The sequence below is a fragment of the Neisseria benedictiae genome, from assembly GCF_958267435.1.
GTDB classification, from domain to species: domain Bacteria; phylum Pseudomonadota; class Gammaproteobacteria; order Burkholderiales; family Neisseriaceae; genus Neisseria; species Neisseria bergeri.
The window spans coordinates 1-112,813 of record NZ_CATQFV010000058.1; the positions used below are offsets into that span (position 1 = coordinate 1).

At 51.5% G+C, this 112,813-nt stretch carries 113 protein-coding genes, 2 tRNA genes and 2 pseudogenes (1 of these 117 cut by a window edge); 67 read left to right on the forward strand and 50 right to left on the reverse strand.

Annotated elements, in window-relative coordinates; translation table 11 throughout:
* The 6 genes from dnaB to Q3O12_RS06520 all read left to right on the forward strand — a co-directional run.
* A partial coding sequence (gene dnaB, locus Q3O12_RS06495) for a replicative DNA helicase (RefSeq protein ID WP_301669781.1) occupies positions 1-990 on the forward strand: 990 nt, incomplete at its 5' end.
* Between the two features lie 144 nt (positions 991-1,134).
* Positions 1,135-1,800 carry a GspH/FimT family pseudopilin gene (locus Q3O12_RS06500; RefSeq protein ID WP_301669782.1) on the forward strand — a complete coding sequence of 222 codons (666 nt, stop codon included), beginning with the start codon at positions 1,135-1,137 and terminating at the stop codon, positions 1,798-1,800.
* Positions 1,801-1,828: 28 nt separating this feature from the next.
* Positions 1,829-2,440, forward strand: coding sequence for a type IV pilus modification protein PilV (pilV, locus tag Q3O12_RS06505; RefSeq protein ID WP_301669783.1), 612 nt, complete (start codon positions 1,829-1,831; stop codon positions 2,438-2,440).
* Positions 2,437-3,378: a PilW family protein gene (locus tag Q3O12_RS06510; RefSeq protein ID WP_301669784.1), complete on the forward strand. Its 942-nt coding sequence runs from the start codon at positions 2,437-2,439 to the stop codon at positions 3,376-3,378. The genes pilV and Q3O12_RS06510 overlap by 4 nt, the downstream gene beginning before the upstream one ends.
* Positions 3,357-3,953: a pilus assembly PilX family protein gene (locus Q3O12_RS06515; protein ID WP_301669785.1), complete on the forward strand. Its 597-nt coding sequence runs from the start codon at positions 3,357-3,359 to the stop codon at positions 3,951-3,953. Before Q3O12_RS06510 ends, Q3O12_RS06515 begins: the two co-directional genes overlap by 22 nt.
* A gap of 1 nt (position 3,954) precedes the next feature.
* Positions 3,955-4,428: a PilX family type IV pilin gene (locus Q3O12_RS06520; RefSeq protein WP_301669875.1), complete on the forward strand. Its 474-nt coding sequence runs from the start codon at positions 3,955-3,957 to the stop codon at positions 4,426-4,428.
* A 68-nt stretch (positions 4,429-4,496) separates the two neighbouring features.
* Here Q3O12_RS06520 and Q3O12_RS06525 read toward each other — a convergent pair whose 3' ends face one another.
* Both Q3O12_RS06525 and Q3O12_RS06530 read right to left on the reverse strand, forming a co-directional pair.
* Positions 4,497-4,805, reverse strand: a complete 309-nt coding sequence (locus tag Q3O12_RS06525; protein ID WP_301669786.1) for an AzlD family protein — start codon at positions 4,803-4,805, stop codon at positions 4,497-4,499.
* Positions 4,802-5,512, reverse strand: a complete 711-nt coding sequence (locus Q3O12_RS06530) for an AzlC family ABC transporter permease (protein ID WP_301669876.1) — start codon at positions 5,510-5,512, stop codon at positions 4,802-4,804. Before Q3O12_RS06530 ends, Q3O12_RS06525 begins: the two co-directional genes overlap by 4 nt.
* A gap of 141 nt (positions 5,513-5,653) precedes the next feature.
* Between Q3O12_RS06530 and dut the strand changes: the two genes are divergently transcribed.
* The 5 genes from dut to Q3O12_RS06555 all read left to right on the forward strand — a co-directional run bounded on the left by dut (position 5,654) and on the right by Q3O12_RS06555 (position 8,640).
* The gene (dut, locus tag Q3O12_RS06535; RefSeq protein ID WP_301669877.1) at positions 5,654-6,106 is read left to right on the forward strand and encodes a dUTP diphosphatase; all 453 of its coding nucleotides are present in this window, start codon (positions 5,654-5,656) and stop codon (positions 6,104-6,106) included.
* 71 nt (positions 6,107-6,177) lie between these two features.
* Positions 6,178-7,365, forward strand: a complete 1,188-nt coding sequence (gene dapC, locus Q3O12_RS06540; RefSeq protein WP_301669787.1) for a succinyldiaminopimelate transaminase — start codon at positions 6,178-6,180, stop codon at positions 7,363-7,365.
* A 157-nt stretch (positions 7,366-7,522) separates the two neighbouring features.
* Complete coding sequence (yaaA, locus tag Q3O12_RS06545) at positions 7,523-8,302, forward strand: peroxide stress protein YaaA (protein ID WP_301669788.1); 780 nt, start codon at positions 7,523-7,525, stop codon at positions 8,300-8,302.
* 82 nt (positions 8,303-8,384) lie between these two features.
* Positions 8,385-8,475, forward strand: a tRNA-Ser gene (locus Q3O12_RS06550).
* Between the two features lie 75 nt (positions 8,476-8,550).
* Positions 8,551-8,640, forward strand: a tRNA-Ser gene (locus tag Q3O12_RS06555).
* Positions 8,641-9,032: 392 nt separating this feature from the next.
* On the opposite strand, the gene Q3O12_RS06560 is transcribed toward Q3O12_RS06555, so the two are convergent.
* The 3 genes from Q3O12_RS06560 to Q3O12_RS06570 all read right to left on the reverse strand — a co-directional run bounded on the left by Q3O12_RS06560 (position 9,033) and on the right by Q3O12_RS06570 (position 11,910).
* Positions 9,033-9,335, reverse strand: a complete 303-nt coding sequence (locus tag Q3O12_RS06560; RefSeq protein WP_301669789.1) for a hypothetical protein — start codon at positions 9,333-9,335, stop codon at positions 9,033-9,035.
* 142 nt (positions 9,336-9,477) lie between these two features.
* The gene (locus Q3O12_RS06565) at positions 9,478-11,703 is read right to left on the reverse strand and encodes an NADP-dependent isocitrate dehydrogenase (protein WP_301669790.1); all 2,226 of its coding nucleotides are present in this window, start codon (positions 11,701-11,703) and stop codon (positions 9,478-9,480) included.
* Between the two features lie 66 nt (positions 11,704-11,769).
* A complete protein-coding gene (locus Q3O12_RS06570; protein WP_239992882.1) occupies positions 11,770-11,910 on the reverse strand; it encodes a serine/arginine repetitive matrix 2 in 141 nt (46 codons plus the stop codon).
* A 122-nt stretch (positions 11,911-12,032) separates the two neighbouring features.
* On the opposite strand from Q3O12_RS06570, the gene lst reads away from it, so the two are divergent.
* Complete coding sequence (lst, locus tag Q3O12_RS06575) at positions 12,033-13,148, forward strand: N-acetyllactosaminide alpha-2,3-sialyltransferase (protein WP_301669791.1); 1,116 nt, start codon at positions 12,033-12,035, stop codon at positions 13,146-13,148.
* A gap of 163 nt (positions 13,149-13,311) precedes the next feature.
* On the opposite strand, the gene Q3O12_RS06580 is transcribed toward lst, so the two are convergent.
* The gene (locus Q3O12_RS06580; RefSeq protein WP_118792696.1) at positions 13,312-13,770 is read right to left on the reverse strand and encodes a c-type cytochrome; all 459 of its coding nucleotides are present in this window, start codon (positions 13,768-13,770) and stop codon (positions 13,312-13,314) included.
* Positions 13,771-14,023: 253 nt separating this feature from the next.
* On the opposite strand from Q3O12_RS06580, the gene Q3O12_RS06585 reads away from it, so the two are divergent.
* Positions 14,024-14,845, forward strand: coding sequence for an SDR family oxidoreductase (locus Q3O12_RS06585; protein ID WP_118996939.1), 822 nt, complete (start codon positions 14,024-14,026; stop codon positions 14,843-14,845).
* A gap of 50 nt (positions 14,846-14,895) precedes the next feature.
* On the opposite strand, the gene yciA is transcribed toward Q3O12_RS06585, so the two are convergent.
* The 3 genes from yciA to Q3O12_RS06600 form a co-directional block, all read right to left on the reverse strand.
* Entirely contained in the window at positions 14,896-15,342 is a 447-nt protein-coding gene (yciA, locus tag Q3O12_RS06590) for an acyl-CoA thioester hydrolase YciA (protein WP_002230436.1), read from the reverse strand.
* A gap of 609 nt (positions 15,343-15,951) precedes the next feature.
* Positions 15,952-16,089 (reverse strand): hypothetical protein, encoded by a 138-nt coding sequence (locus Q3O12_RS06595; RefSeq protein WP_301669792.1) that lies wholly within the window; start codon positions 16,087-16,089, stop codon positions 15,952-15,954.
* 13 nt (positions 16,090-16,102) lie between these two features.
* The gene (locus Q3O12_RS06600) at positions 16,103-16,867 is read right to left on the reverse strand and encodes an opacity family porin (protein ID WP_301669793.1); all 765 of its coding nucleotides are present in this window, start codon (positions 16,865-16,867) and stop codon (positions 16,103-16,105) included.
* A 937-nt stretch (positions 16,868-17,804) separates the two neighbouring features.
* Between Q3O12_RS06600 and pip the strand changes: the two genes are divergently transcribed.
* Positions 17,805-18,737 carry a prolyl aminopeptidase gene (gene pip / locus Q3O12_RS06605; RefSeq protein ID WP_301669794.1) on the forward strand — a complete coding sequence of 311 codons (933 nt, stop codon included), beginning with the start codon at positions 17,805-17,807 and terminating at the stop codon, positions 18,735-18,737.
* A 57-nt stretch (positions 18,738-18,794) separates the two neighbouring features.
* Here pip and Q3O12_RS06610 read toward each other — a convergent pair whose 3' ends face one another.
* Together Q3O12_RS06610 and dapA are read right to left on the reverse strand one after the other, a co-directional pair.
* Entirely contained in the window at positions 18,795-19,991 is a 1,197-nt protein-coding gene (locus tag Q3O12_RS06610) for an NlpB/DapX family lipoprotein (RefSeq protein WP_301669795.1), read from the reverse strand.
* A gap of 8 nt (positions 19,992-19,999) precedes the next feature.
* A complete protein-coding gene (dapA, locus tag Q3O12_RS06615; protein WP_301669796.1) occupies positions 20,000-20,875 on the reverse strand; it encodes a 4-hydroxy-tetrahydrodipicolinate synthase in 876 nt (291 codons plus the stop codon).
* 377 nt (positions 20,876-21,252) lie between these two features.
* Between dapA and Q3O12_RS06620 the strand changes: the two genes are divergently transcribed.
* Entirely contained in the window at positions 21,253-22,644 is a 1,392-nt protein-coding gene (locus Q3O12_RS06620; protein WP_301669797.1) for a nucleobase:cation symporter-2 family protein, read from the forward strand.
* Between the two features lie 61 nt (positions 22,645-22,705).
* Here Q3O12_RS06620 and rlmB read toward each other — a convergent pair whose 3' ends face one another.
* The 5 genes from rlmB to Q3O12_RS06645 all read right to left on the reverse strand — a co-directional run bounded on the left by rlmB (position 22,706) and on the right by Q3O12_RS06645 (position 26,400).
* On the reverse strand, positions 22,706-23,458 hold the full coding sequence (gene rlmB / locus Q3O12_RS06625; RefSeq protein ID WP_101126171.1) for a 23S rRNA (guanosine(2251)-2'-O)-methyltransferase RlmB: 753 nt from the start codon (positions 23,456-23,458) through the stop codon (positions 22,706-22,708).
* A gap of 65 nt (positions 23,459-23,523) precedes the next feature.
* The gene (locus Q3O12_RS06630; protein WP_301669798.1) at positions 23,524-24,012 is read right to left on the reverse strand and encodes a DUF456 domain-containing protein; all 489 of its coding nucleotides are present in this window, start codon (positions 24,010-24,012) and stop codon (positions 23,524-23,526) included.
* 4 nt (positions 24,013-24,016) lie between these two features.
* The gene (gene tadA / locus Q3O12_RS06635; protein ID WP_219297353.1) at positions 24,017-24,736 is read right to left on the reverse strand and encodes a tRNA adenosine(34) deaminase TadA; all 720 of its coding nucleotides are present in this window, start codon (positions 24,734-24,736) and stop codon (positions 24,017-24,019) included.
* A 3-nt stretch (positions 24,737-24,739) separates the two neighbouring features.
* Positions 24,740-25,681 (reverse strand): tRNA (adenosine(37)-N6)-dimethylallyltransferase MiaA, encoded by a 942-nt coding sequence (miaA, locus tag Q3O12_RS06640; protein WP_301669799.1) that lies wholly within the window; start codon positions 25,679-25,681, stop codon positions 24,740-24,742.
* A 50-nt stretch (positions 25,682-25,731) separates the two neighbouring features.
* On the reverse strand, positions 25,732-26,400 hold the full coding sequence (locus Q3O12_RS06645; RefSeq protein WP_301669800.1) for a carbonic anhydrase: 669 nt from the start codon (positions 26,398-26,400) through the stop codon (positions 25,732-25,734).
* 121 nt (positions 26,401-26,521) lie between these two features.
* Between Q3O12_RS06645 and Q3O12_RS06650 the strand changes: the two genes are divergently transcribed.
* From Q3O12_RS06650 to efp, 3 genes are read left to right on the forward strand one after another with little or no spacing between them, the layout of a single operon-like run.
* Positions 26,522-26,800: a hypothetical protein gene (locus Q3O12_RS06650; protein WP_199904171.1), complete on the forward strand. Its 279-nt coding sequence runs from the start codon at positions 26,522-26,524 to the stop codon at positions 26,798-26,800.
* Between the two features lie 18 nt (positions 26,801-26,818).
* Positions 26,819-27,970: an elongation factor P maturation arginine rhamnosyltransferase EarP gene (gene earP, locus Q3O12_RS06655; RefSeq protein WP_301669801.1), complete on the forward strand. Its 1,152-nt coding sequence runs from the start codon at positions 26,819-26,821 to the stop codon at positions 27,968-27,970.
* 42 nt (positions 27,971-28,012) lie between these two features.
* Positions 28,013-28,573 carry an elongation factor P gene (gene efp, locus Q3O12_RS06660; protein WP_002219406.1) on the forward strand — a complete coding sequence of 187 codons (561 nt, stop codon included), beginning with the start codon at positions 28,013-28,015 and terminating at the stop codon, positions 28,571-28,573.
* Positions 28,574-28,622: 49 nt separating this feature from the next.
* On the opposite strand, the gene Q3O12_RS06665 is transcribed toward efp, so the two are convergent.
* From Q3O12_RS06665 to metX, 3 genes are all read right to left on the reverse strand, one after another.
* Entirely contained in the window at positions 28,623-29,465 is an 843-nt protein-coding gene (locus tag Q3O12_RS06665) for an NMB0938 family lipoprotein (protein WP_301669802.1), read from the reverse strand.
* A 116-nt stretch (positions 29,466-29,581) separates the two neighbouring features.
* A complete protein-coding gene (gene metW / locus Q3O12_RS06670) occupies positions 29,582-30,163 on the reverse strand; it encodes a methionine biosynthesis protein MetW (protein WP_002219404.1) in 582 nt (193 codons plus the stop codon).
* The gene (gene metX / locus Q3O12_RS06675) at positions 30,160-31,299 is read right to left on the reverse strand and encodes a homoserine O-succinyltransferase MetX (protein ID WP_115118816.1); all 1,140 of its coding nucleotides are present in this window, start codon (positions 31,297-31,299) and stop codon (positions 30,160-30,162) included. The genes metW and metX overlap by 4 nt, the downstream gene beginning before the upstream one ends.
* A gap of 147 nt (positions 31,300-31,446) precedes the next feature.
* Here metX and Q3O12_RS06680 point away from each other — a divergent pair, with 147 nt between their 5' ends.
* Positions 31,447-31,647 carry a protein MIGRI gene (locus Q3O12_RS06680; protein WP_042508365.1) on the forward strand — a complete coding sequence of 67 codons (201 nt, stop codon included), beginning with the start codon at positions 31,447-31,449 and terminating at the stop codon, positions 31,645-31,647.
* A gap of 108 nt (positions 31,648-31,755) precedes the next feature.
* Here the strand turns inward: Q3O12_RS06680 and ykgO are convergent, their stop codons facing one another.
* Together ykgO and Q3O12_RS06690 are read right to left on the reverse strand one after the other, a co-directional pair.
* Positions 31,756-31,881, reverse strand: coding sequence for a type B 50S ribosomal protein L36 (gene ykgO, locus Q3O12_RS06685; protein ID WP_002213788.1), 126 nt, complete (start codon positions 31,879-31,881; stop codon positions 31,756-31,758).
* A complete protein-coding gene (locus Q3O12_RS06690) occupies positions 31,881-32,156 on the reverse strand; it encodes a type B 50S ribosomal protein L31 (RefSeq protein ID WP_002217400.1) in 276 nt (91 codons plus the stop codon). Before Q3O12_RS06690 ends, ykgO begins: the two co-directional genes overlap by 1 nt.
* Before the next feature lie 198 nt (positions 32,157-32,354).
* On the opposite strand from Q3O12_RS06690, the gene metF reads away from it, so the two are divergent.
* The 17 genes and pseudogenes from metF to Q3O12_RS06775 all read left to right on the forward strand — a co-directional run.
* Positions 32,355-33,233, forward strand: coding sequence for a methylenetetrahydrofolate reductase (metF, locus tag Q3O12_RS06695; RefSeq protein ID WP_003753395.1), 879 nt, complete (start codon positions 32,355-32,357; stop codon positions 33,231-33,233).
* Between the two features lie 134 nt (positions 33,234-33,367).
* Positions 33,368-35,644, forward strand: coding sequence for a 5-methyltetrahydropteroyltriglutamate--homocysteine S-methyltransferase (gene metE, locus Q3O12_RS06700; RefSeq protein ID WP_301669803.1), 2,277 nt, complete (start codon positions 33,368-33,370; stop codon positions 35,642-35,644).
* 275 nt (positions 35,645-35,919) lie between these two features.
* Entirely contained in the window at positions 35,920-36,657 is a 738-nt protein-coding gene (locus tag Q3O12_RS06705; protein WP_014582415.1) for a redoxin family protein, read from the forward strand.
* 248 nt (positions 36,658-36,905) lie between these two features.
* Entirely contained in the window at positions 36,906-38,309 is a 1,404-nt protein-coding gene (locus Q3O12_RS06710) for a dihydrolipoyl dehydrogenase (RefSeq protein ID WP_014581113.1), read from the forward strand.
* A 282-nt stretch (positions 38,310-38,591) separates the two neighbouring features.
* Positions 38,592-38,969, forward strand: coding sequence for a succinate dehydrogenase, cytochrome b556 subunit (gene sdhC / locus Q3O12_RS06715; protein ID WP_301669804.1), 378 nt, complete (start codon positions 38,592-38,594; stop codon positions 38,967-38,969).
* Entirely contained in the window at positions 38,963-39,304 is a 342-nt protein-coding gene (gene sdhD, locus Q3O12_RS06720; RefSeq protein ID WP_004519264.1) for a succinate dehydrogenase, hydrophobic membrane anchor protein, read from the forward strand. Before sdhC ends, sdhD begins: the two co-directional genes overlap by 7 nt.
* Positions 39,305-39,306: 2 nt before the next feature.
* The gene (sdhA, locus tag Q3O12_RS06725; protein ID WP_101755267.1) at positions 39,307-41,070 is read left to right on the forward strand and encodes a succinate dehydrogenase flavoprotein subunit; all 1,764 of its coding nucleotides are present in this window, start codon (positions 39,307-39,309) and stop codon (positions 41,068-41,070) included.
* A 119-nt stretch (positions 41,071-41,189) separates the two neighbouring features.
* On the forward strand, positions 41,190-41,897 hold the full coding sequence (locus tag Q3O12_RS06730) for a succinate dehydrogenase iron-sulfur subunit (protein WP_003678833.1): 708 nt from the start codon (positions 41,190-41,192) through the stop codon (positions 41,895-41,897).
* A 3-nt stretch (positions 41,898-41,900) separates the two neighbouring features.
* The gene (locus Q3O12_RS06735; protein ID WP_301669805.1) at positions 41,901-42,149 is read left to right on the forward strand and encodes an FAD assembly factor SdhE; all 249 of its coding nucleotides are present in this window, start codon (positions 41,901-41,903) and stop codon (positions 42,147-42,149) included.
* Positions 42,150-42,260: 111 nt separating this feature from the next.
* On the forward strand, positions 42,261-43,544 hold the full coding sequence (gene gltA, locus Q3O12_RS06740) for a citrate synthase (protein WP_301667776.1): 1,284 nt from the start codon (positions 42,261-42,263) through the stop codon (positions 43,542-43,544).
* A 204-nt stretch (positions 43,545-43,748) separates the two neighbouring features.
* Positions 43,749-46,577 (forward strand): 2-oxoglutarate dehydrogenase E1 component, encoded by a 2,829-nt coding sequence (locus Q3O12_RS06745; RefSeq protein ID WP_301669806.1) that lies wholly within the window; start codon positions 43,749-43,751, stop codon positions 46,575-46,577.
* Positions 46,578-46,676: 99 nt separating this feature from the next.
* A complete protein-coding gene (gene odhB, locus Q3O12_RS06750; protein WP_188213790.1) occupies positions 46,677-47,858 on the forward strand; it encodes a 2-oxoglutarate dehydrogenase complex dihydrolipoyllysine-residue succinyltransferase in 1,182 nt (393 codons plus the stop codon).
* A 258-nt stretch (positions 47,859-48,116) separates the two neighbouring features.
* A complete protein-coding gene (gene lpdA / locus Q3O12_RS06755; RefSeq protein WP_301669807.1) occupies positions 48,117-49,550 on the forward strand; it encodes a dihydrolipoyl dehydrogenase in 1,434 nt (477 codons plus the stop codon).
* Positions 49,551-49,674: 124 nt separating this feature from the next.
* Positions 49,675-49,965 carry a hypothetical protein gene (locus Q3O12_RS06760; protein ID WP_301669808.1) on the forward strand — a complete coding sequence of 97 codons (291 nt, stop codon included), beginning with the start codon at positions 49,675-49,677 and terminating at the stop codon, positions 49,963-49,965.
* A gap of 68 nt (positions 49,966-50,033) precedes the next feature.
* Positions 50,034-51,200, forward strand: coding sequence for an ADP-forming succinate--CoA ligase subunit beta (gene sucC / locus Q3O12_RS06765; protein WP_049330956.1), 1,167 nt, complete (start codon positions 50,034-50,036; stop codon positions 51,198-51,200).
* A 10-nt stretch (positions 51,201-51,210) separates the two neighbouring features.
* Positions 51,211-52,101 (forward strand): succinate--CoA ligase subunit alpha, encoded by an 891-nt coding sequence (gene sucD, locus Q3O12_RS06770; protein WP_003678822.1) that lies wholly within the window; start codon positions 51,211-51,213, stop codon positions 52,099-52,101.
* Positions 52,102-52,272: 171 nt separating this feature from the next.
* Positions 52,273-52,410 (forward strand): annotated as a pseudogene (locus Q3O12_RS06775) (IS630 family transposase); the annotation flags it as partial.
* On the opposite strand, the gene Q3O12_RS06780 reads toward Q3O12_RS06775, so the two are convergent.
* The 4 genes from Q3O12_RS06780 to uvrA form a co-directional block, all read right to left on the reverse strand.
* Positions 52,403-52,741, reverse strand: a complete 339-nt coding sequence (locus tag Q3O12_RS06780; protein WP_301669809.1) for an REP-associated tyrosine transposase — start codon at positions 52,739-52,741, stop codon at positions 52,403-52,405. The pseudogene Q3O12_RS06775 and the gene Q3O12_RS06780 overlap by 8 nt on opposite strands.
* Positions 52,713-52,946, reverse strand: a complete 234-nt coding sequence (locus Q3O12_RS06785; RefSeq protein WP_301669810.1) for a hypothetical protein — start codon at positions 52,944-52,946, stop codon at positions 52,713-52,715. Before Q3O12_RS06785 ends, Q3O12_RS06780 begins: the two co-directional genes overlap by 29 nt.
* A 184-nt stretch (positions 52,947-53,130) precedes the next feature.
* Complete coding sequence (locus tag Q3O12_RS06790; protein WP_301669811.1) at positions 53,131-55,542, reverse strand: hypothetical protein; 2,412 nt, start codon at positions 55,540-55,542, stop codon at positions 53,131-53,133.
* Positions 55,543-55,562: 20 nt separating this feature from the next.
* Positions 55,563-58,412 (reverse strand): excinuclease ABC subunit UvrA, encoded by a 2,850-nt coding sequence (gene uvrA / locus Q3O12_RS06795; RefSeq protein ID WP_301669812.1) that lies wholly within the window; start codon positions 58,410-58,412, stop codon positions 55,563-55,565.
* A 154-nt stretch (positions 58,413-58,566) separates the two neighbouring features.
* On the opposite strand from uvrA, the gene Q3O12_RS06800 reads away from it, so the two are divergent.
* On the forward strand, positions 58,567-59,352 hold the full coding sequence (locus Q3O12_RS06800) for a phosphatidylserine decarboxylase (protein WP_301669813.1): 786 nt from the start codon (positions 58,567-58,569) through the stop codon (positions 59,350-59,352).
* Positions 59,353-60,034: 682 nt separating this feature from the next.
* Here Q3O12_RS06800 and znuD read toward each other — a convergent pair.
* Positions 60,035-62,323: a TonB-dependent zinc receptor ZnuD gene (gene znuD, locus Q3O12_RS06805; protein ID WP_301669814.1), complete on the reverse strand. Its 2,289-nt coding sequence runs from the start codon at positions 62,321-62,323 to the stop codon at positions 60,035-60,037.
* Positions 62,324-62,732: 409 nt separating this feature from the next.
* Between znuD and Q3O12_RS06810 the strand changes: the two genes are divergently transcribed.
* The 6 genes and pseudogenes from Q3O12_RS06810 (at position 62,733) to Q3O12_RS06835 (ending at position 67,282) form a co-directional block, all read left to right on the forward strand.
* Positions 62,733-63,323: an aminodeoxychorismate/anthranilate synthase component II gene (locus Q3O12_RS06810; protein ID WP_301669815.1), complete on the forward strand. Its 591-nt coding sequence runs from the start codon at positions 62,733-62,735 to the stop codon at positions 63,321-63,323.
* A gap of 72 nt (positions 63,324-63,395) precedes the next feature.
* A complete protein-coding gene (trpD, locus tag Q3O12_RS06815; protein ID WP_301669816.1) occupies positions 63,396-64,424 on the forward strand; it encodes an anthranilate phosphoribosyltransferase in 1,029 nt (342 codons plus the stop codon).
* Positions 64,425-64,626: 202 nt separating this feature from the next.
* A complete protein-coding gene (locus Q3O12_RS06820; protein WP_301669817.1) occupies positions 64,627-65,118 on the forward strand; it encodes a contact-dependent growth inhibition system immunity protein in 492 nt (163 codons plus the stop codon).
* 71 nt (positions 65,119-65,189) lie between these two features.
* Positions 65,190-65,654 (forward strand): hypothetical protein, encoded by a 465-nt coding sequence (locus tag Q3O12_RS06825; RefSeq protein ID WP_301669818.1) that lies wholly within the window; start codon positions 65,190-65,192, stop codon positions 65,652-65,654.
* Positions 65,655-65,849: 195 nt separating this feature from the next.
* Positions 65,850-66,821 (forward strand): annotated as a pseudogene (locus tag Q3O12_RS06830) (two-partner secretion domain-containing protein); the annotation flags it as partial.
* Entirely contained in the window at positions 66,797-67,282 is a 486-nt protein-coding gene (locus tag Q3O12_RS06835; protein WP_239991679.1) for an immunity 42 family protein, read from the forward strand. The pseudogene Q3O12_RS06830 and the gene Q3O12_RS06835, both read left to right, overlap by 25 nt.
* 300 nt (positions 67,283-67,582) lie before the next feature.
* Here the strand turns inward: Q3O12_RS06835 and glyA are convergent, their stop codons facing one another.
* Positions 67,583-68,833, reverse strand: a complete 1,251-nt coding sequence (gene glyA, locus Q3O12_RS06840; RefSeq protein WP_301669820.1) for a serine hydroxymethyltransferase — start codon at positions 68,831-68,833, stop codon at positions 67,583-67,585.
* A 210-nt stretch (positions 68,834-69,043) separates the two neighbouring features.
* Here glyA and Q3O12_RS06845 point away from each other — a divergent pair, with 210 nt between their 5' ends.
* Positions 69,044-69,262 carry an HP1242/YdcH family protein gene (locus tag Q3O12_RS06845; protein WP_301669821.1) on the forward strand — a complete coding sequence of 73 codons (219 nt, stop codon included), beginning with the start codon at positions 69,044-69,046 and terminating at the stop codon, positions 69,260-69,262.
* Between the two features lie 159 nt (positions 69,263-69,421).
* Here Q3O12_RS06845 and Q3O12_RS06850 read toward each other — a convergent pair whose 3' ends face one another.
* Positions 69,422-70,396 carry a class 1 fructose-bisphosphatase gene (locus Q3O12_RS06850; protein ID WP_301669822.1) on the reverse strand — a complete coding sequence of 325 codons (975 nt, stop codon included), beginning with the start codon at positions 70,394-70,396 and terminating at the stop codon, positions 69,422-69,424.
* Between the two features lie 22 nt (positions 70,397-70,418).
* Between Q3O12_RS06850 and Q3O12_RS06855 the strand changes: the two genes are divergently transcribed.
* Positions 70,419-70,574: a hypothetical protein gene (locus tag Q3O12_RS06855; protein WP_180301391.1), complete on the forward strand. Its 156-nt coding sequence runs from the start codon at positions 70,419-70,421 to the stop codon at positions 70,572-70,574.
* Between the two features lie 81 nt (positions 70,575-70,655).
* On the opposite strand, the gene Q3O12_RS06860 is transcribed toward Q3O12_RS06855, so the two are convergent.
* Together Q3O12_RS06860 and plsY are read right to left on the reverse strand one after the other, a co-directional pair.
* The gene (locus Q3O12_RS06860) at positions 70,656-71,501 is read right to left on the reverse strand and encodes a 23S rRNA (adenine(2030)-N(6))-methyltransferase RlmJ (RefSeq protein ID WP_101116593.1); all 846 of its coding nucleotides are present in this window, start codon (positions 71,499-71,501) and stop codon (positions 70,656-70,658) included.
* Between the two features lie 77 nt (positions 71,502-71,578).
* Positions 71,579-72,181 (reverse strand): glycerol-3-phosphate 1-O-acyltransferase PlsY, encoded by a 603-nt coding sequence (gene plsY, locus Q3O12_RS06865; RefSeq protein ID WP_002245020.1) that lies wholly within the window; start codon positions 72,179-72,181, stop codon positions 71,579-71,581.
* A 55-nt stretch (positions 72,182-72,236) separates the two neighbouring features.
* On the opposite strand from plsY, the gene Q3O12_RS06870 reads away from it, so the two are divergent.
* Both Q3O12_RS06870 and Q3O12_RS06875 read left to right on the forward strand, forming a co-directional pair.
* Entirely contained in the window at positions 72,237-72,593 is a 357-nt protein-coding gene (locus Q3O12_RS06870) for a dihydroneopterin aldolase (protein WP_002251344.1), read from the forward strand.
* Positions 72,594-72,626: 33 nt separating this feature from the next.
* On the forward strand, positions 72,627-73,163 hold the full coding sequence (locus Q3O12_RS06875) for an NUDIX hydrolase (protein WP_014575349.1): 537 nt from the start codon (positions 72,627-72,629) through the stop codon (positions 73,161-73,163).
* A 503-nt stretch (positions 73,164-73,666) separates the two neighbouring features.
* On the opposite strand, the gene Q3O12_RS06880 is transcribed toward Q3O12_RS06875, so the two are convergent.
* Positions 73,667-74,026, reverse strand: coding sequence for a fluoride efflux transporter CrcB (locus Q3O12_RS06880; RefSeq protein WP_003754830.1), 360 nt, complete (start codon positions 74,024-74,026; stop codon positions 73,667-73,669).
* Positions 74,027-74,054: 28 nt separating this feature from the next.
* Positions 74,055-74,735, reverse strand: coding sequence for an energy-coupling factor ABC transporter permease (locus Q3O12_RS06885; protein ID WP_301669823.1), 681 nt, complete (start codon positions 74,733-74,735; stop codon positions 74,055-74,057).
* A 164-nt stretch (positions 74,736-74,899) separates the two neighbouring features.
* Between Q3O12_RS06885 and Q3O12_RS06890 the strand changes: the two genes are divergently transcribed.
* Positions 74,900-77,932: a DNA translocase FtsK gene (locus Q3O12_RS06890; RefSeq protein WP_301669824.1), complete on the forward strand. Its 3,033-nt coding sequence runs from the start codon at positions 74,900-74,902 to the stop codon at positions 77,930-77,932.
* A gap of 71 nt (positions 77,933-78,003) precedes the next feature.
* On the opposite strand, the gene Q3O12_RS06895 is transcribed toward Q3O12_RS06890, so the two are convergent.
* Together Q3O12_RS06895 and proB are read right to left on the reverse strand one after the other, a co-directional pair.
* Entirely contained in the window at positions 78,004-79,266 is a 1,263-nt protein-coding gene (locus tag Q3O12_RS06895) for a glutamate-5-semialdehyde dehydrogenase (RefSeq protein WP_301669825.1), read from the reverse strand.
* Positions 79,267-79,278: 12 nt separating this feature from the next.
* Positions 79,279-80,388 (reverse strand): glutamate 5-kinase, encoded by a 1,110-nt coding sequence (gene proB, locus Q3O12_RS06900; protein WP_014581087.1) that lies wholly within the window; start codon positions 80,386-80,388, stop codon positions 79,279-79,281.
* A gap of 238 nt (positions 80,389-80,626) precedes the next feature.
* Between proB and Q3O12_RS06905 the strand changes: the two genes are divergently transcribed.
* Both Q3O12_RS06905 and Q3O12_RS06910 read left to right on the forward strand, forming a co-directional pair.
* On the forward strand, positions 80,627-82,420 hold the full coding sequence (locus Q3O12_RS06905; protein WP_301669826.1) for a 2-isopropylmalate synthase: 1,794 nt from the start codon (positions 80,627-80,629) through the stop codon (positions 82,418-82,420).
* 97 nt (positions 82,421-82,517) lie between these two features.
* A complete protein-coding gene (locus Q3O12_RS06910; protein ID WP_039853955.1) occupies positions 82,518-83,180 on the forward strand; it encodes a YecA/YgfB family protein in 663 nt (220 codons plus the stop codon).
* Between the two features lie 72 nt (positions 83,181-83,252).
* Here Q3O12_RS06910 and lgt read toward each other — a convergent pair whose 3' ends face one another.
* Together lgt and Q3O12_RS06920 are read right to left on the reverse strand one after the other, a co-directional pair.
* Complete coding sequence (gene lgt / locus Q3O12_RS06915; RefSeq protein WP_301669827.1) at positions 83,253-84,101, reverse strand: prolipoprotein diacylglyceryl transferase; 849 nt, start codon at positions 84,099-84,101, stop codon at positions 83,253-83,255.
* Positions 84,102-84,176: 75 nt separating this feature from the next.
* A complete protein-coding gene (locus Q3O12_RS06920) occupies positions 84,177-85,307 on the reverse strand; it encodes a M14 family metallopeptidase (RefSeq protein WP_301669828.1) in 1,131 nt (376 codons plus the stop codon).
* 168 nt (positions 85,308-85,475) lie between these two features.
* On the opposite strand from Q3O12_RS06920, the gene argB reads away from it, so the two are divergent.
* Entirely contained in the window at positions 85,476-86,372 is an 897-nt protein-coding gene (argB, locus tag Q3O12_RS06925; RefSeq protein WP_118996862.1) for an acetylglutamate kinase, read from the forward strand.
* Positions 86,373-87,704: 1,332 nt separating this feature from the next.
* Here the strand turns inward: argB and Q3O12_RS06930 are convergent.
* The 6 genes from Q3O12_RS06930 to Q3O12_RS06955 form a co-directional block, all read right to left on the reverse strand.
* Positions 87,705-88,373 carry a histidinol-phosphatase gene (locus tag Q3O12_RS06930; RefSeq protein WP_301669829.1) on the reverse strand — a complete coding sequence of 223 codons (669 nt, stop codon included), beginning with the start codon at positions 88,371-88,373 and terminating at the stop codon, positions 87,705-87,707.
* On the reverse strand, positions 88,370-89,038 hold the full coding sequence (gene hda, locus Q3O12_RS06935) for a DnaA regulatory inactivator Hda (protein ID WP_002213636.1): 669 nt from the start codon (positions 89,036-89,038) through the stop codon (positions 88,370-88,372). Before hda ends, Q3O12_RS06930 begins: the two co-directional genes overlap by 4 nt.
* 83 nt (positions 89,039-89,121) lie before the next feature.
* The gene (locus tag Q3O12_RS06940; RefSeq protein ID WP_301669830.1) at positions 89,122-90,891 is read right to left on the reverse strand and encodes an ABC transporter ATP-binding protein/permease; all 1,770 of its coding nucleotides are present in this window, start codon (positions 90,889-90,891) and stop codon (positions 89,122-89,124) included.
* A 287-nt stretch (positions 90,892-91,178) separates the two neighbouring features.
* Complete coding sequence (locus tag Q3O12_RS06945) at positions 91,179-91,826, reverse strand: DUF799 domain-containing protein (RefSeq protein WP_301669831.1); 648 nt, start codon at positions 91,824-91,826, stop codon at positions 91,179-91,181.
* Positions 91,823-92,191, reverse strand: coding sequence for a DUF4810 domain-containing protein (locus tag Q3O12_RS06950; RefSeq protein WP_301669879.1), 369 nt, complete (start codon positions 92,189-92,191; stop codon positions 91,823-91,825). The genes Q3O12_RS06945 and Q3O12_RS06950 overlap by 4 nt, the downstream gene beginning before the upstream one ends.
* A gap of 9 nt (positions 92,192-92,200) precedes the next feature.
* A complete protein-coding gene (locus tag Q3O12_RS06955) occupies positions 92,201-92,872 on the reverse strand; it encodes a CsgG/HfaB family protein (protein ID WP_025458375.1) in 672 nt (223 codons plus the stop codon).
* A gap of 342 nt (positions 92,873-93,214) precedes the next feature.
* Between Q3O12_RS06955 and Q3O12_RS06960 the strand changes: the two genes are divergently transcribed.
* The 4 genes from Q3O12_RS06960 to Q3O12_RS06975 are packed head-to-tail and all read left to right on the forward strand — an operon-like array spanning position 93,215 to position 94,444.
* Complete coding sequence (locus Q3O12_RS06960) at positions 93,215-93,625, forward strand: hypothetical protein (protein ID WP_301669832.1); 411 nt, start codon at positions 93,215-93,217, stop codon at positions 93,623-93,625.
* A gap of 17 nt (positions 93,626-93,642) precedes the next feature.
* Positions 93,643-93,885, forward strand: a complete 243-nt coding sequence (locus Q3O12_RS06965) for a peptide ABC transporter permease (RefSeq protein ID WP_301669833.1) — start codon at positions 93,643-93,645, stop codon at positions 93,883-93,885.
* On the forward strand, positions 93,879-94,157 hold the full coding sequence (locus Q3O12_RS06970) for a hypothetical protein (RefSeq protein WP_301669834.1): 279 nt from the start codon (positions 93,879-93,881) through the stop codon (positions 94,155-94,157). Before Q3O12_RS06965 ends, Q3O12_RS06970 begins: the two co-directional genes overlap by 7 nt.
* 17 nt (positions 94,158-94,174) lie before the next feature.
* Complete coding sequence (locus Q3O12_RS06975) at positions 94,175-94,444, forward strand: hypothetical protein (protein WP_301669835.1); 270 nt, start codon at positions 94,175-94,177, stop codon at positions 94,442-94,444.
* A 79-nt stretch (positions 94,445-94,523) separates the two neighbouring features.
* On the opposite strand, the gene Q3O12_RS06980 is transcribed toward Q3O12_RS06975, so the two are convergent.
* The 3 genes from Q3O12_RS06980 to hpnD all read right to left on the reverse strand — a co-directional run bounded on the left by Q3O12_RS06980 (position 94,524) and on the right by hpnD (position 97,586).
* The gene (locus Q3O12_RS06980) at positions 94,524-95,243 is read right to left on the reverse strand and encodes an SDR family oxidoreductase (protein WP_301669836.1); all 720 of its coding nucleotides are present in this window, start codon (positions 95,241-95,243) and stop codon (positions 94,524-94,526) included.
* A gap of 82 nt (positions 95,244-95,325) precedes the next feature.
* A complete protein-coding gene (gene hpnE / locus Q3O12_RS06985) occupies positions 95,326-96,639 on the reverse strand; it encodes a hydroxysqualene dehydroxylase HpnE (protein WP_301669837.1) in 1,314 nt (437 codons plus the stop codon).
* A 74-nt stretch (positions 96,640-96,713) separates the two neighbouring features.
* A complete protein-coding gene (gene hpnD, locus Q3O12_RS06990; RefSeq protein WP_301669838.1) occupies positions 96,714-97,586 on the reverse strand; it encodes a presqualene diphosphate synthase HpnD in 873 nt (290 codons plus the stop codon).
* A gap of 170 nt (positions 97,587-97,756) precedes the next feature.
* Here hpnD and hscA point away from each other — a divergent pair, with 170 nt between their 5' ends.
* The 4 genes from hscA (at position 97,757) to fdx (ending at position 101,546) form a co-directional block, all read left to right on the forward strand.
* Positions 97,757-99,619 (forward strand): Fe-S protein assembly chaperone HscA, encoded by a 1,863-nt coding sequence (gene hscA / locus Q3O12_RS06995; protein ID WP_301669839.1) that lies wholly within the window; start codon positions 97,757-97,759, stop codon positions 99,617-99,619.
* A 76-nt stretch (positions 99,620-99,695) separates the two neighbouring features.
* Positions 99,696-100,352, forward strand: coding sequence for a GIY-YIG nuclease family protein (locus Q3O12_RS07000; RefSeq protein ID WP_301669880.1), 657 nt, complete (start codon positions 99,696-99,698; stop codon positions 100,350-100,352).
* A 35-nt stretch (positions 100,353-100,387) separates the two neighbouring features.
* On the forward strand, positions 100,388-101,149 hold the full coding sequence (locus tag Q3O12_RS07005; protein WP_301669840.1) for a DUF2314 domain-containing protein: 762 nt from the start codon (positions 100,388-100,390) through the stop codon (positions 101,147-101,149).
* A 55-nt stretch (positions 101,150-101,204) separates the two neighbouring features.
* The gene (gene fdx, locus Q3O12_RS07010) at positions 101,205-101,546 is read left to right on the forward strand and encodes an ISC system 2Fe-2S type ferredoxin (RefSeq protein WP_002219289.1); all 342 of its coding nucleotides are present in this window, start codon (positions 101,205-101,207) and stop codon (positions 101,544-101,546) included.
* 183 nt (positions 101,547-101,729) lie between these two features.
* Here the strand turns inward: fdx and Q3O12_RS07015 are convergent, their stop codons facing one another.
* Positions 101,730-102,317 (reverse strand): amino acid permease, encoded by a 588-nt coding sequence (locus Q3O12_RS07015; RefSeq protein WP_301669841.1) that lies wholly within the window; start codon positions 102,315-102,317, stop codon positions 101,730-101,732.
* 197 nt (positions 102,318-102,514) lie between these two features.
* On the opposite strand from Q3O12_RS07015, the gene iscX reads away from it, so the two are divergent.
* Entirely contained in the window at positions 102,515-102,712 is a 198-nt protein-coding gene (gene iscX / locus Q3O12_RS07020) for a Fe-S cluster assembly protein IscX (protein WP_002248850.1), read from the forward strand.
* A 67-nt stretch (positions 102,713-102,779) separates the two neighbouring features.
* Here the strand turns inward: iscX and Q3O12_RS07025 are convergent, their stop codons facing one another.
* On the reverse strand, positions 102,780-103,181 hold the full coding sequence (locus Q3O12_RS07025; protein WP_014582432.1) for an RNA-binding S4 domain-containing protein: 402 nt from the start codon (positions 103,179-103,181) through the stop codon (positions 102,780-102,782).
* Between the two features lie 211 nt (positions 103,182-103,392).
* On the opposite strand from Q3O12_RS07025, the gene Q3O12_RS07030 reads away from it, so the two are divergent.
* From Q3O12_RS07030 to bioB, 7 genes are all read left to right on the forward strand, one after another.
* On the forward strand, positions 103,393-104,352 hold the full coding sequence (locus Q3O12_RS07030) for an acetyl-CoA carboxylase carboxyltransferase subunit alpha (protein WP_301669842.1): 960 nt from the start codon (positions 103,393-103,395) through the stop codon (positions 104,350-104,352).
* A 67-nt stretch (positions 104,353-104,419) separates the two neighbouring features.
* Positions 104,420-105,730, forward strand: a complete 1,311-nt coding sequence (tilS, locus tag Q3O12_RS07035; protein ID WP_301669843.1) for a tRNA lysidine(34) synthetase TilS — start codon at positions 104,420-104,422, stop codon at positions 105,728-105,730.
* 73 nt (positions 105,731-105,803) lie between these two features.
* A complete protein-coding gene (locus Q3O12_RS07040) occupies positions 105,804-106,589 on the forward strand; it encodes a TrmH family RNA methyltransferase (RefSeq protein WP_301669844.1) in 786 nt (261 codons plus the stop codon).
* A gap of 9 nt (positions 106,590-106,598) precedes the next feature.
* Positions 106,599-106,796, forward strand: a complete 198-nt coding sequence (locus tag Q3O12_RS07045) for a hypothetical protein (protein WP_107819251.1) — start codon at positions 106,599-106,601, stop codon at positions 106,794-106,796.
* 12 nt (positions 106,797-106,808) lie between these two features.
* A complete protein-coding gene (locus Q3O12_RS07050; protein ID WP_301669845.1) occupies positions 106,809-107,111 on the forward strand; it encodes a DUF4124 domain-containing protein in 303 nt (100 codons plus the stop codon).
* A 61-nt stretch (positions 107,112-107,172) separates the two neighbouring features.
* Entirely contained in the window at positions 107,173-108,549 is a 1,377-nt protein-coding gene (mpl, locus tag Q3O12_RS07055) for a UDP-N-acetylmuramate:L-alanyl-gamma-D-glutamyl-meso-diaminopimelate ligase (protein WP_301669846.1), read from the forward strand.
* 206 nt (positions 108,550-108,755) lie between these two features.
* Entirely contained in the window at positions 108,756-109,808 is a 1,053-nt protein-coding gene (bioB, locus tag Q3O12_RS07060; RefSeq protein ID WP_301669847.1) for a biotin synthase BioB, read from the forward strand.
* Here the strand turns inward: bioB and Q3O12_RS07065 are convergent.
* The 3 genes in view from Q3O12_RS07065 to ilvD are tightly spaced (at most 47 nt apart) and all read right to left on the reverse strand, a layout consistent with a single transcriptional unit that may run on beyond the window.
* Positions 109,792-109,956: a hypothetical protein gene (locus Q3O12_RS07065; protein ID WP_301669848.1), complete on the reverse strand. Its 165-nt coding sequence runs from the start codon at positions 109,954-109,956 to the stop codon at positions 109,792-109,794. The two genes, bioB and Q3O12_RS07065, sit on opposite strands and share 17 nt — an antisense overlap.
* Positions 109,922-111,154 (reverse strand): CapA family protein, encoded by a 1,233-nt coding sequence (locus Q3O12_RS07070; RefSeq protein WP_301669849.1) that lies wholly within the window; start codon positions 111,152-111,154, stop codon positions 109,922-109,924. Before Q3O12_RS07070 ends, Q3O12_RS07065 begins: the two co-directional genes overlap by 35 nt.
* 47 nt (positions 111,155-111,201) lie before the next feature.
* Positions 111,202-112,813 carry the 3' portion of a dihydroxy-acid dehydratase gene (gene ilvD / locus Q3O12_RS07075; protein ID WP_301669850.1) on the reverse strand. 248 nt of this gene lie beyond the right edge of the window, so only the last 1,612 of its 1,860 coding nucleotides appear in the window; its start codon lies beyond the right edge, outside the window; it ends in the stop codon at positions 111,202-111,204.

The following is a 112,813-nucleotide window of genomic DNA, read 5'->3' on the forward strand; positions in this document are numbered from 1 at the left end:
CCGCAAGGCAGGGACGCGGGGCAGCTTTTGGATGAGGCGGAAAACAAAGTATTCCAAATTGCAGAAAGCACGGCCAAATCCAAGCAGGGTTTTTTGGAGATGCCCGATTTGCTGAAAGAAGTCGTACAGCGCATCGATATGCTCTACTCGCGCGACAATCCCGATGAAGTTACCGGCGTGCCGACAGGGTTCATCGACCTCGATAAAAAAACATCCGGCCTTCAGCCCGGCGACCTGATTATCGTCGCCGGCCGCCCGTCTATGGGTAAAACCGCCTTTTCCATCAATATTGCCGAGTATGTCGCCATTGAAAAACATTTGCCCGTCGCAGTTTTCTCGATGGAAATGGGCGGGGCGCAATTGGTCATGCGTATGCTCGGTTCCGTCGGACGCTTGGATCAGAGCGTCCTGAAAACAGGCAGGTTGGAAGACGAACACTGGGGCCGTTTGAACGAAGCGGTCGTCAAACTTTCCGACGCGCCTATGTTTATCGACGAAACCCCGAATCTGACCGCCCTCGAGCTGCGCGCCCGCGCACGCCGCCTCGCCCGCCGGTTTGACGGCAGATTAGGCTTGATCGTCATCGACTACCTGCAACTGATGGCGGGTTCGGGGCGTTCGGACAATCGCGCTTCCGAGCTGGGCGAAATTTCCCGTTCCCTCAAAGCCCTGGCAAAAGAGTTGCAAGTCCCCATCATTGCCCTGTCGCAACTGAGCCGCACTGTCGAACAGCGCACCGACAAACGCCCTATGATGTCCGACTTGAGGGAGTCGGGCGCAATCGAGCAGGATGCCGACCTGATTATGTTTATGTACCGCGACGAATACTATAACCAAGAATCGGAGATGAAGGGTTTTGCGGAATGCATCATCGGCAAACACCGCAACGGCCCGGTCGGAAAAGTCATCTTGACGTGGATGGGACAGTTTACCAAATTCGGAAATGCCGCCTATATCCCGGAATCGGCGGCGGAAGGCCGAACGGCATAATAAAATAAAAAATTATTAGGCAAAAATGGGCAAAATCGTTTAGAATCGCCCATGCGGTTTTCCTAAAAATAAAAGCGGCCCGGATGCTTTCCATCCTGCCCGCAGATAATTGAAAAATACATTACAGTTAACGTCCTATTGCTTATGTGTACACGAAAACAACAAGGTTTCACGCTAATAGAGCTGCTCATCGTGATGGTCATCGCAGCCATTATGGCGATGATAGCCCTCCCCAGTATGAGCCGGTGGATTGCATCCCGCCGCATCGCCAGTCACGCGGAGCAGGTTGCCAACCTTTTGCGTTTCTCTAGGGGCGAAGCCGTCCGGCTCAATCTCCCTGTCTATATCTGTCCTGTTCAAGTTAAAAAAGACGGTACGGTCAACAACCAATGCGACTTCAGTAAGAAGGGGCAGGGAATGTTGGCTTTCGGCGACAAAAACGGCAATAAGGCATATGACGGCGATACTGCGGATGTTTTCCTCCGCAGCGTGGTGTTGAATGATGCCGCTGACAGCCGGATTAATTATGCCTTCAACCATATCGCTTTCGGTTCGTCTCAACCGACTGCCGACCGTGTTATTTGGACTTTCAACCAAAACGGGGCATTCGGTTATACGGAAGACCAGAATCTCACGTCTACTTCCAGCTTTGTTTACTCTGACGGTTATATCCAAATCGTGTTGACAGATGCGAAGGCGGTTTCTGCCGATGAAAAGAAATTCCGTTCGGCAGTGGTTTTGATTGACGGCAGCGGCAGGGTTGAGGTTTGTCCTAGAAACGATACGCGCGCCGTATGCCAACATCAATGACTGTTTTAGTCGGTTTGGGAAATAAAAAATGAAGAATAATGATTGCTTCCGCCTGAAAAATCCCCAGTCCGGTATGGCGCTGATAGAAGTTTTGGTTGCTATGCTCGTTCTGACCATCGGTATTTTGGCATTGCTGTCCGTGCAGTTGCGGACGGTCGCTTCCGTCAGGGAAGCAGAAACGCAAACCATCGTCAGCCAAATCACGCAAAACCTGATGGAAGGGATGTTGATGAATCCGACCATTGATTCGGACAGCAACAAGAAAAACTATAATCTTTACACAGGGTCGTACACCCCTTCTTCCTCCGACGGCGATTTCACGCTTAATAATTTGAAAACCAAGAAGGATTTGGCAAAAGCCCAGTTGGACAGGTTCGGTTATGAATTGAAAAATGCCTTGCCGGATGCGGCAGCTATTCATTACGCCGTCTGCAAAGATTCGTCGGGTAATGCGCCGACATTGTCCGACAGCGGTGTTTTTTCTTCAAATTGCGACAATAAGGTAAATGGGGATACTTTGATTAAAGTGTTGTGGGTAAATGATTCGGCAGGGGATTCGGATATTGCACATACGAATCTTGAAGCGAACGGCGACAATATCGTATATACCTATCAGGCAAGGGTCGGAGGTCGGGAATGAAACGTAAAATGCTAAACGTACCAAAAGGCAGTTATGATGGTATGAAGGGTTTTACCATTGTTGAATTCCTGGTTGCGGGTCTGCTCAGTATGATTGTCCTGATGGCGGTCGGTTCGAGCTACTTCACATCCAGGAAATTAAATGATGCGGCAAACGAGCGTCTTTCCGCGCAACAGGATTTGCGGAATGCGGCAACATTGATTGTCCGCGACGCAAGAATGGCGGGAGGCTTCGGTTGTTTCAATATGTCCGAGCATCTTGCAACTGATGTTGTTTCCGATATGGCGCAACAAAACCCCCTTTTTTCCTTAAAAAAGAACGGTATAGATAAACTTATCCCTGTGGCGGAATCTGCAAATATCGGCTATCCGGGTTTTACCCAGTCCGGTAAGGCATTGATTTTCCAATACGGTATCGACGATGCTAATGCAAACGCCGCGACTACCGTCGTCAGCAGTTGTGCCGCAATATCAAAACCGGGCAAGCAAATCTCTACATTAGAAAATGTAAAAAAAGAATTGAAAATTTCGGATATGGATAACAGGCAAAATGGCAATATTGCGCGCCAAAGGCATGAGGTCAATGCCTATGCGGTCGGCAAGATTTCTGATGAGGAGGGGCTGTTCCGCTTCCAATTGAATGATAGCGGCGGGTGGGGTAATCCCCAGTTGCTCGTGAAAAAGATTACTCATATGAATGTGCGGTATGTCTATGTTTCCGACTGCCCTGAAGATGAAGATGCCGGCAAAGAGGAGAAATTCAAATATACGGATAAATTCGACAGCTCCAAAGGTGCTGTTACGCCCGCCGGGGTGGAGGTTTTATTGAATAGCGGTACCGATGCCAAGATTGCCGCTTCTTCAGACAATAATATTTATGCTTACCGTATCGATGCGACAATACGCGGGGGAAATGTATGCGCAAACAGAACGCTTTGACGGGAATCCCGACTTCTGACGGACAGAGGGGGTTCGCACTGTTTATCGTGCTGATGGTTATGATAGTAGTGGCCTTTTTGGTTGTGACTGCCGCGCAGTCTTACAATACCGAGCAGCGGATCAGTGCCAACGAATCAGACAGGAAATTGGCTTTGTCTTTAGCCGAGGCGGCTTTGCGGGACGGCGAATTTCAGGTTTTGGATTTGGAATATACTACGGACAGTAAGGTTACATTTAGCGAAAACTGTGAAAACGGCCTGTGTACCGCAGTTAATGTGCGGACAAATAATGATAATGAAGAGGCTTTTGACAATATCGTGGTGCAAGGCAAGCCTACCGTTGAAGCGGTGAAGCGTTTTTGTCCTGCAAATTCTACCAACCTGTGCATTGACAATAAAGGGATGGTATATGGGAAAGGCACAGGAAGCGTCAGCAAAATGCCGCGCTATATTATCGAATATTTGGGTGTGAAGAACGGTCAGAATATTTACAGGGTTACTGCCAAGGCTTGGGGTAAGAATGCCAATACCGTGGTCGTCCTTCAATCTTATGTAAGCAATAATGATGAGCAATAAAATGGAACAAAAAGGGTTTACATTGGTTGAGGTGATGATAGTTGTCGCGATACTCGGCATCATCAGCGTCATTGCCATACCTTCTTATCAAAGTTATATTGAAAAAGGCTATCAGTCCCAGCTTTATACGGAGATGGTCAGTATCAACAATGCCTTCAAGCAGATTATTTTGAAGAATCCCGGGGAAAGTAATCAGAAACTTGATACGGAACTGAAAAAGTTTGCACCGGCCTATAAGATGAATCCGAAAATTGCCGAAAAATATAGTGTTTCGGGGGAGTTTGTCGATGCGGCAAAATCAAGGGCATACAGGTTGGTCGGCGTTCCGAAGGCAGGTACGGGTTATACCTTGTCGGTATGGGTAAACAGCGTGGGCGACGGATACAAATGCCGCGATGCCGCTTCTGCCCGGGCTTATTTGGAAACCTTGTCCGCAGATGCCGGTTGTGAGGCTTTCTCTAACCGTAAAAAATAGGGCTGTTTTGCCGATGCTGTCTGAAAATCAATTTTCAGACGGCATTTTTATGGGTATTTTGAAATGAGTCATGCCATCAACCATCCCAAGATGCCTGACGAGCCGACCCCTATCAATACGGTAAGGAGCATAGAAAAGCGGCAGGCCGCAAAGGCGGTTAACGCGATGGCAATAAGTTCGTGCGGCTTGTCGGATACGAAATAGGGGGCAATGACGGAAATCAGGACGCAGCCCGGCGCGGCTTCCATAACGGTTTGGACACGGCGGCTTAGGGTTCGGTTACGCAGTGCGAAAAATCCTATCAGACGTGTAGAGTAGGTTACGGCAAGCATAGAGGCAAACAACAGGAATGATTGGAGCGACAATAAACTTTTCATTTTTGTTCTCCCCGGAGATAAGCCGACAACAGACCGGACAGTGCGCCGGCGGGAACATACCACGCGCCTTCAACGGTCAGATAAACTGCTGCTGCAACAATCAGGCTGACAAACCATGGCCTTGATGAGGTAAAACTTTTCCACATTCCCCTCAATAAAACCAGAAATACGGCAGGAAACGCCATGCCGAATCCCCAAGCGGCCACATTGCCGAACATAGGTCCTACTGCCGCGCCGAATGTGGCAAAGCCCATCCAAGTAGTGTAGAGGATAAAGCATACGCCCATATAAAAAGGCATATTGAATGCGGGCAAACCGGCTGCTTTCCGTTTTTGGATTTCGGAGAATGCTATCGCCCAGCTCTCATCACACATAAAAAACAGTGCGGGCACAGCTTTTTTCAGCGGTATTTCTTTCATGTGCGGGGCAAGTGCCGCCCCCATCAGGATATGTCGCGAATTAATCATAAAGGTTATGGTGGCGATAAGCAGTATCGGCAGAGGTTTCGCCCACAGGTTGACCGTGGCAAATTCGGAGCCGCCGGCGAAGTTCATCCCCGTCATCAACAACATTTCCAGCCAGCTCATGCCTTTTTGTCCGCCCTGCATACCGAGTATCAATGCCCAAGGCAAAAGCCCAATCAGCATGGGCGAACTTTCTTTGATGCCGCGTATAAATTCGTTATGCGGGGAAGGTGTGTGCATAATGTTCGTCTTCATAACCGGAAGGGCGGGAATTATACACTGGCAACGGATTTCAAAACAAAACCGATTTGCCGTGTTTCAGCGTAAACACGGCTTGTGTATAATCTCCAATCTTTGAAACCGGCCGTATGCAGGAGCAAGATGATGAATATTGAAGTAGAAATGAAAGTATTGGACGAACGGATGGCGGATTTTATCCCTGCCTATGCAACGGAGGGTTCTGCAGGTTTGGATTTGCGCGCCTGTTTGGATGAGGAAGTCGTTTTGCAGCCGGGTGAAACGTTTCTTGTACCGACAGGTTTGGCAATTTATTTGGCTGATCCTTCATATGCCGCTGTTTTGCTGCCCCGTTCCGGATTGGGGCATAAACACGGCATTGTTTTGGGCAATTTGGTCGGCTTGATTGACTCTGATTATCAAGGGGAATTGAAGGTGTCGTTATGGAACAGAAGCAGCGAGCCGTTTACTGTCAAACCGTTCGAGCGTATCGCGCAGATGGTTATCGTTCCGGTCGTACAGGCGGGCTTCAAACGTGTCGAGGAGTTTGTCGGAAGCAGCCGGGGTGAGGGCGGCTTCGGCAGTACGGGTTCTCACTAAAAATATAGAATGCCGTCTGAAGGACGGTTCAGACGGCATATCTTCCGATATATCGACAACCGGAGAAAATCATGAATACCTTACTCAACCAACTCAAACCATATCCCTTTGCCCGACTGCGTGAAGCGATGCAGGGCATTTCCGCTCCCGAAGGTCTGGAAGCCGTCCCCCTTCATATCGGCGAACCGAAACACCCGACACCGAAAGTCATTACTGATGCGCTGACCGCCTCATTGCACGAGTTGGAAAAATATCCGCTGACGGCCGGTTTGCCTGAATTACGTCAGGCGTGTGCGAACTGGTTAAAACGCCGTTATGACGGCTTGACGGTCAATCCGGATAATGAAATTCTGCCGGTTTTAGGCAGTAGGGAGGCGTTGTTTTCTTTTGCTCAAACCGTGTTGAACCCTGTTTCAGACGGCATCAAACCCGCAATTGTCAGCCCGAATCCCTTTTATCAGATTTACGAAGGTGCGACACTTTTGGGCGGCGGTGAAATCCATTTTGCCAATTGCCCCGCACCGTCTTTCAACCCCGATTGGCGCAGTATTTCTGAAGAGGTTTGGAAACGTACCAAACTGGTGTTCGTCTGCTCGCCCAACAACCCCAGCGGCAGCGTGCTGGATTTGGACGGATGGAAAGAAGTTTTTGATTTGCAAGACAAATATGGTTTTATTATTGCCTCGGACGAATGCTATTCCGAAATCTATTTCGACGGCAACAAGCCTTTGGGCTGCCTGCAAGCCGCTGCACAGTTGGGTCGAAGCAGGCAAAAACTGCTTATGTTCACCAGTTTGTCCAAGCGGTCCAATGTTCCGGGCCTGCGTTCCGGTTTTGTCGCCGGTGATGCCGAACTGCTTAAAAACTTTCTGCTTTACAGAACCTATCACGGCAGTGCAATGAGCATTCCCGTGCAGCGCGCAAGCATTGCCGCTTGGGATGACGAACAACACGTTATCGACAACCGCCGCCTGTATCAGGAAAAATTTGAGCGCGTTATTCCCATTTTGCAACAGGTATTTGATGTTAAATTACCGGATGCCTCGTTTTACATCTGGTTGAAAGTCCCCGATGGCGACGATTTGGTATTTGCACGCAATTTATGGCAAAAAGCCGCTATCCAAGTATTGCCCGGACGTTTTTTGGCACGGGATACCGAACAGGGCAATCCCGGGGAAGGTTATGTGCGTATTGCTTTGGTTGCCGATGTCGCAACTTGTGTCAAAGCTGCGGAAACCATTGTTTCCCTATATCGGTAAAGAATCGGAAATGCCGTCTGAACTTTTGTTCAGACGGCATTTTTCAATATTTTACGGTTGAATTTGCTATAACGGTATTTACTTCACTTTTAATCGGCTTGCCCGCAAACACGTTTAAACTTAAAATCCCCGTGTTTGACACAATACCGAGCAGATTATGTTTTTTGTCCTTTCCCCTGCGAAAAACCTTAACGAAAAAGACCCTGCCCCTGTCAGCGAGTTTACCCAACCCGACCTGCTGGCAGAGTCCGAAATTCTAATGCAGCAGCTGCGCGAGCTTGCGCCGCAACAGATTGCCGAACTGATGCACGTTTCCGACAAAATTGCCCTCTTAAACGCGCAGCGCAATGCAGAATGGCACACGCCGTTTACGCCGGAAAACGCCAAACAGGCGGTCTTTATGTTTAACGGCGATGTTTACGAAGGTATGGATGCAAACACATTGGATACCAATCAAATACAATACCTGCAAAACCATGTCCGCCTGCTGTCCGGCTTGTACGGTCTTATGCGTCCACTGGATCTGATGCAGCCCTACCGCTTGGAAATGGGAACGCCCTTCGCCAATTTGCGCGGCAAGAATTTGTATGAGTTTTGGGGCGACATCATCACCAACCTTTTAAATGACACGCTTGCCCAAGCAGGCAGCAATACGCTTATCAATCTTGCCTCACAGGAATATTTCAAGTCCGTCAACACGAAAAAACTTCAGGCGCGGCTGATTACCCCGATATTTAAAGACGAAAAAAACGGCAAATATAAAATTATCAGTTTCTATGCTAAGCGCGCGCGCGGATTAATGGTGCGCTATGCGGCAGAACACAATATTACCGATCCTGAAATGCTGAAAAATTTTAATTACGAAGGCTACGCATTCAATGACGCGGCTTCCAATGAAAGCGAATGGGTGTTTATGCGTTCGGAACAAATAAAGTGAAAACAATAAATTAAGTATTTTCCGAAAAAAGTGCTTGGCAAAATGTATAAACTTCATTATTATTCCTACTCTTCAAGAAGACGGAAGCGTGGCAGAGCGGTTTAATGCAACGGTCTTGAAAACCGTCGAGGGTTGATAGCCCTCCGTGAGTTCGAATCTCACCGCTTCCGCCATTTCTTGAGAGTAGAACCAAATAAGAATGCAATAGTAGCAAATATTGTGTTTTTATTTGGTTTTACTGCATTATCGGAAACGTGGCAGAGAGGCTGAATGCAGCGGACTCGAAATCCGCTGAGGGTGCAAATCCTCCGTGGGTTCGAATCCCACCGTTTCCGCCAGAAAACATAACCGCCCTGATTCAGGGCGGTTCTTTTTTGTTCAAGTTGTGTCAATTACCATATAAAAATCATCGGTTTGCCCTATCAAAACGCGTCAAAGTAAATCATTTGCAATCTTGCGGCATCTTCTTATCGCATTTTTTTTTATGGTAATGTATATGGTAATTTTTAGAGCATTGAGGAATGACTATAATGGCTACAGCCTCCCTCCGCTTGCTGCTAATAGGTTAGCCAGAGAATCTGGGTACAACCTGAGGACGAGCTACAGCCTCCCTCCGCTTGCTGCTAATAGGTTAGGGGTGCGAGGCTGAGAGTATAAACCGGTACGTTTTGAGGTGAAGATGCCGTCTGAAATCATTGTTTCAGACGGCATTGCTATTGCTGATGCGGCTTTATTCGCAATTCAGATTGCGGGTTTTTTCTGCAAACGAATCCATAGCGATTTGGCACATTTGCTTACGCTGTCCCAAATCGGCGGCAGGCAGGGCTTGGAATAGGAATTTGGTGTTGTTGCGTGCGAAATCTGCTTTGTTTCCGGCTTTGTTGTAACAGGTTTCGGCGCGTTTGAAATATTGTTGGCAAATCGGCGGCAGCTCGTCCATAGTCAGGGGTTTGCTCTTATGCATACCGTGTGCGGATGCGGGAAGGGCGGTTGCCAAAAGGATGCCGGTCAGGATGGTTGGAACAGCTTTCATATTATTGTCTTTCCGTAGGGTAAAAACTAAAGATTATATGATTTATATCCAATGGGTGCGGCGTTTAATCATAATCAGGCAGATAGGGATAACTAATGCCGTCTGAACGACGAATGTTCAGACGGCATTTTTGCCTTTGTGCTTATAAGGCGTTTAGTGCCTGATTAAAGGTTGCGCTCGGACGCATCGCTTGCGCGGCTTTTTCAGGATTGGCGGCGTAGTAGCCGCCGATGTCGGCCGCTTTGCCTTGTACGGCAGAGAGTTCTTCAACGATTTTGGCTTCGTCGGCAGTCAAAGCGGCTGCCAATGGGGCAAATGCGGCTTTCAGTTCGGCATCTTTGTCTTGTGCTGCCAATTCTTGTGCCCAGTAGAGGGTAAGGTAGAAATGGCTGCCGCGGTTGTCGAGTTCGCCCGCTTTGCGTTTGGGCGATTTGTCGTTCAACAGCAGTTTTTCGGTGGCTGCATCCAAAGTGTCGGCGAGGACTTGGGCTTTGGCGTTTCCGGTTTTTTGCGCCAGATGTTCAAACGATACGGCAAGCGCGAGAAATTCGCCTAGAGAATCCCAACGCAGGTGGTTTTCTTCGAGGAATTGTTGGACGTGTTTTGGTGCAGAACCGCCCGCACCGGTTTCAAACATACCGCCGCCGTTCATCAATGGAACGATAGACAGCATTTTCGCGCTTGTGCCGAGTTCCAAAATTGGGAACAAGTCGGTCAGGTAGTCGCGCAGGACGTTACCGGTTACGGAGATAGTATCTTCACCGTTTTTCAGACGGCCCAAGCTGAATTTAGCGGCTTCTTCAGGAGCGAGGATGCGGATGTCGAGGCCATTGGTATCCAGTTCGGCAAGGTAGGCTTTAACCTTGGCGAGCAGGCTCTTGTCGTGCGGACGGTTTTCGTCGAGCCAGAACACGGCAGGCGTGTTGCTCAGACGGGCGCGGTTGACGGCAAGTTGCACCCAGTCTTTGACCGGAGCGTCTTTGGTTTGGCACATACGCCAAATGTCGCCTGCTCCAACGTCGTGCTGCATCAGGACTTTTCCTGCCGCATCAATGACTTGGACTTGACCGTCGGCTTCGATTTCAAAGGTTTTGTTGTGTGAGCCGTATTCTTCCGCCGCTTGCGCCATCAGACCGACGTTGGGCACAGTACCCATTGTTGTCGGATCGAATGCGCCGTGTTCGCGGCAGAAGTCGATGGTTGCTTGGTAAACACCGGCATAGCTGCTGTCCGGAATGACGGCTTTGGTGTCTTGCGCTTTGCCGTCTTTGTCCCACATACGGCCGGAATTACGAATCATCGCGGGCATAGAAGCATCAACGATGACATCGCTGGGAACGTGCAGGTTGGTAATGCCTTTGTCGGAATCGACCATCGCCAAATCGGGGTTGGCGGCGTAAACGGCGGTAATTTCCGCTTCGACGGCGGCGCGGGTGTCCGCATCCAGTTTGTCCAGATTGGCAAGCAGGTTGCCGAAGCCGTTGTTGACGTTGATGCCGGCGGCAGCCAGTTTGCCGCCGAATTTTTCAAATACAGGTGCGAAGAATACTTTGACGGCGTGTCCGAAGATAATCGGGTCGGACACTTTCATCATGGTGGCTTTCATGTGCAGCGAGAACAAAACGCCTTTTGCTTTCGCGTCTTTCACTTGTTCGGCAAGGAAGGCGAGCAGGGCTTTTTTGCTCATCACGGTTGCGTCGATGATTTCGCCGGCTTTCAGGGCAACAGGCTCGCGCAGCTCTTTTTTGTTGCCTTGTTTATCGGTGAACACGATGGATACGGAAGTCGCATCGGGTACGGTAACGGATTGTTCGTTATGGAAAAAGTCGCCGCTTTGCATGGTGGCAACGTGGGTTTTGGAGTCTTTTGTCCATGCGCCCATGCTGTGCGGATTTTTTTTGGCAAAGTTTTTCACTGCTTTAGGCGCGCGACGGTCGGAGTTGCCTTCGCGCAGGACAGGGTTGACCGCGCTGCCTTTGATGCGGTCGTAACGTTCGCGCACGGCTTTTTCTTCGTCGGTTTGAGGGTCGGCAGGATAATCGGGGATGGCAAAGCCTTTTGCCTGCAATTCTTTAATCGCGGCGGTTAGTTGAGGTACGGACGCGCTGATGTTCGGCAGTTTGATTACGTTTGCATCGGGCTGTTTTACCAGTTCGCCCAACTCGGCAAGCGCGTCGGGTACGCGCTGTGCTTCGGTCAGATATTCGGGGAATGCCGCCAAAATACGGCCGGAGAGAGAGATGTCGCTGGTTTTGACTTCGATACCGGCGTGGCGGGTAAACGCCTGCACAATCGGTAGCAGCGATTGGGTCGCCAGCGCGGGGGCTTCGTCGGTATGGGTATAAACAATGGTGGATTTTTGAGTCATAGGATTATTCTCTTGTAGGTTGGTTTTTTCTTTTGAAACACATTGCGCGGGGAATGTGCGCGGCTATTATGGCATATTTTGGCGGCTTTGTTCGCGCTTTGTTCGATCTTGGCGTGTTTGCACGCGGCGGCGGGAAAAGAAGGGGGAAATGACTTTCCCGCTTTTGGCGGCGGTAACGGCGGCGTTGTGCCTGATGTGCGGCGGCACATTTTCGGTGAAATTGATTTTAATATTCGGTAACTTTCTGAATATCTGCTAAAATTCCGCATTTTTCCGCCCCGGGGCACTCGGGGCGTATGTTTAATTTGTCGGAATGGAGTTTTAGGGATATGGGCTTGAAAAAGGCTTGTTTGACCGTGTTGTGCCTGATTGTTTTTTGTTTCGGGATATTTTATACATTTGACCGGGTAAATCAGGGGGAAAGGAACGCGGTTTCCCTGCTGAAGGACAAACTCTTCAATGAAGAGGGGGAACCGGTCAATCTGATTTTCTGCTATACCATATTGCAGATGAAGGTGGCAGAAAGGATTATGGCGCAGCATCCGGGGGAGCGGTTTTATGTGGTGCTGATGTCTGAAAACAGGAATGAAAAATACGATTATTATTTCAATCAGATAAAGGATAAGGCGGAGCGGGCGTATTTTTTCTACCTGCCCTACGGTTTGAACAAATCGTTTGATTTCATTCCTACGATGGCGGAGCTGAAGGTGAAGTCGATGCTGCTGCCGAAGGTCAAGCGGATTTATTTGGCAAGTTTGGAAAAAATCAGCATCGCCGCCTTTTTGAGCACTTATCCGGATGCGGAAATCAAAACCTTTGACGACGGGACAGGCAATTTAATTCAAAGCAGCAGCTATTTGGGCGATGAGTTTTCTGTAAACGGGACGATCAAGCGGAATTTTGCCCGAATGATGGTCGGGGATTGGAGCATCGCCAAAACCCGCAATGCTTCCGACGAGCATTACACGATATTCAAGGGTTTGAAAAACATTATGGACGACGGCTGCCGCAAGATGACTTACCTGCCGCTGTTTGATGCGTCCGAACTGAAGGCGGGGGATGAAACGGGCGGCACGGTGCGGATACTTTTGGGTTCGCCCGACAAAGAGATGAAAGAAATTTCGGAAAAGGCGGCAAAAGATTTCAACATACAATATGTCGCGCCGCATCCCCGCCAAACCTACGGGCTTTCCGGCCTAACCGCGTTAAATTCGCCCTATGTCATCGAAGACTATATTTTGCGCGAAATTAAGAAAAACCCGCATACGAGGTATGAAATTTATACCTTTTTCAGCGGCGCGGCGTTGACGATGAAGGATTTTCCCAATGTGCACGTTTACGCATTGAAACCGGCTTCCCTTCCGGAAGATTATTGGCTCAAGCCCGTTTATGCCCTGTTTACCCAATCCGGCATCCCAATTTTGACATTTGACGATAAAGATTAATCGCATAGCAAATCAAAATAGAAGATGGCGGAGTAAGTAAGGCAAAAATCAGGATATGGCGTATTTTTTGAATTGACGATCATTTCCGATTGCTTTGCGTGTGCTGAAATGGCAGAGAAAATGCCGTTTGAAGGCTTCAGACGGCATTGTTTTGTTTCGGATGTTATTCGGGCGCGCGGAAGCTGTCGTGGCAGGATTTGCAGCTTGCGCCGGTTTCGCCGTAGGCGGCTTTGATTTCGTCCAGTTTGCCGGTTTGGGCGGCGGCGTTGAGTTTTTCGACGGCGGCGGCGAATTTTGTTTTTTCGGCTTCAAATTTTGCACCATCCGACCAAACGGCGGGCAGGGCGCGGCCGTTGCCATTGGGGTCGGACTCAAAAAGCGTAAACGGTTTTTTGCTGCTGTCGGCAAACGCCGCTGCCGCCTGTTTGAATTTTTCGACATCGTAAGGCTCTTCGCCTTTGACCATTTTGCCCATACGCGAGAAGTCGGGCATCATAGATTTGAACGCGGCGGTGCGGTTTTCGGAAATTTCGCCTTTGGGCTGTGCGGGCGCGCCGCCGTTTCCGCAGGCGGAAAGGAATAGGGCGAGGGCGGTTGCGGCAAGGCGGGTTTGAATGTTCATCGTGTTTCCTTTTCGGTTGAAACCCCGCCCTTTAGGGCGGTAGAATCAGATTTTATTTGGGAAGGGTGCAATCCCTTCCGAATCAGGACGGCACATAGGGCGACGCTTTATGTGTCGTCCTGTGTGTTGAAACATATTGAATGTGTCCTGTCGTGGTGGTATGGTTGTTGTCATTTTCAGCCGGCGCGATGCCGTCTGAAAGGCGTTATGATACCTGAAACAGGTTTGGGAAACGAGAAAGAAAGGAAAAACAATGGCTGTTTTAATTACCGGTGCTTCGGCAGGATTCGGCGAAGCGATGTGCCGCGCGTTTGTCGGGGCGGGATACCGCGTTATCGGTGCGGCGCGTCGTGCGGACAGGCTTCAGGCCTTGGCGGATGAATTGGGTGCTTTGTTTTACCCTTTGGAAATGGACGTGTCGCGCCGCGAGTCGGTGGAAAACGCCTTAAACGGCATCCCCGATGAATTTTCCGACATCGACTGCCTCATCAACAATGCCGGGCTGGCTTTGGGTTTGGACACGGCGGACAAGGCGGATTTTGAAGATTGGGAAACAATGATTCAAACCAATGTTTTGGGTTTGACGTTTCTGACGCGCAAAATTTTGCCGCAAATGGTGGCTCGAGGCGGCGGTTATGTGATGAATTTGGGTTCGATTGCAGGCAATTATGCTTATGCCGGCAGCAACGTTTACGGAGCGACCAAGGCGTTTGTGCGCCAGTTTAGCCTGAATTTGCGCACAGAGTTGGCGGATAAGAACATCCGCGTTACCAATATCGAACCGGGTTTGTGCGGCAATACGGAGTTTTCCAATGTGCGCTTCAAAGGCGATGACGAGAGGGCGACGGGCGTGTATGAGGGTGTGGAATTTATCCGCCCCGAAGATATTGCGGAAACCGCATTGTGGCTGTACCGCCGGCCGGCACATATGAATGTGAACACGATTGAAATTATGCCCGTGGCGCAGACTTTTGCAGGAATGAAGGTCATAAAAAAAGCCGTGCCGGAAGTGCGGGAAGACTTTGAAAAACAGAGTATGTCGCTGTTTTCCCGCATCAGGTCTTGGTTCAAATGATGCGGAATGCCGTCTGAAGACAGTTTCAGACGGCATTTTTACGGGTATTTTCACGGAGTAGGCAATAAGCCCGACAATTTGGGGTTGCCTTCTTTCGGAATCGGGCGCGGATTGCCTTCCGCATCGATGGCGACATAAGTGAACACCGCCTCGGTTACGAGGTGGCGGTCTTCGGTAACGCAATCGTTCATCAAAGTTTTCACCCAGACTTCCACTTTAAGCTGGAGCGAGGTGTTGCCCACGCGGACGCAATGCCCGTAGCAGCAGACGACGTTGCCGACCTTGACCGGGCGGATGAAGTTCATTTCCTGAACGGCGACGGTAACGATGCGCCCCCGCGCGATTTCCGCCGCCAATATGCCGCCGCCCAAATCCATCTGCGACATAATCCAGCCGCCGAAAATGTCTTGGTTGGGATTGGTATCGCGCGGCATAGCGACGGTACGCAGGAGCAGTTCGCCTTGAGGGCGTTGGCGGTTGCCTTCTTCGTGCTGCATAAAGTTTCCTTGTTTTATTGAAAGATAAATCGGACCTGCACCCCTGCCCGAAACGGGAAGTCGGGAAGTACGTAGTTTAACCCATTTGAGACATACAAGGGCGGGCGCGGGACAGATTCGCAAGGCGCATTGTAGGGCGGGGCCGTAGCAACTGTATTTTTGCCCGACGGGGTGAAAAATACAGTTGCTATGCAACTGAACCGTCATTCCCACGAAAGTGGGAATCTAGAATCTTGGGGTTTGGGCAACTGTTTTTATCCGATAAGTTTCTGTGCGGACAGGTCTGGATTCCCGTCTGCGCGGGAATGACGAGTTTCAAGATTACGGTGTTGTCGGAACGCAACTGAACCGTCATTCCCACGAAAGTGGGAATCTAGAACACGGGGTTTGAGCAACTGTTTTTATTCGATAAGTTTCTGTGCGGACAGGTCTGGATTCCCGCCTGCGCGGGAATGACGGATTTCAAGATTACGGTGTTGTCGGAACGCAACTGAACCGTCATTCCCACGGAAGTGGGAATCTAGAACGCGGGGTTTGAGCAACTGTTTTTATCCGATAAGTTTCTGTGCGGACAGGTCTAGATTCCCGCCTGCGCGGGAATGACGGGTTTCAAGATTGCGGTGTTGTCGGACGGGTTTCGAGATTACGGTGTTGTCGGGAATGACGGTTCGGGTATTTCACTACGCCCGCCCCGCGCCTGTAAACGGCAAGTGCATCAAAAATGCCGTCTGAAGGTTCAGACGGCATCGGTATCGGGGAATCAGAAGCGGTAGCGCACGCCCAATGAGGCTTCGTGGGTTTTTAAGCGGGTGTTTTCCAAGCGTCCCCAGTAGTGGTAGCGGTATCCGGTGTCCAGGGTCAGGTTGGGCGTGATGTCGATGCCTACGCCTGCCACTGCGCCGAAGCCCACGCGGCGGATGCTGCGGCTTTGGTGGATGGGATCGTGGGCATTGGTCGGTCCGCTCACGATATTGGCGATGGTAACGGTTACTTGGTCTTCTACGGCAATGCTGTGTTTGATTTTGCCTAAACCAACCCGTGCACCAACATAGGGTTTGAAGCGGGTGCCGGTGTCGAAATCGTAGATGGCGGAGATGCCGTAGTTGGATTCGGCTTTGAATGTGCCTTTGTCGGTGTGGTCTATTTCTGTTTTTGTGTCAACAGGTTTACCTTGAGAAGGGGTGATTGTTTTAGAATTTTCTGCGTGAATATGCTTGCCATGTCTCCAGGTATTGTAACGGGCGTAATCGAGGGCGATGCGCCAGTTGCCGAAATCGTAGCCGACGGAAAGGCGGGGGTGGGTGGAATGGGTTTTGACGTTTCGGTAGTCGTCGAAGAGTTTGGCGTTGTCGGCGGGATAATCGTGGGTAATGTGTTCGTAGGCATAGGCTAAATCTGCCTGTACATACGGGCCGCGGCCATTGTCTTCACTTGCCGCCTGCGCTGCGGAAGAGAAGAGAAGAGAAGAGAAGAGAAGAGAAGAGAAGAGAAGAGAAGAGAAGAGTTTTTTGGGGGCTGGATTCATTTTCGGCTCCGTATTCGGTTAACTGATTAAAAAAGAACGATTTTCACTGGTGTCTCAAGAGCGGATTGTATCGGGTTTGGGGTAATGTTTCAATAAGGAACAATAAGAAAGCCGCCATTATGGTTTAATCCTGCGCGTTGGATTTGAGTGCAGGGTTTGAAACAAGCCCTGCTTCGCCGCCTTGAAGGGCGGGGTTTAATTGTTAGGAAATAATGGCGAAGCGGCTTGTTTCTGTCCGACATTGTATGGGTTTTCTTTTCAATGATATATTTCCGCCTGTTTATGCAATATTTTCCGATTGATGGTTTTTATAGTGGATTAACAAAAACCAGTACAGCGTTGCCTCGCCTTAGCTCAAAGAGAACGATTCTCTAAGGTGCTGAAGCACCAAGTGAATCGGTTCCGTACTATTTGTACTGTCTGCGGCTTCGTAGCCTTGTCCTGATTTTTGTTAATTCACTATGTAGTTGGTTAAAATAAAACTAAGCCAAGGAAGCACTGCCGTCATTCCCGCGCAGGCGGGAATCCAGACCTTAGAACAACAGCAATATTCAAAGATTATCTGAAAGTCCGAGATTCTAGATTCCCGCCTGCGCGGGAATGACGAAAAGTGGCGGGAATGACGGTTCGGGCATTCCTTAAATCACCCGTGTATCGCTGTAAATCTTAGAGATGGCGGAATATAGCGGATTAACAAAAACCGGTACAGCGTTGCCTCGCCTTAGCTCAAAGAGAACGATTCTCTAAGGTGCTCAAGCACCAAGTGAATCGGTTCCGTACTATCTGTACTGTCTGCGGCTTCGTCGCCTTGTCCTGATTTTTGTTAATCCACTATATCGCGATTTTTCGGAATTTGCCTTTCGGGGCGGCTTGTGTTTCGTGCGTGATGTTGCGTGTGGGAATGTTCGGATTGTCAGAGGCAATATGGGAGAAGATGATGTATGAGATAAAACAGCCTTTTCATAGCGGATACTTGCAGGTGTCTGAAATTCATCAAATTTATTGGGAAGAGTCGGGCAATCCCGACGGTGTGCCGGTCATTTTCCTGCACGGCGGACCGGGCGCGGGGGCTTCGCCTGAATGTCGGGGTTTTTTCAATCCCGATGTGTTCCGCATCGTCATCATTGACCAGCGCGGTTGCGGACGTTCGCGCCCGTATGCTTGTGCGGAAGACAATACGACTTGGGATTTGGTGGCGGATATTGAAAAAGTCCGTGAAATGCTGGGTATCGGGAAATGGCTGGTGTTCGGCGGTTCGTGGGGCAGCACTTTGTCGCTGGCTTATGCCCAAACCCATCCGGAAAGGGTAAAGGGATTGGTATTGCGCGGGATATTTTTGTGCAGGCCGTCTGAAACGGCGTGGCTGAACGAGGCGGGCGGTGTGAGCCAGATTTATCCGGAACAATGGCAAAAATTTGTCGCGCCGATTGCTGAAAATCGGCGGAACCGGCTGATTGAGGCGTATCACGGATTGCTGTTTCATCAAGATGAAGAAGTGTGCCTGTCTGCCGCGAAGGCTTGGGCGGATTGGGAAAGCTATCTGATCCGTTTCGAGCCGGAGGAAGTGGATGAAGATGCTTATGCCTCACTGGCAATCGCGCGTTTGGAAAACCATTATTTTGTCAACGGCGGCTGGTTGCAGGGCGATAAGGCGATTTTGAACAATATCGGCAAAATACGGCATATCCCGACCATTATCGTGCAGGGGCGGTATGATTTGTGTACGCCGATGCAGAGTGCGTGGGAGCTGTCGAAAGCCTTTCCCGAAGCGGAGTTGAGGGTGGTTCAGGCAGGGCATTGTGCGTTCGATCCGCCTTTGGCGGATGCGTTGGTTCAGGCGGTTGAGGATATTTTGCCCCGTTTGTTGTAAAAAGTTCCGCATAAAAAAAGCAGCTTCTGTTTGGAAGCTGCTTTTGTTTTGAACGGTTTAACGCAGTTCGGAATGGAGTTTGCCCAACAGTGCGGATGCGTCTTTGCCGGCATATGCGCTGCCGTCTTTGTTGAGCAGGACGATGCGCGAGCCGTCGGCAACGGGTTCTGCATAGACAATCAGCTCGGGCTGTTCGGCAGGTTTCTCCGCTTTGCCTTTGCCCAGCAGGCGTTTGAACAGGCCGGGTTTTTGTTCGGTAACTGCATTGCTTTCGTTCGGGGCTTTTTGAACCAGGAAGGCGTGGCGTTCGGTGTTTTGACCGACGACGGTCAGCCCGATGCGGTCGAGGGCGAGCGCGGTGCGCCGCCAGTTTCTGCCGTAGTCGCCAAAGACAATCAGGCTTTTGCCTTCGATACGCGCCATTTCGTTGACGGCGGGAAGGGTCGGTTTTTTTGCCAATGCGTTTTCCGCCTGCTGTCCGTCAACGCCCAAATATTGCATAAAGCGCGTCAGGAAAGCGGCCTCAAGGTTGGGGTCGGAAGCGGAAGGCTGCCACATGGTCGTGTCTTTGTTTTTGTCGCCATACACTTCTTTCATGGCTTTGTGGGCGAAGAAGATGTCGGAAACGCCGTTTTTGCCCTGTTCGATACGGACGATGAATTTGTCGCGCTCACCGGTGGAGTAGATGCCACCCAAACCGACTTTGTCGAAGAGGCGGCGCAAGCTGTCTTGGGGGATTTTGGCACGGTTTTCCGCCCACTCGGTTTCCATTTGTCCGATGGTGGGTTCTTCGGATTTGATGTCGAAGCCGTTTTCCTGCCAAAAGGCTTTCAGGAGCGGCCATATTTCCGCCGGTGATTTGCCGTCGACAACGAGCCAGCGTTGGCTGCCGTCGCGCTCGAGGCGGACACCTTTGACGCTTTTCAATACTTCGGCATCGGCAGGCTGTTGGACGGCGGGTGTGCGGCGTTTTTCCAAATCGCTGGCGCGGACGGCTCCCGAACCGGCAGGCAGGCGGTAGAGGTTGCCTTGGTCGGGGTTGTTTAAGTCGGGGGGAACTTCGAGTTTCACCGAACGGTTCGACTGGCTTTGATAGTCAAGTTTGGGCTGTTCGGTCGTGCTGCCGGTGCAGGCAGTCAGTCCGATGAGGAGTAGTGCGGAGATTACAGGTTTGATATGGGTCATCGTGTCATCCTGTGTGATGGATATTAAAGTGTTTGTTGCGTTATGCCGTCTGAACGCTTCAGACGGCATGGCTATATTTAAAGTTGTCCTGAGGCTTTCAGGGCGGCGCGGACTTTTGCTTGTCCGTTTTCCGTCAGCGGAACGAGCGGCAAACGGACGTGCGGTTCGCATCTGCCCAGGGCGGATACCGCCCATTTCGGTGCGGCGGGACTGGGTTCGCAGAACATGGTGTCATAAATTGGAATCAGCCGGTCGTTGAGTTCGCGTGCGAGGGCAATGTCGCCTTGAAGCGCGGCACGGCACATATCGGCAAAGAGCTTGGGTGCGGCGTTGGCGGCTACGGTAATAACGCCGTGTCCGCCGCACAGCATGAACGGCAGGGCGGTATGGTCGTCGCCGGAAAGGACGGCGAAGCCTTCGGGGGCGCGGTTGATGAGTTCGATGTTGCTGCCGACGTTGCCGCTGGCTTCTTTCACGCCGACGATGTTGGGGATTTCGGCAAGGCGCAGGATGGTGTCGTTAGTCATGCTGACGACGGTACGGCCGGGCACGTTGTAGATAATCATCGGAATCGAAGTGGCTTCGGCGATGGTTTTGAAATGTTGGTAAATGCCTTCTTGGGAGGGCTTGTTGTAATAGGGGACGACGGAGAGAGTGAAGTCTGCACCGGCTTTTTCGGCGGCTTGCGAAAGTGCGATGGCTTCAAGGGTGTTGTTGGCGCCGGTACCTGCGATGACGGGAACGCGCTTGTTGACGTGTTTGACCGTTTCTTCGATTACGCTTAAATGTTCTTCGACGGAGAGGGTGGCGGATTCGCCTGTCGTGCCGACGGCGACGATGCCGTCGGTACCGCTTTCGATATGCCAGTCGATCAAATCGCGGAGTTGTTCGTAATGGATGCTGCCGTCTTGATTCATCGGGGTAATCAGGGCAACCAAGCTACCTTGTAACATACGGAAACCTTTTATTCATTGAGTGAGGTCGATTATGCTTCGGATTGTAGCTTACTTTGTTGTTTGTGTGAAACATATCGGCCGCACGGTTGGTTCTAAGGCTTAAGTTCTATCATATCTTAATAAATAATATTTTTTATAATCATGAAATTATTGGGTTTAAGCGGTGGATGCGCGGTTGAGGATTAAAATGTGTTAAGCGCATGAAGGCTCTCTGAAAATGAAGGACTGTCCGGTGCGGAAATTCAAAGAAATTTGAATTCGGACAACCGGTGGTGTTTTTGCACATGAGGATTTGAATTGATAAGGAATCTTTGATTCGTTACAATTTCGTTCTTAAAATTTTTTAACGTTTGACAACGGATAGAAAGACTCCAATGGCTAAAACAATGAAAAAACAGGCGGATTCGCCTGATTTGGTGTACGGTTTGGAAGACAGGCCGCCGTTCGGTAATGCGCTCTTGAGCGCGGTTACCCATCTTTTGGCGATTTTTGTGCCGATGATTACGCCCGCGCTGATTGTGGGCGGCGCGCTGGAACTGCCGGTGGAAATGACGGCGTATCTCGTGTCGATGGCGATGGTTGCATCGGGTGTCGGCACTTATTTGCAGGTCAACCGCTTCGGGCCGGTCGGTTCGGGGATGCTGTCCATCCAGTCGGTGAATTTCTCGTTCGTTACCGTCATGATTGCGCTCGGCGCGGGGATGAAAGAGGGCGGTTTGACTAAGGATGCGATGATTTCGACGCTCTTGGGCGTATCGTTTGTCGGCGCGTTTTTGGTGTGTTTCTCGGCGTGGCTTCTGCCGTATTTGAAAAAAGTGATTACGCCGACGGTTAGCGGCGTGGTGGTGATGCTGATCGGTTTGAGTTTGGTACACGTCGGCATTACCGATTTCGGTGGCGGCTTCGGCGCGAAGGCGGACGGCACGTTCGGCTCGATGGAAAACTTGGGGCTGGCTTCGCTGGTGTTGCTGATTGTGTTGATATTCAACTGCATGAAAAATCCGCTGCTGCGGATGAGCGGCATCGCGGTCGGTCTGATTGTCGGCTACATTGTCGCGCTGTTTTTGGGTAAGGTGGATTTTTCCGCACTGCAAAACCTGCCGCTGGTTACGCTGCCCGTACCGTTTAAATACGGTTTTGCTTTCGACTGGCACGCGTTTGTTGTGGCGGGCGCGATTTTCCTGTTGAGCGTGTTTGAGGCGGTCGGCGATTTGACCGCAACGGCAATGGTGTCCGATCAGCCGATTGAAGGCGAGGAATACACCAAACGCTTGCGCGGCGGCGTGTTGGCTGACGGCTTGGTGTCGGTGATTGCGACGGCTTTGGGTTCGCTGCCGCTGACGACGTTTGCACAAAACAACGGCGTGATTCAGATGACCGGCGTGGCTTCGCGTCATGTGGGCAAATATATTGCCGTGATTTTGGTGTTGTTGGGTCTGTTCCCCGTTGTCGGACGCGCGTTTACGACGATTCCGAGTCCGGTGTTGGGCGGCGCGATGGTTTTGATGTTCGGCTTGATTGCGATTGCGGGCGTGCGGATTTTGGTCAGCCACGGCATCCGCAGGCGCGAGGCGGTGATTGCGGCAACGTCGGTCGGTTTGGGCTTGGGTGTCGCGTTTGAACCGGAAGTGTTTAAAAACCTGCCCGTCTTGTTCCAAAACTCTATTTCCGCCGGCGGCATTACGGCAGTCTTGCTGAATTTGGTCTTGCCCGAAGATAAAACCGAGGCGGCGGTCAAGTTTGATACCGACCACTTGGAACACTGATTTTGAAAATGAATGCCGTCTGAAACGGAATCCCTGTTTCAGACGGCATTGTTTTTGAGGCTTACGCTTTTTCGTTTTTTAATACGCGCTGCCGGCGGGTTTCACTTAATACCATTCCGGCAGACACGGAGACGTTCATGCTTTCGACTGTGCCGAACATCGGTATGGACACCAGCATGTCGCAATGTTCGCGCGTGAGGCGGCGCATACCGTCGCCTTCGTTGCCCATTACCCATGCCGCGCTGTCGGGCAGATTGCAATGGTAAAGGTCGGCGTCGCCGCCCATGTCGGTACCGATAATCCAAATGCCGTATTCTTTCAGCTCGCGCAGGGTGCGGGCGAGGTTGGTTACAGTGATGTAGGGGACGGTTTCCGCGGCGCCGCAGGCAACTTTGCTGACGGTGGCGTTCAGCCCCGCGCTTTTGTCTTTCGGTGCGATGACGGCGTGTACGCCCATTGCGTCGGCGGTACGCAGGCATGCGCCGAGGTTGTGCGGATCGGTGATGCCGTCGAGTATCAGCAACAGCGGCGGTTCGCTGAGGTTTTCCAATACGTCTTCGAGGTGGACGTGGTTTTTGGAGGCATCGATAAATCCGACTACGCCCTGATGGCGCGCTCCTTTGCTGATGGCGTTGAGGCGGTCGGCATCGGCAAAATATACGCGGATGTTTTCGTTTGCCGCCTTTTCCAACACTTCGCGCGTGCGTGCGTCTGATTTGCCTTCTTGAATGTAGAGTTCGACGATGGATTTGGGGTTTTGCCACAATCGGGCATTGACGGCGTGAAAGCCGTAGATGGGTCTTTGGTTTGCCATGATGGTGCTTTGTCGGAAATTTCAGACGGCATTATAGCAATTTATCCTGATGCCGTCTGAAGGGGTTAAAACAGGTAGGCGATGTATTTCACCAACAGGATAAACAAGATGGATACGGCGCAGCCGATTTTGAAGGCCGTGCCGACGACAAGCCCCAATAGCGTACCCAAGCCCGCTTTACCTGCCTGAAGCATATTGCGCCGATCGATCAGTTCGCCTGCAGCCGCGCCGATAAAGGGACCGAGTATTAGTCCGGGAAGGGAGAAAAATATGCCGATGATGCTGCCGACCAATGCGCCGCGAACGGCGAGCCTGCCCGCTCCGGTATATTTTGTCCCCCATATGCCTGCCACATAGTCCGCCAGTATGCCGGCAAGGCTGATGAGTCCGACCGACCACAAAACACCTGCGCCGTAGATTTGGTAGCCGCCGGCGTAGGCGAGCAGCCAGGTTCCAGCAAACATCAATGCTAATCCGGGCAGGGCGGGGTAAACGATGCCCGCCGTACCGACGGCTATCAGGGCGAGGGCGAGGATGACGAGCAAGGCGGTCATAGGTTCAACCGTTTCTTTTGTTTTGGAAAAAACGGCTTAATACGGCGCGGCATTCTTCTTGCAGGATTCCGCCCCGTATGGCGGTGTGCGTATTGAGGCGTTTGTCGGCAAACAGGTTGACGATGCTGCCTGCTGCGCCAGTTTTGGGTTCTACCGCACCGTAGATCACGCGCTTGATTCGTGCCTGTATCAGTGCGGACGCGCACATGGCGCAGGGTTCGAGGGTGATATATATGTCGCATCCGTCAAGGCGGTAGTTTTGCATTTCGCTGCCTGCCTGTGCTAAGGCGTTGATTTCGGCGTGTCGGCTGACATTGCAGTCGGCAATGCAGGTGTTGTGTGCCGATGCGATGATTTTGCCGTCTGAAACGATGACTGCCCCGACGGGTATTTCGCCGTTGGCGGCGGATTGTTTTGCTTGGCGCAGTGCTTCGCGCATGAAGTGTTCCATTTCTTCCTGCGGCGGAAAGGCGGCGACGGGCGGATGGTTTTTCAACTCGGCAAGCAGGCGGGTTTTATCGTGTTGCGCCATTTCTTGCGGCGGCGTGCCGTCCAGCAGCGACTGAAGCTGCCACAGCGTACTTTTCGTGAGGGTCAAACCTGATGCCTTCAATAACAAGAAGGTTTGAACCGCGCCGGTTTGACGCAGGTCGGCAAGCGTGCGTATGCCCAGATGGTGAAGGGCTGCAAGGGTTTTTGGGGCGAGAGGCGGTGTGGTCAGCATGGTTTATGCGCCGAAAAACCGTTTTGCCGCTTCAATCAGGCGCGTGCCTGAAGTGCCCTCTGAAAACGGGTCGGCAACGCAGTCTAAAGGTGTTTTGCGCAACCAAGTCAGTTGGCGTTTGGCAAGTTGGCGCGTGGCGGCAATGCCTTTCTCGACAAATGCCGGGAAATCGGTTTTTCCGTCCAGATATTCCCACGCCTGACGGTAGCCGACACAGCGTATGGCGGGGGAGTCGGCGGTCAGGTTGGGATAGCGGCGGCGCAGGTTTTCCACTTCGCCGATAAAGCCCTGTTCAAGCATCAGGTGGAAACGCAGGGCGATGTTTTCATGCAGGCGGGCGCGGTCTTCGGGAATCAGGGCGGCGGTATGCAAATCAAAAGGGAGCGTATGGGAGATTGGGCTGCCGAGATGCGTACTCATCGGTTTGCCGGTTAAATAATAAACTTCCAAAGCGCGTCCGATACGCTGGCTGTCGTTCGGTTTCAGACGGCATGCGGTTTCGGGATCGACTTTTTGCAGGGTGCGGTAGAGAAAATCCAAGCCGTACATCTGTTTTTGTTCGTCCAAGTCGGCACGCAGGCAGGCATCGGCCTCGGGCAAATCGTTCAAACCTTGGGTCAGGGCTCGGAAATACATCATTGTGCCGCCGACAATCAGCGGATATTTCCCACGCGCCGTGATTTCGCCAATCAGACGCGTGCAGTCTTCGACAAAACGGGCGGCACTGTATGTCTGAACAGGCGTAATGATGTCGATAAGGTGGTGCGGGACAAAGGCGCGTTCGGAGGCGGACGGTTTCGCCGTGCCGATGTCCATATCGCGGTAAACCAGCGCGGAATCGAGGCTGATGATTTCGACAGGCAGGGTTTCGGCAATTTTGAGGGCGAGCGCGGTTTTGCCGCAGGCGGTCGGCCCGAGCAGGGCAAAGGCTTTCGGGGTCGGCATGATGTTTCGGGTTTGGAAAAATGCGGATTATAGCGGAAAGCGTGCCGACGTTATATTTTGGTTTGCGGAACCGCCCATTGTCTGTCGGTAAGGTCGTAGATTTTTTGTATGTCTTTCAAAATTCGTTCAAAATCTATACCCAGGTCTTTCAGCCTGCCGGAGCGGATATCGAATACCCAGCCGTGGACGGTAGGATAATGCTCGTTCAGATAGCGTTTTTGGACTTCCGCCATTTTGATGATGTTGATACATTGTTCCTGAACGTTCAGTTCGACCAAACGGTCGTAGCGTATGTTTTCGTCGGTAATTGCGTCCAGCTCTTCGCGGTGCAGCCGGTACACGTCGCGGATGTTGCGCAGCCACGGGTTCAACGCGCCGTAGTCGCAGGGTTGCATGGCGGCTTTGATGCCGCCGCAGTTGTAGTGTCCGCAGACGACAATGTGCTTGACTTTCAAATGATCGACCGCGTAGCCGACCACGCTGGCAGCATTGATGTCCAGAGGGTTGACCATATTGGCGATGTTGCGGTGGACGAATACCTCGCCCGGCTTCATGCCCATCATTTCTTCGGCAGTAACGCGGCTGTCGGAACAGCCGATGTAGAGGTAGTCAGGCGTTTGATTTGCGGAGAGCGTCTCGAAAAAATGAGGGTTGTGCTGCAACTGTTCTTCTGCCCAGCGGCGGTTGTATTCAAAAATATCCTGTTTGGTTTTGTTCATGTATTTCTCCTTTTGATGCGCGTTTCAGACGGCATTGCCGACAGTCTATGCCCGATGCTGCCGTTAGACAAGGTACGTTCTTGAGGCGATAATGGCGTTTTGCTTTTTTGAAAGCCTTGCAATGTCCCGAAACCTGCTTGTCCGCTGGCTTGTCGTCTGCCTCATCCCTTTGGCGACGCTTGCCGTTTTCGCCGCCAATCCGCCCGAAGACAAACCCCAGCATCTGATTAACGGCATCATCCTTGCCTGCGAAGCGACGTTTTTGTTCAAATTCGTCCTTTTCGACACCATCAAGCATCATCTTAAGCAAGAGTTTGATTTGAAACGGCAAACTATGTTGCTGTTTATCCCGATCGTTTTGCTGATTGTGTATTTATTCCACTATTTCGGCGCGTTTTAGCTTGTTTTCCAGATGGTTATGAATACGCACACTTTTCCTGTCTGTTGGATTTTTTGCAAGGTCATCGACAATTTCGGCGACATCGGCGTCTCGTGGCGGCTTGCCCGTGTTTTACATCGTGAACTCGGTTGGCAGGTGCATTTGTGGACGGACGATGTGTCCGCCTTGCGCGCGCTTTGCCCTGATTTGCCCGATGTTCCCTGCGTTCATCAGGATATTCATCTCCGCACTTGGCATTCCGATGCGGCGGACATCGATACCGCGCCTGTTCCCGATGCCGTTATCGAAACTTTCGCCTGCGACCTGCCTGAAAATGTGTTGCACATCATCCGCCGACACAAGCCGCTTTGGCTGAATTGGGAATATTTGAGCGCGGAGGAAAGCAACGAAAGGCTGCATCTGATGCCTTCGCCGCAGGAGGGCGTTCAAAAATATTTTTGGTTTATGGGGTTTAGCGAAAAAAGCGGCGGGCTGATACGCGAGCGCGATTACCGAGATGCCGTCTGTTTCGATATGGAAGCCCTACGCAAGCGGCTGATGCTTCCCGAAAAAAACGCGCCCGAATGGCTGCTTTTCGGCTATCGGAGCGATGTTTGGGCAAAGTGGCTGGATATGTGGCAACAGGCAGGCAGCCCGTTGACCCTATTGCTGGCGGGTACGCAAATTATCGACAGCCTTCAACAAAGCAGCATCATTCCGCAAAACGCCCTGCAAAACGACGGCGATGTTTTTCAGACGGCATCCGTCCGCCTTGTCAAAATCCCTTTCGTGCCGCAACAGGACTTCGACAAATTGCTGCACCTCGCCGACTGCGCCGTCATCCGCGGCGAAGACAGTTTCGTGCGCGCCCAGCTTGCGGGCAAACCCTTTTTTTGGCACATTTATCCGCAAGACGAAAACGTCCATCTCGACAAACTCCACGCCTTTTGGGATAAGGCATACGGTTTCTACACGCCCGAAACCGCCTCGGTACACCGCCGCCTTTCAGACGACCTCAACGGCGGAGAGGCTTTATCCGCAACACAACGCCTCGAATGTTGGCAAATCCTGCAACAACACCAAAACGACTGGCGGCAAGGCGCGGAGGACTGGGGGCGTTATCTTTTCGGGCAGCCGTCCGCATCCGAAAAACTCGCCGCCTTTGTTTCAAAGCATCAAAAAATACGCTAGAATAGCGCGTTTTACGACAACCGATTTGATTGGAAAATCACAATGAAAACAGCACAAGAACTGCGCGCCGGCAATGTATTTATGGTCGGCAACGATCCTATGGTCGTTCAAAAAACCGAATACATCAAAGGCGGCCGCTCTTCCGCCAAAGTCAGCATGAAACTGAAAAACCTACTGACCGGCGCGGCTTCCGAAACCATTTACAAAGCCGACGACAAATTCGACGTGGTCATCCTGTCCCGCAAAAACTGTACGTACAGCTATTTTGCCGACCCGATGTACGTCTTTATGGACGAAGAATTCAACCAATACGAAATCGAAGCCGACAATATCGGCGACGCGTTGAAATTCATCGTTGACGGCATGGAAGACCAATGCGAAGTTACCTTCTATGAAGGCAACCCCATTTCTGTCGAACTGCCTACCATCATCGTACGCGAAGTCGAGTACACCGAGCCTGCCGTCAAAGGCGACACTTCCGGCAAAGTGATGAAAACCGCGCGCCTGGTCGGCGGCACCGAAATCCAAGTGATGTCCTACATCGAAAACGGCGACAAAGTCGAAATCGATACCCGTACCGGCGAATTCCGCAAACGCGCTTGATTTGTTGCATTGAAAAATGCCGTCTGAAAACGTTTCAGACGGCATTTTTTTATTTTCGCCCCAAGTTTGGATTGAAGTAGATATTTTTTTCGTAAACGACAATACGCGTGATTTTGCCATTTTCGTCAAAATGGATGTCTAAAAACGGTTTGTCGGGATTGCGTTCACGGTTGGACAGCCGGAAGAGTGATTGGTTTTCAAGCATTTCTCCGTGTATTTTCAGATAGCCGGGCAATTGGCTGATGTATTGGAAATTGCCGCCAAGTCCGTTGTTGTGCCGGCTCGAATAGGCAGGGGTTGCCGAAACTTCAAAATAACGCGTGCGTTTCGGCTCCTCGCCTTGCCCGCGGGTTTCTTCGCTGCCCTGTGTCAGCAACAGCGTCGCTTCTCGGAGGCGGCGTTCCTGTTCCATCAAGGCATCTTGTGCCTGCCGGCTGATCGTGCGCTTTCCGTAACGCAAGTCTTCAATTGCCAGTATGATTTTCTGATGGTAGTCGGGATCTTCAGGGCGGATGTCGGGAAACAGCAGCCGCTGTATGTCGTCAGAGTCGCCGGGTAAGCCGAAACGGGTTTCCAGTTCGTGATGGGAAAGGGCAAACAGACAGTCCGAGTCAATGTGTTCGGCGATTTGCTGCATAAGATCGTCAATGCCGGTGGCGGGGTGCAGGTCGGTGCAATTTGACGGCGGCGCGCTTTCTGCCTGCTTGACGTTATCAGGGGCGGATGCGGCCGGTTGCAAATCGGATTGGGACGCGGAAGACGAAGCGGCGGATGCCGGGGACGAAGCAGCGGATGCATCGACTTCTTTGGTTTTATCGTCTTTGCTCGGAGAACACGCGGTCAGCATGATTGCGGTAAGCCATAAGAGAAGTGATGAGGTTTTGTTTTTCATTCTATTGTTTCCAGTATTAAAGAGGCCGTCTGAAAACCTACCGTTTCATTTTTCAGACGGCCTGTTGTTAATAGAACCGAAGAACCTGTTATTGCCGACAATGTTCTCAACCTGTCTTACCCGACGCGGTAAAACGCCAGGCTGCCCAACAGGTTGGGGAAATGTTTGACCTGTCTGTTGCCCGTCATCACGGCGCGCTCGAGGACGCGGATGTTGTTTTTGGCGCACAACAAATCAAAGTCTTTGAGCGTGCACCAATGGATATTGGGCGTGTCATACCAATGGTAGGGCATGCGTTCGGAAACCGGCATATGTCCGCCGAGTGCGATTTGGACGCGGTTGCGCCAGTAGCCGAAATTCGGGAAGCTGACAATCGCCTGTTTGGCGACGCGCATCAGGCAGCGCAGGATTTTTTCGGTATTCTGCATCGCTTGGATGGTCTGGCTCAAAACAATCACATCAAAACTTTGATCGTTGAATGCGGTTAAACCCTCTTCCAAATCGGCTTGGATCACATTCACGCCGCGCGACATAGCGGCAATCACGCTGTCGGTGTCGATTTCGATGCCGTAGCCGCTGCATTTTTTGTGTTCGACCAAGGCGGCAAGCAATTCGCCGTCGCCGCAGCCCAAGTCCAAGACGCGGCTGCCTTCGGGAATCCGGTCGTAAATCAGTTGCAAATCATCGCGCAGGTTCATTGCTGACATTCCTTATAAACGTTGTCCATATAAGCGGCAACCGCGCGCATATAGGCTTCGTCTTCCATTAAAAAGGCATCGTGCCCGTGTGCGGATTTTACCTCGATATACTGCACGGATTTTTGGGCGGCAATCAGGGCTTTGACCAGTTCGTGCGAACGTTCGGGCGCGAAACGCCAGTCGGTGCTGAAGCTGGCGACAAAGAATTTTGCCTGCACATCCTGCACGGCGCGGGTCAGGCTGTTGCCGAAATCCGCCGCCGGATCGAAATAGTCCAAAGCCTTGGTCATCAGCAAATAGGTGTTGGCATCAAACCGCCCGACGAATTTGTCGCCCTGATAGCGAAGATAGGATTCCACTTCAAATTCAACGCCATAGCCGTATTGATAGCCGTCGGAACGCAAATCGCGTCCGAATTTTTTGCCCAAACCGTCTTCGGCAAGATAAGTGATGTGTCCCATCATACGGGCAATCCGTAAGCCCCGTGCAGGAACGGTATTATGGCTGCGGTAATGTCCTTCGTTGAAATCGGGGTCGGTCAAAATCGCCTGACGCGCCACATCGTTAAACGCGATATTTTGCGTGGACAGCTTCGGCGCAGACGCAATCACTAAAGCATGGCGCACGCGCTCGGGATAGGAAATCGTCCACTGCAAGGCCTGCATACCGCCCAAGCTGCCGCCGACAACCGCCGCCCATTGCCCGATGCCGAGATAATCGGCAAGCGCGGCTTGGGATTTTACCCAGTCCTTCACCGTAACCACCGGAAAATCCGCGCCGTATTCTCGGTTGGTTTCAGGGTTGATCGACAGAGGCCCGCTGCTGCCGTCGCAGCCGCCCAGATTGTTCAAACCGACCACGAAAAATCGTTCCGTATCAATCGGTTTGCCGGGACCGACCATATTGTCCCACCAGCCCGCATATTTATCCTCCGCCGAATGCCTGCCCGCAACGTGATGGTTGCCCGACAGCGCGTGGCAGATTAAAACCGCATTGTTTTTTTGTGTATTCAGTTTGCCATAAGTTTCAATCATTAAATCGAAACGCGGCAAAGTTTTACCGTTTTCCAAAACCAGCGGCATCTCAAACGGAATTTTTTGGGGCGTTACAATGCCCACCGAGGCGTTTTGACTCATATCCTGTTCCAACAAATGCGGCAAAAAGCGTTATTATATCGCAAACGGTATGACTTTTTGACACGGTCGGGCAGGCAGCCGGACGCGTTTGACCCCCATACCGCCGCACACGGACCATACTTTTCAGACGGCTTCCCGCTTCCCGATATGATAGGCAGACTTTTCCGTATTTTTTTCTTTTTCGCACTTGCCGCGCTGATTATCAACCGCCTCTTCAGCCGCAGGCAGAAGCGCGCCCTGCGCGAAGTCGCCGAAATCAGCGCGTGGGTGCTGCTCGGCGCGGCCGCCGCGACGCTGTTTTGGTATCTGCTTATGCTGTATTTCAAACACATTCCGGATTCGTATTGACGGAAAAAAATGCCGTCTGAAACGCTATTTTTCTGTTTCAGACGGCATTTTTTTGAAAAGGGCTTGCGGCAGGAGGAGATTTACAACCGAAGCAGGAAGGGCAGGGGGTCAGCGTTGGCGCGCTTTAAAACGCGGATTGCTTTTGCAGATGACGTAAACTTTGCCCCTGCGCCTGACGATTTGGCAGTCGCGGTGGCGTTGTTTGGCGGTTTTGAGTGAAGACAGAACCTGCATTATTTGTCCTTTCTAAACGATGACATGACGGATTGGAAACGTTGGTTGAATTTGCTGGCACGGCCTTCGGTATTGACGTTGCGCTGTTTGCCGGTATAGACGGGATGGGATGCGGAAGAAGTATCCAGCGAAAACAGCGGATATTCTTTGCCGTCTGTCCAAACCATCGTTTTTCCGTGCGTTTCGGCACAGGAGCGGATTAACCAGCCTTCATTGGCGCTGCTGTCGAAAAAAAGAACGGTTCGGTAATTGTCGGGATGAATATTCGGTTTCATATATTGCCTTGCTTGAAGTGTTATAACATAACAAACTCTAGCATAATTTAGAAAGGTTGTACAAGGAAATTTAACTGTTTTTGTAATATATTAGAAATTTTCATGATAAATCTGAAAATTTTGAAATTGACTCATATTCGGTGCAACCTTATCATACCGCCTGAAATATCATATAAAAGATAATGAAGGTATGCAGATATGAATTACGCAAAAGAAATCAATGCGTTAAATAACAGCCTTTCCGATTTGAAAGGCGACATCAATGTTTCGTTTGAATTTTTCCCGCCGAAAAACGAACAAATGGAAACGATGCTGTGGGATTCCATCCACCGTCTGCAAACCCTGCATCCCAAGTTCGTATCCGTAACCTACGGTGCAAATTCCGGCGAACGCGACCGCACGCACGGCATCGTCAAACGCATCAAACAGGAAACCGGCTTGGAAGCCGCGCCGCACCTGACCGGCATCGACGCATCCCCCGACGAATTGCGCCAAATCGCCAAAGACTATTGGAACAGCGGCATCCGCCGCATTGTCGCCCTGCGCGGCGACGAGCCGCCCGGTTACGAGAAAAAACCGTTTTATGCCGAAGACTTGGTCAAACTCCTGCGCTCCGTCGCCGACTTCGACATCTCTGTAGCAGCATACCCCGAAGTGCATCCCGAAGCGAAATCCGCACAAGCCGACCTGATCAATTTGAAGCGCAAAATCGATGCGGGCGCGAACCACGTCATCACCCAATTTTTCTTTGATGTGGAACGCTACCTGCGCTTCCGCGACCGCTGCGTGATGTTGGGCATCGATGTGGAAATCGTCCCCGGCATCCTGCCCGTTACCAATTTCAAACAACTGGGCAAAATGGCGCAGGTTACCAACGTCAAAATCCCAAGCTGGCTGTCGCAAATGTATGAAGGTTTGGACGATGACCAAGGTACGCGCAATCTGGTTGCGGCAAGTATCGCCATCGATATGGTCAAAGTCCTGTCCCGCGAAGGCGTGAAAGATTTCCACTTTTACACGCTTAACCGCAGCGAGCTGACTTACGCCATCTGCCATATTTTGGGCGTGCGCCCTTAAAGCCGAAAACGGCTTCAGACGGCATCCAAGGCCGTCTGAAAAGCAAAACGCCGCCCTATCCGAGCCATTCTGATTTACAATACCGGCCGATTCGGATTGAACCGGTCCTTACAAAATCCAACTGGAGAGTTTATATGACAACATTACATTTCTCAGGCTTCCCGCGTGTCGGTGCCTTCCGCGAATTGAAATTCGCCCAAGAAAAATACTGGCGCAAAGAAATCAGCGAGCAAGAATTGCTGGCTGTTGCTAAAGACTTGCGCGAGAAAAACTGGAAACACCAAGCTGCTGCCAACGCTGATTACGTTGCTGTAGGAGATTTCACTTTCTACGATCACATCCTCGACCTGCAAGTTGCTACCGGTGCCATCCCTGCCCGCTTCGGCTTCGACAGCCAAAACCTATCTTTGGAACAATTCTTCCAACTGGCGCGTGGTAACAAAGACCAATTTGCTATCGAAATGACCAAATGGTTCGACACCAACTACCACTACCTGGTGCCTGAATTCCACGCCGATACCGAATTCAAAGCCAACGCCAAACACTACGTTCAACAACTGCAAGAAGCCCAAGCTTTGGACTTGAAAGCCAAACCGACCATCGTCGGTCCGTTGACTTTCCTGTGGGTCGGTAAAGAAAAAGGCGCTGTTGAATTTGACCGTCTGAGCCTGTTGCCCAAACTGTTGCCTGTTTACGTTGAAATCCTGACTGCTTTGGTTGAAGCCGGTGCCGAATGGATTCAAATCGACGAGCCTGCTTTGGCTGTCGATCTGCCTAAAGAATGGGTGGAAGCCTACAAAGACGTTTACGCTACTTTGAGCAAAGTCAACGCCAAAATCCTGTTGAGCACTTACTTCGGTTCCGTTGCCGAACACGCCGCATTGCTGAAAGCCCTGCCTGTTGACGGTCTGCACATCGACTTGGTACGCGCTCCTGAGCAACTGGACGCATTTGCCGATTACGACAAAGTTCTGTCTGCCGGTGTTATCGACGGCCGCAACATTTGGCGCGCCAACCTGAACAAAGTTTTGGAAACCGTTGAGCCGCTGCAAGCCAAACTGGGCGACCGTTTGTGGATTTCCAGCTCTTGCTCGCTGCTGCACACTCCGTTTGACTTGTCAGTTGAAGAAAAACTGAAAGCCAACAAACCCGACCTGTACTCTTGGTTGGCATTCACCCTGCAAAAAACCCAAGAATTGCGCGTTCTGAAAGCCGCATTGAACGAAGGCCGTGATTCTGTTGCCGAAGAACTGGCCGCCAGCCAAGCTGCCGCCGACTCCCGTGCCAACAGCAGCGAAATCCATCGTGCAGACGTTGCCAAACGCCTGGCCGATTTGCCTGCCAACGCAGACCAACGCAAATCTCCATTTGCCGACCGTATCAAAGCGCAACAAGCATGGTTGAACCTGCCCCTGCTGCCGACTACCAACATCGGTTCTTTCCCGCAAACTACCGAAATCCGCCAAGCACGCGCAGCCTTCAAAAAAGGCGAACTGTCTGCCGCTGATTACGAAGCCGCGATGAAAAAAGAAATCGCCTTGGTGGTTGAAGAGCAAGAAAAACTGGACTTGGACGTACTGGTACACGGCGAAGCCGAGCGTAACGACATGGTCGAATACTTCGGCGAATTGTTGAGCGGTTTTGCATTCACCCAATACGGCTGGGTACAAAGCTACGGCTCACGCTGCGTGAAACCACCGATTATCTTCGGTGACGTAAGCCGTCCTGAAGCCATGACCGTGGCTTGGTCTACTTACGCACAAAGCCTGACCAAACGCCCGATGAAAGGTATGTTGACCGGCCCTGTAACCATCCTGCAATGGTCTTTCGTCCGCAACGATATTCCTCGCTCTACCGTGTGCAAACAAATCGCACTGGCTCTGAACGACGAAGTATTGGATCTGGAAAAAGCCGGCATTAAAGTCATCCAAATTGACGAACCTGCCATCCGCGAAGGTCTGCCTTTGAAACGTGCCGATTGGGATGCCTACCTGAACTGGGCCGGCGAATCTTTCCGCCTGTCCTCTACTGGTTGCGAAGACAGCACACAAATCCACACCCATATGTGCTACTCTGAGTTCAACGACATCCTGCCTGCGATTGCTGCAATGGATGCGGACGTCATCACCATCGAAACTTCACGTTCCGATATGGAGCTCTTAACTGCATTCGGCGAGTTCAAATACCCGAACGATATCGGTCCAGGTGTTTACGACATCCACAGCCCTCGCGTACCGACTGAAGCTGAAGTTGAGCACCTGTTGCGCAAAGCCATCGAGGTTGTACCGGTTGAACGTCTGTGGGTTAACCCAGACTGCGGCCTGAAAACACGCGGTTGGAAAGAAACTCTGGAACAACTCCAAGTGATGATGAACGTAACCCACAAACTGCGTGCCGAACTGGCTAAATAAGCAGGGATAACGTGATCGGATGCCGTCTGAATACTTTTCAGACGGCATTTCTGTTTTCAAATGAGCGTAGGGGAGTTTCTAAGAATTTTTCTCAAATAAGACTTGTTTTTTTTAGGCATGGCTTTATATACTGTAAAAGTTGGTCGAGGTTGGTGATTAATAGTTTTGAATAATTAATATTATTTGAACTATAAATTATACAAATCGACTTATTCGGGGTAGAATGCCCAGCGATTCACAATCATTTCTTAAACCTATCTATTAAGGAGCTCAAAATGGCTTTGCAAGATCGTACCGGTCAAAAAGTACCTTCCGTAGTATTCCGCACCCGCGTTGGCGACACTTGGAAAGATGTGTCTACCGATGATTTGTTCAAAGGCAAAAAAGTAGTCGTATTCTCCCTGCCTGGTGCATTTACCCCGACTTGTTCTTCTTCACACCTGCCGCGTTACAACGAATTGTTTGGCGCGTTCAAAGAAAACGGCGTTGACGCAATCTACTGCGTATCTGTAAACGATACTTTCGTAATGAACGCTTGGGCGGCCGAAGAAGAATCCGACAACATCTACATGATTCCTGACGGCAACGGCGAATTCACCGAAGGCATGGGCATGTTGGTCGGTAAAGAAGACTTGGGCTTCGGCAAACGTTCTTGGCGTTACTCCATGCTGGTTAACGACGGCGTGGTTGAAAAAATGTTCATCGAGCCGGAAGAACCAGGAGATCCGTTCAAAGTATCCGATGCAGATACTATGCTGAAATTCGTTGCTCCCAATTGGAAGGCTCAAGAGTCTGTTGCCATCTTTACCAAACCCGGCTGCCAATTCTGTGCTAAAGCCAAACAAGCCCTGCAAGACAAAGGTTTGTCTTACGAAGAAATCGTATTGGGCAAAGATGCAACCGTTACTTCCGTTCGCGCCATTACCGGCAAGATGACTGCCCCGCAAGTCTTCATCGGCGGTAAATACATCGGCGGCAGCGAAGATTTGGAAGCTTACTTGGCTAAAAACTGATAGCTGTTTGCTTAAGGCGGTTTGATTAAACTGTCTGATATACCGGATAGAGTTATTCGGGCGGTTCTACACTACCGCTCCGAATAACTCTATATTTATAAGAGGATTTGGATATTGTTGCACTCAATCGAAATTTTGTTTTTATTTATCTGAATAATGTTTTTGATTGGGAAAATATTTAAATGCCGTCTGAAGCCGATATATTCCGTGTCGGCAGTGTTTCAGACGAAAACGGAAGGACAAAGATTATGAAAAAAATTCAAGCAGATGTCGTCGTAATCGGCGGCGGTACTGCCGGTATGGGCGCGTTTCGCAATGCCCGTTTACATTCGGACAATGTTTACCTGATTGAAAACAATGTGTTCGGCACGACCTGCGCGCGCGTGGGCTGTATGCCTTCCAAACTCTTGATTGCCGCCGCCGAGGCGCGCCATCACGCATTGCATACCGACCCGTTCGGCGTGCATTTGGATAAAGACAGTATCGTCGTCAATGGCGAAGAAGTGATGCAGCGCGTTAAATCCGAGCGCGATCGTTTTGTCGGCTTTGTCGTTGCCGATGTGGAAGAATGGCCTGCTGACAAACGCATCATGGGTTCGGCTAAATTTATCGACGAGCATACCGTCCAAATCGACGACCATACCCAAATCACGGCAAAAAGTTTCGTGATTGCTACCGGCTCGCGTCCCGTTATCCTGCCGCAGTGGCAGTCTTTGGGCGACCGTTTGATTATCAATGACGACGTTTTCTCATGGGATACGCTGCCTAAGAGCGTTGCCGTGTTCGGACCGGGCGTTATCGGTTTGGAACTGGGGCAGGCATTGCACCGTTTGGGCGTGAAAGTCGAGATTTTCGGCTTGGGCGGCATCATCGGCGGCATTTCCGACCCTGTCGTTTCAGACGAGGCGAAAGCCGTGTTCGGTGAAGAATTGAAACTGCATCTGGATGCCAAAACCGAGGTCAAACTCGATGCGGACGGCAATGTAGAAGTCTATTGGGAGCAAGACGGCGAAAAAGGCGTATTTGTTGCCGAATATATGCTGGCAGCCGTAGGCCGCCGTCCGAACGTTGACAATATCGGTTTGGAAAACATCAATATCGACAAAGATGCGCGCGGCGTACCCGTTGCCGATCCGCTGACCATGCAGACCAGTATTCCGCATATCTTTATTGCGGGCGACGCATCCAATCAACTGCCCCTGCTGCACGAAGCTGCCGATCAAGGCAAGATTGCCGGCGACAACGCGGGCCGCTATCCGAATATCGGCGGCGGTTTGCGCCGCAGCACCATCGGCGTGGTGTTTACCAATCCGCAAATTGGCTTTGTCGGTTTGAAATACGCGCAGGTTACCGCGCAATACCAACCCGACGAATTTGTCATCGGCGAAGTATCGTTTAAAAACCAAGGCCGCAGCCGCGTGATGCTGGTAAACAAAGGCCATATGCGCCTGTATGCCGAAAAAGCAACCGGCCGCTTCATTGGTGCGGAAATCGTAGGCCCTGCCGCCGAACATTTGGCGCACCTGTTGGCATGGGCGCATCAAATGAAGATGACCGTTCCGCAAATGCTGGATATGCCGTTCTACCATCCTGTTATCGAGGAAGGTCTGCGTACTGCGTTGCGTGATGCCGATGCGAAATTGAAAGCCTGACCGATATGGCAAAACAATGCCGTCTGAAATTTTTTCAGACGGCATTTTATTTTTGAGGATGGGGTTGGAGGTCGGATGCTGATACCGTGTCGGGAAGGGGGCAAAACTAAAAATCTTTCTTTTAATCTGCTGTTTTCACGCGTGTTTGTCAAAATCTATCAGTTTGTTTTTAAAATACACTGTTCAAAATGGGATAAAACAGGTAAATTAACGTTTATGTAACCCAGTGTAGCAATGGGTTTACGGTTTTTGAGTCGATATATAACTACAGAGGAATTGACTATGTCTGTCAAACCGCGTCCTGTTTATCTGGATTTGCCGAACATCCGTCTGCCGATACCCGGGATAGTTTCCATCCTTCACCGCATCAGCGGGGTCGGGCTGTTTATTATGCTGCCTTTCCTGCTGTATTTCCTGTCCGGCACCCTGAGTCAAGAGTCTGCATTTGAAACTTACCGTGCCATTGTTTCCCATCCTTTGGTCAAGCTGGTTTTAATCGGCGTATTGTGGGCTTATCTGCACCATTCCCTTGCCGGTATCCGCTTTTTATTTTTGGATGTGCACAAAGGCCTTGAGCTGAATACTGCACGGAACACCGCTAAATTTGTCTTTACCGCAGCTTTGGTGCTGACTGTCGTTTTGGGAGCGTTGTTATGGTAGAACGTAAATTGACAGGTGCGCATTACGGTTTGCGCGATTGGGCAATGCAACGTGCAACTGCGGTCATCATGTTGGTGTACACCGTGGTTCTTTTGGTTGTTTTGTTTACGTTGCCTAAAGAGTATTCGGCATGGCAGGCATTTTTTGATCAAACTTGGGTGAAGGTGTTTACCCAAGTGAGCTTCTTGGCCGTATTTTTGCATGCGTGGGTAGGTATCCGTGATTTGTGGATGGACTACATTAAGCCTTTCGGCGTGCGTTTGTTTTTACAAGTTGCCACCATCGTTTGGTTGGTAGGCTGCTTGGTGTATTCAGTTAAAGTAATTTGGGGGTAAATATGAGTTTTCCTGTTCGTAAGTTTGATGCCGTGATTGTTGGCGGTGGTGGTGCAGGTTTACGCGCAGCCCTCCAATTGTCTAAATCTGGTTTGAATTGTGCTGTTTTGTCTAAAGTGTTCCCGACCCGTTCTCATACTGTAGCGGCTCAGGGCGGTATTTCTGCTTCATTGGGTAATGTGCAGGAAGACCGTTGGGATTGGCACATGTACGATACCGTAAAAGGTTCCGACTGGCTGGGCGACCAAGATGCGATTGAATTTATGTGTCGCGCAGCACCTGAAGCAGTAATTGAGTTGGAGCACATGGGTATGCCTTTCGACCGTGTGGAAAGTGGCAAAATCTACCAACGCCCTTTCGGCGGCCATACTGCCGAACACGGTAAACGCGCGGTAGAACGTGCATGTGCGGTTGCCGACCGTACCGGTCATGCGATGTTGCATACTTTGTACCAACAAAACGTCCGTGCCAATACACAATTCTTTGTGGAATGGACGGCGCAAGATTTGATTCGTGATGAAAACGGCGACGTAGTCGGTGTAACGGCCATGGAAATGGAAACCGGCGAAGTTTATATTTTCCACGCTAAAGCTGTGATGTTTGCTACCGGTGGTGGCGGTCGTATTTATGCTTCTTCTACCAATGCTTATATGAATACCGGTGACGGTTTGGGTATTTGTGCCCGTGCAGGTATTCCGTTGGAAGACATGGAATTCTGGCAATTCCACCCGACCGGTGTAGCCGGTGCCGGTGTATTGATTACCGAGGGTGTGCGCGGTGAGGGCGGTATTCTGTTGAATGCCGATGGCGAACGCTTTATGGAACGTTACGCTCCAACAGTAAAAGATTTGGCTTCCCGTGACGTGGTTTCCCGTGCGATGGCGATGGAAATCTACGAAGGTCGCGGTTGTGGTAAAAACAAAGACCACGTATTGCTGAAAATCGACCATATCGGTGCAGAAAAAATTATGGAAAAACTGCCGGGCATCCGCGAGATTTCCATTCAGTTTGCCGGTATCGACCCGATTAAAGACCCGATTCCTGTTGTGCCGACTACCCACTACATGATGGGCGGCATTCCGACCAATTACCACGGCGAAGTTGTCGTTCCGCAAGGTGAAGATTACGAAGTGCCTGTAAAAGGTCTGTATGCGGCAGGTGAGTGCGCATGTGCTTCCGTACACGGTGCGAACCGCTTGGGTACCAACTCTCTGTTGGACTTGGTGGTGTTCGGTAAGGCTGCCGGCGACAGTATGATTAAATTCATCAAAGAGCAAAGCGACTGGAAACCTCTGCCTGCTAATGCCGGTGAATTGACCCGCCAACGTATCGAGCGTTTGGACAATCAAACCGATGGTGAAAACGTTGATGCATTGCGTCGCGAACTGCAACGCTCCGTACAACTGCACGCCGGTGTGTTCCGTACCGATGAGATTCTGAGCAAAGGCGTTCGAGAAATCATGGAGATTGCCGAGCGCGTGAAACGTACTGAAATCAAAGACAAGAGCAAAGTGTGGAATACTGCGCGTATCGAAGCTTTGGAATTGGATAATCTGATTGAAGTAGCAAAAGCGACTTTGGTGTCCGCCGAAGCGCGTAAAGAATCGCGTGGCGCACACGCTTCAGATGACCATCCTGAGCGCGATGACGAAAACTGGATGAAACATACCCTGTATCATTCAGATACCAATACTTTGTCTTACAAACCGGTACATACCAAGCCTTTGAGCGTGGAATACATCAAACCGGCTAAACGCGTTTATTGATGAGTTTTCAGACGGCCTTTACCTTAAAGGCCGTCTGAAACCTAACCATACCCACATTGAACTGCTTGAATTCATAATACAAAATCATTGGGCAGTTTATGAGAAAAGGAACACTTCTCATGGAAAAAATGAGTTTTGAAATTTACCGTTACAACCCGGACGTTGATGCCAAACCTTATATGCAACGTTACGAGTTGGAATTGGAACCAACCGACGTTAAACTTTTGGACGCTTTGGTGCGCCTGAAAGCACAAGATGATACATTGTCTTTCCGCCGTTCTTGCCGCGAAGGTATTTGCGGTTCTGACGGTATGAACATCAACGGCAAAAACGGCTTGGCGTGTCTGACCGATTTACGCAGCCTGAAACAGCCTGTCAAAATCCGTCCTCTGCCAGGTCTGCCTGTTATCCGCGACCTGATTGTGGACATGACCCAATTCTTCAAACAATATCATTCCATCAAACCTTATGTCGTTAACGACAATCCGATTGATGCGGACAAAGAGCGTCTGCAAACTCAGGAAGAGCGCAAAGAGTTAGACGGCTTGTACGAATGTATTTTGTGCGCCTGCTGTTCGACCGCCTGCCCGTCGTTCTGGTGGAATCCCGACAAATTCGTCGGTCCGTCCGGCTTGCTGAACGCCTACCGCTTTATCGCAGACAGCCGTGATACCATTACCAACGAACGTTTGGATAATTTGAACGATCCGTATCGTCTGTTCCGTTGCCACACCATTATGAACTGCGTAGACGTATGTCCTAAACACTTGAATCCGACCCGAGCCATCGGTAAGATTAAAGAGATTATGTTGAAACGAGCCGTTTAAGAAATGATGGTTTTTGACGATATTGCCAAACGGAAAATCCGTTTTCAAACCCGCCGGGGATTGTTGGAATTAGATTTGATTTTCGGCAGGTTTATGGAAAAAGAATTCGAGCATTTGAGCGATAAAGAGCTGTCCGAGTTTTCCGAAATCCTTGAATTTCAAGATCAAGAATTGCTTGCCTTGATTAACGGGCATTCGACAACGGACAAAGGGCATCTTATCCCTATGCTTGAAAAAATCAGACGGGTATGAGGCATCCGAAATCTGCCTGCGGGCAGATTTCAAAATGCAAATGCCGTCTGAAGGCAAAGAACGTGCTGCGGATGCAGAAACGTGGGTTACAACTTGCAAAGGAGCGATAATATGTCCAAATCAATCAAACTCAACGTACCGGGTCAGGCAGGCTTGGATCTACCGGTATTGGAAGCCAGCATCGGGCATGATGTGGTTGACATTCGGGGGCTGACAAAAAATACAGGTTTGTTTTCATTTGATCCCGGATTTGTTTCAACCGCAAGCTGTGAGTCTAAAATTACTTACATCGACGGCGATCAAGGCTTGCTTTATTATCGCGGATACCCCATCGAGCAGCTGGCCGAAAAGTCCGATTATTTGGAAGTCTGCTACCTGTTGATTTACGGCGAACTGCCGACTCCCGAGCAAAAGGCAGAATTTGACAATACCGTCAGCCGCCATACGATGGTACATGAACAGCTGACTTGGTTCTTCCGGGGTTTCCGACGTGACGCGCATCCGATGGCGATGATGGTCGGTGTGGTCGGCGCACTGTCTGCGTTCTATCAAGACAGTCTGGATATTACCAATCCCGAACACCGAAAAATTGCAATTTACCGTCTGATTTCCAAAATTCCGACAATCGCGGCAATGTGTTACCGCTATTCTAACGGTTTGCCGTTCAATTATCCGAAAAACAATCTCTCTTACTCTGAAAACTTCCTTCACATGATGTTCGCTACGCCGTGTGAAGACTACAAACCCAATCCCGTTTTGGCACGCGCGCTCGACCGCATCTTTATTTTGCATGCCGACCACGAGCAAAACGCCTCAACGTCAACCGTCCGTCTAGCAGGGTCTTCGGGTGCGAACCCGTTTGCCTGTATTGCTGCCGGTATCGCCTGCCTGTGGGGTGCTTCGCACGGCGGTGCGAACGAAGCCGTGTTGAAAATGCTGGACGAAATCGGCGATGTGTCCAATGTTGCCGAATATATGGAAGGCGTGAAACAGCGAAAATACCGCCTGATGGGCTTCGGACACCGCGTATACCGCAATATGGATCCGCGTGCCAGCATTATGCGCGAAACCTGCTATGAAGTTTTGAAAGAATTGGGTCTGGAAGACAGTCCGAAATTCAAACTGGCGATGGAATTGGAACAGATTGCGCTGAAAGACCCGTTCTTTATCGAACGCAAACTGTATCCCAATGTCGATTTCTATTCCGGCATCGTCCTGTCTGCGCTGGGCATCCCGACCGAAATGTTTACCGTCATCTTCGCCCTGTCGCGCAGCGTGGGCTGGATTTCACACTGGCACGAGATGATTAGCGATCCTTCGCTGAAAATCGGCCGTCCCCGCCAGCTTTATACCGGTTCGGAACGTCGCGATTATGTGCCGGCAGGCGAGAGGTAACATACATTAATATATTGTCAAACAGGCAATATCAGAGAACCGGATTGTTTCCCGAATCCGTCTGATTGTAGTCGGATGAAATCAATGCAAGCAATCCGGTTTAAAATAGGGTAGAATAAAATGTCTTTTCAGACGGCATCAGTTCAGCCGTCAGGACGCGGATTTCTACCCTTTGTTTATATTTTAAAGAAAAGAGCGCACGCCATGATGGACGAAAAACTCAATTTCTCTTACCTGTTCGGTTCGAACGCACCCTACATTGAGGAATTGTACGAGGCTTTTTTGGAAAACCCCGATGCGGTTGATGAAAAATGGAAGCAGTATTTCACCGATTTGAGCAAACAGCCGGGAACGGTTGCTGTCGATGTCGCACACACACCGATTCGCGAATCATTTGTTACTTTGGCGAAAAAGAAAATTGCCGCAGCCGTTGCGGGCGGTGCGGATGAGGCAATGCTGAAAAAGCAAGTCAGCGTTTTACGGCTGATTTCCGCCTATCGTATCCAAGGCGTGGGTGCGGCACGGCTCGATCCGCTCAAACGTATCCCCCCGCGCGACATTGAAGCCCTTGATCCGAAATTCCACGGTCTGTCTGATGCCGATATGGCGCTTCAATTCAATATGGGAGAGGGAGATTTTGCCAATCGCGGCAAGCTGCCCTTGTCCCAAATCATCAGCAACCTCAAACAAACCTACTGCGGCCACATCGCATTGGAATATATCTATATTCCCAATACCGAAGAGCGTCGTTGGGTACGCAACTATTTTGAAAGCGTATTGTCCACACCGCATTACAATGCCGATCAAAAACGCCGTATCTTGAAAGAGATGACCGCTGCCGAAACTTTGGAACGTTATCTGCATACCAAATATGTCGGTCAAAAACGCTTTGGTGTCGAAGGCGGCGAAAGCGCGATTGCCGGTTTGAACTACCTGATTCAAAACGCCGGTAAGGACGGCGTGGAAGAAGTCATCATCGGTATGGCGCACCGTGGCCGTCTGAATGTTTTAGTGAACATTTTGGGCAAAAAACCCGGCGATTTGTTTGCCGAATTTGAAGGTCGTGCCGAAATCAAACTGCCCAGCGGCGACGTGAAATACCATATGGGCTTCAGCTCCGATATTGCCACCCCTCACGGTCCGATGCACGTTTCTTTGGCGTTCAACCCGTCACACTTGGAAATCGTCAATCCGGTGGTGGAAGGTTCTGCGCGCGCCAAACAAAAACGTTTGGGCGAAAACGGCCGCGACAAAGTCTTGCCGGTATTGATTCACGGCGACTCCGCATTTATCGGTCTGGGAGTCAACCAAGCGACATTCAACCTGTCTAAAACGCGCGGTTATACCACCGGCGGTACGGTTCATATCGTCATCAACAACCAAATCGGCTTTACCACTTCCGATATCCGCGATACCCGTTCAACCGTACACTGTACCGATATCGCGAAAATGGTTTCCGCCCCGGTTATCCATGTGAACGGCGATGATCCCGAACGCGTTTGCTTTGCCATTCAAGCCGCTTTGGATTACCGCAAAAAATTCCATAAAGACATCGTAATCGACGTTGTCTGCTACCGTAAATGGGGCCACAACGAGGGCGATGATCCGACCTTGACCCAACCGATGATGTACAAAAAAGTATCGCAACACCCCGGTGCGCGTGCTTTGTACACCGAGCAACTGATTGCCGAAGGCGTGGTAACTCAAGCCGAGGCTGACGGTTACATCCAAGCCTACCGTGATGCTTTGGACAAAGGCGAACATGTTGAACAAACAACGCTGAGCAACTTCCAACGCACACAAATCGACTGGAGCAAATACCAAGGCAAAGATTGGCGCGAAAAAATCGAAACCGGTTTGCCTGCCGCCGACATCGAGCGTCTTACCGAGAAATTCACCGCCGTACCTGAAGGCTTTGCCCTGCATCCGACTGCAAAACGTGTGATTGAAGCGCGTAAAGCCATGGCATCCGGCAAACAAGCCATCGACTGGGGTATGGCCGAAACCTTGGCATACGCAAGCCTGCTGACCAAAGGTCATGGTGTGCGTATCTCCGGTGAGGACTCCGGCCGCGGTACATTCTCACACCGTCATGCCGTTCTGCACGATCAAAAACGCGAAAAATGGGACGACGGTACTTATGTTCCTCTGCGCAACATGGGCGAAGGCTTGGGCGAGTTCCTGGTTATCGACTCTATCTTGAACGAAGAAGCTGTGATGGCGTTCGAGTACGGCTTTGCCTGCTCCGCTCCTGACAAGCTGACCATTTGGGAAGCGCAATTCGGTGACTTCGCCAACGGCGCGCAAGTGACGATTGACCAATTCCTGTCTTCAGGCGAAACCAAATGGGGTCGTTTGTGCGGTCTGACTACTATCCTGCCGCACGGTTACGACGGTCAAGGTCCTGAGCACTCTTCTGCACGCGTAGAACGTTGGTTGCAACTGTGTTCTGAGAACAATATGCAAGTCATCATGCCGTCTGAAGCGTCGCAAATGTTCCACCTCTTGCAACGCCAAGTTTTGGGTTCATACCGCAAACCGCTGGTGATTTTCATGTCCAAACGCCTGTTGCGCTTCAAAGGTGCAATGAGCCCGCTGGAAAACTTCACCGAAGGTTCGACTTTCCGTCCGGTTATCGGCGATACTGCCGAACGCGCAAGCAACGACAGCGTGAAACGCGTAGTCTTGTGTGCCGGTCAGGTTTACTATGACTTGGAAGCGGGCCGTGCCGAGCGTAAACTGGAAGATGATGTTGCGATTGTCCGCGTTGAGCAGCTGTATCCGTTCCCATACGACGAAGTTAAAGCTGAACTGGCGAAATATCCGAACGCAAAATCTGTGGTTTGGGCGCAAGAAGAGCCGAAAAACCAAGGCGCGTTCTACCAAATCCGCCACCGCATCGAAGGTGTTATCAGCGAAGAGCAAAAACTGTCTTATGCCGGTCGTCCAAGCAGCGCATCGCCTGCAGTGGGCTACTCAAGCAAACACATTGCTCAATTGAAACAATTGGTTGAAGACGCTTTGGCGTTGTAAGCCTAGTGGCATTCCGTTTGAAATTGTTCAGGCGGAATGCCCATATGCAGAATTAAAAACACACAACAGGCCGTCTGAAAGGGCCATTGGAGACACAAAATGATTATTGATGTAAAAGTACCTATGCTGTCTGAAAGCGTATCTGAAGGCACGCTCTTGGAATGGAAGAAAAAAGTTGGCGAAGCAGTTGCCCGTGACGAAATCCTGATCGATATCGAAACTGACAAAGTGGTTTTGGAAGTACCTTCTCCACAAGCCGGCGTATTGGTTGAAATCGTCGCGCAAGACGGTGAAACCGTTGTTGCCGACCAAGTTTTGGCCCGTATCGATACAGCTGCCACTGCCGCCGCTGAAGCACCTGCCGCCGCGCCTGCCGAAGCTGCCCCAGCCGCTGCTCCAGCTGCCGCACAAAACAACGCCGCTATGCCTGCCGCTGCCAAACTGGCTGCCGAGACCGGTGTTGACGTGAACGCATTGCAAGGTTCCGGCCGTGACGGTCGCGTATTGAAAGAAGACGTACAAAATGCCGCTGCCAAACCTGCCGCAGCCGCTGTTCCTGCCGTTGCACTTCCTGCCGGCGCACGTCCTGAAGAACGCGTACCGATGAGCCGCCTGCGTGCCCGTGTTGCAGAACGCCTCTTGGCTTCTCAACAAGAAAACGCCATTCTGACTACATTCAACGAAGTCAACATGAAACCAATCATGGACTTGCGTGCGAAGTACAAAGAAAAATTCGAGAAAGAACACGGCGTAAAACTGGGCTTCATGTCCTTCTTCGTTAAAGCCGCGGTTGCCGCCCTGAAAAAATATCCGGTTGTGAATGCTTCTGTTGACGGCAAAGACATCGTGTACCACGGCTACTTCGACATCGGTATCGCGATTGGCAGCCCACGCGGTTTGGTTGTGCCTATCTTGCGCGATGCCGACCAAATGAGCATTGCCGACATCGAACAAGCAATTGTTGATTACGCGAAAAAAGCCAAAGACGGCAAAATTGCTATCGAAGATCTGACCGGCGGTACATTCAGTATTACCAACGGCGGTACTTTCGGTTCTATGATGTCTACCCCGATCATCAACCCGCCTCAATCTGCGATTTTGGGTATGCACGCCACTAAAGAGCGCGCTGTGGTTGAAAACGGCCAAGTTGTTGTCCGTCCGATGATGTATCTGGCTTTGTCTTACGACCACCGTATCATCGACGGCCGCGAAGCTGTATTGACCTTGGTAGCCATTAAAGACGCGTTGGAAGACCCGGCCCGCCTGTTGTTGGATCTGTAATCGTTTCAGACGGCCTTTTATTTATTAATGAAAAGGTCGTCTGAATTTTTATTTAGATGTAGCGTAATGTAGTATCGTGCTACAATAGGCTCAACGAACGATTGAGGCCGTCTGAAATATTTGATTTGAATGAATCGACAGATATAGACTTTCAGACGGCCTTTTCTTAAAACCATCAAAACGCAGTCATTCAAAATAAAAAAGAAACCAAAAGTATCGTTTTTATTTTGAGATACTGTAAAAGCAAAGGATGACACGATGTCTCAATATGATGTAGTAGTGATTGGTGCAGGCCCGGGCGGATACGTTGCCGCCATTCGTGCCGCGCAACTGGGTTTCAAAACCGTTTGCGTCGATGCAGGCGTTAACAAAGCAGGCAATGCCCCTGCCTTGGGCGGTACTTGCTTGAACGTAGGCTGTATCCCTTCCAAAGCCCTGTTGCAATCCAGCGAACATTTCCACGCTGCGCAACACGATTTTGCCGAACACGGTATCACTGTCGGCGATGTAAAATTCGACGCGGCCAAAATGATTGAGCGCAAAGATGCCATCGTGACCAAACTGACCGGCGGCGTGAAATTCCTGTTCCAAAAAAACAAAGTAACCAGCCTGTTCGGTACGGCTTCCTTTGCCGGCAAAAATGGCGACGCTTACCAAATCGAAGTCGATAACAAAGGCGAGAAAACCGTTATCGAAGCCAAACACGTCATCGTAGCCACCGGTTCCGTACCGCGTCCGCTGTCGCAAGTCGCTATCGACAATGTGAACGTTTTGGACAACGAAGGCGCATTGAACCTGACCGAAGTACCTGCCAAACTCGGCGTGATCGGTTCCGGCGTGATTGGTTTGGAAATGGGTTCCGTATGGAACCGCGTGGGTGCAGAAGTTACCATTCTTGAAGCTGCGCCGACCTTCCTGGCTGCCGCCGACCAACAAATCGCCAAAGAAGCCTTCAAATACTTCACTAAAGAGCAAGGTTTGAGCATCGAATTGGGCGTGAAAATCGGCGACATTAAATCTGAAGGCAAAGGCGTTTCCGTTGCTTACGAAACTGCTGCCGGCGAAGCCAAAACCGAAGTATTCGACAAACTGATTGTTGCCATCGGCCGTATTCCAAACACCAAAGGCCTGAATGCCGAAGCCGTAGGCTTGGAAAAAGACGAGCGCGGCTTTATCAAAGTAGATGGCGAATGCCGTACCAACCTGCCTAACGTATGGGCAATCGGCGACGTGGTTCGCGGCCCGATGTTGGCACACAAAGCCAGCGACGAAGGCGTTGCCGTTGCCGAGCGCATTGCCGGTCAAAAACCGCATATCGACTTCAACAACGTACCATTCGTGATTTACACCGACCCTGAAATCGCTTGGGTGGGTAAAACCGAAGAGCAGCTCAAAGCCGAAGGCGTGGAGTACAAAAAAGGTACTTCAGGTTTCGGTGCAAACGGTCGCGCATTGGCAATGGGCAAAGCCAAAGGTACGGTTAAAGTATTGGCAGATGCAAAAACCGACCGTATCTTGGGCGTACACATGATCGGCCCGGTTGTCAGCGAATTGGTTACCGAAGGCGTGACTGCGCTCGAATTCTTCGCCAGCAGCGAAGACATCGCCCGCATTATCCATGCCCACCCAACCTTGTCCGAAGTGGTTCACGAAGCTGCATTGGCGGCCGACAAACGCGCTTTGCACGGTTGATAGACATTAAGGCCGTCTGAAATTTTTCAGACGGCCTTAAGGCCTCCGACAAATTGAATGTTCCGAGAGCTTCGTTTTCTGATTTATAATTTCGTCAGGCAAACAAACAGCATTTACATTCATTATGAACAAAGAAATAGTCGGTATTTTCTTTATACCGATGGGCATCATCAGCATGTGTATGGCCGCATTGTGGCAGATGTATGTGATGATGACCGAAACTTATACGCTCAACCGTTTCAAAGATAAAGAATTGGTTTGGCGCGTGGCATTGTTGTTTATCAGTTTCAGCCTTGCCGTTTACCTGCTCTGCCCGAATTCGCGTAAAAAAGGCATTGTCTTTTTTATTCTCGGAGGAGGCGGCGCGGTCATGTATTTGTTGGCGCGGATGTGGCTGCCTTTCAGTAAACAATAGTGCCGTCTGAAAATATAGGATTGTCCGCAGGGCGATTCTTAAGACCCACTCACCTTAAGGAGAAATCCATGAATCTACACGAGTATCAGGCTAAAGAACTGCTGGCTAGCTACGGTTTGCCCGTACAAGGCGGTATTTTGGCGCACAACGGCGAAGAAGCCGCCGCAGCTTACGACAAATTGGGCGGCAAATTCGCTGTTGTCAAAGCACAAGTACATGCCGGCGGCCGCGGTAAAGCGGGCGGCGTAAAAGTCGTCAAAAGCCGCGAAGAAGCCAAAGAAGTGGCTGAAAGCCTGATTGGCACCAACTTGGTAACTTACCAAACCGATGCCAACGGCCAACCTGTCAACAGCGTTTTGGTTTGCGAAGACATGTATCCGGTTCAAACCGAGCTGTACTTGGGCGCAGTGGTTGACCGTTCTACCCGCCGCGTTACATTCATGGCTTCTACCGAAGGCGGCGTGGAAATCGAAAAAGTTGCTGCCGAAACTCCAGAAAAAATCTTCAAAGTAACCGTTGATCCGCTGGTCGGCCTGCAACCTTGCCAAGCTCGCGAAGTTGCCTTCCAACTGGGCTTGAAAGACAAACAAATCAATGAGTTCGTCAAACTGATGACCGGCGCGTACAAAGCGTTTATCGAAAACGACTTCGCCCTGTTTGAAGTAAACCCATTGGCAGTCCGTGAAAACGGCGACTTGGCCTGTGTGGACGGCAAAATCGGTATCGACAGCAACGCGCTCTACCGCCTGCCGAAAATTGCCGCTTTGCGCGACAAATCTCAAGAAAACGAACGCGAGCTGAAAGCTTCCGAATTCGACCTGAACTATGTTGCCCTGGAAGGCAACATCGGCTGTATGGTTAACGGTGCCGGTTTGGCGATGGCCACTATGGACATCATCAAACTGAAAGGCGGCCAACCTGCCAACTTCTTGGACGTCGGTGGCGGCGCAACCAAAGACCGCGTGGTTGAAGCGTTCAAACTGATTCTGGAAGACAAATCCGTTAAAGGCGTATTGATCAACATCTTCGGCGGTATCGTACGTTGCGACATGATTGCGGAAGCCATCGTGGCAGCTGTTAAAGAAATCAACGTCAACGTTCCTGTCGTTGTTCGTTTGGAAGGTAACAACGCCGAACTCGGCGCGAAAATCCTGAACGAATCAGGTCTGAAACTGACTTCTGCAGACGGCCTGAATGACGCAGCCGAAAAAATTGTTGCAGCCGTAAACGCCTAAGGAGAAAAGAATGAGCGTATTGATTAATAAAGACACCAAAGTATTGGTTCAAGGTTTCACCGGTAAAAACGGTACTTTCCACTCCGAACAAGCTCTGGCTTACGGCACTAAAGTTGTCGGCGGCGTTACCCCGGGTAAAGGCGGTCAAACCCACCTGAACCTGCCTGTATTCAACACCATGAAAGAAGCGGTTAAAGAAACCGGCGCTGACGCATCCGTAATTTACGTTCCTGCTCCGTTTGTTTTGGATTCTATCGTTGAAGCAGTTGACTCCGGCGTAGGCTTGGTTGTTGTGATTACCGAAGGCGTGCCTACTTTGGACATGCTCAAAGCCAAACGTTACTTGGAAACCAACGGCAACGGTACCCGCTTGGTCGGCCCTAACTGCCCGGGTGTGATTACTCCGGGTGAGTGCAAAATCGGTATTATGCCGGGCCATATCCACCAACCTGGCCGCATCGGTATTATTTCCCGTTCCGGTACATTGACTTACGAAGCCGTCGCACAAACCACTAAACTGGGCTTGGGTCAATCAACCTGTATCGGTATCGGCGGCGACCCGATTCCTGGTATGAACCAAATCGACGCACTGAAACTCTTCCAAGAAGACCCAGATACCGACGCCATCATCATGATCGGTGAAATCGGCGGTACTGCGGAAGAAGAAGCAGCCGAATACATCCAATCCAACGTAACCAAACCTGTTGTAGGTTACATTGCTGGTGTTACCGCTCCTAAAGGCAAACGCATGGGCCACGCCGGTGCGATTATCTCCGGCGGCAAAGGTACTGCCGAGGAAAAATTCGCCGCTTTCGAAAAAGCCGGCATCGCCTACACCCGCAGCCCTGCCGAGTTGGGCACGACGATGCTGGAAGTGTTGAAAGCAAAAGGTTTGGCATAATCAGGTTTGACAACTGATTGAACATCAAATGCCGTCTGAAACCGGAAATCGGGTTTCAGACGGCATTTTGTTTGTCATTTCAAAAAGAGGTAGCCTCAACATACCCACATTATTTTTTGCCCTTTGAAGCAGTCAGAATATTTATCGGTCAAACAGGAGTAAACCCGTAAATTGCCTCTTGCACCTTATTCACCTGAGCTCAACCCGATTGAGAAAGTGTGGGCGAATATTAAGCGGTATCTGCAAACTGTTTTGTCTGATTACGTCCGATTTGACGATGCACTACTGTCCTATTTTGATTTTAATTGATTATATTTTTGCAGGATTCTGTTTTAGCACGCGACATTTTTTGTTTGATAGGATTGGAATGGATGTAGTCCGCGCAACGCTGCAAATCCGTTTCGTCGCGCACGGTGTGTTCGTAAAAACGCCGTTGCCAAATACCGCGTTCGTGCCGCCGCTGTTTGCCGGCGGATAAGTTTTTAGTATGAGGGGAATATGCGGAGAATTTGGTTTTAATCAGCCGCCGGCGCAGGGAATAATCCGCATCGTCGGGCGGCAGCGTCCAAATGGCGTGAATGTAGTTCGGCAGTACGCATACGGTGACGGTTTCAAAGGGATATTGTTCTTGCACATCCATATAGGCTGTACGCGAAGCCGATATGTCCGACAAGCAGGCGAGATTTTGGGTCGGCGAGTTTGACGGTGAAAAAGAATGTGCCGCCGGCAATGAAGTTTCTGCGATAACGCGCCATAGGATTTTGTTTGTGGTTTGGGTGTTGGAGAAGGAATGGTTTGTTGTTTAAGGTTTTAACTTTGTTGAGGTTGACGTTTTCAGACGACATTGGAGGCCGTCTGAAAGGGCTAGCTTCAACGAAGTTAAAAGTTGAAATGGCAAACCGTCAATCAAGCAACTGCGTGCGTACCGCACACACCCTACACGTTGGCTTTGAAGTTCCGTGTAATTCACAGGTAGGGCGTGTGGCACAGCCACGCACGCGGTGGGTCGGGTATGCAGGCTACGACTTGCTATTCTTTCAAAAAAACATATTTGTAAACCAGTGGTTCGAGTTTGTTGGCAAGCTTGGTATATGCTTCTTCGAATTTAGAGAAATCTGTTTGAGGAGAAGCTTTTTTCAATGCGTTTCGGATCTGATACCAACCTGCATCGGCATTGTCCAGTAGATATTCATCGCGGATTTTGCGCTCAATATCTGCGGTGTAAAATGCTTCCCACAGTTTCAGCCCTTCGTTGTAAACGGCTTTAGCTTCTTTGGAAAGTTTTTTGTTTTCCAAATAGTCGGACATAAAGTGGGAGTAGAATTTGTTTTTTGCACCTACCTGTTCTTCGGTATCGGGGATAAAATGGTTGGTCAGCTGCCATTTCTTACCGTTCCATTCCAGTGTGTCTTTTGCTGTGCCGGCGGTGAGGTTACTGTTGGAAAAGAGCATATACAGCAAACAATCGGTGTAGAAACTTTCGGGCAGTTTTTCAGACGGCTGCAAGAATTGGTCACGGTCGTTGAGCCATGTGGGTTTGATGATACGGCGGGCGGTAAATACAACAGCAGCTTTTTTCAAATTGTCCTTTGTTACTAAAAAACCACCTGCGCTGCAATAACCGGATGAAAACAAGGCAGTTGATTTTCCTGCATTTTGAAAATCATTACCCTTGCACATCATGCCGCCGATTGCATTATCCGCCCATTTTCTGCCACGAATATCGCCTGTGTTTTTTTCGGGCGGGGACAAAGCATTTTTCAGCGGCAATGCGTCCATATCATTAGGTTTAGCGCGTTCTATCCATTCGTTTAAAGACGGCTGTTCTGTTTCAATATAAAATTTTTTTTCGCCGAAGGCTTCGCATTTTTTATCAAATGCAGGTAGCTTGAAAACGGTTTCCTTACCTTTTTTGGACAAGTCCCAAATCAAAAAACCGATGGGGAAATCGCCTTTCAGTCCGTCAAAACTTTTGCTGTGGACTACAAACCCGTTTAGGAATTTCGGCTGCCAAATTTCGCGGAACGGCTCAAAATTCGGTGCGGAAATATATTTCAATGTGCTGAATATGGCGATGACGGCATTCGGTAGTTCACATTGGATACGCAATAAAAACTGTACGAACAGTTCGCGTGTGGCGTAGCCCAGATCAGGTAAGGTTTTAGCAATTTTGTTTTGAGAAATACCAGTTTTATTTTTTGACGATCCGCTTACTGTATCCGCACTTGCCGCTTCACCATAAGGCGGATTAATCAGTACCAGAATCTTTTTCTTCTTGTCAGCTTTTGCCGTTTGGATGATTTCGCGCAGTTCAGACGGAATTTTGCCTGTCAGGCTGTAATCAATGCTGCCATCTTCGGCAATATCGTCGTTGAGATAGTCGTATTGGAAGCGGGTAGCGGCGGGAAACTGTCCACTTGTCTGCATGACGTTAATGTCGGCTTGGTCGAGTGTGGACATGAACACGTTGCGCCGGTTGCCGTGTTTGGTTTCGAGGTTGCCTACGCCGCAGCACATATCCCATACGATGTAGTTTTTCTGCCAGTTTTTACCCAGTGTATCGCTTAATAATTCATATGCTTTTTCAACTACTTTGAGCGGTGTGTAATACGCGCCTTTGAATTGTCGCTCGTCCAGTGGGATAAGTTGGTCGCGCCGTTCCATCAGATAGTTGCGGTGTTCTTCGGCGGGCGGACGGTGGTAAATATTCCAAAACTCGCGGTAGCCTTTGATGCTGGCAAGCTCCAACAGTTCTCCACGCAAATAAAAGGCAGGCTTTTCATCGATAATGACCAGTCTGGTATCCAATTCCCTGCCAATAACGGCTTTCTTGCCATCGTGCATGATGTCGGCGTAAAACAGAAGGGCATAATCGGCTGGGTTGGATAGGTCTTTCAATTCCCTTCCGACCATTTCTACCCAACTGTCGAAAACTTTTTTCAAATTGTCGGGAGTGATTTGTGTTCGGACAATGCCGCCGTTTTTGATGCTGTCTTTGACGGCTTGGATAAATTCGGCTTCACTCTCAGCAATGTGGTAAACGATAAAGTGGTCGTTGATATACGGCGAGACTTGGGCGATGAGTTCGCGGCTGACTTGGCTAGCGGATTTACCCCATGCGATTTTTTTGTCTTTGAAAATCGGTGTGATGCGTTCAGTGGACATCAGTGCGGCTTTTTCGTTGTCGATGACGCAAAGCAAAGGAGGCAAAAATAGGGATTCTAGATGATTACCTTTATTGTAGGCATGGCAGACGTAATACAACAGTTGTGTAAACATTGTGTACACATCGGTGGGCTTATGTTTGGCTTCAAACCATATTTCTTCAGTTTGAATGTCAATCAGACCTTTGGTTACTTTTTTGAGCTTCAGCGCGGCAATGTAGGCATCTTTGACATCTTCTTCACTTTTTGCGTTTTGCAGACTCTGATACAAAGTCATTTCCGTTCTCCAAAATTTGACTATTTCAACATGGGTTTCAGGTATTTCCCAGTATAACTCCCCTTAACCTTCGCCACCTGCTCAGGGCTACCTGAAGCAATAATCCTGCCCCCGCCGTCACCCCCTTCCGGCCCTAAATCCACAATCCAATCCGCCGTTTTAATCACATCCAAATTATGCTCGATAATCACTATCGAGTTGCCTTTGCCTTTCAGACGGCCTATCACTTCCAGCAATAGAGCGATGTCGGCGAAGTGCAGGCCGGTGGTGGGTTCGTCGAGGATGTAGAGTGTTCTGCCGGTGTCGCGTTTGGAGAGTTCGAGGGCGAGTTTGACGCGCTGGGCTTCGCCGCCGGAGAGGGTGGTGGCGGATTGGCCGAGGCGGATGTAGCCGAGGCCTACGTCCATGAGGGTTTGCAGTTTGCGCGATACGGTGGGGACGGCGTCGAAAAATTCGCGGGCTTCTTCGACGGTCATGTCGAGGACTTGGCTGATGTTTTTGCCTTTGTATTGGATTTCGAGCGTTTCGCGGTTGTAGCGTTTGCCGTGGCAGACTTCGCAGGGGACGTACACGTCGGGCAGGAAGTGCATTTCGACTTTGATGACACCGTCGCCTTGGCAGGCTTCGCAGCGGCCGCCTTTGACGTTGAAGGAGAATCGGCCGACGTTGTAGCCGCGTTCGCGCGAGAGGGGGACGCCGGCGAAGAGTTCGCGGATGGGGGTGAACAGGCTGGTGTAGGTGGCGGGGTTGGAGCGCGGGGTGCGGCCGATGGGGGATTGGTCGACGTTGATGACTTTGTCGAGGTGTTCGAGACCGTGGATGTCGTCGTATGGGGCGGGTTCTTCTTGGGCGCGGTTGAGTTCGCGGGCGGTGATTTTGGCGAGGGTGTCGTTAATCAGGGTGGATTTGCCGCTGCCGGATACGCCGGTGATGCAGGTAATCAAACCGAGCGGCAGCTCAAGGGTAACGTTTTTGAGGTTGTTGCCGCGCGCGCCTTTGAGGACGAGCATTCGGTCGGGATTGACGGGCGTGCGTTCAGACGGCACGGCAATGGATTTTTTGCCGCTGAGGTATTGTCCGGTAACGGAGTTTTCGCATTTAGCAACGTTTTCGGGGGTGTCGGCAATCAGTACGTTGCCGCCGTGTTCGCCCGCGCCGGGGCCCATATCGACCACGAAATCGGCTTCGCGGATGGCGTCTTCGTCGTGTTCGACCACAATTACGCTGTTGCCCAAATCGCGCAGGCGTTTGAGCGTGGCGAGCAGGCGGTCGTTGTCGCGTTGGTGCAGGCCGATGGAGGGTTCGTCCAAAACGTACATCACGCCGGTCAGGCCGCTGCCGATTTGGCTGGCAAGGCGGATGCGCTGGGCTTCGCCGCCGGATAGGGTTTCGGCGGAGCGGGAGAGATTCAGGTAATCCAGCCCGACGTTAATCAGGAAGCCGAGCCGCTCGGTGATTTCTTTGAGGATTTTTTCGGCGATTTGTTTTTTGTTGCCGTCCAAATCCAGCGTTTCAAAGAATTGGTGGGTTTTGGTCAACGGCCAGGCGGAAACTTCGTGCAGCGGTTCGCCGCTGACGTAAACGTAGCGGGCTTCTTTGCGCAAACGTGCGCCGCCACAGCTCGGGCAGGCACGGTGGTTTTGGTATTCGCGCAGTTTTTCGCGCACGGTTTCGCTGTCGGTTTCGCGGTAGCGGCGTTCGAGATTGGGGATGATGCCTTCGAAGGCGTGGCTGCGGTTGAAGGTGGTGCCGCGTTCGGACAGGTAAGTGAAATCAATGACTTCTTTGCCCGAGCCGTGCAGCACGACTTTTTTGACTTTTTCAGGTAGCGTTTCCCAAGCAGTCTGCACATCGAAACCGTAATGCCGCGCCAGCGATTGAATCATTTGGAAATAGAATTGGTTGCGCTTATCCCAGCCGTCAATTGCGCCTGCGGCTAAGGATAATTCGGGATGGGCGACCACTTTTTCGGGATCGAAGAAGTTGGTATTACCCAAGCCGTCGCAAGTCGGGCAGGAGCCCATAGGGTTGTTGAAGGAAAACAGGCGCGGCTCTAACTCGGGCAGGCTGTATGAACATACGGGGCAGGCGAAACGCGCGGAAAACCAATGCTCTTCGCCGCTGTCCATCTCTATCGCCAGTGCGCGTTCGTTGCCGTGGCGCAGAGCGGTTTCAAAACTTTCTGCCAGCCGTTGCTTGATGTCAGCTTTTACTTTCACGCGGTCGATGACGACATCGATATTGTGCTTGATGTTTTTTTCCAGCTTCGGCACTTCGTCAAGCTGATAGACCTCGCCGTCCACTCGCACCCGTGCAAAGCCCTGCGCCTGCAAGTCGGCAAAGAAATCGACAAACTCACCTTTACGCTCGCGTACCGCCGGCGCCAGAATCATCACGCGCGTGTCTTCCGGCAGCTTCAACACGGCATCAACCATCTGCGACACGGTCTGGCTGGATAGCGGCAGATTGTGTTCGGGGCAATACGGCGTGCCGACGCGGGCGTACAAAAGGCGCAGGTAATCGTGGATTTCAGTTACCGTGCCGACGGTGGAACGCGGATTGTGGCTGGTGGATTTTTGCTCGATGGAAATCGCGGGCGAGAGGCCTTCGATCAAATCGACATCGGGTTTGTCCATCATCTGTAAAAATTGACGGGCATAGGCGGAAAGGCTCTCGACATAACGCCGCTGCCCTTCGGCATACAGCGTGTCAAATGCCAGCGATGATTTGCCGCTGCCTGACAATCCTGTTATGACCACGAGCTTGTGGCGCGGAATGTCCAAATCGATGTTTTTCAAATTATGCGTGCGTGCGCCGCGTATGCGGATGGTGTCGTTGTCGTGCGAATGTCGGGGATGATGGTTGCACATAATGGATGCCGCCTGAAAAATAAAGGAAAACCGATATTGTAGCACTTTCTCGGATGCTGTCTGAAGCCGCGTTCAGACGGCATTTGTCGGCGGAATGCGGCGGATTCCGTTATAATGGCGGCAATTTTAACCCGCTTGAATAGAAGGATGACAAATGAACCGTCTTTACCCCCACCCGATTATCGCCCGTGAGGGCTGGCCGATTATCGGCGGCGGTTTGGCTTTGAGCCTGCTGGTGTCGATGTGCTGCGGCTGGTGGTCTTTGCCGTTTTGGGTGTTTACCGTATTTGCATTGCAGTTTTTCCGCGACCCTGCGCGTGAGATTCCGCAAAATCCTGAAGCGGTGTTGAGCCCTGTTGACGGCCGCATTGTGGTGGTCGAGCGCGCACGCGATCCGTATCGTGATGTCGATGCTTTGAAAATCAGTATTTTTATGAACGTGTTCAACGTGCATTCGCAAAAATCGCCTGCCGATTGTACGGTAACGGAAGTGGTCTATAACAAAGGCAAATTCGTAAATGCGGATTTGGACAAAGCCAGCACGGAAAACGAACGCAACGCGGTTTTGGCGACGACGGCTTCTGGTCGTGAAATTACTTTTGTTCAAGTGGCCGGTTTGGTGGCGCGCCGTATTTTGTGCTACACCCAGGCAGGTGCGAAACTGTCCCGTGGCGAACGCTACGGCTTTATCCGCTTCGGTTCGCGCGTGGATATGTATCTGCCGGTTGACGCGCAGGCGCAAGTGGCGATTGGCGATAAAGTAAACGGCGTCAGCACTGTATTAGCGCGTTTACCGCTGACTGCGCCGCAAACTGAATCTGAGCCTGCTTTACAAACTGCTCCGGTTGAAACAGCGGCAAACCCATCTGCCGAACAGCAGCAAATTGAAGCTGCTGCTGCCAAGATTCAAGCGGCTGTGCAAGATGTGTTGAAAGATTAATTTTGCGAACCGAAATAGAAAATATCAGTACCATCATTCACACGAATGAGGAAGTTTGGTTTTTTGAATTTTTGCTAATGTTCACACCGTTATGTTCACGAAAATGGGAATCTGGAAACTTAACGTTACGGTGATTTATCAGAAATAACAGAAACCGAACGAATTGGATTCCCGCCTGCGCGGGAATGACGACTCATTAGTTACCTAAAACTTAAAAAACAGAAACCTTTACACCGCCATTCCCACGAAAAGTGGGAATCCGGGAACTTAACGTTACAGTGATTTATCGGAAACGGCTGAAACCGAACGAATTGGATTCCCGCCTGCGCGGGAATGACGACTTATTAGTTACCTAACACTTAAAAAACAGAAACCTTTACGCCGTCATTCCCACGAAAGTGGGAATCTAGAACCCAAATGCTAAGGCGATTTATCGGAAACGGCTGAAACCGAATGAATTGGATTCCCGCCTGCGTGGGAATGACGGGATCTTGGGTTTTTGCTTTTGATTTTTCTGCTTTTGCGAGAATGACGGCGTGAAAGCAAGAATGATGAAACAAAGAAAATGGGAATGATGGCATAGTGGTTTGTTCTTTGTCTTTGCCATATTTCCTAACAAATTGATTAAAAAAAGGTTTTCAGAATGCCGTCTGAAAACCTTTTTTTGTTTGCCTGTCCGATTTTAAAACTTCACGTTCACGCCGCCGGTAAAGCTGCGGCCCATTTGCGGTGTATCAGAGAGAAAGCTGCTGTGGGCGTAAACGGATTGGTTGAGCAGGTTGTCGGCTTTGACGTACCAATTCCACTCGCCATAGCGCGTATTGCGGCGGTAGTTTGCACCAAGGTTGAGCATATGGTGTCCGGGCGTGTGCGTTTCGTAGCGGGCGAGTTTGTTTTGGGCGAACACGCGGTAGTAGTCCAAATTGGCATCGATGCGGTCGGTCAGCGAGGCTTTCAGGTGGAAGCCGAGGCGCGCAGCCGGAACGCGGGGCGCGTTTTGGTTGTCCTGTGCGATGAAAGGACGGTTGCCGTAGGCATCTTCCCTGCCAGGTAGGGATGGCAGGTTTTTCAGACGGCCTCGTACATAGTCGCCGGAAACACCGATGCGGTAGCGCGGTGTCGGTTTGAAGTAGATTTCGCCTTCTGCGCCGTAGAAGTCCGCACCGGATTGGTTGTAGCGTACGAGCTTCATTTCGCTGTCGTCTTCAATGGATTTGGGGCCGCGTCCGTCGTTTAAGGTTTGAGCGTAGATGTAGTTGCCGAAGCGGTTGTGGTAGAGCGCCAGATTGTATTGCCAGCGGTCGCCTTCGTAGCCCAGCGCGATCTCGATATTGTTGGAACGCTCTTTGTTGAGGTGTTTGTTGCCGACTTCAAAAGTGTTGGTGGCAACGTGTTTGCCGTGTGCGTACAGCTCTTGCGTTGAGGGCAGGCGTTCCTGATGGGAGGCGGTCAGGCTGAGTTTGTGGTGCGGCGTGAAATACCAGTTGCCCGAAAGTGCGAATGAGCGGGCGGTTTGGCGGTGTGCGCCGAGGTCGGGCAGGGGGTGGTTGTAGTAGTTTTCTCGATCAATCAATGCTTTGTCGTACTGGATGGAGGCTTTTTGTTTTTCCACGCGTACGCCGCCTTCAAGCGTGAAGTTGTCCCAGTTTGCCTGTTCTACACCGAAAAAGCCGTAATGTTGCACTTTATTGTCAAGCAGCATCGGTTGTTTGATCGCTTTGGATGTGGCAGATAAAGCACTGGATTTTTGTTGTAAATATTGCACGCCCCAGCTGCCTTTCAGACGGCCTATGGGTTGGTGGCGCAACTCGATGCGGGCGTTGTGTGTTTTGTTGTTGAAGAAGTTTTCTACTGCATCGCCTGCTTTTTCGTCGTGGTGGTAGTCGTTGCGGTTCAGGTGCACGCGCAGGGCTTCAAAACCGGGGAGCGGCTGCTTCCATTCGGCACGGAGTTCGTAGCGTTTGTTGCGCAGGTCTATCCACGGTCTGCCGTTGTGGGTGTGTGCGTGTGCACCGTCGCCGTCGTGAGAACCGCAGCTCAAGCCCGGATTGTCGTAATCGATGTCTTCTTCGGTCAACAAGTGCGGATAAAGCCGCAAATAGCCTTTGTTAATCAAACTTTTTTGCCAAATGATGTCGGCGTGGCAATCATCGTATTCGTGGCTGTGGGCAGGCAGGCCGTATTGGTCGCGACGGTCGCTGTACGCCACGCCGATAAAGCCTTTTTCGCCAACCCAAGACAGGCCGATAGTGCCTGTTTTGGAATCAGCATGGCTGTCGGGCAGTCGTTTCAGACGGCCTTCTTCTTTTTGATAGCGCGGTACGGCGTAATCACCCGATTTGCGGTACAAGCCTTCGGTATGCAATACAAAGTTTTTGCCCAAACCGATATTGATGTCGCCGGACGTGAGTTTTTCCAAATTACCGCTGCTCAAACGCAATCCGAGTTCGCCCGATACGCCGTTTTCAGGCATTTTTTCGGGGATTTTGCCATCGGCAACATCGACCAAACCGGCCACATTACCCGAACTATATAAAAGCGTAACCGGCCCGCGCAGGATTTCAACCTGTTGCGACAAGGCGCTGTCCACCATGATTGCATGGTCGGGAGAGAAGTCCGCCATGTCGCCCGTTTCGCCGTGATGGTTCAAAACTTTAATCCGTCTGCCTGTTTGACCGCGAATGACGGGAGCGGATGCGCCGCCGCCGTATTGCGAGGCATGAATGCCCGGTACGCCGTCTAAAGCATCGCCCAAGTTGACGGCTTTTTGGCGCAAGGTGTCGCCAGAGATAATTTTATCGGAGGCGGTTGAAGTGTGCAGCAGCCCCGAAGTGGCGCGCGGACGACTTTTGCCGACGACGCTGACCGTTTCCAAATCCACCGATTGTTCAGTTTCATGCGCTTGGGCAAGGAGGGGTGTGTTGATTAAAAGAATTGATAAAACAATGGGTTTGAGTGTGGTTTGTGCCATTTTGGCTTCTCTTCGCATTTCAAAAGTTTGTTATTATATAACATTACATTCTTTATATCATAAGATTTTGAGAACACTCAGAGGGCATAGGCAAAAGTTTTTCAAATGACACGGTTGTGATATTTAATGGCGTTAATTTGTATTAACCCTAATTTTAGGGAAGTTAATGATGTGAACACGAACGCCGCTATATTTGGCTATCGGATAACCAAAATTTATGAGTGCATAAAAACGGTACGTTCCCGAACGATCGAAAAGGTGGCAAAATGGCGTACTCGTCAGAACGCGAGGCTCTGCGCCAGATTCACGAGGGCGCATCGGGCACGCTAAGATATAAGGGGGTATGGATGAGGGTATTGGAAATGCAGTTAATAATAAACAAATTATAAATCAATAGGTTAATCACAAAATGCTTTTGTTTATCGACAATTACGACAGTTTTACTTACAACATCGTCCAGTATTTCGCAGAATTGGGGCAGGAAGTCGCCGTGCGCCGCAACGATGATATTACGTTGGAGGAAATCGAGGCATTGAATCCGCAATATCTCGTTATCGGTCCTGGTCCGTGTTCGCCCAAAGAAGCGGGGATTTCCGTGGCGGCGATGCGCCATTTTGCCGGCAGGCTGCCGATTATGGGCGTCTGCCTCGGGCATCAGACGATAGGCGAGGCGTTCGGCGGCAGGATAGTCCGCGCCAAAACGCTGATGCACGGCAAGGTGTCGCCCGTGTCCCATTCGGGCAAGGGTATGTTTAAAGGTTTGACCAATCCGGTTACCTGTACGCGTTATCACAGCCTCGTTATCGATCGGGATAATTTGTCCGATTGTTTGGAAATCACGGCTTGGACTGACGACGGCGAGATTATGGGCGTGCGCCATAAGGAATATGCCGTCGAGGGCGTGCAGTTCCACCCCGAAGCCCTCTTGACCGAACACGGATATGATATGTTAAACAATTTTTTAATCGAATTTCAAAACTTCAAACCGCAAAAAATCTGACGTGATGCCGTCTGAAGGCTTCAGACGGCATTTTTGCCGTTTTCTGTTTGAATGTAAATTAAGGACAAAAAAATGATTACACCGCAACAGGCCATCGAACGATTAATCAGCAATAATGAGTTGTTTTACGATGAAATGACCGACTTGATGCGTCAGATTATGAGCGGACAGGTTCCGCCGGAGCAGATAGCGGCCATTTTGACAGGATTGCGTATCAAGGTTGAAACCGTTTCCGAAATTACCGCGGCTGCAGCCGTCATGCGCGAGTTTGCGACAAAAGTGCCGCTGGAGAATGTAGAGGGGCTGGTTGATATCGTCGGTACGGGAGGGGATGGTGCCAAAACCTTCAATATTTCGACGACTTCGATGTTTGTTGCCGCAGCGGCAGGCGCAAAGGTTGCCAAACACGGAGGCCGGTCGGTCTCTTCCTCCAGCGGTGCGGCTGACGTGATGGAGCAAATGGGCGCAAACCTCAACCTGACTCCCGAACAGATTGCCCAAAGTATCAGCCAGACCGGTATAGGGTTTATGTTCGCACCCAATCACCACAGTGCCATGCGCTATGTCGCCCCGGTACGACGTTCGCTCGGTTTCCGAAGTATTTTCAATATATTGGGCCCATTGACCAATCCTGCGGGCGCGCCAAACCAACTTTTGGGCGTGTTCCATACCGATTTGTGCGGCATTTTGTCGCGGGTCTTGCAACAACTTGGTTCCAAACACGTTTTGGTTGTTTGCGGGGAGGGCGGTTTGGATGAAATTACACTGACGGGCAAAACGCGCGTTGCCGAACTCAAAGACGGAAAAATCAGCGAATACGACATCCACCCCGAAGATTTCGGTATCGAAACCCGCCGCAATTTGGATGAAATCAAAGTTGCCGATACTCGGGAATCTTTGTTGAAAATGAACGAGGTGCTGGAAGGAAGAGAAGGGGCGGCACGCGATATCGTATTGCTTAATACCGCCGCCGCCCTATATGCCGGAAATATCGCGGCTTCGCTTTCAGACGGCATATCTGCCGCACGGGAAGCCATTGATTCAGGCAGGGCGAAGGCGAAAAAAGAGGAATTTGTCGGGTTTACGCGGCAATTCGCCTAAGCAGGCAGAATGAATATAAAGCAACAAATGCCGTCTGAAAATTTCAGACGGCATTTGTGTTTCAGGGTTAAAAGAATGGAGAGGGCAATTTATTTATATAAAAACTTTTGGGGCTGTAAAGGAGCAAAGATTGCAGTTGCAATGTGTGGTAGAGTATGGCAAAAGTCAAAACATTACAGTCAAAATTACGGAGATCGAATAAATGACTTTCAATCAAGAACAAGATTATTGGGCTGGCTATAAGGCAAATGAAAGAGCCTTGATTATTCAAACATGGTCAGGATTTGGGCGATATGCTCCAGACCACCTATATCCCCCCCATATCCTGCCATTGGATACCAACAATGAAATTTTAGGCACGACGGTCTTGCAAGCGTTGGCAAACAGCAGGACGTTAGACAACGAAGCTGAACGTATTGATTTTTTAAAACAGGAAAGTTTTAAACCACGTTATGAGGATTGGGTTGCCAAGCTATGCGGGAACTTGGGCTATAAAACCAAACGCGCCCTATTTAAAAACATGATGAGCGTGGATATTTGGCTGCACAACGGCTGCCTGAAAATCAGCCCGAGCCGCCATGTCAAGCTGGAAGCGTGGGATGCCATTGATGCAGAGGATGTAATTTTATCATTGGATAACAGCCCTGAAGAAATCGGAGCAGGTTTAAAGTTGGCATTGAGCCGCTGCCGATAATATTTGACAAAAAGCCGTCTGAAAGCCGGGAATTGGTTTCATTAGATAATAAATATAGGAGTAAATAAAAAATGGCAATTTGGAATTATCGGTACTACCTCATACCATCAGCCGCTATCAGAAATAAATTTAATGCAAATAAAGATATTATACTTGATGAGTATCGATCTAATAATTTTCAGAATTTTAATGAGAATAAAAGTTTTGAAAATTACTTTATCGATAATGATGTTATATTATTATCAATAATAAATGAAGCAAAAAAACAGCTTAAATTGAAAGAGTCTTGGGATAAAGACGCAATCATGTTTTGTGATAATTTTGGTAATAGTCTTACCGTTTGGCCAGATGATATAGAGTGTGAACTTGATTTAAGATTTGATTATACTAAATTTATTCAGAAAACCATTGATTGGGCAATAAAATATAATTGTCTACTTGTAATAGGAAAAACAGGAAATGTAGTTTCCCCTAATATAAATGATCTAATGTATGAAATAAAAGCATATTTGGAAAGCAAGCCGTGGCCCATATGAAATCTAAACTCAACAAGTAGCATGTGTGCAGAACGCGCACGCATGCGGTTCTCAGGGTTTAAGCCAAAAGGCCGTCTGAAACAACAAAAATACGTTTTCAGACGGCCTTTCTTTTAACAAATCGCCACAGTAATCAGACAAAAGCAACCTACATCACCTTATAAATTGAAACTGTCCAATCAACCGTAGTTCGGCAAATATGCCGAAGCCCTCAAGCGCGAAGTTGAAAAACGCGAAGGCAGAAAAATCAGCAACCAAGAAGCGGAAATGAGAATCCGCAGGCAAATACTGCGCTGGGTGGACAAAGACTCCCAAGACGACTATACCGACCAAAGCGTCATATCCCTTATCGGAATGAAAGGCGAAGACAAAGCCTTGGGTTATACTTGGGACTACCGCGACTACGGCGCAAGAAATCCGCAAGCCTATAATGATCCGAAACTGTTTGAGGAATACCGCCGACAGGACAAACCCGAATACCGCACCCTGAGCTGGCTGCACAGCGGGACAAAAGACACCAAAATCAGGCAGGAAGAGCGGAAAAACGAAGAGCTTGCACTGAACGTTGCCGACATCCTAACGACGGGATTGGCCATAACGAACCCGAGGGTAAATGCAGCGGTTCGTGCAGGCATCCGTAACCTGAAAACTATCAAGCCGACCGTTACCGGCAGCGATCCCTTATTGGCAGGTGCGGGGAATATCCGTATCCCTGCAAACGGCAATGTTGCGAAGGGGGACAGGATTCCGGATACGGCATTGGCGTCGAAGAGTCATCAAAAGAATGATTTGGGAGCATCTAAAGGGCAGGTGGGTAGGTCTTCTGTACCTGTACCTGAAACTGTAGAAATTAAGTTTGATAATAAAGTTGTTACTTATAAATCGAACTCAAAACACACTCCAGGTGGCTCAGGTTGGAATCCAAAAGCCGGAAAAGAACCGAAGAATTCACTTGACTTATTTATAAAGTCTAAACCAATACCATCATCTCCAACAGTTCGATTTTCAAAAGACGAATATGGAAATATTCATCGATTTTCAGGGGATCCTAATAATCAATGGCACTGGAATGGAAGTACAGGTGATGCCAATAATCCATTAAAACTAAACAATAAGGTTAAGTTTGATTTAAGAAATTTAGGTTGGAAAGAAAAGGTTTTAAAATGATTTTTGGAAATAAACTAGATTTTTTCGTACAAACAGACATATTAATTAGAGATGGAGATTATTGCATGGGTCCCCTTGTATTCTGGATTGATGATAAAGCATATCCAGGGGAGGGGGCCGTGTTAACGTTAAACAGTGAAATAATGACTTTAAAAGATAATTTAGATAAGGCGTTACGTAAAAAGTTTCCTGGAAGTAATTTTTCATTGCATGATATTGATTTTGAAAAAGAAGAGGAAAGTGAAGAAAATATCATGTATTGTTATCTTTCGGAGCTGGGGGATTATGGTTTAAGAATGATGTGTGAGATTGTAGAGGATAAATTTAGGCTGTTTTATTCTCTGCATGAAGGGTCTTTTAAGTTGAAGGAAATTTCTTTGCAATATTATAGAAATATAATAGTTGAGTTATTCAAATTTATTTCAGTCCAATCAGCAAACCATCGCCCATATGAAATCTAAACTCAACAAGTAGCATATGTGCGGAACGCATGTATGCGCTTCTCAAGGTTTGAGCTAAGAGCGGTCTGAAAACCGTGAACCCGTTTCAGATGGCCTTTATTTAACGTTACCGAGCCAGCGGGTTACAAAGTGCAGTCAATGCCGCTGCGCCCTATGCCTCCGAAGCAATAGGCAGGACATTTGGACACGGTGAAAACAAAAACGAAATCGTCCAAACTGTCGGACACTTCCTTTTAATAGCTTGGATTTTAAGTAAATGCCGTCTGAAAAGTTTCAGACGGCATCGGTTTTTAAAAAGGCTTACGCGCCGTAAACGGGGTATTTGTCGCAGAGGGCGGTAATCTGTTTGCGAACGTTTTCCAGATTCGCTTCGTCGTCGGGATTTGCTAATACGTCGGCAACCAAGTTCGCCAATACGCGTGCGTCGGCTTCGTTAAAGCCGCGTGTGGTCATGGCGGCGGAGCCGATGCGGATGCCGGAGGTAACGAATGGTTTTTCCGGATCATTCGGGATGGCGTTTTTGTTGACGGTGATGTGCGCTTTACCTAAAGCGGCTTCGGCGGCTTTGCCGGTGATTTTCATCGGTTGCAGATCGACGAGGAAAACGTGGCTTTCGGTACGGCCGGAAACGATGCGCAAACCGCGTTTCACCAGTTCTTCCGCCATAGCGGCTGCGTTGGTTTTCACTTGTTTCGCGTATTGTTTGAACTCGGGTTGCAACGCTTCTTTAAACGCTACGGCTTTGGCGGCGATAACGTGCATCAGCGGACCGCCTTGCAGGCTTGGGAAGATGGAAGAGTTCAACGCTTTTTCGTGGGTATTGTCACGACACAAAATCACGCCGCCGCGAGGGCCGCGCAGGGTTTTGTGGGTGGTGGTGGTGACGAAGTCGCAGAATGGCACGGGATTGGGATATTCGCCGCCAGCAATCAGACCGGCGTAATGCGCCATATCGACAAAGAGGTATGCGCCGACTTTATCGGCGATTTCGCGGAATTTTGCCCAGTCGATTTGCAATGCGTAGGCAGATGCGCCCGCCACAATCATTTTGGGTTTGTGTTCAAGCGCCAGGCGTTCGACTTCGGCATAATCGAGCACTTCGTTTTCATCCAAACCATATGTAACGGCATTGTAGAGTTTGCCGGAAATATTAACGCTTGCGCCGTGAGTCAGGTGGCCGCCGTGCGCCAGAGACATACCCAAAATGGTGTCGCCGGGTTTTAAAACGGAAGCGTACACGGCTTGGTTGGCTTGGGAGCCGGAGTGGGGTTGGACGTTGGCGTATTGCGCGCCGAACAGTTCTTTTACGCGGTCGATTGCCAATTGTTCGACAATATCGACGTATTCGCAGCCGCCGTAGTAGCGTTTGCCGGGATAGCCTTCGGCGTATTTGTTGGTCAATTGCGAACCTTGCGCTTCCATTACGGCGCAACTGACGTAGTTTTCGGAAGCAATCAGCTCGACGTGGTCTTGCTGCCGACGGTCTTCTTGGGCAATGGCGGCTGCTAAATCGGGGTCGTATTGTGCGAGGGTAACGCTTTTTGAAAACATGTTCTCGGCTCCTTTGTGTAATCAGGGTATAAGGGCTGAAAATTTATGCGTAAAGCGTGATATTGTCAACGTTTTTATCAACCGGACGGCGGTGTTAAAAGAAAATTTTGCCGTATCCGATAAAATACTGGATAAAAATATTATCTTTGTTATAATTAATGTAAAGATTCAGTTTGCTTTTTAACCCGTTAATGAAGAGAGGAGAGCAATATGTTCCCAGAATACCGTGATTTGATTTCCAAATTGAAACAGGAAGATTCCCACTTCGCCCGTCTGTTTGACGAACACAACGAGCTGGACGACAAAATCGCCGGTCTGGTCAACAATCCGGTTACCAGCGGCGCGGAAACCATCGATGAGCTGAAAAAAGCCAAATTGAAATTGAAAGACGAACTTTATGCCATCCTGCAAAAAGCGGCGGGCAAATAAATTCGGGCTTTAAATTTTAAAATGCCGTCTGAAAACTTTTCAGACGGCATTTTTTCCGTCCGGAAAGGAGGTTTTCTATCTTTCTAAGGCTGTGTACGAAATATCGGCGGCAGCGTCGGATGCACGCTGCCGCCTTTCTTTATCGGTTAGGCAGCCTGTTTATTTTGAATGCAGGCGGTTGAGGTAATCCACTTCTTCGCGGCTGCCCATAATGACGGCGACGCGCTGGTGCAGGCTTTCGGGACGGATGCCGAGTATGTCCTGACGGGCGTTGCTTGCCGATGCGCCCGCCTGTTCGAGTATCAGGGCCATGGGGTTGGCTTCGTACATCAGGCGCAGTTTGCCGGGTTTGGCGGGGTCGCGTTTGTCTTGCGGATACATGAACACGCCGCCGCGCATCAGTATGCGGTGGATTTCGGCAACCATACTGGCTACCCAGCGCATATTGTAGTTTTTGCCGCGCGTGCCGGTTTCACCTGCCAAGAGTTCGTCTATGTATTGTTGGACGGGGGGCAGCCAGTGGCGGCGGTTGGACATATTGATGGCAAATTCTTTGGTACTTTCGGGTACTTTCGGGTTTTCTTTGGTCAGCACAAATTCGTTTTCGGCATTGAGCGTGAACATATATACGCCGTGTCCGAATGTGAATACGAGCTGGGTTTGAGGCCCGTAAAGAACGTAACCAGCGGCAAGCTGCTGTCTGCCCGTTTGAAGGAATGATTCGGTTGCTAATGCGCCTTCGGGTTTTTCAAGGATGGAGAAAATCGTACCGACGGAAATGTTGACATCAATATTGGACGATCCGTCTAAAGGGTCGAATAGGACGAGATAGCGTCCATTTTCACCGGCACTTACGAAAGTGTCTTCTTCCTCGCTTGCCAAACCGGCAACGGCAGGGTTGGCTTTGAGTGTGTCAATCATAATGTTGTTGGCGATAACATCCAGTTTTTTCTGGTCTTCGCCCTGAATATTGCCCGTGCCCGCCATACCCAATACGCCGGCCAGTGCGCCGAGGCGGACTTTGGCGTTGATTTCGGTGCAGGCGGAAACGACGGACAGCAAAACGCCGCCGAGTGCTTCGGGCAGTTGGTTTTGTTGCAGGTGTTTGGGGAGGAATCGGGTCAGTGTGTTCATAGTTTGCTCGTTTCGGAAAGGTTTGTGCCGTCTGAAAGGCGGCAGGCTGTTGCGGGGCGTTCCTTGCGGGACGGAATTGATTGGCGCGTTCCGCAGGATATTGCGTGGGATTGTAGTGGAAAAAAACGGCGCGGGGCAAGTCGGAACGCTGTATGCGGATGGGGATATTTATTCTTAAAAGTGCCGACTGCCGGTATATCGTCCGGTTTTGTTTATTTGACGGGAGATGTTGTCTGAAGGGTTTCAGACGGCATCGGGGTCAGCGGATTTTGCTGTCCAACAGGTAGCGCGCACCTTCGTCTTGCGCCAGCAGCCGCGTCAGGGCGGGGAGGTTTGCCGCCAATTGTTCCGCCAACAGATAGGGCGGATTGATGACGAACATTCCGCTGCCGTGCATACCGAAACCGTCGGTTTTCGGCGCGTGGACGTGCAGTTCGGCGTGAAGATAGTTGTCGGGAACGAGTTTTTTCAATTCTTCCGGCAGCTTGCGGCTTTCTTCGCGGCTGAGGCAGGGATACCAGATGAGATAACAGCCGGACTTAAACCGTTTTAAAGCGGCTTTCAGCGTTTCCGTTACACGCCGATAGTCCTGTTTTTCCTCGTAAGGCGGGTCGATGAGGACGGCGGCGCGTCGCGGCGGAGGCGGCAGCAGGGAAATCAGCCCTTTGTAACCGTCTTCGCGCAACACTTGTCCGCGTTTGCCCAATCCTGCTTCGCCCATATTGTTTTGCAGATGGACAAAGTCGGTGGGGTGCAGCTCAAACAGGCGTAATTTGTCGCCGACGCGGGTCAGCGATTGCGCCAGCCACGGAGAACCGCAGTAAAGTTTGGGCGAGGGCAGGATTTTTTGTATGTGCGCGGCAAGGTCAGACAGTTCGGCAGGCAGGTTTTGCGCCTGTTGGAGCAGGGCGATGCCTTGCCGGTATTCGCCGACTTTTTGCGCTTCGCTGCCTTCGAGATTGTACAAACCCGCGCCGCCGTGCGTGTCGATGTACCAGTAGGGCTTGTCTTTGCGGTTGAAATATTGCAGCACTAAAAACAAGGTGAAGTGTTTGAGCATATCGGCGTGGTTGCCGGCGTGGAATGCGTGTCTGTAACTGAGCATGGTCAATAAAACGGCGGGATATTCGGATGCCGTCTGAAGCGGTGGTTCAGACGGCATAAACAGGGATGGATGGGAAATCAGCGGCTGCTGCCGATTTTGCTTTCTTTGCCTTTAATCAGGTTGAGGATGTTGCTCTTATGGCGGAGCAACACCAATATGGCGATTGCGAGGGTTGCGAAAATCCAAGAAGTATGCGGCATAAAAAACAGTGCGGCAAGGGGGGCGGCGATTGTGGCGGTTAATGCGGCAAGAGAGGATACTTTGAAGCCGAATGCCATAACAAGCCAAATCAGCGCACAGGTAAAGGCGGTTGTGGGAGAAAGTGCCAGAAGCACACCCAATGCCGTTGCTACACCTTTGCCGCCTTTAAATCCGAAAAACACCGGCCACATATGCCCGACCAGCGCGGCGAGTGCGACGGCAGCGATTGCGCTGTCGGATAAACCGAGCGGTTCTTGAAGCACGCGTGCAAGCAAAACGGCAACCAAACCTTTAGCGGCATCGCCCAAGAGCGTCAGCGCGGCCGCCTTTTTTTTGCCGCTGCGTAAAACATTGGTTGCCCCCGGATTGCCCGATCCGTAGGTACGCGGGTCGTCCATGCCGTAATACTTGGAAACGATGACGGCGAAAGACAGTGAACCGATTAAATAGGAAACGGCGACGGCCGGTATGTTGAACATTTGCGGTACTTTACTTAGAATGGTGCGGTTATTTTAGCAAAAAACGGGGCGGATTATGGATAAAATCTTTTTGCACGGCATCAAGGCGGATACGCTTATCGGCGTGTACGGCTGGGAGCGCGAACGGTTGCAGACCCTGATTGTCGATTTGGACATCGGCATTCCCGAGAAAGCGGGTTCGGACGACGATATTGCCAATACGGTGCATTATGCCGAGGTATGCGAAACGCTGCGCCGACATCTGAAAGAACAGGATTTCCTGCTTTTGGAAGCGTTGGCGGAATATATTGCCGATTTGGTTTTGGGATATTTCGGCGCGGTGTGGGTGCGCGTGAAAATCGTCAAGCCGGGTATTTTGGAAGGCGTGCGCGAGGTTGGAGTGGAAATCGAGCGCGGCAAGCGTGAAGATTGAACGGCAGAATAGGAAACGGAAAGGAGATATGAAGTGGATTTGAGGGAAGTAAAATTAGGCGGCGAAACCATTTACGAGGGCGGTTTCGTCAGCATCAGCAAGGATAAGGTCAGGCTGCCCAACGGTAACGAAGGGCAGCGTATCGTCATCCGTCATCCGGGCGCGGCGTGCGTGTTGGCGGTAACGGATGAGGAAAAGGTCGTTTTGGTGCGGCAGTGGCGGTATGCGGCAAATCAGGCGACATTGGAACTTCCTGCGGGCAAGCTGGATGTGGCGGGCGAGGATATGGCGGCATGCGCTTTACGAGAACTGGCTGAAGAAACGCCTTATACCGCTGACAGCGTGCGCCTGCTGTACAGTTTTTATACGGCGGTCGGTTTTTGCAATGAAAAAATGTATTTGTTTGAGGCGGAAGGCGTACGCTTGGGCAGTACGCTTGCCAATGACGAAGACGAGATTACGGAAACCGTATTGATGTCGAAAGAAGAAGTCCGTCAGGCATTGGCAAACGATGAAATTAAAGATGGCAAGACATTAATCGGTTTGCAATACTGGCTGATGAAGGATTGACAGGGTGTTGGAGCTGCCCGCCGGAGTAAGTCGGCGGGCATTTTGTTTGGCGGATGGGATATGCCTTTTCGGCTTGTCTCTGGGCGCGTCCTTTAAAGTTATTCGTGCTTTAGTAATAAGAGGGAAAAGGGTATGATAATTACCCAAACGAACATGATCATTTTTAAGAATGGTTAATAATGAATATCTTTGTTACTGATTTTTCTTACAGGTTTATTAGTTTATTGGTTCTGTCTTATATACCGTCAATTCATTCATCGGATGATGATATTGATTTTGGCAAAAGGGTTATGATGGTTACTTTTTTTGCATTTTTAGACGCAGCAATAGAGCGTTTTTTTTAATAAAAAGCCTTGGTAGGTTTATCCTACCAAGGCTTTTTCTCTGTTATAGACCTAACAGCTTAATTTAAATTTGAGAACGGTAATTGGCACAGCCAGTATTTAAACAAGCGAAGCTAATTTATAGATTATGTCAAAACCAAGGGAAGCAATTTTTTGCGGTTATTTGACTGCCGTCCCTATCTTCAGCCCGAGCCAAGTCAGCAGCAGCGAACCCGCCGTATGTAGGAAAATATTGGCAAGTGCTGAAGCGGGACGATTCGATTGGAGCAGGGTTACGGTTTCCAGTGAAAATCCGGAAAGCGTGGTCAGGCTGCCGAGAAAACCGGTAATCAGCAGCAGCTTCCATTGTGGGTGGTTGACGGTTTCGGCAAAGATTCCGATAAGAAAAGCACCTATCCAGTTGGCAAACAGGTTGCCTGTGGCCGGAGGTATTGATGCGGGAACGGCGAGGTTGAGCAGCCAACGCGCCGTTGCACCGAGTGCTGCACCGATGGAAAGGGGGATGATGTTGGAAAGCATGGTTTTGCCTGTCTATGCCGTCTGAAGGCTACCGCCATATGCCGCGGTCGGACTTCAGATAGCGGTTGTCGTCGAAAGTGTTGATCCAATGGGGCTTCAGTGCAACAAATATGGCAGTTGAAATGCCGCTGAGGAAGGCTTCCGCCCACGCCAGCAGAATAAAGACGGGCAGGGCGGTCGTCCACAATATTTCGGACGGAAAAGCGTTTGCGGCATCCAAAATACCGGTCAGCACCAGCCCGGTCAGCAGAATGCCGGCGGCGGAAGCGAGAAAGCCGTTGACGAAAATAAAGATGAAAATATTGGGCGGCAGGCGGTTGACCAGCATACGCGACAGGCGGTTGACGACAAGCGCGGGCAGAATCAGCACCAAAGCGTTCGGCGGATATGCGCCGACAGAACCGGCAAACAGCAGGCAGTAGGGCAGCATCAGCAGCGCGGCAAGCCAAAGGGCGGCGGAAGTGTCCACCATCAGTGCAACCAGATTGACGGCGAGCAGGTGGTAGTTCATCTGTGCAAGCTGTCCGCCGCCGGCAGAGGCGTTCAGACACCATGCTGCGGAAAAAATTACGGTACACAGTGGAAGGGCGGAACGGTAGCGGGCAAGCGAGCGGAATGCGGACGGCGCGGAAGCTGCCAGTATCAGGATAAGGACAATCCACGAAACCGACAGTACCACATCTGAAAACCAGACTGTTTGGAAAATCATGGCAATGCCGCAAAGATTAAGGGAAGGGACGGCTATTATACTGTCGGCGGGGGCAAACCGAAAGCCGAATCGGTTTCGGCAGAATTGCCGGCCGGTTGTTTTTTTTGGGACGGAAACACGTTAAAATAAACCCATTTAATCGTTTGTCTTGCGGGAAACGGCATATGTTTTGGATAGTTTTGATCATTATTTTGTTGCTTGCGCTTGCCGGACTGTTTTTTGTCCGCGCACAATCCGAACGCGAGTGGATGCGCGAGGTTTCTGCGTGGCAGGAAAAGAAAGGGGAAAAACAGGCGGAGCTGCCTGAAATCAAAGACGGTATGCCCGATTTTCCCGAGTTTGCCCTGATGCTTTTCCATGCCGTCAAAACGGCAGTGTATTGGCTGTTTGTCAGTATCGTCCGTTTCTGCCGAAACTATCTGGCGCACGAATCCGAACCAGACAGGTCTGTGCCGCCTGCTTCTGCAAACCGTGCGGATGTTCCGACCGCATCCGACGGGTATTCAGACAGTGGAAACGGGACGGAAGAAGCGGAAACGGAAGCAGCAGAAACTGCGGAGGAAGAGGCTGCCGATACGGAAGACATTGCAACTGCCGTGATCGACAACCGCCGCATCCCATTCGACCGGAGTATTGCTGAAGGGTTGATGCCGTCTGAAAGCGAAACTTCGCCCGTCCGTCCGGTTTTTAAAGAAATCACTTTGGAAGAAGCAACACGTGCCTTAAACAGCGCGGCTTTAAGGGAAACGAAAAAACGCTATATCGATGCATTTGAGAAAAACGAAACAGCGGCTCCAAAAGTCCGCGTGTCCGATACCCCGATGGAAGGGCTGCAGATTATCGGTTTGGACGACCCTGTGCTTCAACGCACGTATTCCCGTATGTTCGATGCGGATAAAGAAGCGTTTTCCGAGTCTGCGGATTACGGATTTGAGCCGTATTTTGAGAAGCAGCATCCGTCTGCCTTTTCTGCAGTCAAAGCCGAAAATGCACGGAATGCGCCGTTCCGCCGTCATGCAGGGCAGGTGGAGGCAAAATCCCCGGATGTTTCCCAAGGGCAGTCCGTTTCAGACGGCACAGCCGTCCACGATGCCTGCCGCCGCGTTTCCGTCAATTTGAAAGAACCGAACAAGGCAACGGTTTCTGCGGAGGCGCGGGTTTCGCGCCTGATTCCGGAAAGTCGGACGGTTGTCGGGAAACGGGATGTCGAAATGCCGTCTGAAACCGAAAATGTTTTCACCGAAACTGTTTCGTCTGTGGGATACGGCGATCCGGTTTATGATGAAACTGCCGATATCCATATTGAAGAACCTGCCGCGCCCGATGCTTGGGTGGTCGAACCACCCGAAGTGCCGAAAGTTCCCATGCCCGCAATCGATATTCCGCCGCCGCCTCCCGTATCGGAAATCTACAACCGTACCTATGAACCGCCGTCAGGATTCGAGCAGGCGCAACGCAGCCGCATTGCCGAAACCGACCATCTTGCCGATGATGTTTTGAATGGAGGTTGGCAGGAGGAAACCGCCGCTATTGCAGATGACGGCAGTGAAGGTGTGGCAGAGCGGTCAAGCGGGCAATATCTGTCGGAAACCGAAGCGTTCGGGCATGACAGTCGGGCGGTTTGTCCGTTTGAAGATGTGCCGTCTGAACGCCCATCCTGCCGGGCATCGGATACGGAAGCGGATGAAGGGGCGTTTCAATCGGAAGAGACCGGTACGGTATCCGAACACCTGCCGACAACCGACCTGCTTCTGCCTCCGCTGTTCAATCCTGATGCGACGCAAACCGAAGAAGAACTGTTGGAAAACAGCATCACCATCGAAGAAAAATTGGCGGAGTTCAAAGTCAAGGTCAAGGTTGTCGATTCTTATTCCGGCCCCGTGATTACGCGTTATGAAATCGAACCCGATGTCGGCGTGCGCGGCAATTCCGTTCTGAATCTGGAAAAAGACTTGGCGCGTTCGCTCGGCGTGGCTTCCATCCGCGTTGTCGAAACCATCCCCGGCAAAACCTGTATGGGTTTGGAACTTCCGAACCCGAAACGCCAAATGATACGCCTGAGCGAAATCTTCAATTCGCCCGAGTTTGCCGAATCCAAATCCAAGCTGACGCTCGCGCTCGGTCAGGACATCACCGGACAGCCCGTCGTAACCGACTTGGGCAAAGCACCGCATTTATTGGTTGCCGGCACGACCGGTTCGGGCAAATCGGTGGGTGTCAACGCGATGATTCTGTCTATGCTTTTCAAAGCCGCGCCGGAAGACGTGCGTATGATTATGATCGATCCGAAAATGCTGGAATTGAGCATTTACGAAGGCATCCCGCACCTGCTCGCCCCTGTCGTTACCGATATGAAGCTGGCGGCAAACGCGCTGAACTGGTGTGTTAACGAAATGGAAAAACGCTACCGCCTGATGAGCTTTATGGGCGTGCGCAATCTTGCGGGCTTCAACCAAAAAATCGCCGAAGCCGCAGCAAGGGGGGAGAAAATCGGCAACCCGTTCAGCCTCACGCCCGACGATCCCGAACCTTTGGAAAAACTGCCGTTTATTGTGGTCGTGGTCGATGAGTTTGCCGATTTGATGATGACGGCAGGCAAGAAAATCGAAGAACTGATCGCCCGCCTCGCCCAAAAAGCCCGCGCGGCAGGCATCCATTTGATTCTTGCCACACAACGCCCCAGTGTCGATGTCATCACGGGTCTGATTAAGGCGAACATCCCGACGCGTATCGCGTTCCAAGTGTCCAGCAAAATCGACAGCCGCACGATTCTCGACCAAATGGGTGCGGAAAACCTGCTCGGTCAGGGCGATATGCTGTTCCTGCCGCCGGGTACGGCCTATCCGCAGCGCGTTCACGGCGCGTTTGCCTCGGATGAAGAGGTGCACCGCGTGGTCGAATATCTGAAACAGTTTGGCGAACCGGACTATGTTGACGATATTTTGAGCGGCGGTATGTCCGACGATTTGCCGGGAATCAGCCGGAGCGGTGACGACGAAACCGATCCGATGTACGATGAGGCCGTGTCCGTTGTTTTGAAAACGCGCAAAGCCAGCATTTCTGGCGTGCAGCGCGCATTGCGTATCGGCTACAACCGCGCCGCGCGGCTGATTGACCAGATGGAGGCGGAAGGCATCGTATCCGCGCCGGAACACAACGGCAACCGTACGATTCTCGTCCCCTTGGACAATGCTTGATTTTTTTGCAAATGGAAATGCCGTCTGAAGACTGTTTCAGACGGCATTTTTATCGGACGTTTGAATGCGGATTATTCCCTGACCTGCCCAACGCCCCGAATGATGTATTTATAGCTTGTCAGCTCTTTCAAACCCATCGGACCCCGGGCGTGGAGTTTTTGCGTGGAGATGCCCATTTCGCAACCCAAGCCGAATTCGCCGCCGTCGGTAAAGCGCGTGGACGCGTTGACATACACGGCGGCAGAATCGATATGGGTCGTGAAATAGTCCGCAGCGTGGCGGTTTTCGGTAACGATGCCGTCTGAATGGTGCGTGCCGTGCGTTTCGATGTGCCCGACCGCCTCTTCGACCGAAGCGACGGTTTTCACGGCGAGGATGTAGTCTAAAAACTCGGTATCGAAATCGTCTGCACCCGCCGCTTCGCCGCCGATATGCCGTGCCGCCTGCGGATCCAAACGGAAGCGGACGGGCGGCAGTCCGGCTTTTATACGGTCGCGAACCAACAGCCGTTCGAGCTTGGGCAGGAAGTCGGCAGCAATGTCTTCATGCACCAGCAGCACTTCCATCGAGTTGCACACGGACGGACGGCTGGTTTTGGCGTTGTACACGATACGGAGCGCCTTGTCCCAATCCGCGTCCTTGTCGATATAAATGTGGACGATGCCCGTCCCCGTTTCAATAACCGGCACGACGGCATTTTCAACCACCGCCCGTATCAGCCCCGCCCCGCCGCGCGGAATCAGCAGGTCTAGATAATCTTTCGCCCTCATCATTTCGTAACTGCCCTCACGCCCGGTGTCTTCGATGAGCTGTACGGCTTCGGGGGCGATGCGGGTTTGCGCCAACCCCGTTTTCAGGGCGGCAACGATGGCGCGTGCGGATTGGAATGCATCTTTGCCGCTGCGGAGTACGACCGCGCTGCCGCTTTTCAGTGCCAAAGCCGCCGCATCGGAAGTAACGTTCGGGCGGCTTTCGTAAATAATGCCGATAACGCCCATCGCCACGCGCTTTTTGACGATTTCCAAGCCGTTGGGCAGAGTCGAGGTTTCCAGTATTTCGCCCACGGGGTCGGGCAGCGCGGCAACCGCCCTGATGCCGTCCGCCATCGCGCAAATGCGTTTGCCGTCCAACAAAAGGCGGTCGGTCATGCTTTCGGGAATTTTGCCTGCCGCCGCTTCCAAATCCAAACGGTTTGCCGCCAAAATATCTGCCGCCGCCGCTTCCAGACTGTCCGCCATAGCAAGCAGCGCGCGGTTTTTTTCTTCCGTATCCGCCGTGTTGACGGATTTTTTTGCCGCTTTGGCAAGGGCAAGCTGTTTTTGTGTGTTTGACATGGGTTTCCTTTTCTAAAATTCGGTCAGAAGCAGGCGTATTTCGGGCGTGATGGAAATCCAATCGTCCCGATGGATGAACACGCCTTTCGCTTTGCGCGATTTGAGCAGGTCTTCGGCGGCGGCAGAGCCGAAAAGGACGCGCCCTTTGCCCAAAGGCTGTTTGGTTGCGTTGCTGTACACGGTTACGGTGTCCATACGGGAAAAATGCCCTTCGATTCCGGCAACGCCCGACATCAGCAGGCTCTTTCCCTGTTCGGACAAAGCGTGTTCCGCACCTTCGTCCACATAAACGCCGCCCCGGCTTTCGGAATAGAACGCCAGCCATTGCTTCTGCGTCCGCAAACCTTTGGCGCGGGGGACGAAAAACGAGCCGTCCGCCTGATTATCTGCCGCTTCGGCAAGCGCATCGGGTTTGAGCGAGGAACAGATATAGACCGGTACGCCGGACTCGGTCGCAATCGTCGCCGCTTTGATTTTGGTCAGCATACCGCCCGTGCCGTTTGACGAGCCCGCGCCGCCTGCCATTTCGATGATTTCATGGTTGATGTGTTCGATTCTGTCCAGCCGTACGGCATCGGGATTGCTGTTCGGGTTGCCCGTGTAAAGACCGTCTATGTCGGTCAGCAGCACCAAGAGGTCTGCCTGTATCATCGCCGCCACTTGCGCACTCAATGTGTCGTTGTCGCCGATTTTCAACTCCTCAACCGAAACCGTGTCGTTTTCATTAATAATGGGAATCGCGCGGCGTTGCAGCAGCACGGAAAGCGCGCCGCCGGCATTTTGGTAGCGGCGTTTGTCGGCAAAGTCGGTGCGGTTGAGCAGGATTTGCGCGGACACGATGCCGTCTGAAGACAGGTTTGCCGTATATTCTTCCATCAGCAGCCCCTGCCCGACGGCGGCGGAAGCCTGTTTGTCGGCGATTTTGGCCGGACGTTTTTTGAAACCCAGCGCACCGAACCCTGCCGCAACCGCGCCGGATGAAACCAAGACCAGCTCGTGTCCCGCATGATGCAATGCGGCAAGCTGGCGGGTAATGGTTTGGATTTTGCCGCGCGAGAGGCTGCCGTCCGAATGGGTAATCGAAGATGTGCCGACTTTAAATACGATTCTCTTGTATTTCATTGTTTCTGTTCTTTGCGTTTGTAGCGTTTGGTTTGTTGCTGTCGAATTTGCCCTGTTCTGCCGCAATTGTCAACAATTGCGCTGGGCCTGCAATAAAATAGACAAAATGTATAAAATTAATGAAATCTATGATGAGTTATTGAGATTTTTTCAAATTGATATTGCCGTTTTGTCTAAAATGCGTATAATCCTGTCCATATTTCTGCTGCGGGCAGATTGATTTTAGACAAGGACTACCATGCAATTAGATATAGACCGTCTGGTCGCCTATTTCGGCGGCGTGAACGCGCTTGCCGAAGCGTTGAAACGGCACGATCCCGAAAATGCCGCGACAACTGCCGCCATCTACAAATGGCGCACGCGCGGCTCGCTGCCTTTGGCGCAGCTGCAAAAATTGACTGCACTTGCCGAATCGCAAGGCAGGCCGCTGGATTTGAATGCTTTTTTACAAAAAAACGAATCTCTGGAGAGAACAGAAATGACACAGACCAACCGCGTAATTATTTTCGACACCACCATGCGCGACGGCGAGCAGTCGCCCGGTGCATCCATGACCAAAGAGGAGAAAATCCGCATTGCCCGCCAGTTGGAGAAAATGGGCGTGGATGTGATTGAGGCGGGTTTTGCCGCCGCCAGCCCGGGCGATTTCGAGTCGGTCAATGCGATTGCCAAAATCATCACCAAATCCACAGTCTGCTCGCTGGCGCGTGCCGTTGAAAACGATGTGCGTAAGGCAGGCGAAGCCGTTTCCCCCGCTCCGAAAAAACGCATCCATACCTTCATCGCCACCAGCCCCATCCACATGGAGCACAAACTGAAAATGAAGCCGCAGCAGGTCATCGATGCGGCGGTCAAAGCGGTCAAAATCGCCAAAGAATACACCGACGATGTGGAATTTTCCGCCGAAGACGCCGTGCGTTCGGATTTGGACTTCCTCGCCAAAATCTTTACGGCGGTTATCGAAGCGGGCGCGACCACCATCAATATTCCCGATACTGTCGGCTACTCCATCCCTTCCGTGTGGTACGAGCGTATCAGCAACATCATCAAAAGCGTGCCCAACGGCGACAAAGTAGTCTGGTCGACCCACTGTCACAACGACTTGGGTATGGCGGTTGCCAACTCGCTGGCCGCTGTTCAGGCAGGCGTGCGCCAGGTGGAATGCACCATCAACGGTTTGGGCGAACGCGCGGGTAATGCCAGCCTTGAAGAAATCGTGATGGCGTTGAAAGTGCGTCATGATTTGTTCGGCTTGGAAACCGGCATCGACACCACGCAAATCGTGCCGGTATCCAAACTGGTATCCACCATTACCGGCTATCCGATTCAGCCCAACAAGGCGGTGGTCGGTGCAAACGCCTTTGCACACGAATCAGGCATCCATCAGGACGGTGTGTTGAAACACCCCGAAACCTATGAAATCATGACTGCCGAATCGGTCGGCTGGTCAACCAACCGCCTGACTTTGGGCAAATTGTCCGGCCGCAGCGCGTTCCGCAGCAAACTGGCGGATTTGGGCATCGAGTTGGAAAGCGAAGAGGCGTTGAACGCGGCATTTGCACGCTTCAAAGAACTCGCCGACAAAAAACGCGAAATCTTCGATGAAGACCTGCACGCGCTGGTGTCGGACGAAATGGGCAATATGAATACCGAAAGCTACAAATTCATTTCCCAAAAAATCAGCACCGAAACCGGCGAAGAACCTCGCGCCGACATCGTGTTCAGCATCAAAGGCGAAGAAAAACGCGCTTCTGCCACCGGCTCTGGTCCTGTCGATGCGATTTTCAAAGCGATTGAGAGCGTGGCGCAAAGCGGCGCGACTTTACAGATTTATTCCGTCAACGCCGTAACGCAAGGTACGGAAAGCCAAGGCGAAACCAGCGTCCGTTTGGCGCGCGGCAACCGCGTCGTCAACGGACAAGGCGCGGATACCGATGTTTTGGTCGCCACTGCCAAAGCCTACCTCTCCGCCTTGAGCAAACTGGAATTTGGTTCTGCCAAACCGAAAGCGCAAGGCAGCGGTACGATTTAACGGTTGGGTGAAAGTTATGCCGTCTGAAGTAGAAAACGCTTCAGACGGCATATTGCGATTATAATTAGGTATTAAACCCATTTTAAAAGGTTAAATGATGGATTCCCAAAAATTTACCGAAGCGTCCAAACAGCGGTTGAGCGAATTGTTGGATGCCAAAAGCGAACAGGGCAATACCATGCGCTGTGACGAAGTTCAAGGTTTTATGATGGCCCTATTGAGCGGGCCGGACAAATTGGCGCCGCGCGATTGGCTGCCCGAAGTGTTGGGCGACGAGTCGCAATTTACAGCCAGCGAACGTTCTGAAATAGAACGTTTGGTTTTGACAATGGCGATGGATACGGTCGGTTCCATATCGGATAAAAAACTGCCCGATTTGTGGCTGTATGAAAACGAAGACGGCGGCAGCGATTTTTACACATGGTGCAATGCTTATCTTTATGGTTTGGATATTGTGCCGACCGATTGGTTTGAAGCCGTCGATGATGAAGAGTTTGAAGAGTTGTTTTATCCTATCATGGCATTGGGGGGTATTTACGACGAAGAGGACAACGGCTCCATCCGTCTGCAATTCACAGAAGGCGAGCTGGCGGAGCTGGAATCCGAGTTGCCTTATGCATTAGCGGATATCTACCGCTACTGGCAGGCAGTCATCAATAAACCGCAAACCGTCCGCAGGGAGGGAGAAAAAACAGGCAGGAATGATCCCTGTCCGTGCGGCAGCGGCAGAAAATACAAGGCGTGTTGCGGTAAGAATTGATGGTTCGAGCGGAATAAAATGCCGTCTGAAACTTAAAATTTAAGTTTCAGACGGCATTTTTATCAAGAAGGTTTAATTTTTCCTGCTGCCGAAAAAGATGAAGCCGGCTATACCCAAAACAATCATGGGGACGCTCAACCATTGCCCCATCGACAGCCCTAAGGTCAGCAGCCCAAGATAATCGTCGGGTTGGCGTGCGAATTCGGCAATGAAGCGGAATACGCCATAACCGCCGAGGAAGAGCGAGGCGACTTGTCCAGTCGGACGCTGTTTTTTAGAGAACAGCCAAACGACGGCGAACAGGCAGATGCCTTCAAGTGCAAACTGATAAAGCTGCGAGGGATGGCGGGGCAACATACTATATTGTTGCAACCAACCTGACCAAAGGGGATTGTGTGCGGCGGCTTCGGCATCTTCGTAATGCGCCTGCGGGAAGCCCATTGCCCAAAATGCGTTAATGTCGGTAATGCGTCCCCAAAGTTCGCCGTTGATGAAGTTGCCGATACGTCCCGAAGCGAGACCCAGTGGAACGAGCGGGGCGACCGTGTCCATCAGTTTGAGGAAGCCGATGCCGTGTTTGCGGCTGAACAACCACATGGCAATAACTACACCCAAAAAGCCGCCGTGGAACGACATTCCGCCTTCCCATACCTTGAAAATATCAAGCGGATGGGCGAGGTAGTCGGAAAACTTGTAAAACAGGACGTAACCCAAACGTCCGCCAAAAATCACGCCCAAAATGCCCCATGTCAGGAAGTCGTCAAGCGATTCTTTGGTAAAAACGGACAAGCCTTGCGCGATGCGCCTTCTGCCGAGAAAGGTAAAAAGAATAAATCCGAGGATGTAGCTTAGGGCATACCAGCGGACGGCAAGCGGGCCGATACTGATAAGGACGGGATCGAATTGGGGATGGGTAATCATGATGTTCCTTGATTTCAATTTCAAATGCCGTCTGAAAGGCATGATGCTTCAGACGGCATTTCTGCAATAAGGGTTTCAGCGCAAATCGCCGATGACGTTGAGGATGGCGGACAATGCGGCTTCGCCCAGGCGCAATGAACGTTGGCCGTTCCATCCGAAGTCGTCGTCGGGCAGGTTGGCGTTGTCTTTAAAGGGCATTTCCAGCGTGTAGGCAAGGCAGTTGAAACGGTTGCCGACCCAGTTGGTCGCCAAGGTCATATTCGCTTCACCTGGCGCGTCTTTTTCGTAACCGTATTCATCTTGGAAATCGGGGCTGGCGTTCAAAAGGGCGGTTTTGAACTGCGCTTCCAGCGCGGCAATGCGCGGATTGTAGTTCGGCACGCCTTCAGTTCCTGCAACAAAGACAAAGGGCAGACCTTCATCGCCGTGGATGTCCAAAAACAAATCTACGCCGGTTTCCAGCATTTTTTCGCGCACGAAGAACACTTCGGGGCTTTTTTCCAAAGTCGGGTTTTCCCACTCGCGGTTGAGGTTCGCACCGGCGGCGTTGGTACGCAGGTTGCCAAGTGCCGAACCGTCGGGATTCATGTTTGGCACGATGTAGAAAGTGGCGCGGTCGAGCAGGGTGCGTGCTGTCGGGTCTTGCGGGTCGAGCAGTCTGCCGAGCAGCCCCTCGATAAACCATTCCGCCATCGTTTCACCCGGATGCTGGCGGGCGGTAATCCAGATTTTCAAATCACTTTCGACCTGATTGCCGATGGTCAGCAGATTGATGTCACGCCCTTGCACGGTGCTGCCCAAATCGTCGATGCGGCACAGCCCGCTGCCTTGCGCGTCGCCGAGGAGGTTTAAATGCTGTTCTTCGGAATAGGGTTCGAAATAGGCGTAATACACGCTGTTGGACAGCGGCGTATGATTGACGGTCAGTACGCCGTTTTCGTAGGAAGTCGGTACGCGGAACCAGTTGCGGCGGTCGTATGATGCACACGCCTGATAGTCTTCCCAGCCTTTCGGGTAGGCGGCTTCTGCCGCGTTTTCAAAATGCATGATGCAGTTTTGATAGGCCGCGCCTTGCAGCCGGAAGTAGAACCATTGTGCAAAATCGGAGGCGTTGTCGGGACGCAGGGCAAGGCGGATGTTGGAAGGATCGGTCAGGTCTTTGACAACGACCGAGCCGGCATCGAAGCGGGTGCTGATTTTAATCATGGGGAATCCTTGCTGTCGCCGGTTTCTCGAACCGGATAAACCGCGATTTTACCGCCCGTATCGCAAGGCTTCAACCTGCCCGAAGGTGTGCCGGATGCCGTCTGAAGATTGTTTCAGACGGCGTTTGGCGTTAACATAAGCCAAAATTGTCAACAATATGGAGCCGTTATGGCGTTTGAAAACATTATTTCCGCCGCCGACAAGGCGCGTATCCTTGCCGAAGCACTGCCTTACATCCGCCGGTTTTCCGGTTCGGTCGTCGTCATCAAATACGGCGGCAACGCGATGACCGAACCTGCCTTGAAAGAAGGGTTTGCCCGCGATGTCGTGCTGCTGAAGCTGGTCGGCATTCATCCCGTCATCGTTCACGGCGGCGGGCCGCAGATCAATGCGATGCTTGAAAAAGTCGGCAAAAAGGGCGAGTTTGTCCAAGGAATGCGCGTTACCGACAAAGAGACGATGGATATTGTCGAAATGGTGTTGGGGGGACACGTCAACAAAGAAATCGTGTCGATGATTAACACATATGGCGGACACGCCGTCGGCGTAAGCGGACGCGACGACCATTTCATTAAGGCGAAGAAACTTTTGATCGATACGCCCGAACAGAATGGCGTGGACATCGGACAGGTCGGTACGGTGGAAAGCATCGATACCGGTTTGGTTAAAGGGCTGATAGAACGCGGCTGCATTCCCGTCGTCGCCCCCGTCGGCGTAGGTGAAAAAGGCGAAGCGTTCAACATCAACGCCGATTTGGTGGCAGGCAAATTGGCGGAAGAATTGAACGCTGAAAAACTCTTGATGATGACGAATATCGCCGGTGTGATGGACAAAACGGGCAATCTGCTGACCAAACTCACGCCGAAACGGATTGATGAACTGATTGCCGACGGCACGCTGTATGGCGGTATGTTGCCGAAAATCGCTTCTGCGGTCGAAGCCGCCGTCAACGGTGTGAAAGCCACGCATATCATCGACGGCAGGTTGTCCAACGCGCTTTTGTTGGAAATCTTTACTGATGCCGGTATCGGTTCGATGATTTTAGGCGGCGGGGAAGATGCCTGAAGCAAAGTCGGAAAATGCCGGCTTTGGCGGAAAACCCGTTTGTCCGGTTTCTGTTTTTGGGGTTTCGGGCAATTTCCAAACCGTCATTCCTGAAAAAATATAGTGGATTAAATTTAAACCAGTACGGCGTTGCCTCGCCTTGCCGTACTATTTGTACTGTCTGCGGCTTCGTCGCCTTGTCCTGATTTTTGTTAATCCACTATAGAAACAAAAACAGAAGCCTAAGATCCGTCATTCCCGCCGGGCATCTGGTTTTTTGAAATCCGGTTGTTTGGGATAAATTCTCCAGCTTTGATTTTTTGTTTTTCCGATAACGCCATAACTTTGAAATTTCGTCATTCCCGCGCAGGCGGGAATCCAGACCTGTCGGCACGGAAACTTATCGGGAAAAAAGGTTTCTTTAGATTTCACGTCCTAGATTCCCACTTTCGTGGGAATGACGGGATGTGGGTTTTTGTGCGGATTTGAACCGGTAAGGGTGGTGTGGGATTGGTGGTTTGCTTAGGATCTTTTGGATTGTAGTTTGTATATACATTTACTTGTTGATAAAAGATAAAATAAAATTAGAAACTAAAAGTGAGAAAAAATTAATAATAATAGGGATGTATAAATGTAAAGGCTCCGTTTCATAGCTAAGGTTATCTGAATATATGGAAAAAAAGTAAAAGTCCATAAAACTAAAATATATAGATAATGCTAATGATAATAGAATTATCACTTTCCTAGAGTAAGGATAATATTTTTTTATCGTAAAAAAATATAAAATAGGATAAATAATTGCCATATAGATAGATTTTGTAACAAAATTAAAAATAAATAATAAAAATAATGTAATAAAGTATATTTTTTGGCTATGAAATAAAATTGTACATAATTGAACGAGCAGATCAAAAAATGAACTACATATAACAATAAATAATAACATATTTACCATACTAAATTTAATAGGTCTCATTATCATATTTAATAACCACTTCATAGTATAGTGGGTGGAAACACTCACTTTATGGTTTGCTACGCTCTGCTCAATTAGCAACCCGATAACCCAATATAGATAATAGGGTAATTAATCCAATCTAATTTGTCAGCATCCGTTAATTTATTGCAAAATAAAGTATTGAATTATGTCGGGTGCAAATGACGAAATATAAGTTTCCGTGCGGACGGATCAAGATTCCCACTTTCGTGGGAATGACGGTGGAAAGATTGTTGTTTTTCCCGATGAATTCCTGTGTTTTTTGTTTTTCCGGATAAATTCCTGTGGCTTTGAGTTTTTGGGATTTCAGCCCCAATGCCGTCTGAACGCCGAATCGGGCTTCAGACGGCATTGCGTCATTTGAAATTCAAAACCGGCCAGCCTTTTTCTTTGGCTTCTTTTTCCAGTTCGGCATCGGGGTTGACGGCGACGGGTTCGTCGACGAGGCGCAGCAGCGGCAGGTCGTTTTTGGAATCGCTGTAAAAATAGGTTTTGCCGTAGCTTTCGAGCGTTTCGCCGCGTTCGACAAGCCATTGGTTCAGGCGGGTGATTTTGCCTTCTTTGAGGCTGGGCGTGCCGACGTAGTTGCCGGTGTAGCGGCCGTCGGGCCCGGTTTCGAGTTGGGTGCCGATGATGTTGGTGATGCCGAAAAGGCGGCAGACGGGGGTGATGATAAATTCGTTGGTTGAGGAAATCACGAGGGTTTCGTCGCCTGCCATTTGGTGGCTCTGCACCAGCATACGCTGCATAGGCGAGATGTGGGGGATGATGTATTCCGCCATAAATTCGCGGTGAAATTCCGCCAGCTCTTCTTTGCTGTAACGGGCGAGCGGGGCGAGGTGGAATTTGAGGAATGCGTCGATGTCGAGGCAGCCGTTTTGGTAGTCGCGGTAGAATTTTTCGTTTTGCGCTTCGGTTTCGGCAGCGTCAACCAAGCCTTTTTTGATGAGGTATTTCGGCCAGGCGTGGTCGGAATCGGTGTTGATGAGGGTGTTGTCGAGGTCGAAGATGGCGAGGTTTTTCATTGGGTTTCCTGTTGTTTCAAAAGCTGGCGCAAAAGCGGCAGGGTGATGCGTTTGCCCATCGTGACGGCGTAGTTGTCCAGCGTGTCGAGCATCATCATCAGGCTGTCCATATCGCGCCGCCAGTGTTTGAGCAGGTATTCGAAAATTTCGGAATCGACGGTTACTTGGCGTGCCGCCGCCATACTGGCGAGCGCGTCGATTTTTTCTTGGTCGGTCAGGGGTTTGACTTCGTAAACGAGGCAGTATGCCATACGCGTTCGCAAGTCTTCGCGGATGACGAGCTGTTGGGGCGTGTATTCCGAACCGAGCAGCAAAAAGCCTTTGCCGCTGTTGCGGAAGCGGTTGAAGATGGAAAAAAGCAGGGCTTGTTCTTCGTTGCCCAGTTTTTCGACTTGATCGACGGCGAGGTATTCCGCCTCGAACGCGGCATCGGTCAGCGGCATGGAGGCGGCATCGATATAGGCGGCGTTTTTGCCGGCTTCGAGCGCCTGTGCGACCCACGCCTGCAAAAGGTGGCTTTTGCCCGCGCCTTCTTCGCCCCAAACATAAATGAATTGTCCGTGTTTGTGTCGGAGGACATAGACCAGTTCCGCGTTTTCCGTGCCGAGGAATTTGTCGAAACTCGGATAGTCGTGTGCGGCAAAGTCGAAAATAAGCTGGTTCACGGTTCGGCATTCCGAGGGGTGGTAAACGGGTTTATTGTACGTTGTTTTCGCGCGCCTTTCCAATTTGAACGAGACGGCATCGTTCAGCCGCAGGCAACGTTGCCGACATCGAGGTGCATATTGTGGAACGCGTTGAGCGTGCTTCGGTGTCCGATGCTGATGATGATGCTGTCGGGCAGTTCTTGCTTTAAGGCGCGGTAGAGTACGGCTTCGGCCGGTTCGTCCAAGGCGGCGGTGGCTTCGTCGAGCAGGACGATTTTGGGCTTGGAAAGCAGGGCGCGGACGAAGGCGACGCGTTGCAGTTCGCCCGGGGAGAGTTTATGCTGCCAGTCGTCGGTTTTATCCAATTTGTCAATCAGATAACCCAAGCGGCAGGTGTTCATTGCGTCAATCAGTTCAGGATGCTGTTTGTCGATATCGGGGTAACAAACCGCGTCGCGCAGGCTGCCCTGTGCCGTGTACGGGCGTTGCGGCAGGAAGAGGATGTCTTGATGCGGCGGACGGCTGACTTTGCCGCTGCTGCCGAACGGCCAAAGCCCAGCCAGCGCGCGTAGCAGCGAGGTTTTGCCGCAACCGCTCGGGCCGCGTATCAGCAGCGAATCGCCGCTTTTGAGTTTGATGTTGATGCCGTCCAATAAAACTTCGCCGTTGTGGCGGAACAGGGCGACGTTTTCCAGTGCAATGCCGTCTGAAACTTCGCTAATCTCGGGTTGCCGCGCGGTGTGTTTTTCTTCCGTACTCAGCAAAAAGCCGTACAGACGCTCCAATCGGGCGCGGTAGGCAGTGAATTTGTTGTAGAACATCCGAAAGAAGGACAGCGCGTTTTGCAGTCGTGCGAAGGCTTGGACAGTCTGCTGGATGTCGCCGATTTTGATTTGTCCGGCAAACAGGCGCGGAGCTTGCAAAATAATGGGGAAAAGTTTGATGCCGTTAGTGAACATATCGTTAAAGCCGCTTAAGCAGACGCTTTGCCGCGCAATGCGCCAACGGTTGCGGATAATGGCTTTAAAGCGGTCGGAAAGCCGGCCGTGTTCGTGTTGTTCGCCGTTGTAAAACGCCACGCTTTCGGCGTGGTCGCGCACGCGGATGAGGGAATAACGGTAGTCGCCGTTGAGCTTTTCGTTTTCATAGTTGTAACGAATCAACGGGTTGCCTATCCACATGGCGATAAAGGTTGCCAAAATTACAAATATATAGACAAACCAAACGATGCCGTGCGGAATGTCGAAGCCGAACACGGTCAGGATGCCTGCCAAGCCCCACAAAACAACGGCAAATTCTAGCGAGGTAACGACCGAATTGACCATGCCGCGCACAAATTCGATGGTCGAAGCGATAAATTCCTGCGCGTCCTGTTGGATACGCTGGTCGATATTGTCCGGCGCGTGGCGGCGCATTTGCAGGCGGTAGTAGTTTTTGTCGGCAAGCCAGCGCGTGGTCAGCACTTTATTGAGCCGCTCCGACCATTTAATCGCCAAGCCTTGATCGAGAAAGTCGTTGACGACGTTGTTAAACGCCCGTATCAGCACCACGCCCGCGTTCATTGCGGCAAACATCCAAAATGCCGAAGCATTCAAATCCTGCATCGAGTCGTAAAGCCCTTTGGACATAAAGGTACTCAACACATTCAGCCGTACTTCGGTCAACAGCAGCGTAATCATCGCCGTAATCAGCAGCAAGACTTTGACCGCGCTTTTCGGTGTCAGGCAAAGGCGCAGGATATAGGCAAACTCGCGCCCGAAACGCGTTTTCCGTGTCAAAAACAGAATCACCGCCGAAGCGGCGGAAACTATCAAGAGAGTCTGTAAAAGCCAAAGCGGTGTGGAATAAAGCTCGGTTTGCCATTTTTGCATGGGAAATCTCTTACGGTATCAATGCCGTCTGAAAAGACGGGTACAGTTGATTTTTTGATGAAGTTTGGGGAAGTTTTGCAGGTCAGGGCATATTGCGTGTTAATTTACCATACAACCACTCCGGAATTAAGTTTAAATTTGAATAAAAGGTTCGGGTTCTGCAAAATACAGAACCCGAACCTTGTTCGGATATTGAAACCGGCTGCCCGATTTTGGGTGGTACGGCTTGCAAGTATCAAAATTCGCATATGCCGTCTGAAGCTCGGAGAAATTCAGACGGCATCTGCTTATTTGGGCTGCTCTTCGACAAACCTCGGACCTTTCAGGATGCCGTTGCGGGAATAGGGCGACAGCAGGTCGTATGCGGCGGCTTTGGAAACCTGATAACCGCGGTCGGTCAGGCTGTTGGCAATTTGGTTGACCACTGCGCCGACCAAAGCACCCAGCAGGCCGCTGTTGCTGTTGTTGCTGCCTTCGCGGATACTGGCCGAACCCGACCACAACACTTTCCCGTTGCGGGAATCGACCAGCCGTGCTCTGGCGGATACGGTCGTTACGCTGTCTAAAATTTGATATGAAGTGCCGTATTCGGTAATTGTAATGTACAAAACCGCATCATTGCCGAAAATCTGATGCAGTTTTTCCGGCCGGACGGCGTGAATATCGGCGGCATTGGTCAAACCGTTTTGTTTGAAGGTTTCCTCCACGACTGCGGCGGGGAAGACGTAATAGCCGGCTTCGGAAAGCGGCTCGGCGGTCGAAGCCAGCATCCCCCAAGCGCCGTTGACATCGGGCGATTCGTTCAGGGGCGGTACGACCAGAATCGAGGCGGGCTTGCTTTCTTTGAATGCCGTGTAGTCGAAATCGGGAGCCTTTTGGACTTGGCAGGCAGACAGCGCCAACACGGCGGCAAGCCCTAAAATCAAAGGTTTCATCGCTTGCCTCCTTTACCGGTTTTCATCAGGAAGTCCATAAATACGCCCGATTCGGGAAACAGCCTTTTCTCTTCTTCAAACTGACGGAACGCGTCCTCTTTGTCTCCCGAATGGGAAAGCAGCAGTCCCAAATGGGCGTGCGCACCCGGGGCGGCATTCATTTTTTTGTTGTCGACTTCCACAAAATATTTTTGCATCTTTTCGGTCTGCTTGCCCAACGAAGTGTCATCGTTTTTCAAACCTTCGTAAACGGTATCGGGATAGTCGCCGTAATAATACAGGTTTTTATGCCCGCCGCCCCCGCAGGCGGTCAGAGCCAAGACCGCCGCACACAGCGACAAACGACTCAAGGTTTTCGGATTCATCATTTGTCCTTAACGGTTGGGTTGCCATGCACCGTTGTCGACAGCCTGAACCAGGTTATTGACGGCTTCGCGGATTGCCAAGTCCAAAACTTTGCCGTTCAAAGTCGCATCGTAGCCGGAGGTGCCGCCGAAACCGATGATTTCACGGTTGGAAAGTGCGTATTCGCCCGCGCCCTGTGTGGAATAGACGATTTCGGAAGTATTGACGTTGACGATATTCAGAGCCACTTTTGCATAGGCGATTTGTGATTTGCCGCGACCCAAAATGCCGAAGAGCTGATGATCGCCGACATCTCTGCGCCCGAATTCGGTTACATCGCCGGTAACGACATAATCTGCGCCTTTCAGGTTTTGCATTTTGCCGGAAATGCCGGATTCCTGTTTCAATGCGCTAAGGTTGGTGCGGTTCAGTACGTTGAAGCGGTTGGTTTGTTGCAGGTGCGTTACCAGAATGGTTTTCGCCTGGCTGCCCAAACGGTCTTCCCCGTCGGAGAAAATGCCTTTTTGGAAGCTGGAGCGGTTGTCGAATGTTCCAACGGAAATCGGGGTGCGAACACCGTGATATTGCGTATTGTAGGAGGCGACTTTTGCTACCTCGAGGCTGCGTGAGGATTCGGTCGCACAGCCGGTCAGTGAAACGGCAGCGGCGGCAAAAGCGATGGCGGCGGAAATTTTTTTCATGAAACCTGCTCCAAAATTGTTAGAGGAATAAAGAGGTTGTTATTATTATTTGCATGTAATTTTTAGTCAAGGTGTTTTTGTCTGCCGGGGTGTCGAAAGATTTGCCTGTGTCGGCATATTGCGGATATGGCGTGCTTTTTGATGCCGTCTGAAAAGAAGGGCGGGTGTGGAACCTGCCCTTTGATCGCAGGGCACATGGGGCGCGATTATCTACCGCCCGTTCTGCATTGCTTCCATGACGGTTAGCTAGGTTGCCTGAAAAACAAGGCCGTCTGAAACAGGCGGCTTTCCCTGCACCTGAAAAGGCGTGTTTCTGCCGCCGGCAGGCGGTTTTTTTGTTCTATGAAGAATAAAACCTTTACCGATCACGATATTCGGGTAACAATTAGCGGCATCATCAAGGAGATTTGGGGTGGCGGTGTCGCATCAAACCGCCCCGAGAACATTACTCCGGAAGTGGCTGCCGTAGTAAGCGATGCGGTAAACCAAATCAAAACCTGCTCCAAGCGTCTGTTGGCAGTAGATATTACCTATAACTTTCTCTATACTGCTCCCGGTACGATTTGGGAAGTGATTGAGGGTATGGCTGCCGATATGATTGCAAACCTACGCTATGATGATAAGCGCAATCCGCTTGCCACCTATATCGGTTGGATCAGGGTGCTGCGCGGCCGGCGGCAGTATGCCGCCTGCGTGAATACCGCCGCACTCAACTACCGCTCGCGTTTGGAGCTGGCTTTTCTCGATCTTTGATTCGTCCGGGAGGGGGTATGTCGGACAGGCTGAAACATATTTGGATGCTGTATCGCAAACCGATACTTTTGAATGTTGTTACCGTCATCATCTATATTTTGCTTGACGGGCCGACCAGTGAGGGCAGCCGAACGCCTATGCCCCCTATGAACGCTTGGGAAAAAATCCTGTTTATGGCAGCCGGCGTCAGCGGATTTGTCAGCCTCCTGTGGATAATGCTGATTGCCCTGTCCGAGCATTACAGGGACAAGAATTGGTAAACGCGTCCCTTGATCGTCATTACTTGCAAAACCTTTTAAGGCAGCCTGAAACCGTCCAAACCGGCTTTCAGGCTGCTTTTACTTTATCCCTTGGAAAGGAAGCCCTATGGTACAATAAAGCAGTCGGCCTTAACAACGCGCTCAAAGTATTGAAGGCTTTTATTGAAAGCTGGATTAAATACAGCGCGGCAGACCGAAAATTAAGAATGTGTATTGTTACGGCACAAGCCCGCTGGCGTTCAAAAGTCGAAATCGAACTGCTGGGCTTGTAACCGCAAGGGGGGCAGGTATGTGGTATTGGATATGGGAAAAAGTGGTACCGGAAAGCATCCGCAACAGCAAGCCGGTGCGGTGGGTAGCCAACCATAGAAAGCTCACTATCTGGGTAATTGTGACAGTATGGATCAACTTCTTCCCCGCTACTTACGAATACGACATTATTCCTGATGGGCGATACAGCTATTGGCATGTCGATCATCCGTGGTATCCCTATGCCCGATTTCTGCTTCCCCTTATTCTCGGTGCGGTTTTTCTTTTCATTCCGCCCGAAGAGAAATAGTAACCTGCATATAAGCAGCCTGAAATCTTTCAGGCTGCTTTTTTATTGGAGAACCCAAATGGCAAAACAAAAAGGAGATTTAGAGGTAAACGATTTCGCCGCTCCGCCCTTTGCTTTCGGAACTTGCCCACCAGACAAATTGCGGGAGTACGTCTTCGTAGTTTTTACGTTCGCTTTTGGCTTCACCCGGATGGGATTTGATGCGTTGGGGGGAATTGATGGGGCCCGGAATCAGGACATTGGCGCGAAGGTTGCCGAAGCGTTCCCATTCATCGGCGGCAACTTTGCACAGATAGTTCAGTGCGGCTTTTGATGCGCCGAAACCGCCCCAGTAGGCTTTTGGGGTTTCCCCGTGGCTTTCGCCGACGAAGATGACGGACGCGTCGGGCGACTGTTTCAGCAGCGGGAACAGGGCGCGGGTCAGCCCCATCGGGGCGACGGTGTTGATGCGGTATTGGTTGACCCATTCGGCGACGGTTTGGAAATCCAGCGGCGAGAGGGCGTAAAAATAGCCGGCGCAGTGGACGATGCCGTCCAGTTTGCCGTGCGTGGCTTCGGCAATGGTGGCGGCGAACTGTTCGAATTCTTTTTCTTCCGCACTCATCAGGTCGAAGCAGATGGCGAAGGGTTCGGGGTGTCCGGCGCCGACGATTGCGTCATAGACTTTTTCCAGTTTCTTTTGATGGCGGGCAACCAAAATCACGGTCGCCCCTTCGGCGGCGTAGGCTTTGGCAACCTGTTCACCCAAGCCTTGCGATGCGCCGGTCACTAAGATGGTTTTGTCGGTCAGTGTCGCCATACTTTTTCCTTTTTGGTTGTCGGTTAAGGTATTTTAGCGTTTTGCCGCACCTTGTAAAGCGTCCTGATGCCGGCCGGCGTTTTCAGACGGCATCGTTCAGGCTTTGCAGGCAGGCTTCCGCCGCCGCGAAACCTGATTGTACGGCGGCTTCGAGTGTGGCGGGGTAGTCCGGGTGGAGGTAGTCGCCGGCGGGGAAGATGCGGTGCCGGTGCAACCACGACAAATCCGGCGGCGGGGCATCGGCTGCGGTTGTGGCACGTTTTTCGGTAATGACGCGCACGGCTTCGGGTTCGCCCAAATGCGGAAGGATGCGTTTGAGGTCGGCGTGGACTTTGTCCGCCCACGCCCGGTTTGCAAACGCGCCGACGCAGTCGGAAACGCTGATGACGGCGGAGACTTCGTTTTCAGGCAGTCCGAGCCTGCCCCGGCAAAGCAGCCATTGCACCGTGCCGTCGGCAAGTCCGGTCAGCGGGGCGGGCAGGCGGACGGGTTCGGCGTAGCGCAGATAGACGGTGGTGATGGCGTGGTAGCGAAGGTTTTGATATGCCGTCTGAACGTGTTCGGGCGTGCCTTCGGGCAGGAGCGCGGCGGCGTGGTAGGGCGCGGTGGCGAGTATGGCGGCATCGAAGGCTTCGCCGTTGACGAGGACTTTTCCGTCCGGGAGGGTGTTCAGACGGCATACGCGCGTTTCGAGGCGGATGTCCGCGCCGAGCCGTTGAAGCTCCGCCAAGGCGGGTTCGGCGACGATTGCGCCCAAATCCTGTTTGGGTAGGAGATAGTCGCTGCCGGATTTTTTCGTCAGCACGCCGTCGGACAAAACGTTGCACAACACGCGCAGGCTTGCGGTTTCCAAAGGCGTGTTGAGCGCGCCCCAAACCAAGGGCTGCCAAAACTGCATTACGGCGGCACGCGGCACGTTCCGCTGTTTCAGCCATTGCGCCACTGTCGCGTCGGGCTGTCCGGGGCGTGCGGACTTCTGCAAATCGGACATATCGGCAAGCAGTTTGGCTTTGAATGCGGTCGGTACGCGCCGGGCAAGCAGCACGCCGCCCAAAATATGCAGCGGCGCGGGCAGGGGGAGGGCGCGGAACTGCAAACCGCCGTGCATATGCCAGTGCAGCGGTACGCGCAAAAAGGCGGCACGGGGGTCTGAACCGATGGTTTTCATCAGGCGCAACACGCCCCGGTATGCGCCGAGCAAAATGTGCTGCCCGTTGTCCAAAAAACCGAAACCGTCGGTATTTCCGGCCAGTGTGCGCGCCCTGCCGCCCGCCTGCCGGCCGGCTTCAAACAGGGTAAGGTCGGCGTGCCGCGCCAAGGCGACGGCGGCGGATAGTCCTGCCCAGCCTGCGCCGATGACGGCGATTTTCGGGCGCGGATGCGGCGTGTTCATCATTTATTCCTCCAATGGTTGAAACCCCGTTTTTCGGGGCGGCGGGGGTTGGGTTTTCCTGAAGGGCGGTATGCGCCTTATGCCCGTTGCGGCGTGCCGGGGCGCGGTTTGAATCCGAATAACCAGGTTTTCAGGGCAATGCGTTTTTTGCGCGGCGAAGGGAGGGCGATTTTGTATTTGAGGACGTTTTGCGCGCCGTCCCGGTCGATTTCGTTCAACAGCGAGTAATAAACCGCCGCCATAACCAGTCCGACTTTTTGGGCTTTTTTGTCGGCATCGGGCAGCAGCGATACGGCTTCGCGGTAGGTTTCGCGGGCGCGTTCGATTTGGAACGCCATCAGTTTGGCGAAATTTTCTGTCGGTCTGCATTGCAAAATCACGCCCGCAGGCACGTCAAACCGCCGCATTTCCTCCATCGGCAAGTAAATCCTGCCGTTGCGCGCGTCTTCGCCGACATCGCGGATGATGTTGGTCAGTTGCAGCGCAAGCCCCATTTTGTCGGCGTATTGCAGTGTTTTGCCGTCTGAAAACCCCAAAATCCGCGCAATCAGGCAGCCGACTACGCCTGCGACGCGGCGGCAGTACAGTTTCAATTCTTCAAAACTGCCGTAACGCGCCCGAACCAAATCCATCTGCATCCCGTCGATTAAGGCTTCCAGTTCATATTTCGGCAGCTTGAAGGTTTCCTTAACTTGCCGTAAAGCCTGATTGACGGGGTGTTCCGGCATCTCGCCGTCGAACACCTTGTCCAAATCGCCGCGCCACCAGTTCAGTGTTGCCTGTGCAACATCTGGGCTGGAACATTCGTCAACCACATCGTCCAATTCGCGGCAAAAGGCATACAGAACCGTTACCGCATCCCGTTTTTCCTGAGTCAGGAAACGGAAGCCCGACAAAAAACTGGAGCGGCTTTCTTCTGCTTTCTGGCGGCAATAGTCGAGTCCTTTCACGATTTATATTCCTAATGATGGGCGGGAAAGGCGGATTTTATCGGTATTTGGCGGCAGAGGGCAATTTCGGCGGCACGGCCCAATCCTTAGCGGTTTGCTCAACTATCGGCGCAAATTCTGTTAAAATGTCGCCTTCCTTCCTTTACACACCGCACCGACAGGCAGAATTTATGGCTCTTTTGCAGATTTCAGAACCGGGTATGTCCGCCGCCCCGCACCGGCACCGTTTGGCGGCAGGCATCGATTTGGGTACGACCAACAGCTTGGTCGCCACCGTCCGCAGCGGCAGTGCAGCCTGCCTGCCCGATGCCGACGGGCGCGTTACCCTGCCTTCCGTCGTCCGCTATTTGGAAAACGGCGACATTGAAGTCGGCAAAACCGCCCTGTCCGCGCAAAAATCCGACCCGCTGAACACCGTCAGCTCCGCCAAACGCCTAATCGGGCGGACGCTTGCCGATCTGCATCAAAATACGCATTACCTGCCTTACCGTTTCGGCGACAATCAACGCGTTATCGAACTGCATACGCGGCAGGGGGTGAAAACGCCTGTCGAAGTGTCGTCTGAAATCCTCAAAACCCTCAAGGCGCGCGCCGAAGAAACCTTGGGCGGCGATTTGGTCGGCGTGGTGATTACCGTCCCCGCCTATTTCGACGATGCGCAACGCCAAGCCACCAAAGATGCCGCGCGTTTGGCGGGCTTGAACGTCTTACGCCTGCTCAACGAACCGACTGCCGCCGCAATCGCCTACGGGCTGGACAATGCCTCGGAAGGCACGTTTGTCGTGTATGACTTGGGCGGCGGCACATTCGACGTATCTGTATTGCAACTGACCAAAGGTTTGTTTGAAGTCAAGGCCACCGGCGGTAACAGTGCGTTGGGCGGCGACGATTTCGACCATCGTTTGTTCTGCTACCTGCTCGAACAAAACGGACTCTCCCAACTCAACGAACAAGACAGCCAACTCCTGCTTTCCCTTGTCCGCGCCGCCAAAGAACAATTGACCACGCAAACCGAAGCACGCATTCAGGCGACGCTTTCAGACGGCATGGCAATCGACACAAGCATCAGTCGCGCCGAGTTCCACAACCTGACGCAGCATTTGGTGATGAAAACGCTCGAGCCAGTCAAACAGGCGTTGAAAGATGCCGGTGTCGGTAAAAATGAAGTCAAAGGCGTGATTATGGTCGGCGGTTCGACCCGTATGTTGCACGTCCAGCAGGCAGTCGCCACCTTTTTCGGACAAACCCCGCTGAACAACCTCAACCCCGACGAAGTCGTCGCGCTCGGCGCAGCCATACAGGCGAACGTCCTCGCAGGTAACAAAGCCGACGGCGAATGGCTGCTGCTGGACGTTACGCCCTTGTCGCTCGGTTTGGAAACCTACGGCGGCTTGGCGGAAAAAATCATCCCGCGCAATTCCACCATCCCCACCGCGCGCGCGCAGGACTTTACCACCTTCAAAGACGGTCAGACCGCGATGACGATACACGTCGTGCAAGGCGAACGCGAACTGGTTGCCGACTGCCGCAGCCTTGCCAAATTCACCCTGCGCGGCATTCCGCCTATGGCGGCGGGTGCGGCGCGTATCCGCGTTACCTTCCAAATCGATGCCGACGGTTTGCTGTCCGTTTCCGCCCAAGAGCAAAGCACCGGCGTACAGGCGCAAATCGAAGTCAAACCCTCCTACGGCTTGGACGACGACACCATCACCCAAATGCTTAAAGACAGTATGAGCAACGCCGCCGAAGATATGGCGGCACGCGCCCGCGCCGAAGCCGTGGTCGAAGCCGAAAGCCTGACCGATGCCGTCAACGCCGCCCTCGAGTTGGACAGCGATTTGCTGGATGCCGAAGAGCTTGCACAAATCCAGCAAGACATCGCCGATTTGCGAGGCCGTCTGAAAGACGGTAAAGCCGAAGACATCCGCACCGCCGTCGCCAAACTCAGCCGCAGCACCGACAACTTCGCCGCCAAACGCATGAACCGCAACATCCAACGTGCGCTGACAGGCCAGAGTGTCGATAATATTTGATACTTAAACGGTTTCAGACGGCATAGATATAACCTGATGCCGTCTGAAGGCTCGAAAACACTTGAAAAACATCGATATGGAAAAGTCAGGCATTGTCTATCTGATGAAGACTGTCATCAAGGGCGTGTATAAAATCGGCATTTCGGACGTAAGCAATTTTGAAGGCAGAATGCGCCATTTGGAAAACAACGGCTATGCGAACGTTGCCGGATTGGAACGCATCCTCGCCGTCAAAACCGACAATTACAAAGAAAAAGAAAACCTGCTCCATGAAATTTTCAGTAAAAGCAGGATAGGCGATACTGAATTGTTCGCCGTGGACGAAAACCTTGTGAAACGTTTGTTTTTATCGCTTCGCGGCGAAATCGTGTTTCCGAAAAACGAAACGGCGGAATCGGAATTTGAAAAAAGCGTCCACGAACGCAGGCAGGAAGGGAATGCCGGGTCCGGCCGCAAACAACTGCTTGATTTGGTACGGCGCGGACACCGTGAATATCCTTACGCGCTGCCCCGGCTTTTGGCGGGCGCGGCATCCTACAAGCCGAAAAAATCGAAAATCCGCCTTTTTAAAGAAGCATATTTCGGCAAAAGCGGCACGAGGCTGACGGACGAAATTGCAGACGGCATCCATATTTACACCTGTTTTTCGCGGGCGGATTTGGAAAAAGCCTATTCCGAATATTTGGAACTTTTCAAATCCGAATCGGATGCCGAAGGCAGAAAACCACGGTAAGGTGCAAACAGATACCGTACACGTTGAGGAGCAGTATGATGGGCGATTCCGTCATTTATTATGTAGAACAGGCAGACGAACCGGTAAACCGTGCCGGCGAACGCGCCCGTAAAACATTCAAATATTTTTGGCGCGAGCTTTTTTGGGAACGCCGCCGCATTATTCCCGCCCTGGATTTTGCTATGGTCAAAGCCCCTTTTTTCCAAGACGGCGAAGACGGCGAAATTTGCGAACATATGTGGATCGACGATATTTATTTTGACGGTCTTTACATTTATGGTGTGCTGAATAACGAACCCGGCGAACTGACCAATGTCGAACAAGGCGAAAGCGTTTGCATTCCGGTTGGCGACATCAGCGACTGGATGTTCGTGTGCAACGGCATCCCCTACGGCGGCTTTACCGTACAGGCAATGCGCGGGCAGATGACGGAAGAAGAGCGCGCAGAACACGATGCCGCATGGGGAATCGATTTCGGCGATCCCGAGCAGATATTGCTGGTGTATGAAGAAAAAGAACACCCCGAAAATCTGGAAGAGCATCCGATGTGCCGGAACTGTATTGACGATTTTCGGCAACAGTTGTCCCAAAATCCGGATTTTCTGCATGAGCAGGACGAAGACGGCTATACGCCGCTTCATCATGAAGCCATCGCAGGAAATGCACTTATGGTTCAAGCCATGCTTGAATACGGCGCAAATCCTGCCTCAAAGACATCGGAAGGCTATACCGCCCTCGATTTTGCCCGCCTGACGGGCTGGCAAAATGTTGCCGACCTGCTCGAACCGCGACATTAGGCAGACAGTTTTCCGAAAAACGGACACAACCACTTTTTACAGAAAGACAATAAAAATGCCCAAAATCACCGTACTTCCACACACGACATTATGCCCCGAAGGAGCGGTTATCGAAGACGCGCCCGAAGGCAAAACCGTCCTTGATGTGCTGCTCGACCACGACATCGAAGTCGATCATGCCTGCGAAAAATCCTGCGCCTGCACCACCTGCCACGTCATCATCCGCAAAGGTTTCGACAGTTTGGAAGAGCCGACCGAATTGGAAGAAGACCTGCTCGATCAGGCTTGGGGCTTGGAAGCCGATTCGCGCCTGAGTTGTCAGGCGGTTGTCGCCGGCGAGGATTTGATTGTGGAAATTCCCAAATACACCATCAACCACGCGCGCGAAGAACACTGAAAACAGGCCGTCTGAAGCCGGCGCGCTTCAGACGGCATTGTTGCGCGTATAAGGCGCAATCGCCCGAAAACAGGCGTTCGTACAGGCGGAACTTTCGATTCTATATTGATTTTTATCGGTTTTCTGACGGAGCGGGCAGGTGCGGCATCCGAGACGGATTACTCGGATGCGATGCACGGGTATTTACCGGTTTTGCAGCCGGAAAAACCGTCGGCGGGTTACTTTCAGGGCGGCGGTCGGGCGGTATGCCGGATAGCGTTCCACTTTCGCTTCTATATTGATTTTGATTGGTTTTCTGACGGAACAGCCCGATGCGGCATCCGAGACGGCTTGCGTTTCTTCCTGTCTGCCTGCCGGATTTTCCCATCCTTGCGCGAAACCGAAAGAGGCGGCGGCGCGGCGGACAAGGTCGAGATAGCGTCCTTCAAGCTCGGGGCAGGCGGCGGACACGCTTTCTGCCGTAACCGTGAAGCCGCCGCCCGACCCGGAAAGGCGTTCCGCAATCTGCGTGTAGATGCGCCAACGCCGGGCGCGCAACATTGCCGCATCGCAACCGGAAGCCGCTTTATCCAAGGCAATCAGACCGCGCCTGTTCCGGTAGTGAAGGCAAACCGTTACTCTGTAGAGGGTATGTTGTCCGTCCAATATTTGATACAGTTTGCGTATCAGCAGAATCAGACGGTCAAACTCCTCCATCTCCGACAGGGAGTCGGGATGGTCGGAAGCGGTATAAACCAGTTTGGACAATTTTGCGACCAACGGATTGTTCATCAATCTTCCTTGTCGGTTGAAACCCCGCTCTTCGGGGCGGTAGAATCAGATTTGTTTGGGAGGGGCAACTCCTCCCAGATTAGGACACATAGGGTGGTGTCCGGCGAGTTGAAACATTCAGCCATCCTCAAAGGGCGGCAGTTTTGCCGAAACATATTCTACACGGCTTCAATGCCGGACGATAAAAGGAAATTCATATGAAATGGACCGACACCCGGCGCATCGCCGAAGAACTCTACGACCTGCACGGCGAAACCATCGATCCAAAAACCGTGCGCTTTACCCAACTGCGCGACCTGATTATGGCATTGCCCGAATTTGACGACGATCCCGCCCGTTGCGGCGAACGCATCCTCGAGGCTGTGCAGCAGGCATGGATAGACGAGGCAGAATAAGTTTCGGCAATGCCGTCTGAAATACGGCGGTACGCGGTTCGTACTTCTGTTTGCAGCGGGAACGGTTTTACCAGTCTCCTTTTTTCAGCCTGTCCAGTTGGCGGCGGTCGCGCTTGGTCGGTCTGCCGTCGGGATAGGCGGAAGTGATGCGGCTGAATTGGTCGAGCTGTTTGCGCTCTTCCCTCAATGCTGCCGTTTTCGCGTCTTCTTCATACAGAAGCCGCGCCTCCGATGCCGGGCGGCGTTGGTGGTTCAAACCTTTAACCTTGATTTTATAGGGAAGGGAATTGAGCGTCAGGTCGATAATATCGCCGATGTCTATGGTTTTACTGTTTTTGACCTTCGAGCCGTTTACTTGAACCCTACCCAGTTCGATGTGCTTTTGCGCAAGTGAACGGGTTTTAAAAAAACGTGCCGCCCAAAGCCATTTGTCCAGCCTCATGGCGGAAGAATCGTGCTTGTCTTTCATACGATTTTGTTTGAAATAATTGAATTTGTTTCGAGTTTAGCATAAGATACGCCGCCTTATAACTAGTATATATGCACTAATCCTCTGTTTCCCATGCTGTCCGAACACAAAAAGAGGGTATGGAAAAGCCGTTTTGGACAATAAATTAACTGCGGAATATGCACAAATAGCGTATGATAGCGGCAGAATCTGTTGATGAGAGCTTCATTTTATGAAACCTGTTTTTTTGGATTTTGAACAACCCATAGCCGAACTGACCAACAAAATCGATGAGCTGCGTTTCGTCCAAGACGAGTCTGCCGTCGATATTTCGGACGAAATACACCGTTTGCAGAAAAAAAGCAACGACCTGACCAAATCGATTTTCAGCAAACTCACACCCGCCCAAATTTCACAGGTTTCCCGGCATCCGCAGCGTCCCTATACTTTGGATTACATTGACGCGCTGTTTACCGATTTTGAAGAGCTGCACGGCGACCGCCACTTTGCCGACGATTATGCGATTGTCGGCGGATTGGCGCGTTTCAACGGACAAAGCGTGATGGTTATCGGGCATCAGAAAGGGCGCGACACCAAAGAAAAAATCCGCCGCAACTTCGGTATGCCCCGTCCCGAAGGCTACCGCAAAGCCTTGCGCCTGATGAAAACGGCGGAAAAATTCGGCTTGCCTGTCATGACCTTTATCGATACGCCGGGCGCGTATCCGGGCATCGGCGCGGAAGAACGCGGGCAGTCGGAAGCCATCGGCAAAAACCTGTACGAACTGACGCGCCTGCGCGTTCCCGTTTTGTGTACCGTCATCGGCGAAGGCGGTTCGGGCGGCGCATTGGCGGTTGCCGTAGGCGATTACGTCAATATGCTGCAATATTCGACCTATTCCGTTATTTCCCCCGAAGGCTGCGCGTCTATTTTGTGGAAAACCGCCGAAAAAGCGGCTGATGCGGCACAGGCTTTGGGCATTACTGCCGACCGCCTGCAAAAGCTGGACTTGGTCGATACCGTCATCAAAGAACCATTGGGCGGCGCGCATCGGGATTTCGGGCAAACCATGAAAAACGTGAAAACCGTTTTGGAAAAACAACTGCACGAAGCGCAAAGTATGCCGCTCGCCGATTTGCTTTCACGCCGTTTCGACCGCATTATGGCTTACGGCAAATTTTCGGAACAATAATTCGGGTAGAACAAGCAGCAAGCAGTTTGTCTGAAACTGCTTGCTTTTTCTTTATCGGGACGGAGCCGTGCTGACTTTAGATGCGTTTGAGCAATGCTTGAAGGATTGTTTTCCTCAAGGTCTGAATGGAAAAAAAACAGCAGTGGCATTAAGCGGCGGATTGGATTCCGTCGTTTTACTGCATCTGCTGGTTTGTGCCGGGAAACGGGCAGGATTTGTGCCGGAGGCATTGCATATCCATCACGGCTTGAGCCCCCGTGCCGACGATTGGGCGGATTTCTGCCAAAACTATTGCGATATGCTCGGGGTGGGGCTGGAAACGGTTAAGGTCTGCGTGGAAAAAAACGGTTTGGGCATTGAGGCGGCGGCAAGGCAGAAGCGTTATGCCGCGTTTGCCGAAAAAGGCTTTGACGTTTTGGCGTTGGCGCACCACAGGGACGATCAAATCGAAACCTTTATGCTGGCGGTCGCGCGCGGCGGCGGTTTGCGCGCTTTGGCGGCTATGCCCGCCGTCCGTCCTTTTGGGGAAAACGGCATCATCTGGCGGCCTTTGCTGCCTTTTTCACGGCAAGATGTGCAGGATTATGCAAAAAAACACGGTTTGCCGAATATCGAGGACGAAAGCAATAGCGATACGGCTTATTTGCGAAACCGCTTCCGACACCGTATTTTGCCCGAACTCTCGGCGCAGATTCCCCATTTCGGGCGGCATGTGCTGAACAATGTCCGCGCTTTGCAGGAAGATTTCGCTTTGCTGGACGAGGTCGTCGTTCAGGACTGCCGTTGGGTCTGTGAGGAAGGCAGTTTCGATACGGTGCGTTGGCAGGCATTTTCCCCGCGCCGGAAAACCCATATTTTGCGGCATTTTCTGAAGGAAAACGGCATCACCGTGCCGAATCAGAATGCCCTTGCCGACATTGCCCGCGTTTTGACGGAGGCGAAGACAGGCCAATGGACGCTGTCCGGTTTTGAGCTGTATCATTATGCGGACAGGCTGTTTGTGTTCCGATTGGAAAAAACGGATAAATTGCGGTTTTTGAAAGACAGGCAGGTAAGCGGAAATTTAAGGGAAATATTGACGGATCAGGGATTTGTTTTAAAACGCCATCCGTTCGGGCTTCCCGGGCATCTTTTGGAACAGGACGGGATTTTGAGGACGGTAGCGGCATCGGATACGTTGGCCGTGGGCGGCATCCATAAAAATGTGAAAAAAATCCTTCAGGGGAAACGGGTTTTGCCTGCCCTGCGCCCAATCTGGCCGCTTGTTGCCGACAGCGGAAACCGTCCATTGGCGTTGGCAAACTGTTGTGCGGATTTTCAAATCTCGGTTTCAGACGGCATTTTGCCCGTCCATCCTGACTTTCCCATTTTATTTTGATAATATCGCAAACAGATTTCGGCGGCGTTCAGTCGGGTATTGTCCGGTTGCATATTTCTAAAAGGCTTGTGAAGTGAAACACATCAGTTCGACCAATAATGAACACATCAGACACCTGCACCGCCTGTTGTCGCAAGGAAAGTTCAGGCGGCAGTATGCCCAAACCGTTTTGGAGGGCGTGCACCTGCTTCAGGTTTTCCTGCAATCCGGCGGAGAGCCGCCCGGGGTATATATTCCCGAGGGCAAAATGTCGTCTGAAGAAGTCCGCAGGCTGAGGGCGGTTGTGCCGGAAGACAGGGTTTTTTCCGTTTCAGACGGCATATTGAAAAAAATCAGCAGTTTGACTTGTGCGGATGATGTGCTTGCGCTGATTGATATTCCGGATGCGGGTGCTTTGCCGGCCGGCGGCGACTGCGTGGTTTTGGACGGCGTGCAAGACCCGGGCAATGTCGGCACGGTGTTGCGGAGCGCGGCGGCGGCAGGAATCGGCGCGGTCGTTTTGGGCAAAGGTTGCGCGGACGCGTGGTCGCCCAAGGTATTACGCGCGGGTATGGGCGCGCATTTTTTGTTGGACATTTATTCGCAGGCGGATTTGGAAATATGGTTGGCGCGCTATGAAGACCGTGTGTTTGCCACCGCGTTGCGTGAGGAAAAGCAGGCGGTTTTGTACGGCGAAGATTTGTGCGGACCGACAGCCTGGGTGTTCGGCAACGAAGGCGCGGGCGTCGGCAAAGCGGTTTTGGACAGGGCGGACAAGTGCGTCAGGATTCCGATGCACGACGCGACCGAGTCTTTAAATGTCGCGATGGCGGCGACAGTCTGCCTGTTCGAGCAGATGCGGCAGCGGTCGGCGTATTGAGGAAAAGAAATGCCGTCTGAAAAAATCTATTACGGCGTATTGATTTTCCTCTGCGCCGTTTCTATGCTGCTGACACCGTTTTTTTATGCGGGTGCTTTGAAGCCCAAGAAGGCGGCATTGCGGAAGGACGGGCAGTGGAAACTCATCTTATTGTCCAATGCCGTGGCGGCGGCGGTTTTGGCTTGGGTGTGGTGGAAATGGTTTTGAAGGAGTCTTGATATGAAAACATCTAAAATTATTGCGGGGCTGATGCTGGCTGCGGCGGTTCAGACGGCATCTGCGGCAGTGTACGAATGCCGTCAAAACGGTAAGGTCAGTTACAGCCAAACTCCGGGAAAACACTGTTCGGGTGTGAATCTGGGGCGGGACCGGGTGTACAGTTCGGTCAGGCCTGCCGTGAAAGACAGGGCGGAAGACGCAGGGACCGGCGATTATTCGGACCCGGTGAGGGATGAAGCCGCCCAAAATCCGAATGGGAATGCACAGAAAGACGGTTCGGATGCCGGCATCAGGCCGCATTGATTGAAGTCGAACCGGCCGTTGCGCTGTCGGGCGGCAAAATTTGAATTGTTGAGGAATTTTGATGAAACACATCCACATTATCGGTATCGGCGGCACGTTTATGGGCGGAGTGGCCGCCATTGCCAAAGAAGCGGGGTTTAAAGTCAGCGGTTGCGATGCGAAGATGTATCCGCCGATGAGTACCCAGCTCGAAGCCTTGGGTATAGGTGTACACGAAGGCTTCGATGCCGCGCAGTTGGACGAATTTAAAGCCGACGTTTACGTTATCGGCAATGTCGCCAAGCGCGGGATGGATGTGGTTGAAGCCATTTTGAACCGAGGTCTGCCTTATATTTCCGGCCCGCAATGGCTGGCTGAAAACGTGCTGCACAGCCGCTGGGTGCTTGCCGTTGCCGGGACGCACGGCAAAACGACCACCGCGTCTATGCTCGTGTGGGTTTTGGAATATGCCGGACTCGCGCCGGGCTTCCTCATCGGCGGCATCCCGGAAAATTTCGGCGTTTCCGCCCGCCTGCCGCAAACGCCGCGCCAAGACCCGGGCAGCCAATCGCCGTTTTTCGTCATCGAAGCCGACGAATACGACACCGCCTTTTTCGACAAACGCTCCAAATTCGTACATTACCGCCCGCGTACCGCCGTGTTGAACAATCTGGAATTCGACCACGCCGACATCTTCGCCGACTTGGGCGCGATACAGACCCAGTTCCACCACCTCGTGCGTACCGTGCCGTCTGAAGGCCTAATCGTCTGCAACGGACGGCAGCAAAGCCTGCAAGACACTTTGGACAAAGGCTGCTGGACGCCGGTGGAAAAATTCGGCACGGAACACGGCTGGCAGGCCGGCGAAGCCAATGCCGACGGCTCGTTCGACGTATTGCTTGACGGCAAAACGGCCGGACGCGTCAAATGGGATTTGATGGGCAGGCACAACCGCATGAACGCGCTTGCCGTCATCGCCGCCGCGCGTCACGCCGGAGTTGATATTCGGACGGCCTGCGAAGCCTTGGGCGCGTTTAAAAACGTCAAACGCCGGATGGAAATCAAAGGTACGGCAAACGGCATCACCGTTTACGACGACTTCGCCCACCATCCGACCGCCATCGAAACCACGATTCAAGGTTTGCGCCAACGCGTCGGCGGCGTGCGCATCCTCGCCGTCCTCGAACCGCGTTCCAACACGATGAAGCTGGGCACGATGAAAGCCGCCCTGCCCGCAAGCCTCAAAGAAGCCGACCAAGTGTTCTGCTACGCCGGGGGCGTGGACTGGGACGTTGCCGAAGCCCTCGCGCCTTTGGGCGGCAGGCTGCACGTCGGCAAGGATTTCGATGCCTTCGTTGCCGAAATTGTGAAAAACGCCCGAACCGGGGACCATATTTTGGTGATGAGCAACGGCGGTTTCGGCGGAATACACGGAAAGCTGCTGGACGCTTTAAAATAGTTTGGGCGATGCCGTCTGAAAGCCCTTCAGACGGCATTTCCCGGCTGCGCGGCACAAAGGCGGAAAAACCGTTTGCCCCGTATTTTCAAACGCGTTACACTTGCCGCCGCTGTTTTCAGCCATTTGATTACCCGCAACCGCCGTCATTGCGCCGGCGGTTTGCCTGTCAGCGTCATTGCGCCGCTGTAAATACGAAAGAACACATTATGACCGTATCCCCCGTCGCCTTGCGCCGTAAGACCGAGCGTAAGCCGCACCCCACCGCGCGCTATTGGAAAAAATGCGATGTCGAGGCACTTTTCGGACTGCCGTTTTTAGAACTCGTCTATCAGGCGGCAGAAGTCCACCGCCAAAATTTCAACCCGCGCGAAATCCAACTTTCCACGCTGTTGTCCATCAAAACTGGCGGCTGTCCCGAAGATTGCGCCTACTGTCCGCAATCGGCGCACCACAACACCAATCTGGGTAAAGAACAGATGATGGATGTGGATGAAATCGTCGAAAAAGCCAAAATCGCCAAATCGCGCGGCGCAAGCCGGTTTTGCATGGGCGCGGCGTGGCGCGGCCCCAAACCCAAAGACGTGGAGACGGTTTCCGCAATCATCAAAGCCGTCAAGGGCTTGGGTATGGAAACCTGCGGCACGTTCGGTATGCTCGAAGAAGGTATGGCGGAAGACTTGAAAGAGGCGGGCTTGGATTATTACAACCACAACCTCGACACCGACCCCGACCGCTACAACGACATCATCCACACCCGCCAACACGAAGACCGAATGGATACTTTGGGCAAAGTCCGCAACGCCGGTTTGAAAGTCTGCTGCGGCGGCATCGTCGGGATGAACGAAACCCGCGCCGAACGTGCCGGGCTGATTGCCAGCCTCGCCAATCTCGACCCGCAGCCCGAAAGCGTACCGATTAATCAGTTGGTTAAAGTGGAAGGCACGCCGCTTGCCGATGCCGAAGATTTGGACTGGACGGAATTTGTCCGCACCATCGCCGTGGCGCGGATTACGATGCCGCAAAGTTATGTCCGCCTCTCGGCAGGGCGCAGCAATATGTCGGAAGCGATGCAGGCGATGTGCTTTATGGCGGGCGCGAACTCGATTTTTTACGGCGACAAGCTGTTGACTACGGGCAACCCGGACGAAGACGGCGACAGAATCCTGATGGAAAAGCTCAACCTGTATCCCTTGCAGTTTGAACCGGAAGGCAGTGCGGGCGGAGCGGAAAAAGCCTCTGGGATTAAAGTGGATTATTGACGATTGCAAAAATGCCGTCTGAAACGCGGATGCCGTCTGAAACTTGAATGCCGTCTGAAACCTGAAAAAAGGCTTTCAGACGGCATTTGTTCGGACGGCATTTCCAATATCTTTTACCGGCGCGTGATGCTGCCGTCGGGCGAGACATCCAGTCCGTTCCCGTTGGGGAAGTCGCTGCGGTTCAGATAAATAATCCGCCCGATAACGGTTTTCTCGGGGTCGATTTTTGGGATTTTATCGCCGACTTGAGTGATGGGGATAATGTTGCCGGAAACGAACCGCCCCTGTTTGTCGGTGATGATTTTAAAAATGGGGGCGATGCCGCTGATGCCGGAGGTGTTGATTGCACCGTAGGTGGCAAAATTGCCGCCGCTGTAGGAGATGAAGCGGTCGCGGTAAAGTTCGACGGCGCGTGTAACGTGCGGCCCCTGCCCGAATACGACATCCGCGCCGGAATCGACGGCAAGCCTTGCAAATTCAACGACGTTGCCCCTGTTTTCCCCATAGAAGATTTCGGTATCGAACGGCAGATGTTCCGCCTGTTTCCCTTCCGCGCCGCCGTGGAACATCACAATGACGATGTCGGCTTTTTGTTTGGTTTTCCGAATCAGTTTTCTAACTTTGGCATAGTCGTTCAGTTTGACGGCGGCAAGGTTGGGGGCAAATGAGACGAAGCCGTATCTTACGCCGTCCTTTTTCAGGATGGCGGTTTCAAACCTGTTTTCGATGCCCGAATATTTGATGTTCAATTCGTCAAGGTTGCCTGCCGTTGCCGTGATGCCTTGCGCGCCGAAGTCGTTGCTGTGGTTGTTGGCGAGGCTGAGGTAGTCGAATCCCGCGTCGGCAAGGTATTGCCCGTATGCGGAGGGCGTGCGGAATGCATAGCATATTTTGGGGTTTGCACATTTTTTCGGCGTACCGCCTTCGTCAAACAGCGTGCCTTCAAGGTTGCCGACGGTAATGTCCGCGTCTTGCAAGACGGATTCGACGTTTTTCAGGATATTGGTATCGGGCAGGTAATCGACCGGATAATTGCTGCCGAGCATAATGTCGCCGACCCCGATGATGGAAACGGTATCGGCTGCCTTTCCGTCAGGCGTATCCTGTCCGTCCGCATCGCCGGTGTTTGAAACGGGCGCGGAGTTTGAACCGTCAATCGGCAGCACGGGGGATTCCGTTCCGGCAGGATGCTCCGCCGGTTTGATTTCGTCGGTTTTCGGTGCGGAAACGGCATAAGGGGCGGCCGGCAGCGGCTCTTTCACATATTCGAGCGCGGTAAAACCGCTGCCGATAATGAGGGCCAAAATTGCGGAAAATACCGCCATCGCCCAGATAAATTTGTCCATCATCAGACCTTTACTGTTCAGACGGCATTTGCCGCACGTTTTGGGGCTTATCTCTCGATTTGCGATACGTCGCGTACTGCGCCTTTGTCGGCGGAAGTCGCCATCGCGCCGTAGGCACGCAGGGCTGCGGAGACGTAGCGGTCGCGGTTTTCCGGTTTCCACGCTTTGCTGCCGCGTGCTTCCATTTCGGCACGGCGTGCGGCAAGCTCTTCATCGGAAATGACAAGGCGGATGCTGCGGTTTGGAATGTCGATTTCAATGGTGTCGCCTTCGTGTACCAAACCGATGGCGCCGCCTTCTGCCGCTTCAGGCGAAGCGTGGCCGATGGACAAGCCTGATGTGCCGCCGGAGAAGCGGCCGTCGGTCAGGAGGGCGCAGGCTTTGCCCAAACCTTTGGATTTCAGGTAAGAAGTCGGGTACAGCATTTCTTGCATGCCCGGACCGCCTTTAGGGCCTTCGTAGCGGATGATGACGATATCGCCTGCCACGATTTGGTTGCCCAAAATGCCTTCTACTGCGTCTTCTTGGCTTTCAAATACGCGGGCGCGGCCGGTAAATTTGAGGATGCTCTCGTCCACGCCTGCGGTTTTTACCACGCAACCGCGCTCGGCGATGTTGCCGAACAATACTGCCAAGCCGCCGTCTTGCGAGTAGGCATGTTCCACATCGCGGATACAGCCTTTTTCGCGGTCGAGGTCGAGGGTTTTCCACATACGGTTTTGCGAGAACGCCTGAGTAGTGCGCACGCCGCCTGGAGCCGCTTTGAAACGCTCGATGGCATGGGTGTTTTCAGGGTTAGTTACGTCCCATTTTTCAATCGCGTCTTTCAGAGTCGGCGCGTGGATGGTGTACACGTCGGTGTGCAGTTTGCCTGCTTTGTCCAATTCTTTCAGGATGGCGAAGATACCGCCTGCGCGGTGTACGTCTTCCATGTAGTAATCGTGGTTGTTTGGCGCGGTTTTACAGATGCAAGGTACAACGCGGCTCAAGCGGTCGATGTCGGCCATTTTGAAATCGACACCGGCTTCGTTGGCAACGGCGAGCAAGTGCAAAATGGTATTGGTAGAGCCGCCCATGGCGATGTCCATGGTCATGGCGTTTTCAAACGCTTTTTTGGTGGCGATGCTGCGCGGCAGCACGGTTTCGTCGTTTTGCTCGTAATAGCGTTTGGTGATTTCGACAATCATGCGGCCTGCTTCGAGGAACAATTCTTTGCGGCCTGCGTGGGTCGCCAAGTATGAACCGTTGCCCGGCAGGGAAAGGCCGAGTGCTTCGGTCAGGCAGTTCATCGAGTTTGCCGTAAACATACCCGAACACGAACCGCAGGTCGGGCAGGCGTTTTGCTCGACTTCTTCGACTTGTTTGTCGCTGATATTGTCGTCTGCCGATTCGATCATGGCATCAATCAAGTCCAAACGGCGTTCAGGCTGAATATTGGCTACGCCGATAACTTTACCGGCTTCCATCGGGCCGCCGGAAACGAAGATAGTCGGAATGTTCAGGCGCATGGCGGCAATCAGCATGCCCGGGGTGATTTTGTCGCAGTTGGAAATGCACACCAGTGCGTCGGCGCAGTGGGCGTTGACCATGTATTCGATGGAGTCGGCAATCAAATCGCGGCTGGGCAGGGAATACAGCATACCGCTGTGTCCCATAGCG

Coding starts and splice junctions, on each gene's coding strand:
- Q3O12_RS06500 (WP_301669782.1), top strand. CDS start 1,135: ATGTGTACACGAAAACAACAAGGTTTCACGCTAATAGAGCTGCTCATC.
- pilV (WP_301669783.1), top strand. CDS start 1,829: ATGAAGAATAATGATTGCTTCCGCCTGAAAAATCCCCAGTCCGGTATG.
- Q3O12_RS06510 (WP_301669784.1), top strand. CDS start 2,437: ATGAAACGTAAAATGCTAAACGTACCAAAAGGCAGTTATGATGGTATG.
- Q3O12_RS06515 (WP_301669785.1), top strand. CDS start 3,357: ATGCGCAAACAGAACGCTTTGACGGGAATCCCGACTTCTGACGGACAG.
- Q3O12_RS06520 (WP_301669875.1), top strand. CDS start 3,955: ATGGAACAAAAAGGGTTTACATTGGTTGAGGTGATGATAGTTGTCGCG.
- Q3O12_RS06525 (WP_301669786.1), bottom strand. CDS start 4,805: ATGAAAAGTTTATTGTCGCTCCAATCATTCCTGTTGTTTGCCTCTATG.
- dut (WP_301669877.1), top strand. CDS start 5,654: ATGAATATTGAAGTAGAAATGAAAGTATTGGACGAACGGATGGCGGAT.
- dapC (WP_301669787.1), top strand. CDS start 6,178: ATGAATACCTTACTCAACCAACTCAAACCATATCCCTTTGCCCGACTG.
- yaaA (WP_301669788.1), top strand. CDS start 7,523: ATGTTTTTTGTCCTTTCCCCTGCGAAAAACCTTAACGAAAAAGACCCT.
- Q3O12_RS06560 (WP_301669789.1), bottom strand. CDS start 9,335: ATGAAAGCTGTTCCAACCATCCTGACCGGCATCCTTTTGGCAACCGCC.
- Q3O12_RS06565 (WP_301669790.1), bottom strand. CDS start 11,703: ATGACTCAAAAATCCACCATTGTTTATACCCATACCGACGAAGCCCCC.
- lst (WP_301669791.1), top strand. CDS start 12,033: ATGGGCTTGAAAAAGGCTTGTTTGACCGTGTTGTGCCTGATTGTTTTT.
- Q3O12_RS06580 (WP_118792696.1), bottom strand. CDS start 13,770: ATGAACATTCAAACCCGCCTTGCCGCAACCGCCCTCGCCCTATTCCTT.
- Q3O12_RS06585 (WP_118996939.1), top strand. CDS start 14,024: ATGGCTGTTTTAATTACCGGTGCTTCGGCAGGATTCGGCGAAGCGATG.
- yciA (WP_002230436.1), bottom strand. CDS start 15,342: ATGCAGCACGAAGAAGGCAACCGCCAACGCCCTCAAGGCGAACTGCTC.
- Q3O12_RS06595 (WP_301669792.1), bottom strand. CDS start 16,089: ATGCCGTCTGAACCTTCAGACGGCATTTTTGATGCACTTGCCGTTTAC.
- Q3O12_RS06600 (WP_301669793.1), bottom strand. CDS start 16,867: ATGAATCCAGCCCCCAAAAAACTCTTCTCTTCTCTTCTCTTCTCTTCT.
- pip (WP_301669794.1), top strand. CDS start 17,805: ATGTATGAGATAAAACAGCCTTTTCATAGCGGATACTTGCAGGTGTCT.
- Q3O12_RS06610 (WP_301669795.1), bottom strand. CDS start 19,991: ATGCCGTCTGAAGCGTTCAGACGGCATAACGCAACAAACACTTTAATA.
- dapA (WP_301669796.1), bottom strand. CDS start 20,875: ATGTTACAAGGTAGCTTGGTTGCCCTGATTACCCCGATGAATCAAGAC.
- Q3O12_RS06620 (WP_301669797.1), top strand. CDS start 21,253: ATGGCTAAAACAATGAAAAAACAGGCGGATTCGCCTGATTTGGTGTAC.
- rlmB (WP_101126171.1), bottom strand. CDS start 23,458: ATGGCAAACCAAAGACCCATCTACGGCTTTCACGCCGTCAATGCCCGA.
- Q3O12_RS06630 (WP_301669798.1), bottom strand. CDS start 24,012: ATGACCGCCTTGCTCGTCATCCTCGCCCTCGCCCTGATAGCCGTCGGT.
- tadA (WP_219297353.1), bottom strand. CDS start 24,736: ATGCTGACCACACCGCCTCTCGCCCCAAAAACCCTTGCAGCCCTTCAC.
- miaA (WP_301669799.1), bottom strand. CDS start 25,681: ATGCCGACCCCGAAAGCCTTTGCCCTGCTCGGGCCGACCGCCTGCGGC.
- Q3O12_RS06645 (WP_301669800.1), bottom strand. CDS start 26,400: ATGAACAAAACCAAACAGGATATTTTTGAATACAACCGCCGCTGGGCA.
- Q3O12_RS06650 (WP_199904171.1), top strand. CDS start 26,522: ATGTCCCGAAACCTGCTTGTCCGCTGGCTTGTCGTCTGCCTCATCCCT.
- earP (WP_301669801.1), top strand. CDS start 26,819: ATGAATACGCACACTTTTCCTGTCTGTTGGATTTTTTGCAAGGTCATC.
- efp (WP_002219406.1), top strand. CDS start 28,013: ATGAAAACAGCACAAGAACTGCGCGCCGGCAATGTATTTATGGTCGGC.
- Q3O12_RS06665 (WP_301669802.1), bottom strand. CDS start 29,465: ATGAAAAACAAAACCTCATCACTTCTCTTATGGCTTACCGCAATCATG.
- metW (WP_002219404.1), bottom strand. CDS start 30,163: ATGAACCTGCGCGATGATTTGCAACTGATTTACGACCGGATTCCCGAA.
- metX (WP_115118816.1), bottom strand. CDS start 31,299: ATGAGTCAAAACGCCTCGGTGGGCATTGTAACGCCCCAAAAAATTCCG.
- Q3O12_RS06680 (WP_042508365.1), top strand. CDS start 31,447: ATGATAGGCAGACTTTTCCGTATTTTTTTCTTTTTCGCACTTGCCGCG.
- ykgO (WP_002213788.1), bottom strand. CDS start 31,881: ATGCAGGTTCTGTCTTCACTCAAAACCGCCAAACAACGCCACCGCGAC.
- Q3O12_RS06690 (WP_002217400.1), bottom strand. CDS start 32,156: ATGAAACCGAATATTCATCCCGACAATTACCGAACCGTTCTTTTTTTC.
- metF (WP_003753395.1), top strand. CDS start 32,355: ATGAATTACGCAAAAGAAATCAATGCGTTAAATAACAGCCTTTCCGAT.
- metE (WP_301669803.1), top strand. CDS start 33,368: ATGACAACATTACATTTCTCAGGCTTCCCGCGTGTCGGTGCCTTCCGC.
- Q3O12_RS06705 (WP_014582415.1), top strand. CDS start 35,920: ATGGCTTTGCAAGATCGTACCGGTCAAAAAGTACCTTCCGTAGTATTC.
- Q3O12_RS06710 (WP_014581113.1), top strand. CDS start 36,906: ATGAAAAAAATTCAAGCAGATGTCGTCGTAATCGGCGGCGGTACTGCC.
- sdhC (WP_301669804.1), top strand. CDS start 38,592: ATGTCTGTCAAACCGCGTCCTGTTTATCTGGATTTGCCGAACATCCGT.
- sdhD (WP_004519264.1), top strand. CDS start 38,963: ATGGTAGAACGTAAATTGACAGGTGCGCATTACGGTTTGCGCGATTGG.
- sdhA (WP_101755267.1), top strand. CDS start 39,307: ATGAGTTTTCCTGTTCGTAAGTTTGATGCCGTGATTGTTGGCGGTGGT.
- Q3O12_RS06730 (WP_003678833.1), top strand. CDS start 41,190: ATGGAAAAAATGAGTTTTGAAATTTACCGTTACAACCCGGACGTTGAT.
- Q3O12_RS06735 (WP_301669805.1), top strand. CDS start 41,901: ATGATGGTTTTTGACGATATTGCCAAACGGAAAATCCGTTTTCAAACC.
- gltA (WP_301667776.1), top strand. CDS start 42,261: ATGTCCAAATCAATCAAACTCAACGTACCGGGTCAGGCAGGCTTGGAT.
- Q3O12_RS06745 (WP_301669806.1), top strand. CDS start 43,749: ATGATGGACGAAAAACTCAATTTCTCTTACCTGTTCGGTTCGAACGCA.
- odhB (WP_188213790.1), top strand. CDS start 46,677: ATGATTATTGATGTAAAAGTACCTATGCTGTCTGAAAGCGTATCTGAA.
- lpdA (WP_301669807.1), top strand. CDS start 48,117: ATGTCTCAATATGATGTAGTAGTGATTGGTGCAGGCCCGGGCGGATAC.
- Q3O12_RS06760 (WP_301669808.1), top strand. CDS start 49,675: ATGAACAAAGAAATAGTCGGTATTTTCTTTATACCGATGGGCATCATC.
- sucC (WP_049330956.1), top strand. CDS start 50,034: ATGAATCTACACGAGTATCAGGCTAAAGAACTGCTGGCTAGCTACGGT.
- sucD (WP_003678822.1), top strand. CDS start 51,211: ATGAGCGTATTGATTAATAAAGACACCAAAGTATTGGTTCAAGGTTTC.
- Q3O12_RS06780 (WP_301669809.1), bottom strand. CDS start 52,741: ATGGATGTGCAAGAACAATATCCCTTTGAAACCGTCACCGTATGCGTA.
- Q3O12_RS06785 (WP_301669810.1), bottom strand. CDS start 52,946: ATGTCGTCTGAAAACGTCAACCTCAACAAAGTTAAAACCTTAAACAAC.
- Q3O12_RS06790 (WP_301669811.1), bottom strand. CDS start 55,542: ATGACTTTGTATCAGAGTCTGCAAAACGCAAAAAGTGAAGAAGATGTC.
- uvrA (WP_301669812.1), bottom strand. CDS start 58,412: ATGTGCAACCATCATCCCCGACATTCGCACGACAACGACACCATCCGC.
- Q3O12_RS06800 (WP_301669813.1), top strand. CDS start 58,567: ATGAACCGTCTTTACCCCCACCCGATTATCGCCCGTGAGGGCTGGCCG.
- znuD (WP_301669814.1), bottom strand. CDS start 62,323: ATGGCACAAACCACACTCAAACCCATTGTTTTATCAATTCTTTTAATC.
- Q3O12_RS06810 (WP_301669815.1), top strand. CDS start 62,733: ATGCTTTTGTTTATCGACAATTACGACAGTTTTACTTACAACATCGTC.
- trpD (WP_301669816.1), top strand. CDS start 63,396: ATGATTACACCGCAACAGGCCATCGAACGATTAATCAGCAATAATGAG.
- Q3O12_RS06820 (WP_301669817.1), top strand. CDS start 64,627: ATGACTTTCAATCAAGAACAAGATTATTGGGCTGGCTATAAGGCAAAT.
- Q3O12_RS06825 (WP_301669818.1), top strand. CDS start 65,190: ATGGCAATTTGGAATTATCGGTACTACCTCATACCATCAGCCGCTATC.
- glyA (WP_301669820.1), bottom strand. CDS start 68,833: ATGTTTTCAAAAAGCGTTACCCTCGCACAATACGACCCCGATTTAGCA.
- Q3O12_RS06845 (WP_301669821.1), top strand. CDS start 69,044: ATGTTCCCAGAATACCGTGATTTGATTTCCAAATTGAAACAGGAAGAT.
- Q3O12_RS06850 (WP_301669822.1), bottom strand. CDS start 70,396: ATGAACACACTGACCCGATTCCTCCCCAAACACCTGCAACAAAACCAA.
- Q3O12_RS06860 (WP_101116593.1), bottom strand. CDS start 71,501: ATGCTCAGTTACAGACACGCATTCCACGCCGGCAACCACGCCGATATG.
- plsY (WP_002245020.1), bottom strand. CDS start 72,181: ATGTTCAACATACCGGCCGTCGCCGTTTCCTATTTAATCGGTTCACTG.
- Q3O12_RS06870 (WP_002251344.1), top strand. CDS start 72,237: ATGGATAAAATCTTTTTGCACGGCATCAAGGCGGATACGCTTATCGGC.
- Q3O12_RS06880 (WP_003754830.1), bottom strand. CDS start 74,026: ATGCTTTCCAACATCATCCCCCTTTCCATCGGTGCAGCACTCGGTGCA.
- Q3O12_RS06885 (WP_301669823.1), bottom strand. CDS start 74,735: ATGATTTTCCAAACAGTCTGGTTTTCAGATGTGGTACTGTCGGTTTCG.
- Q3O12_RS06890 (WP_301669824.1), top strand. CDS start 74,900: ATGTTTTGGATAGTTTTGATCATTATTTTGTTGCTTGCGCTTGCCGGA.
- Q3O12_RS06895 (WP_301669825.1), bottom strand. CDS start 79,266: ATGTCAAACACACAAAAACAGCTTGCCCTTGCCAAAGCGGCAAAAAAA.
- proB (WP_014581087.1), bottom strand. CDS start 80,388: ATGAAATACAAGAGAATCGTATTTAAAGTCGGCACATCTTCGATTACC.
- Q3O12_RS06905 (WP_301669826.1), top strand. CDS start 80,627: ATGCAATTAGATATAGACCGTCTGGTCGCCTATTTCGGCGGCGTGAAC.
- Q3O12_RS06910 (WP_039853955.1), top strand. CDS start 82,518: ATGGATTCCCAAAAATTTACCGAAGCGTCCAAACAGCGGTTGAGCGAA.
- lgt (WP_301669827.1), bottom strand. CDS start 84,101: ATGATTACCCATCCCCAATTCGATCCCGTCCTTATCAGTATCGGCCCG.
- Q3O12_RS06920 (WP_301669828.1), bottom strand. CDS start 85,307: ATGATTAAAATCAGCACCCGCTTCGATGCCGGCTCGGTCGTTGTCAAA.
- argB (WP_118996862.1), top strand. CDS start 85,476: ATGGCGTTTGAAAACATTATTTCCGCCGCCGACAAGGCGCGTATCCTT.
- Q3O12_RS06930 (WP_301669829.1), bottom strand. CDS start 88,373: ATGAAAAACCTCGCCATCTTCGACCTCGACAACACCCTCATCAACACC.
- Q3O12_RS06940 (WP_301669830.1), bottom strand. CDS start 90,891: ATGCAAAAATGGCAAACCGAGCTTTATTCCACACCGCTTTGGCTTTTA.
- Q3O12_RS06945 (WP_301669831.1), bottom strand. CDS start 91,826: ATGAAACCTTTGATTTTAGGGCTTGCCGCCGTGTTGGCGCTGTCTGCC.
- Q3O12_RS06950 (WP_301669879.1), bottom strand. CDS start 92,191: ATGAATCCGAAAACCTTGAGTCGTTTGTCGCTGTGTGCGGCGGTCTTG.
- Q3O12_RS06955 (WP_025458375.1), bottom strand. CDS start 92,872: ATGAAAAAAATTTCCGCCGCCATCGCTTTTGCCGCCGCTGCCGTTTCA.
- Q3O12_RS06960 (WP_301669832.1), top strand. CDS start 93,215: ATGAAGAATAAAACCTTTACCGATCACGATATTCGGGTAACAATTAGC.
- Q3O12_RS06965 (WP_301669833.1), top strand. CDS start 93,643: ATGTCGGACAGGCTGAAACATATTTGGATGCTGTATCGCAAACCGATA.
- Q3O12_RS06975 (WP_301669835.1), top strand. CDS start 94,175: ATGTGGTATTGGATATGGGAAAAAGTGGTACCGGAAAGCATCCGCAAC.
- Q3O12_RS06980 (WP_301669836.1), bottom strand. CDS start 95,243: ATGGCGACACTGACCGACAAAACCATCTTAGTGACCGGCGCATCGCAA.
- hpnE (WP_301669837.1), bottom strand. CDS start 96,639: ATGATGAACACGCCGCATCCGCGCCCGAAAATCGCCGTCATCGGCGCA.
- hscA (WP_301669839.1), top strand. CDS start 97,757: ATGGCTCTTTTGCAGATTTCAGAACCGGGTATGTCCGCCGCCCCGCAC.
- Q3O12_RS07000 (WP_301669880.1), top strand. CDS start 99,696: ATGGAAAAGTCAGGCATTGTCTATCTGATGAAGACTGTCATCAAGGGC.
- Q3O12_RS07005 (WP_301669840.1), top strand. CDS start 100,388: ATGATGGGCGATTCCGTCATTTATTATGTAGAACAGGCAGACGAACCG.
- fdx (WP_002219289.1), top strand. CDS start 101,205: ATGCCCAAAATCACCGTACTTCCACACACGACATTATGCCCCGAAGGA.
- Q3O12_RS07015 (WP_301669841.1), bottom strand. CDS start 102,317: ATGAACAATCCGTTGGTCGCAAAATTGTCCAAACTGGTTTATACCGCT.
- iscX (WP_002248850.1), top strand. CDS start 102,515: ATGAAATGGACCGACACCCGGCGCATCGCCGAAGAACTCTACGACCTG.
- Q3O12_RS07025 (WP_014582432.1), bottom strand. CDS start 103,181: ATGAAAGACAAGCACGATTCTTCCGCCATGAGGCTGGACAAATGGCTT.
- Q3O12_RS07030 (WP_301669842.1), top strand. CDS start 103,393: ATGAAACCTGTTTTTTTGGATTTTGAACAACCCATAGCCGAACTGACC.
- Q3O12_RS07045 (WP_107819251.1), top strand. CDS start 106,599: ATGCCGTCTGAAAAAATCTATTACGGCGTATTGATTTTCCTCTGCGCC.
- Q3O12_RS07050 (WP_301669845.1), top strand. CDS start 106,809: ATGAAAACATCTAAAATTATTGCGGGGCTGATGCTGGCTGCGGCGGTT.
- mpl (WP_301669846.1), top strand. CDS start 107,173: ATGAAACACATCCACATTATCGGTATCGGCGGCACGTTTATGGGCGGA.
- bioB (WP_301669847.1), top strand. CDS start 108,756: ATGACCGTATCCCCCGTCGCCTTGCGCCGTAAGACCGAGCGTAAGCCG.
- Q3O12_RS07065 (WP_301669848.1), bottom strand. CDS start 109,956: ATGTCTCGCCCGACGGCAGCATCACGCGCCGGTAAAAGATATTGGAAA.
- Q3O12_RS07070 (WP_301669849.1), bottom strand. CDS start 111,154: ATGGACAAATTTATCTGGGCGATGGCGGTATTTTCCGCAATTTTGGCC.